Annotated in this window: 103 protein-coding genes, 10 tRNA genes, 1 other RNA gene and 1 pseudogene (2 of these 115 only partly in view); 58 read left to right on the top strand and 57 right to left on the bottom strand. The window is 70.3% G+C overall.

All coding sequences use genetic code 11. From position 1 onward, the window contains the following. The 5 genes from ABZ928_RS12455 to ABZ928_RS12475 all read right to left on the bottom strand — a co-directional run. Positions 1-345 carry the 5' portion of a conjugal transfer protein gene (locus ABZ928_RS12455; RefSeq protein WP_361517396.1) on the bottom strand. The gene continues 789 nt to the left of window position 1, outside the view, so only the first 345 of its 1134 coding nucleotides appear in the window; it begins with the start codon at positions 343-345; the stop codon falls past the left edge of the window. A gap of 190 nt (positions 346-535) precedes the next feature. Further along, on the bottom strand, positions 536-907 hold the full coding sequence (locus tag ABZ928_RS12460; RefSeq protein ID WP_361517398.1) for a hypothetical protein: 372 nt from the start codon (positions 905-907) through the stop codon (positions 536-538). Next, positions 904-1314 (bottom strand): hypothetical protein, encoded by a 411-nt coding sequence (locus ABZ928_RS12465; RefSeq protein ID WP_361517399.1) that lies wholly within the window; start codon positions 1312-1314, stop codon positions 904-906. The genes ABZ928_RS12460 and ABZ928_RS12465 overlap by 4 nt, the downstream gene beginning before the upstream one ends. After that, a complete protein-coding gene (locus ABZ928_RS12470) occupies positions 1311-2078 on the bottom strand; it encodes a hypothetical protein (RefSeq protein ID WP_361517401.1) in 768 nt (255 codons plus the stop codon). The genes ABZ928_RS12465 and ABZ928_RS12470 overlap by 4 nt, the downstream gene beginning before the upstream one ends. Beyond that, positions 2078-2461 carry a hypothetical protein gene (locus ABZ928_RS12475; protein WP_361517403.1) on the bottom strand — a complete coding sequence of 128 codons (384 nt, stop codon included), beginning with the start codon at positions 2459-2461 and terminating at the stop codon, positions 2078-2080. Before ABZ928_RS12475 ends, ABZ928_RS12470 begins: the two co-directional genes overlap by 1 nt. Positions 2462-2673: 212 nt before the next feature. Here ABZ928_RS12475 and ABZ928_RS12480 point away from each other — a divergent pair, with 212 nt between their 5' ends. Then, positions 2674-2904 carry a hypothetical protein gene (locus ABZ928_RS12480; RefSeq protein WP_361517405.1) on the top strand — a complete coding sequence of 77 codons (231 nt, stop codon included), beginning with the start codon at positions 2674-2676 and terminating at the stop codon, positions 2902-2904. Between the two features lie 402 nt (positions 2905-3306). After that, a tRNA-Arg gene (locus ABZ928_RS12485) sits at positions 3307-3379 on the top strand. 7 nt (positions 3380-3386) lie between these two features. Here the strand turns inward: ABZ928_RS12485 and ABZ928_RS12490 are convergent. From ABZ928_RS12490 to ABZ928_RS12505, 4 genes are all read right to left on the bottom strand, one after another. Further along, positions 3387-4673, bottom strand: a complete 1287-nt coding sequence (locus ABZ928_RS12490; protein WP_361517407.1) for an MFS transporter — start codon at positions 4671-4673, stop codon at positions 3387-3389. A gap of 157 nt (positions 4674-4830) precedes the next feature. Then, on the bottom strand, positions 4831-5016 hold the full coding sequence (locus ABZ928_RS12495) for a hypothetical protein (protein WP_361517409.1): 186 nt from the start codon (positions 5014-5016) through the stop codon (positions 4831-4833). A 268-nt stretch (positions 5017-5284) separates the two neighbouring features. Next, a complete protein-coding gene (locus tag ABZ928_RS12500; protein ID WP_361517411.1) occupies positions 5285-5782 on the bottom strand; it encodes a hypothetical protein in 498 nt (165 codons plus the stop codon). A 246-nt stretch (positions 5783-6028) separates the two neighbouring features. Continuing rightward, positions 6029-6541 carry a MarR family transcriptional regulator gene (locus ABZ928_RS12505; protein WP_361517413.1) on the bottom strand — a complete coding sequence of 171 codons (513 nt, stop codon included), beginning with the start codon at positions 6539-6541 and terminating at the stop codon, positions 6029-6031. 92 nt (positions 6542-6633) lie between these two features. On the opposite strand from ABZ928_RS12505, the gene ABZ928_RS12510 reads away from it, so the two are divergent. From ABZ928_RS12510 to ABZ928_RS12555, 10 genes are all read left to right on the top strand, one after another. Further along, complete coding sequence (locus ABZ928_RS12510) at positions 6634-7008, top strand: HGxxPAAW family protein (RefSeq protein WP_361517415.1); 375 nt, start codon at positions 6634-6636, stop codon at positions 7006-7008. A 94-nt stretch (positions 7009-7102) separates the two neighbouring features. After that, positions 7103-8014, top strand: coding sequence for a DUF2797 domain-containing protein (locus ABZ928_RS12515; protein ID WP_361517417.1), 912 nt, complete (start codon positions 7103-7105; stop codon positions 8012-8014). 107 nt (positions 8015-8121) lie between these two features. Further along, on the top strand, positions 8122-8472 hold the full coding sequence (locus tag ABZ928_RS12520; protein WP_361517419.1) for an antibiotic biosynthesis monooxygenase: 351 nt from the start codon (positions 8122-8124) through the stop codon (positions 8470-8472). 127 nt (positions 8473-8599) lie between these two features. Beyond that, complete coding sequence (locus tag ABZ928_RS12525) at positions 8600-9757, top strand: transposase (protein ID WP_361517421.1); 1158 nt, start codon at positions 8600-8602, stop codon at positions 9755-9757. A 301-nt stretch (positions 9758-10058) separates the two neighbouring features. After that, complete coding sequence (locus ABZ928_RS12530; RefSeq protein ID WP_194078854.1) at positions 10059-10799, top strand: response regulator transcription factor; 741 nt, start codon at positions 10059-10061, stop codon at positions 10797-10799. Continuing rightward, a complete protein-coding gene (locus tag ABZ928_RS12535) occupies positions 10796-12406 on the top strand; it encodes a HAMP domain-containing sensor histidine kinase (protein WP_361517423.1) in 1611 nt (536 codons plus the stop codon). Before ABZ928_RS12530 ends, ABZ928_RS12535 begins: the two co-directional genes overlap by 4 nt. A gap of 14 nt (positions 12407-12420) precedes the next feature. Continuing rightward, a complete protein-coding gene (locus tag ABZ928_RS12540; protein WP_361517425.1) occupies positions 12421-13917 on the top strand; it encodes a bifunctional glycosyltransferase family 2/GtrA family protein in 1497 nt (498 codons plus the stop codon). Next, positions 13914-16109, top strand: a complete 2196-nt coding sequence (locus ABZ928_RS12545) for a glycosyltransferase family 39 protein (RefSeq protein WP_361517427.1) — start codon at positions 13914-13916, stop codon at positions 16107-16109. Before ABZ928_RS12540 ends, ABZ928_RS12545 begins: the two co-directional genes overlap by 4 nt. Positions 16110-16235: 126 nt before the next feature. Continuing rightward, the gene (locus ABZ928_RS12550; protein WP_361517429.1) at positions 16236-17744 is read left to right on the top strand and encodes an MFS transporter; all 1509 of its coding nucleotides are present in this window, start codon (positions 16236-16238) and stop codon (positions 17742-17744) included. 160 nt (positions 17745-17904) lie between these two features. Next, positions 17905-18654: a TetR/AcrR family transcriptional regulator gene (locus ABZ928_RS12555; RefSeq protein ID WP_361517431.1), complete on the top strand. Its 750-nt coding sequence runs from the start codon at positions 17905-17907 to the stop codon at positions 18652-18654. A 6-nt stretch (positions 18655-18660) separates the two neighbouring features. Here ABZ928_RS12555 and ABZ928_RS12560 read toward each other — a convergent pair. Further along, positions 18661-18771 (bottom strand): annotated as a pseudogene (locus tag ABZ928_RS12560) (PPOX class F420-dependent oxidoreductase); the annotation flags it as partial. Between the two features lie 91 nt (positions 18772-18862). Next, a complete protein-coding gene (locus ABZ928_RS12565) occupies positions 18863-19336 on the bottom strand; it encodes a PPOX class F420-dependent oxidoreductase (protein ID WP_361517433.1) in 474 nt (157 codons plus the stop codon). Between the two features lie 57 nt (positions 19337-19393). On the opposite strand from ABZ928_RS12565, the gene ABZ928_RS12570 reads away from it, so the two are divergent. Both ABZ928_RS12570 and ABZ928_RS12575 read left to right on the top strand, forming a co-directional pair. Then, positions 19394-23521: a DNA-binding protein gene (locus ABZ928_RS12570; protein WP_361517435.1), complete on the top strand. Its 4128-nt coding sequence runs from the start codon at positions 19394-19396 to the stop codon at positions 23519-23521. A gap of 153 nt (positions 23522-23674) precedes the next feature. Further along, a complete protein-coding gene (locus ABZ928_RS12575; protein WP_361517436.1) occupies positions 23675-24328 on the top strand; it encodes a L,D-transpeptidase family protein in 654 nt (217 codons plus the stop codon). Here ABZ928_RS12575 and ABZ928_RS12580 read toward each other — a convergent pair. The 4 genes from ABZ928_RS12580 to ABZ928_RS12595 form a co-directional block, all read right to left on the bottom strand. Further along, on the bottom strand, positions 24316-25029 hold the full coding sequence (locus tag ABZ928_RS12580) for a response regulator transcription factor (RefSeq protein ID WP_361517438.1): 714 nt from the start codon (positions 25027-25029) through the stop codon (positions 24316-24318). The genes ABZ928_RS12575 and ABZ928_RS12580 overlap by 13 nt on opposite strands. Positions 25030-25448: 419 nt before the next feature. After that, positions 25449-25631, bottom strand: a complete 183-nt coding sequence (locus tag ABZ928_RS12585) for a DUF397 domain-containing protein (RefSeq protein ID WP_361517440.1) — start codon at positions 25629-25631, stop codon at positions 25449-25451. Between the two features lie 33 nt (positions 25632-25664). Further along, positions 25665-25877: a DUF397 domain-containing protein gene (locus ABZ928_RS12590; protein WP_361517441.1), complete on the bottom strand. Its 213-nt coding sequence runs from the start codon at positions 25875-25877 to the stop codon at positions 25665-25667. Between the two features lie 10 nt (positions 25878-25887). Continuing rightward, positions 25888-26739 (bottom strand): Scr1 family TA system antitoxin-like transcriptional regulator, encoded by an 852-nt coding sequence (locus tag ABZ928_RS12595; RefSeq protein WP_361517443.1) that lies wholly within the window; start codon positions 26737-26739, stop codon positions 25888-25890. 235 nt (positions 26740-26974) lie between these two features. Here ABZ928_RS12595 and ABZ928_RS12600 point away from each other — a divergent pair, with 235 nt between their 5' ends. Both ABZ928_RS12600 and ABZ928_RS12605 read left to right on the top strand, forming a co-directional pair. Continuing rightward, positions 26975-27418, top strand: coding sequence for an ATP-binding protein (locus ABZ928_RS12600; RefSeq protein WP_361517445.1), 444 nt, complete (start codon positions 26975-26977; stop codon positions 27416-27418). Between the two features lie 79 nt (positions 27419-27497). Next, positions 27498-28082 (top strand): hypothetical protein, encoded by a 585-nt coding sequence (locus ABZ928_RS12605; RefSeq protein WP_361517447.1) that lies wholly within the window; start codon positions 27498-27500, stop codon positions 28080-28082. Between the two features lie 18 nt (positions 28083-28100). Here ABZ928_RS12605 and ABZ928_RS12610 read toward each other — a convergent pair whose 3' ends face one another. From ABZ928_RS12610 to ABZ928_RS12620, 3 genes are all read right to left on the bottom strand, one after another. Then, a complete protein-coding gene (locus tag ABZ928_RS12610; protein WP_361517449.1) occupies positions 28101-28922 on the bottom strand; it encodes a YceI family protein in 822 nt (273 codons plus the stop codon). An 82-nt stretch (positions 28923-29004) separates the two neighbouring features. After that, positions 29005-31533, bottom strand: coding sequence for an MFS transporter (locus tag ABZ928_RS12615; RefSeq protein WP_361517451.1), 2529 nt, complete (start codon positions 31531-31533; stop codon positions 29005-29007). A gap of 13 nt (positions 31534-31546) precedes the next feature. Next, complete coding sequence (locus tag ABZ928_RS12620; protein ID WP_361517453.1) at positions 31547-32083, bottom strand: MarR family transcriptional regulator; 537 nt, start codon at positions 32081-32083, stop codon at positions 31547-31549. A 265-nt stretch (positions 32084-32348) separates the two neighbouring features. Between ABZ928_RS12620 and ABZ928_RS12625 the strand changes: the two genes are divergently transcribed. Continuing rightward, positions 32349-32543 carry a hypothetical protein gene (locus tag ABZ928_RS12625; protein ID WP_361517455.1) on the top strand — a complete coding sequence of 65 codons (195 nt, stop codon included), beginning with the start codon at positions 32349-32351 and terminating at the stop codon, positions 32541-32543. Between the two features lie 12 nt (positions 32544-32555). Here the strand turns inward: ABZ928_RS12625 and ABZ928_RS12630 are convergent, their stop codons facing one another. The 9 genes from ABZ928_RS12630 to ABZ928_RS12670 all read right to left on the bottom strand — a co-directional run bounded on the left by ABZ928_RS12630 (position 32556) and on the right by ABZ928_RS12670 (position 37998). Further along, on the bottom strand, positions 32556-33236 hold the full coding sequence (locus ABZ928_RS12630) for a hypothetical protein (RefSeq protein ID WP_361517457.1): 681 nt from the start codon (positions 33234-33236) through the stop codon (positions 32556-32558). Positions 33237-33317: 81 nt separating this feature from the next. Beyond that, on the bottom strand, positions 33318-34214 hold the full coding sequence (locus ABZ928_RS12635; protein ID WP_361517459.1) for an RNA polymerase sigma factor SigF: 897 nt from the start codon (positions 34212-34214) through the stop codon (positions 33318-33320). 348 nt (positions 34215-34562) lie between these two features. Continuing rightward, on the bottom strand, positions 34563-35420 hold the full coding sequence (locus ABZ928_RS12640) for an RNA polymerase sigma factor SigF (RefSeq protein WP_361517461.1): 858 nt from the start codon (positions 35418-35420) through the stop codon (positions 34563-34565). Between the two features lie 108 nt (positions 35421-35528). Beyond that, positions 35529-35822 (bottom strand): Dabb family protein, encoded by a 294-nt coding sequence (locus tag ABZ928_RS12645; protein ID WP_361517462.1) that lies wholly within the window; start codon positions 35820-35822, stop codon positions 35529-35531. A gap of 18 nt (positions 35823-35840) precedes the next feature. Further along, positions 35841-36017 carry a hypothetical protein gene (locus ABZ928_RS12650; protein WP_361517464.1) on the bottom strand — a complete coding sequence of 59 codons (177 nt, stop codon included), beginning with the start codon at positions 36015-36017 and terminating at the stop codon, positions 35841-35843. A gap of 389 nt (positions 36018-36406) precedes the next feature. Then, positions 36407-36491: transfer RNA gene (locus ABZ928_RS12655), tRNA-Ser, on the bottom strand. A 44-nt stretch (positions 36492-36535) separates the two neighbouring features. Next, on the bottom strand, positions 36536-36961 hold the full coding sequence (tadA, locus tag ABZ928_RS12660; RefSeq protein ID WP_361517466.1) for a tRNA adenosine(34) deaminase TadA: 426 nt from the start codon (positions 36959-36961) through the stop codon (positions 36536-36538). Between the two features lie 56 nt (positions 36962-37017). Continuing rightward, positions 37018-37551 carry a hypothetical protein gene (locus ABZ928_RS12665; RefSeq protein WP_361517663.1) on the bottom strand — a complete coding sequence of 178 codons (534 nt, stop codon included), beginning with the start codon at positions 37549-37551 and terminating at the stop codon, positions 37018-37020. Between the two features lie 276 nt (positions 37552-37827). Continuing rightward, positions 37828-37998, bottom strand: coding sequence for a hypothetical protein (locus ABZ928_RS12670; protein ID WP_266890337.1), 171 nt, complete (start codon positions 37996-37998; stop codon positions 37828-37830). A gap of 141 nt (positions 37999-38139) precedes the next feature. Here ABZ928_RS12670 and upp point away from each other — a divergent pair, with 141 nt between their 5' ends. Continuing rightward, positions 38140-38775 (top strand): uracil phosphoribosyltransferase, encoded by a 636-nt coding sequence (gene upp, locus ABZ928_RS12675; RefSeq protein ID WP_361517468.1) that lies wholly within the window; start codon positions 38140-38142, stop codon positions 38773-38775. A gap of 124 nt (positions 38776-38899) precedes the next feature. Here the strand turns inward: upp and ABZ928_RS12680 are convergent, their stop codons facing one another. Together ABZ928_RS12680 and ABZ928_RS12685 are read right to left on the bottom strand one after the other, a co-directional pair. Further along, on the bottom strand, positions 38900-39547 hold the full coding sequence (locus ABZ928_RS12680) for a LytR C-terminal domain-containing protein (RefSeq protein WP_361517470.1): 648 nt from the start codon (positions 39545-39547) through the stop codon (positions 38900-38902). A 110-nt stretch (positions 39548-39657) separates the two neighbouring features. Continuing rightward, complete coding sequence (locus ABZ928_RS12685) at positions 39658-39954, bottom strand: type II toxin-antitoxin system VapB family antitoxin (RefSeq protein ID WP_003999914.1); 297 nt, start codon at positions 39952-39954, stop codon at positions 39658-39660. A 104-nt stretch (positions 39955-40058) separates the two neighbouring features. Here ABZ928_RS12685 and ABZ928_RS12690 point away from each other — a divergent pair, with 104 nt between their 5' ends. Beyond that, positions 40059-41657, top strand: coding sequence for a helicase HerA-like domain-containing protein (locus ABZ928_RS12690; protein ID WP_361517472.1), 1599 nt, complete (start codon positions 40059-40061; stop codon positions 41655-41657). A 29-nt stretch (positions 41658-41686) separates the two neighbouring features. On the opposite strand, the gene ABZ928_RS12695 is transcribed toward ABZ928_RS12690, so the two are convergent. From ABZ928_RS12695 to ABZ928_RS12720, 6 genes are all read right to left on the bottom strand, one after another. Further along, a complete protein-coding gene (locus ABZ928_RS12695) occupies positions 41687-41812 on the bottom strand; it encodes a hypothetical protein (protein WP_361517474.1) in 126 nt (41 codons plus the stop codon). A gap of 55 nt (positions 41813-41867) precedes the next feature. After that, positions 41868-42170: a hypothetical protein gene (locus tag ABZ928_RS12700; protein ID WP_361517476.1), complete on the bottom strand. Its 303-nt coding sequence runs from the start codon at positions 42168-42170 to the stop codon at positions 41868-41870. A gap of 81 nt (positions 42171-42251) precedes the next feature. Beyond that, complete coding sequence (locus ABZ928_RS12705) at positions 42252-42908, bottom strand: HdeD family acid-resistance protein (RefSeq protein WP_361517477.1); 657 nt, start codon at positions 42906-42908, stop codon at positions 42252-42254. Positions 42909-42963: 55 nt separating this feature from the next. Beyond that, entirely contained in the window at positions 42964-43557 is a 594-nt protein-coding gene (locus ABZ928_RS12710) for an HhH-GPD-type base excision DNA repair protein (RefSeq protein WP_361517479.1), read from the bottom strand. A 25-nt stretch (positions 43558-43582) separates the two neighbouring features. Then, positions 43583-45067 (bottom strand): hypothetical protein, encoded by a 1485-nt coding sequence (locus tag ABZ928_RS12715; protein ID WP_361517481.1) that lies wholly within the window; start codon positions 45065-45067, stop codon positions 43583-43585. A 73-nt stretch (positions 45068-45140) separates the two neighbouring features. Then, positions 45141-45845, bottom strand: a complete 705-nt coding sequence (locus ABZ928_RS12720) for a siderophore-interacting protein (RefSeq protein WP_361517483.1) — start codon at positions 45843-45845, stop codon at positions 45141-45143. A 78-nt stretch (positions 45846-45923) separates the two neighbouring features. Here ABZ928_RS12720 and ABZ928_RS12725 point away from each other — a divergent pair, with 78 nt between their 5' ends. The 5 genes from ABZ928_RS12725 (at position 45924) to ABZ928_RS12745 (ending at position 51616) form a co-directional block, all read left to right on the top strand. Then, positions 45924-47978, top strand: coding sequence for a penicillin acylase family protein (locus tag ABZ928_RS12725; RefSeq protein ID WP_361517485.1), 2055 nt, complete (start codon positions 45924-45926; stop codon positions 47976-47978). Further along, entirely contained in the window at positions 47971-48564 is a 594-nt protein-coding gene (locus ABZ928_RS12730; RefSeq protein ID WP_361517487.1) for a GNAT family N-acetyltransferase, read from the top strand. The genes ABZ928_RS12725 and ABZ928_RS12730 overlap by 8 nt, the downstream gene beginning before the upstream one ends. Beyond that, the gene (locus tag ABZ928_RS12735) at positions 48561-49028 is read left to right on the top strand and encodes a cupin domain-containing protein (RefSeq protein ID WP_361517488.1); all 468 of its coding nucleotides are present in this window, start codon (positions 48561-48563) and stop codon (positions 49026-49028) included. Before ABZ928_RS12730 ends, ABZ928_RS12735 begins: the two co-directional genes overlap by 4 nt. After that, positions 49025-49777 (top strand): SDR family NAD(P)-dependent oxidoreductase, encoded by a 753-nt coding sequence (locus ABZ928_RS12740; RefSeq protein WP_361517490.1) that lies wholly within the window; start codon positions 49025-49027, stop codon positions 49775-49777. The genes ABZ928_RS12735 and ABZ928_RS12740 overlap by 4 nt, the downstream gene beginning before the upstream one ends. 105 nt (positions 49778-49882) lie before the next feature. Next, the gene (locus tag ABZ928_RS12745) at positions 49883-51616 is read left to right on the top strand and encodes a copper resistance protein CopC (protein ID WP_361517665.1); all 1734 of its coding nucleotides are present in this window, start codon (positions 49883-49885) and stop codon (positions 51614-51616) included. Here ABZ928_RS12745 and ABZ928_RS12750 read toward each other — a convergent pair. After that, positions 51613-52026 (bottom strand): DUF3592 domain-containing protein, encoded by a 414-nt coding sequence (locus ABZ928_RS12750; RefSeq protein WP_361517666.1) that lies wholly within the window; start codon positions 52024-52026, stop codon positions 51613-51615. The genes ABZ928_RS12745 and ABZ928_RS12750 overlap by 4 nt on opposite strands. Positions 52027-52046: 20 nt before the next feature. On the opposite strand from ABZ928_RS12750, the gene ABZ928_RS12755 reads away from it, so the two are divergent. From ABZ928_RS12755 to ABZ928_RS12805, 11 genes are all read left to right on the top strand, one after another. Next, complete coding sequence (locus ABZ928_RS12755) at positions 52047-52259, top strand: hypothetical protein (RefSeq protein WP_361517492.1); 213 nt, start codon at positions 52047-52049, stop codon at positions 52257-52259. A 289-nt stretch (positions 52260-52548) separates the two neighbouring features. Beyond that, positions 52549-53847, top strand: coding sequence for an ABC transporter substrate-binding protein (locus tag ABZ928_RS12760; protein WP_361517494.1), 1299 nt, complete (start codon positions 52549-52551; stop codon positions 53845-53847). Continuing rightward, positions 53844-54824 carry a sugar ABC transporter permease gene (locus tag ABZ928_RS12765; RefSeq protein WP_361517496.1) on the top strand — a complete coding sequence of 327 codons (981 nt, stop codon included), beginning with the start codon at positions 53844-53846 and terminating at the stop codon, positions 54822-54824. Before ABZ928_RS12760 ends, ABZ928_RS12765 begins: the two co-directional genes overlap by 4 nt. Next, positions 54821-55699 carry a carbohydrate ABC transporter permease gene (locus tag ABZ928_RS12770; RefSeq protein ID WP_361517498.1) on the top strand — a complete coding sequence of 293 codons (879 nt, stop codon included), beginning with the start codon at positions 54821-54823 and terminating at the stop codon, positions 55697-55699. The genes ABZ928_RS12765 and ABZ928_RS12770 overlap by 4 nt, the downstream gene beginning before the upstream one ends. Before the next feature lie 39 nt (positions 55700-55738). Further along, positions 55739-57055, top strand: a complete 1317-nt coding sequence (locus ABZ928_RS12775; RefSeq protein WP_361517500.1) for a glycoside hydrolase family 36 protein — start codon at positions 55739-55741, stop codon at positions 57053-57055. Continuing rightward, positions 57049-59040 (top strand): beta-galactosidase, encoded by a 1992-nt coding sequence (locus ABZ928_RS12780; RefSeq protein ID WP_361517501.1) that lies wholly within the window; start codon positions 57049-57051, stop codon positions 59038-59040. Before ABZ928_RS12775 ends, ABZ928_RS12780 begins: the two co-directional genes overlap by 7 nt. 103 nt (positions 59041-59143) lie before the next feature. Beyond that, entirely contained in the window at positions 59144-59350 is a 207-nt protein-coding gene (locus tag ABZ928_RS12785; protein WP_361517503.1) for a DUF4287 domain-containing protein, read from the top strand. Positions 59351-59844: 494 nt separating this feature from the next. Beyond that, complete coding sequence (locus ABZ928_RS12790) at positions 59845-61326, top strand: FAD binding domain-containing protein (RefSeq protein WP_361517505.1); 1482 nt, start codon at positions 59845-59847, stop codon at positions 61324-61326. Next, positions 61323-63746 (top strand): xanthine dehydrogenase molybdopterin binding subunit, encoded by a 2424-nt coding sequence (gene xdhB, locus ABZ928_RS12795; protein ID WP_361517506.1) that lies wholly within the window; start codon positions 61323-61325, stop codon positions 63744-63746. The genes ABZ928_RS12790 and xdhB overlap by 4 nt, the downstream gene beginning before the upstream one ends. 1 nt (position 63747) lies before the next feature. After that, positions 63748-64557, top strand: coding sequence for a xanthine dehydrogenase accessory protein XdhC (gene xdhC / locus ABZ928_RS12800; protein WP_361517508.1), 810 nt, complete (start codon positions 63748-63750; stop codon positions 64555-64557). A gap of 205 nt (positions 64558-64762) precedes the next feature. After that, complete coding sequence (locus ABZ928_RS12805; protein WP_361517510.1) at positions 64763-65266, top strand: nucleoside deaminase; 504 nt, start codon at positions 64763-64765, stop codon at positions 65264-65266. Positions 65267-65324: 58 nt separating this feature from the next. Here the strand turns inward: ABZ928_RS12805 and ABZ928_RS12810 are convergent, their stop codons facing one another. Together ABZ928_RS12810 and ABZ928_RS12815 are read right to left on the bottom strand one after the other, a co-directional pair. Further along, positions 65325-66746 carry an ATP-binding protein gene (locus tag ABZ928_RS12810; protein WP_361517512.1) on the bottom strand — a complete coding sequence of 474 codons (1422 nt, stop codon included), beginning with the start codon at positions 66744-66746 and terminating at the stop codon, positions 65325-65327. Positions 66747-67023: 277 nt separating this feature from the next. After that, positions 67024-67111: transfer RNA gene (locus ABZ928_RS12815), tRNA-Ser, on the bottom strand. A 72-nt stretch (positions 67112-67183) separates the two neighbouring features. Between ABZ928_RS12815 and ffs the strand changes: the two genes are divergently transcribed. The 6 genes from ffs to ABZ928_RS12845 all read left to right on the top strand — a co-directional run bounded on the left by ffs (position 67184) and on the right by ABZ928_RS12845 (position 76455). After that, positions 67184-67282: signal recognition particle sRNA small type (gene ffs, locus ABZ928_RS12820), an RNA gene on the top strand. Between the two features lie 75 nt (positions 67283-67357). Then, the gene (locus ABZ928_RS12825) at positions 67358-70033 is read left to right on the top strand and encodes a DNA polymerase III subunit gamma and tau (protein ID WP_361517513.1); all 2676 of its coding nucleotides are present in this window, start codon (positions 67358-67360) and stop codon (positions 70031-70033) included. 154 nt (positions 70034-70187) lie between these two features. Beyond that, positions 70188-71441, top strand: coding sequence for a phosphoribosylamine--glycine ligase (gene purD / locus ABZ928_RS12830; protein WP_361517515.1), 1254 nt, complete (start codon positions 70188-70190; stop codon positions 71439-71441). 398 nt (positions 71442-71839) lie between these two features. Further along, entirely contained in the window at positions 71840-73654 is a 1815-nt protein-coding gene (locus ABZ928_RS12835) for a hypothetical protein (RefSeq protein WP_361517668.1), read from the top strand. 220 nt (positions 73655-73874) lie between these two features. Then, positions 73875-75419, top strand: a complete 1545-nt coding sequence (locus tag ABZ928_RS12840) for a N,N-dimethylformamidase beta subunit family domain-containing protein (protein ID WP_361517517.1) — start codon at positions 73875-73877, stop codon at positions 75417-75419. A 136-nt stretch (positions 75420-75555) separates the two neighbouring features. Then, a complete protein-coding gene (locus tag ABZ928_RS12845) occupies positions 75556-76455 on the top strand; it encodes a phosphoribosylaminoimidazolesuccinocarboxamide synthase (RefSeq protein ID WP_361517519.1) in 900 nt (299 codons plus the stop codon). Positions 76456-76514: 59 nt separating this feature from the next. On the opposite strand, the gene ABZ928_RS12850 is transcribed toward ABZ928_RS12845, so the two are convergent. The 8 genes from ABZ928_RS12850 to ABZ928_RS12885 form a co-directional block, all read right to left on the bottom strand. Then, positions 76515-76590 (bottom strand) — tRNA-Gly (locus ABZ928_RS12850). Between the two features lie 22 nt (positions 76591-76612). After that, positions 76613-77221, bottom strand: coding sequence for a response regulator transcription factor (locus ABZ928_RS12855; RefSeq protein WP_361517521.1), 609 nt, complete (start codon positions 77219-77221; stop codon positions 76613-76615). Continuing rightward, positions 77218-78567 (bottom strand): histidine kinase, encoded by a 1350-nt coding sequence (locus ABZ928_RS12860; protein WP_361517522.1) that lies wholly within the window; start codon positions 78565-78567, stop codon positions 77218-77220. Before ABZ928_RS12860 ends, ABZ928_RS12855 begins: the two co-directional genes overlap by 4 nt. A 16-nt stretch (positions 78568-78583) precedes the next feature. Next, entirely contained in the window at positions 78584-79366 is a 783-nt protein-coding gene (locus ABZ928_RS12865; RefSeq protein ID WP_361517524.1) for an ABC transporter permease, read from the bottom strand. Further along, positions 79363-80298 carry an ABC transporter ATP-binding protein gene (locus ABZ928_RS12870; protein ID WP_361517525.1) on the bottom strand — a complete coding sequence of 312 codons (936 nt, stop codon included), beginning with the start codon at positions 80296-80298 and terminating at the stop codon, positions 79363-79365. The genes ABZ928_RS12865 and ABZ928_RS12870 overlap by 4 nt, the downstream gene beginning before the upstream one ends. A gap of 136 nt (positions 80299-80434) precedes the next feature. After that, a tRNA-Gly gene (locus ABZ928_RS12875) sits at positions 80435-80507 on the bottom strand. A gap of 80 nt (positions 80508-80587) precedes the next feature. Further along, positions 80588-80659: transfer RNA gene (locus ABZ928_RS12880), tRNA-Gly, on the bottom strand. 146 nt (positions 80660-80805) lie between these two features. After that, positions 80806-81123 carry an Lsr2 family protein gene (locus tag ABZ928_RS12885; RefSeq protein WP_361517527.1) on the bottom strand — a complete coding sequence of 106 codons (318 nt, stop codon included), beginning with the start codon at positions 81121-81123 and terminating at the stop codon, positions 80806-80808. 292 nt (positions 81124-81415) lie between these two features. Here ABZ928_RS12885 and purS point away from each other — a divergent pair, with 292 nt between their 5' ends. The 5 genes from purS to ABZ928_RS12910 all read left to right on the top strand — a co-directional run bounded on the left by purS (position 81416) and on the right by ABZ928_RS12910 (position 87084). Continuing rightward, positions 81416-81679, top strand: coding sequence for a phosphoribosylformylglycinamidine synthase subunit PurS (gene purS / locus ABZ928_RS12890; RefSeq protein ID WP_015659417.1), 264 nt, complete (start codon positions 81416-81418; stop codon positions 81677-81679). Beyond that, positions 81676-82356 (top strand): phosphoribosylformylglycinamidine synthase subunit PurQ, encoded by a 681-nt coding sequence (gene purQ, locus ABZ928_RS12895; protein ID WP_361517529.1) that lies wholly within the window; start codon positions 81676-81678, stop codon positions 82354-82356. Before purS ends, purQ begins: the two co-directional genes overlap by 4 nt. Further along, complete coding sequence (gene purL / locus ABZ928_RS12900; RefSeq protein ID WP_361517531.1) at positions 82353-84611, top strand: phosphoribosylformylglycinamidine synthase subunit PurL; 2259 nt, start codon at positions 82353-82355, stop codon at positions 84609-84611. Before purQ ends, purL begins: the two co-directional genes overlap by 4 nt. A gap of 113 nt (positions 84612-84724) precedes the next feature. Further along, complete coding sequence (locus ABZ928_RS12905) at positions 84725-85813, top strand: hypothetical protein (RefSeq protein ID WP_361517533.1); 1089 nt, start codon at positions 84725-84727, stop codon at positions 85811-85813. Further along, entirely contained in the window at positions 85810-87084 is a 1275-nt protein-coding gene (locus ABZ928_RS12910) for a hypothetical protein (RefSeq protein WP_361517535.1), read from the top strand. Before ABZ928_RS12905 ends, ABZ928_RS12910 begins: the two co-directional genes overlap by 4 nt. Here ABZ928_RS12910 and ABZ928_RS12915 read toward each other — a convergent pair. Continuing rightward, positions 87074-88531: an MFS transporter gene (locus ABZ928_RS12915; RefSeq protein WP_361517537.1), complete on the bottom strand. Its 1458-nt coding sequence runs from the start codon at positions 88529-88531 to the stop codon at positions 87074-87076. The genes ABZ928_RS12910 and ABZ928_RS12915 overlap by 11 nt on opposite strands. Positions 88532-88610: 79 nt before the next feature. Between ABZ928_RS12915 and ABZ928_RS12920 the strand changes: the two genes are divergently transcribed. Genes ABZ928_RS12920 through purM form a run of 5 tightly spaced genes read left to right on the top strand, consistent with a single transcriptional unit; the run spans position 88611 to position 93730 of the window. Next, positions 88611-89258, top strand: a complete 648-nt coding sequence (locus ABZ928_RS12920) for a helix-turn-helix domain-containing protein (protein WP_361517539.1) — start codon at positions 88611-88613, stop codon at positions 89256-89258. 45 nt (positions 89259-89303) lie between these two features. Beyond that, positions 89304-90101 (top strand): sterol carrier family protein, encoded by a 798-nt coding sequence (locus ABZ928_RS12925; protein WP_361517541.1) that lies wholly within the window; start codon positions 89304-89306, stop codon positions 90099-90101. Positions 90102-90150: 49 nt separating this feature from the next. Continuing rightward, on the top strand, positions 90151-91038 hold the full coding sequence (locus ABZ928_RS12930) for an META domain-containing protein (protein ID WP_361517543.1): 888 nt from the start codon (positions 90151-90153) through the stop codon (positions 91036-91038). A 57-nt stretch (positions 91039-91095) separates the two neighbouring features. Beyond that, positions 91096-92625 (top strand): amidophosphoribosyltransferase, encoded by a 1530-nt coding sequence (gene purF, locus ABZ928_RS12935; RefSeq protein WP_361517545.1) that lies wholly within the window; start codon positions 91096-91098, stop codon positions 92623-92625. A 34-nt stretch (positions 92626-92659) separates the two neighbouring features. Next, a complete protein-coding gene (purM, locus tag ABZ928_RS12940; protein ID WP_361517547.1) occupies positions 92660-93730 on the top strand; it encodes a phosphoribosylformylglycinamidine cyclo-ligase in 1071 nt (356 codons plus the stop codon). 69 nt (positions 93731-93799) lie between these two features. Here the strand turns inward: purM and ABZ928_RS12945 are convergent, their stop codons facing one another. Both ABZ928_RS12945 and ABZ928_RS12950 read right to left on the bottom strand, forming a co-directional pair. After that, on the bottom strand, positions 93800-94060 hold the full coding sequence (locus ABZ928_RS12945) for a DUF3073 domain-containing protein (RefSeq protein WP_361517549.1): 261 nt from the start codon (positions 94058-94060) through the stop codon (positions 93800-93802). Between the two features lie 281 nt (positions 94061-94341). Beyond that, complete coding sequence (locus tag ABZ928_RS12950) at positions 94342-95439, bottom strand: Glu/Leu/Phe/Val dehydrogenase dimerization domain-containing protein (RefSeq protein ID WP_361517551.1); 1098 nt, start codon at positions 95437-95439, stop codon at positions 94342-94344. Between the two features lie 222 nt (positions 95440-95661). Between ABZ928_RS12950 and ABZ928_RS12955 the strand changes: the two genes are divergently transcribed. Both ABZ928_RS12955 and bldC read left to right on the top strand, forming a co-directional pair. Beyond that, complete coding sequence (locus ABZ928_RS12955; RefSeq protein WP_361517553.1) at positions 95662-96504, top strand: hypothetical protein; 843 nt, start codon at positions 95662-95664, stop codon at positions 96502-96504. 527 nt (positions 96505-97031) lie between these two features. Continuing rightward, complete coding sequence (gene bldC, locus ABZ928_RS12960) at positions 97032-97238, top strand: developmental transcriptional regulator BldC (RefSeq protein ID WP_003949541.1); 207 nt, start codon at positions 97032-97034, stop codon at positions 97236-97238. A gap of 460 nt (positions 97239-97698) precedes the next feature. Here bldC and ABZ928_RS12965 read toward each other — a convergent pair whose 3' ends face one another. The 8 genes from ABZ928_RS12965 to ABZ928_RS13000 all read right to left on the bottom strand — a co-directional run bounded on the left by ABZ928_RS12965 (position 97699) and on the right by ABZ928_RS13000 (position 104559). Next, complete coding sequence (locus tag ABZ928_RS12965; protein WP_361517555.1) at positions 97699-97893, bottom strand: DUF6274 family protein; 195 nt, start codon at positions 97891-97893, stop codon at positions 97699-97701. Between the two features lie 139 nt (positions 97894-98032). Further along, a tRNA-Asp gene (locus ABZ928_RS12970) sits at positions 98033-98107 on the bottom strand. A gap of 93 nt (positions 98108-98200) precedes the next feature. Beyond that, the gene (gene hrpA / locus ABZ928_RS12975; RefSeq protein ID WP_361517557.1) at positions 98201-102178 is read right to left on the bottom strand and encodes an ATP-dependent RNA helicase HrpA; all 3978 of its coding nucleotides are present in this window, start codon (positions 102176-102178) and stop codon (positions 98201-98203) included. A gap of 70 nt (positions 102179-102248) precedes the next feature. Next, on the bottom strand, positions 102249-102539 hold the full coding sequence (locus ABZ928_RS12980) for a hypothetical protein (protein WP_361517559.1): 291 nt from the start codon (positions 102537-102539) through the stop codon (positions 102249-102251). Positions 102540-102601: 62 nt separating this feature from the next. Continuing rightward, positions 102602-102675: transfer RNA gene (locus ABZ928_RS12985), tRNA-Phe, on the bottom strand. Between the two features lie 22 nt (positions 102676-102697). Continuing rightward, a tRNA-Asp gene (locus ABZ928_RS12990) sits at positions 102698-102772 on the bottom strand. A 38-nt stretch (positions 102773-102810) separates the two neighbouring features. Next, positions 102811-102883 (bottom strand) — tRNA-Glu (locus tag ABZ928_RS12995). 80 nt (positions 102884-102963) lie between these two features. Further along, positions 102964-104559 (bottom strand): metallophosphoesterase, encoded by a 1596-nt coding sequence (locus ABZ928_RS13000; RefSeq protein WP_361517561.1) that lies wholly within the window; start codon positions 104557-104559, stop codon positions 102964-102966. A 127-nt stretch (positions 104560-104686) separates the two neighbouring features. On the opposite strand from ABZ928_RS13000, the gene ABZ928_RS13005 reads away from it, so the two are divergent. The 5 genes from ABZ928_RS13005 to ABZ928_RS13025 form a co-directional block, all read left to right on the top strand. Then, on the top strand, positions 104687-105037 hold the full coding sequence (locus ABZ928_RS13005) for a metallopeptidase family protein (RefSeq protein WP_361517563.1): 351 nt from the start codon (positions 104687-104689) through the stop codon (positions 105035-105037). A gap of 76 nt (positions 105038-105113) precedes the next feature. Continuing rightward, positions 105114-105635 (top strand): hypothetical protein, encoded by a 522-nt coding sequence (locus ABZ928_RS13010; protein WP_361517565.1) that lies wholly within the window; start codon positions 105114-105116, stop codon positions 105633-105635. Positions 105636-105854: 219 nt separating this feature from the next. After that, complete coding sequence (locus tag ABZ928_RS13015; protein ID WP_361517567.1) at positions 105855-108095, top strand: DEAD/DEAH box helicase; 2241 nt, start codon at positions 105855-105857, stop codon at positions 108093-108095. Positions 108096-108312: 217 nt separating this feature from the next. Then, positions 108313-111441 (top strand): VCBS repeat-containing protein, encoded by a 3129-nt coding sequence (locus tag ABZ928_RS13020; protein WP_361517569.1) that lies wholly within the window; start codon positions 108313-108315, stop codon positions 111439-111441. A gap of 48 nt (positions 111442-111489) precedes the next feature. Continuing rightward, positions 111490-112246: the beginning of an amino acid permease gene (locus ABZ928_RS13025; protein WP_361517571.1), read on the top strand. 779 nt of this gene lie beyond the right edge of the window; the window shows 757 of its 1536 coding nt (coding positions 1-757); its start codon is at positions 111490-111492; its stop codon lies beyond the right edge, outside the window.

Consider the following 112246-nt stretch of genomic DNA (forward strand, 5'->3'; position numbering starts at 1 on the left):
GGACATCGCGAGCGGGGTGACCGCGTACACCGCGGCGTCACGGGCGCTGCTGGCGATCGTCACGCCGATGCACGACGCGGACAGCGGGGCCAGCCACATGCCGCCTCGGACCACGGCCGGGGAGGCCATGCCGAGCATGGTCCGGCCGAGCATCACCAGGGCCAGGATCAGGGTGAGGCCCTCCCCGGCGGCGACGACGCCGGCGGCGGTGGCCTGGCGGTGGAACTCGGCGACGGCGTTGGAGTAGGTGCCCCACGCGCCGAACCCTCCGACGCCGACCATGACGACGGCGGCCGTACCGAGGACCGTGATCTGTCCCCGCGTGAGTTCTCTGGTGCTGGTCATTCGCCCACCTCCGGGGCGGCGGCCCGCACCACACGGTGCGCGGCCAGGGTGACGCCCTCGCGGTCGCCGCGCTCGTTCGCGTCGAGCAGCGCAGCCATCAGGGCGGGTACGGGCGGGAGAGGCCGGGCCGACCGACACGCCGCCGCAAGGGCAGCGCGCTCGGTCGGACGCGGCACGTACGAACGGGCGGTCACCGGTCGCCCTCGGCGAGGAGCGCAGCGAGCTGGTCAGCGAACTCGCGGATCTGGTCGGCGTGACCGTCCAGGGCGGCGGCGAAGTCGTACAGCTGGGCAGGGTCGCGGCCGTAGTCCTCGCCGTACCGGAGGAACAGGAAGCCCTGGATCTCGCGGACGCCGCGCGCCGCGAACGGAGCCTGCGAGACGAGGGCCTCCCCGACCGTGACGCCGTCGAGCTTGAACACGGTCTTCGGCCCGTCGTGGCAGACGTCGACCTTGAAGGTCTCCGGGTCGTGGTCGCCGTGGCCGATACACCACGACGGCTCGGGGAGGGTGACGTCCCCGGCGTCGCGGGTGGGCAGCGTGATCAGGCGGGGCTCGGTCACTGCTGCTCACCTCGCTCCTCGGCGAGGAACGCGGCGACGGTCGGGAACTGTGCGGCGACGGAGCGGCGGACGGCCTCCCCCTCGTCGAGGAGATCCGCCTCCTCGGCCGTGGCCTGCTCCGTGCGGGCCTTCCACGTGGCGTAGGCGACGGGGTGCTCAGCGGTCCACTCCCGCAGGCGCTCCACCGAGCGGGCCACGTCCCCGTGCTGGAGCAGCAGTTCGAGGATGACGCGGGTGTCGGCGGCGCGGCGGGTGAGGAGTTCGGCCCGGACCGCGTCGTCGACCGGACGGTCCGCGAGGGGCACGTCGAGGGCGTCACGGACCGCGGCGAGCAGCTGCGTGACGGCCGGGGGCAGGGCCCCCACCACGATGGTGGGGGCCTGCTCGGCCGCGGGGCGGCGGGTCACCGGGTTCCCTCGGTGATGGCGCGGACCCGGCGGGCCTCGGCCTCACGGTCGGCGGCCGCGATCTCCGGGTCACCCGCGAAGTCGTCGGCCGCAACCTGCTCGGCGAAGTCGACGACGGCCGCCAGGCGGACGGTGAAGCCGCGCAGCGCGTCCAGCGCCCGCCGGGCCTCGGCCGGCGGCAGTTCGGCGAGGTGCACGCCGTAGCCGAGCCACACCTTCGTCTCGCGCCCGTAGGCCTGCGCCTTGTCGTTGTTCACGATGACCTGGGCGGTCATCCACGGCAGGCTCTCGCCGTTCTCGCTGTAGCCGGAGCAGTCGACCTCGGCAGCCTTCAGCGTGGTCTCGACGGGAGCGGTGGAGTGGCACTCCATGGCGCCGGACGTGCCGTGCCGCTCGACACAGAATCCAGGGCACCCCCACTTGGCCATCCACTCCGGGCCGCGCTGGGCGGCGGTAACCGGTCGCTCCTGCTGCTGCTCGCGCAGGATGCCGGCCATCGTCTGCGCGAACTCGGCGGCCAGCTCGGGCGTGTATCGCTCGGGGAGGGCCGTCTTCATGGCGTGGTCGGCGACGGCCGGGAGGGCGGCTAGCACCTCGGCGAGGCTCAGGCCGAGGTCGTCGCCCTGGTGCTCGGTGTGCTCGCGGCCCGCGTCGGGCGTCTGCTGGTCGGCGTGCTGCCGGATGTCCTCGGCGGTCGAGGTGGCGAGCTGGTCGCGTACCTGGACGGCGGCCTCGCCGTAGAGGGGCTGGCGGATGTTCGACATCAGGCAGCCACCCCCGCCAGAACCTCGAAGCGGGCGGCGGCCAGGACGTCCTTCGGACGGTAGGTGGCCAGGCGGGCGGCGAAGGTGCGGGCGGCGAACAGCTTCACCGCGACGGTCTTACGGACGCGGCCCTTGAGCTTGATCTCGGTCTCGCGGACGTCGTCGGCGACCAGGCCCCGGCTGAAGGCGCCGGCGAAGCGCTTCGCGGTGGCGTCGTCGAGGCCGGCCGCGACGAGGCGGGTGCGGACGGGCTGCGGGGTACCGGTGGCGACGGCGCGGACGGCGCGCCGGGTGGCGCGGGTTTCGGCCGTGCGACGGCGGAGGGTGGCGCGAAGGGCACGGCGGTTGGTGCGGTGCTCGCGGCGGGTGGCAGACTTCTTCATCAGCGGTTCTCCTGTTGACGCAGGTGATTCCGTCAGGCCCTCGGCCGGTGTTGACGCACCGCCGGGGGCCGCTTGCGTTGTCGTCCGGTTTCCCTTCCGACACCTCCACTCTATGGAACATCGTGTTCCCTGTCAAAGGGTTCTGGCCTAGTAATCTCCACCGATCATGAGTAACGTCATGTTCCATGATGGCGAATGGAACACTGAGTGTCATGGACAAGCGATCTCTGGAGCACATCGCGCGCCGGTTCAGGGAAGCCGAGACGCGGGCGGACATCCTCCGCAAAGAGCTGGCCGCGGCCATCCGGCAGGCGGACGCCGACGAGCTCCCCCAGAAAGACATCTGCGAGGTGACCGGCTACACCCGTCAGCAGGTGCGGCGCATCGTCCTGGCCGGCCCCGACGAGGGTGACGAAGCCGCAGGCCCGGAGCCCTCGAAGTAGCGCGTGGCGCGGCACCGTTGATGGCACGGCGCTGGCACCAAGAGGCCCGGACGCGTTCCGACGAGGGTCAACCACCTCGGATGGCATTCCGGGCCCTACCTGCGGCGGAGCGCCTTAGCGGGTCGGGGTCCGTCATAACCAGACGAACCCCAACACACTGCTAATGCGGTTTGGGCCTTAAAGCCCATCGAGGGTTCAAATCCCTCCGCCTCCGCGCTTGATCACGAAGCCCCGGTCTTTCGGCCGGGGCTTCGTCGTTGCCCACATCGGCGTGTCAGGCCGTTTCCGCAGGTCACAAGGGGTACGGCAAACGGATTTCACATGGCGGCGGCAGTCATGTAATGTTCTTCCTGTCGCCGCGAGCGGCCCGGAAGGGCAAGGAACGGCGAGAAAACAAAACAAGCACTCGTAGCTTAACGGATAGAGCATCTGACTACGGATCAGAAGGTTGCAGGTTCGAATCCTGCCGAGTGCACAGCGGATCAGAGGCCCCGTGGAGGAATCCACGGGGCCTCGTCCTTTTGGGCTTTGCGTGCGGCTACGGACATCACGGCGACGGAGGCCAGGGTGAGGGCGGCGCCGATGTAGAGGGGGGCCGTGTAGCCGAGGCCTGCGGTGAGGGCGAGGCCGGCGAGCCAGGCGCCGAGGGCGTTGCCGAGGTTGGAGGCGGAGACGTTGGCGCCGGCGGCGAGGGCGGCGCCGTGGGCGTGGTCGGTGACGCGGGTGATGAGGCCGGGGACGGGGGCGAAGCCCGTCAGGCCGAGCAGGAAGGTCAGGGCCACCGTCGCGGGGGCGTTGGCGGCCAGCAGGCCGAACAGGGTCAGGGTGAGGGTGAGGCCCAGCAGGGCGAGGACGAGGGCGCGGTCGCGGTCGTGGTCGGCTGCTCGTCCGCCGAGCAGGTTGCCTACGACCAGGCCGACTCCGTACACCATCAGCAGCCAGGCGACATCGGCCGAGGAGAAGCCGCCCACCTCGGTGAAGGTGTACGCGATGTAGCTGAACGCGCCGAACATTCCGCCGTAGCCGAGGGCGGTGGCTGTGAGGGTCAGCTGGACCTGGGGGGAGCGGAAGACTCGGAACTGGGCGCGGATGGGGGTGTTGGGTGGCGGCGTCGTGAGTCGGTGCGGTGGTGTGGTGGTCCGGCTCGGTCGGTTCCCTATCGACCTCGTTCTCCACGTCCTCACCGTCCTCGCCGTCCCGTCTGGGACCAGCGTCGCTATGCCCGTCAGTGCGAGGGCGCCGATCGCGGTGATGGACCAGAAGGCCGCTCTCCAGCCCCAGCGTTCGCCGATGAGGGTGCCGAAGGGGACGCCTAGGACGTTCGCCACTGTCAGGCCGGCGAACATGACGGCGACCGCGCGGGAGGCGCGTTCCGGGGGGACGAGGGTCCGGGCGACGAGGGAGCCGGTGCCGAAGAAGGTGCCGTGGCAGAGGGCGGCGATGATCCGGCCGAGGAGCATCAGGTGGTAGGTCGGTGCGAGGGCGGAGAGGAGGTTGCCGAGGATGAAGAGGGCCATCAGGCCGATGAGGAGCTGTTTGCGGGGCAGTCGTGCCGTGGCCGCGGTCAGCGCGATCGCACCTACCGCGACGCTCAGCGCGTAGCCGGAGATCAGTCGGCCCGCCGCCTCCTCGGACACCTGGAAGTCCGACGCCACCTGCGGCAGCAGTCCCGCGATGAGGAACTCGGTGAGGCCGATCCCGAAACCGCCGAGGGCCAGGGCCACGAGTCCGGCGACGAATCCGGTCGGCGTGCGGGGCGGTTCGGTCATGCGTCGACCCTCGCCGTCGGGGGGCGGCTCGGTCCATGGACAAAGGGCGAGGGTGCTTGGACAGATGGGGCGCGCTACGGCGGCGTACGAGAAGAGGCCCCGGAGGGTTGTCCGGGGCCTCTTGTGTGCGGGGCGGGGCGGTATGGGGTGGGCGGGTTCAAGCTGCGGCTCCCGCCAGGCGGTGGAAGGCCTCGGTGGTGCGGGGGTGGACCAGTTCGTCCAGGAGGTGGCGCCACTCGGGGTCGGCCGTGGCCGGGTGGGTCTGGTCCCAGACCGTGAGCAGCGGCGCGAGTTCGTCCTCGTGCGAGGTGCTGTTCGGCTCGGGGGAGGGCAGCGACTTCATGGGGTCTTCCTTCCGGGAGGGGGTCTGTCTGTGCCTCTTGGATCGTCTGCGGATCCTCTGCTGATCGTCTGCGGATCGTGTGCATTTCCTCTGCAATCCACGATGCTCCTGCCGCCGTGCCGCCGCCATGGAGGGACCTACCGGACCGGGGGTGTGGCTAGCCGTACCGCAGCATCCTGCTAGCCCCCCTTGAGCGGGGCGCGAGGTGTACCGGCGGGTGGGGAGGGTGGGGTTCTCGGCGGCGTGTGCGGGTCAAGGGGCATGTGGTTCAGGCGAGTTGGAGGTTGCCGCGGCTGAGGCGGTGGGCGGGCCGCAGCGGTCGTACCGTCGTCGTCGCTGTCTCCTTGCGGGCGCCCGCGAAGACGAACAGCCGCAGGACCAGGAAGCGGCCGATGCCGGCGAGGCCGGACGCGCCGAGGTACACCGCCTGCTCCCAGAGCAGGCCCGGCGAGGACTGCACCGAGTGCAGCAGGAACATCGCCGTGCACGTCACCACGTACGCCGCCGTCGCCGAGCCCGCCGACTGGAGGTGGCGGCGCAGACCGGCTCGGCGGCCCGTGCCGAAGGTGAACAGGGCGTGCAGCTCGGTGCACAGGATCGTCGACGCGACCGTGATGACCGCGTTGGACGCCGCCCAGGGCATCAGCAGCGCCAGCAACGGGACGGCCGTGCTCGACAGCAGCCCTACGCCCCCGCCGCACACCACGAACCGGACGAAGGAGGCGAACGGGCCCACCGGGCGGTCCTCCGTGCGCTGCGTCTCCATGACGGTTTCCTTCCGGGCGGGGCGGGCTCGCGGCCGGTTCCTTCCGGGTGGGCTCGCGACGGGGTGACGGGACACGACCGACCCCGGACCAGCGGCAACTCCCCGGCCTACGGCCCCGATCGGCACGCTTCTACGATCTCGTCGCGCGCCCTCCGGAACGAGGGTGTCCCCTACCGAACCGAAGGTGGTGCCAGCCCTACCAACGCCCTGGGCCCCGCCCCACGCCGAACGGCCTCACGCCCATCGTTACGACCGCTGACCGTCCCGGCCGCCGTCCCGACCGCCGTCCTGCTCCCGCAACTCCTCGATGTACTCCAGGGCCAGACCCGTCGTACGTGTGAACCAGTCGTTGAGTACGGCGATCTCGTCCGCGGAGTAGTCGGCGAACAGGTCGTCCAGGCGGGCGTAGTACGGGCCGTACAGGGCCGTGACTCGGGTGACGGCGGCCGGTACCGCGGCGACTCGGACGCGGCGGCGGTCCTTCGGGTCGGGCACGCGTGTGATGAAGCCGCCGCGCTCAAGGCGGTTGAGGATGCCGGTCATCGCGCCCGTCGTGACATGGGCGTGCTCCGCCAGGTCGCCCGCGGTGAGCAGGTCCTCGCCGGCCTTCAGGACGCAGGCGAAGCAGAGGAGATCGGTGACGTTCAGGCCCAGCCGCTGGGCCATCTCCTGCTGGCCGAGCAGATGCGTCGCGATGAGGGAGTCCATCGACGTCAGCGCCTGGGCCGGGGTGGTGGCGGGGCGGGGCTTGGCTGGCATCTTCGTAATTACCTTAGATCGTGAGAGGTTTCGGTGCTAAATTTCTTACGTCGTGAGGGAATTTGTGGTGAACGGGAGCGGGAGGTCGGAACGTGAGTGCGCACCAGTATGACGAGGGGCACACGGTCGCGGGGTGGACCGGATTCGCCGTGGCCACGGCCGGGTCGGTCGTGCTGGGGCTGGGGGTGGTCATGGTGTCCGCCCTGGTGGTGGCCGGTGGGCTCGCCGTCGTCGCGGGGAGCGTGCTCGTCACCTGGGTCCTGCATCTCTCCGGGTGGGGCAAGGCGCCGGGGCGACGGCCTCGGGAGCAGTGGGGGTGGCGGACTCGGGATCTGTCGGCGCGGGAGGGGCATCCGGGGTGTGTGGGGTGTCGGTTGGCGGGGCGGGGGCGGGGGCGCGTACGGGAATCCGGGGTCGTGGTTACGGCGGTCCCGTCGGCCCCGGCTGCCGCCGAGACCTCACGCTGACGGGGACGGGGACGGGGACGGGGACGGGGACGGGCCGGCCTCGTTTCCGCAGCTCAGCGCCCGTTGTCAGTGCCGCCCCCTACTCTCGTCGGTGATGGCACAGGCATGGAAGTGCTCGGGGCTGCGGTGGGCGGCGGACGGTCCCGTGCTGACGTGGGAAGGCGGGCGGCGCAGTGCGCTGACCTGGGGGAAACGGGTGGCCTTCGGGGTCGCGGACGGGGGTGTGCGGACATGTGTGGGAGCGCGGGGGCATGCGTGTCCGGTGCGGGCGGCCGTGCCGGGGCGGAGTACGGGGGCGCGGTGCGAGGAGTGCGCGCGGCTGGACCGGGCGCACTCGGTGGCCGCCGACACCATCGCGGACGACCCCCGGCCGTACCACGTATATCTGGCCTGGTTCGGACCCGGTATGACCAAGGTCGGCATCACCGCAGAGGAGCGAGGGTCCGCCCGGCTGCTTGAGCAGGGGGCCGTCTGTTTCAGCTGGCTGGGCGTCGGCCCGCTGATGGCGGCGCGGCGGACCGAGGAACTGCTGCGGGCGGCTCTTCGGGTGCCGGACCGCATTCCCTACGCCGACAAGCGCGCGGTGCGTTCCGAGTTGCCCCGCACGGAGGCGGAGCGGGCAGCGGAGATCATCGAACTGCACGCTCGCGCCGTCGGGTTGGGCGGCTGGCCGGAGTCACTGCGGGCCGAGCCGTGCCGACCTGTGGACCACGCGGGGGTGTTCGGCCTCACGGACCTCCCGGCCGCGGTCGGCCAGGTGGCGGAGCTTGTCGCGGGCGGTGCGATCGGCGGGCGGCTGGTCGCGGCCGCCGGGCCGGATCTGCATCTGGAGACCGGGGGCGGAGGTGGGGGCGGAGGCGGAGGCGGAGGCGGGGTGGTCGTGCTGGACACGCGGCTGATGACGGGGTGGGGGCTGGTCCCCACCGGGGCCGAGGAACTCTCCGTGCCGGTACGGGAGTTCAGGAAGCAGGTGAAGGAGACAGGGGTGCAGGACGGGTTGTTCTGACAGGTCAAGCCTGGCTTGAGGCGGATGGTAAAAACTCGGATCCCTCCCGGATCCCTTTGGGCAAGGTGCATGGACGCGGCCCTGGGGCACGGCCGATCGTGGACGACATGAGTGATCACTGCATTACACCTGTCGCCGCCCACGAACCTCCGTACTACGCCGTCGTCTTCACCTCCCTGCGCACTGAGCGGGACGGCGGCTACGGTGCCACCGCGCAGCGCATGGGCGAGCTCGTCAAAGAGATCCCTGGCTTCCTCGGCGAGGACTCCGCCCGCACACCGGGCGGGCTGTCGATCACCGTCGCCTATTTCCGCGACCTGGCCGACATCGAGCAGTGGCGACAGAACACGGAGCACCGGGAGGCCAAGGCCTACGGGCGGGAGCACTGGCACGAGCGGTACGTGATCCACATCGCCAGGGTCGAGCACAGCCACGGATTCGAGCGGGCCAGTTGCTGAAAAGTGCGCGTACTTCCGAGGGGTCCTATCGCCACACATGGGGCTGCTATTCAGAGAGTTCACTCGATCTGGTGGCCTATCCCGAACGCAGAGCCGATGGTCGTTCAGATGCGTAGGTTCAGTGATCGTGAAGCTCGTAGTGCAAGTCAAGTTGCTGCCGACGCCGGAGCAGTCGTTGGCGCTTGAGGCGACCCTGCGGGCGTGTAACCGTGCTGCTGACTACGTCTCACAGGTGTCCTTCGATGAGCGGCTGAAGGATCGCAACTCCTTGCAGCGGGCCGTGTACGCCGATGTGAAGGCGGCCTTCGGACTGTCGGCGCAGCCTGTGGTGCGTGTGGTGAAGAAGGTGGTGGACGCCTATGCCACGCTGCGCGGGAACTTGAAGGCCGGAAATCTGGGTGCGCCAGGTTCCAAGAGATACCGGAAGGCAACCAGCTCACCGATTACCTTCCGGCCCGAGGCCGGTCAGCCCTTCGATGACCGTTGCTTGTCCTGGCAGATGGACGCGCGCACGGTGTCGATCTGGACAGTGTCCGGACGAATGAAGCACCTTCGATTTGTAGGTGCTCCTGACCACCTCAAGACCTTGGCTGAATACCGGCAGGGTGAAACTGATCTTGTTCGGCGTGGTCGTAAGTGGTTTTTGGTGGCGACCTGCGAGGTCCCTACCCCGGATGTGTTCGAACCGGTCGGCTTCATCGGTGTGGACCGTGGGGTCGTGAACTTGGCCACTACCAGCGACGGAGCGAACTATCAGGGCCGTCGTCTCGCCCGCTATAGGCGCTGGCAGGCTCACAAGCGTGCCGAATTGCAGGCGAAGAACACCCGATCGGCCTGGCGGCGCATGGGGTGCCGCAGGCGGAAGGAGCACCGGCATGCCACCCAGGTGAATCACTGCATCAGCAAGGAGATCGTGTCCGTCGCGCAACGCACCGGTCGTGGAATTGGCGTCGAAGCACTTGACGGCATCCGTGAACGGGTACGGCCTCGTCGCGACCAGCGGGGCAGGCTCTTCTCTTGGCCGTTCGACCAGCTCGGACGACACCTCGCCTACAAGGCCAAACGGGCCGGGGTGCCGTTCGTGGAGGTGGACGCGGCCTATACCTCGCAGCGTTGTCCACGCTGTGGCCACACCGAGAAGGCCAACCGGTCGGCTCGAGATCATTTCCGTTGTCGTCGGTGCGGGCTCGCTGGCCCCGCCGATGTCGTCGCCGGGGTCAACGTGCGCGACCGCGCGCGCTCGGCGTGGGCATTCGTCACCATGCCCGTTCCACCATCGGTATAGCTGGTTGGTGGGAGATGCGACCCGTGACCGTCCTGTTGTAGGGGGTAGTCGGGAGCGCGACGAGGTGTGAGCTGCCGGGGTGAGAAACCCGGCCGTTCGCGGCCGAGGTGGTGACAGGTTCCAGAAAGGGTTTCCTTTGAAGGGCGAGGCCGTCCGGGCGGCATAAAGCGCCGCAAATGCTGACGTATCCCTTTGCGGATGGCGGTGGGAGAGGCTCTGGCTTGGCGTTCCCTGTGAGTTTCTCAGGGAAATCACAGGAAGTGGAAAGGGTGCTCTCAGAGGATCCAGACAGTGTGTCCACATGACCACGACCTCGCCCCAGGGGCGCACCGAACTGCTGAGGCCGGACGGGAGCCCCGTCCGAGTGCTTGTGGTGGACGACGAGCTGTCGATCACCGAGCTGCTGTCCATGGCCCTTCGCTATGAGGGATGGCAGATCCGGAGTGCGGGAGATGGCACGGGTGCCATCCAGACCGCTCGGGAGTTCCGGCCCGACGCCGTCGTACTCGACATGATGCTGCCGGACATGGACGGGCTGACCGTTCTCGGGCGGCTGCGCCGGGAGCTGCCGGACGTTCCCGTTCTGTTCCTCACCGCGAAGGACGCCGTGGAGGACCGGATCGCCGGGCTCACCGCCGGTGGCGACGACTATGTCACCAAGCCGTTCAGCCTCGAAGAGGTCGTGGCTCGGCTGCGTGGGCTCATCCGTCGTTCCGGTGCGGCCGACCGGCGGTCCGACTCCGTGCTGGTCGTCGGGGACCTCACCCTCGACGAGGACAGCCACGAGGTGTCGCGTGCCGGTGAGTCCATCCACCTCACCGCGACCGAGTTCGAGCTCCTGCGCTTCCTGATGCGTAATCCCCGGCGTGTTCTCAGCAAGGCGCAGATCCTCGACCGTGTGTGGTCGTACGACTTCGGTGGGCAGGCCAACGTGGTCGAGCTCTACATCTCCTACCTGCGGCGCAAGATCGACGCCGGTCGTGAGCCGATGATCCACACCCGGCGTGGTGCCGGTTACCTCATCAAGCCCGCGGCGTCATGAGCGGACGACGACGGCCGACGCGCCCGCAGAGGAAGCGACTGGGTAAGCCGCGTACGCTGCGGGCCCGGCTCGTCGTCGCGTCCGTGGTGCTGATCGCGGTGGTGTGCACGGTGATCGGCACGGTGACCACGCTTGCGCTGCGGTCTCATCTGTACGAGCAGCTGGACTCCAAGGTCGGCGAGGCCGCCATGCGGGCCGCAGGTGTGAGCGCTCCGCCCGGCCAGCAGGGCAAGGCCGGCGGCAACGCGCCACCCACGAGCACTACGAACGACCTGGACGACCTGGTCACCAAGGGGCCGCAGCAGGGCGCTATCGCGGCCGTGGTCAAGAAGAACGTCATCACCGACGCCAAGGTGGGGGTGAAGAACAACGACGACTTCGAGACGACGCCGACGGATCTGAGCGACGAGGCGATCGAGGCGCTCAACCAGGTTTCCCAGGACGGCAAGACGCACACCGTCGAGATCCCTGGCCTCGGTGAGTACCGCGTCAAGTACAACTCAGGCGACAAGGGCAGCTACTACGTCGGCCTCCCCACCAAGGAAGTCGACAACACTCTCAACACCCTCATCGCCGTGGAGGCCAGCGTCACCGCCGCAGGCCTGGTCGCCGCCGGTATCGCCGGCACCGTAATAGTCGGCGTAGCCACCCGCCCCCTCCGCCGAGTAGCCGCCACAGCCACCCGCGTCTCCGAACTCCCCCTCCACACAGGCGAGGTCAACCTCAGCGAGCGGGTCCCCGAGTCGGAGTGTGACCCGAACACCGAGGTCGGCAAGGTGGGCGTCGCCCTCAACCGGATGCTGGACCATGTCCACGCGGCCCTCCACTCCCGCCAGCAGAGCGAGATGCGGGTACGGCAGTTCGTCGCGGACGCCAGCCACGAACTGCGCACACCCCTCGCCTCCATCCGCGGGTACGCCGAGCTGACCAGACGCGGCAGGGAGCAGATCGGCCCCGACACCCGGCACGCACTCGGACGTATCGAATCCGAGGCGGGTCGCATGACGTTGCTCGTCGAAGACCTTCTCCTCCTCGCGCGGCTCGACGCGGGCCGTCCCCTCCAGTTCGAGCAGACCGACCTCATCCCGCTCGTCGTGGACACGATCAGCGACACCCGGGCGGCCGGTATGGAGCACAACTGGCGGCTCGATCTGCCCGATGAACCGGCCCTCGTCTCCGGTGACGCCGCACGCCTTCAGCAGGTGCTGATCAACCTGCTCGGAAACGCCCGTAAGCACACGGAGCCCGGGACCACCATCACCGCCCGCATTCAGCGGCGCGGGCCGTGGATGTGCGTGGATGTCGAGGACAACGGCCAAGGAATCCCGCCGGATTTGCTGCCGCATGTCTTCGAGCGGTTCGCGCGCGGTGACTCCTCCCGTTCCCGTGCCTCTGGATCCACGGGGCTCGGGCTCGCCATCGTGCAGGCCGTCGCGACCGCACACGGCGGTGCCGTGACCGTGGACAGCGTTCCGGGGCGGACCGTGTTCACGGTGCACCTCCCCGCGCTCGCCCCCATGACGCCCCGCCCGGCGCCCGAAACGAATTGGCAATCGCACTCACAGGTACAGCACAGTGCCACCACATGGGTGCAACAGGGCACTTGACGAGAGTCAGTGTCATGCGAACCGACTCTTCTCCCGGCAACCTGCCGGCGCGGGAGCACCTCCCGGCCGGAGACGCCGGTACGCCTGTCCTGGACGTAGTGATCCCCGTCTACAACGAGGAGAAGGACCTCCAGCCGTGTGTGCTGAGACTGCACGAGCACCTCAAGCGCACGTTCCCGTACGCGTTCCGGATCACCATCGCGGACAACGCGTCGACGGACACCACCCCTCAGGTGGCGGCGCGGCTGGAGGCGGAGATCGCCGAGGTCAGCAACTTCCGCCTGGAGCAGAAGGGTCGCGGTCGCGCCCTGCGCACCGTGTGGTCCGCCTCGGACGCCCCGATCCTCGCCTACATGGACGTGGACCTGTCCACCGACCTCAACGCCCTGCTCCCGCTGGTGGCCCCGCTGATCTCGGGCCACTCCGACCTGGCGATCGGCTCGCGGCTCGCCCGCTCCTCCCGAGTGGTGCGCGGCCCCAAGCGGGAGTTCATCAGCCGCTCGTACAACCTGATCCTGCGCGGTTCGCTCCAGGCCCGCTTCTCCGACGCGCAGTGCGGATTCAAGGCCATCCGGCGCGATGTGGCGCAGGTGCTGCTGCCGATGGTCGAGGACACCGGCTGGTTCTTCGACACCGAGATGCTGGTCATCGCCGAGCGCGCGGGACTCCGTATCCACGAAGTGCCTGTCGACTGGGTCGACGACCCCGACTCCACCGTCCACATCGTGAAGACGGCGACCGAGGACCTCAAGGGGGTGTGGCGGGTGGGCAAGGCCCTGGCCACCGGATCGCTTCCGCTGGACCGGATCACCCGGCCCTTCGGTGACGATCCGCGCGACCGCGAGATCAAGGACGTACCGAAGGGGCTGGCCCGCCAGCTCGTCGGATTCTGTGTCGTCGGCGGGCTGTCGACGCTCTTCTACCTCCTCCTCTACAGCGTCTTCCGGCAGTTTGGCGGCTCGCAGGTCGCCAACGCGCTCGCCCTCCTCGTCTCGGCCGTCGCCAATACGGCGGCCAACCGCCGGCTGACCTTCGGGGTGCGCGGCAGCGGCGGCGCCGTCCGGCACCAGGCGCAGGGGCTCGTCGTCTTCGGCATCGGTCTCGCCCTGACCAGCGGTTCGCTCGCCGCCCTCAACGCGGCCAGCAGCAACCCCGCGCACTCCACCGAGCTGGCGGTCCTCATCGCCGCCAACCTCGCGGCGACCGTCCTGCGCTTCCTGCTCTTCCGCGCCTGGGTCTTCCCGGAGCGCCGCGAGTCGACGGTGGTGGCCTCGCATCAGCCGGTCAACTCCCCGTCCTCGCCGACGTACGCCACCTCCACCACCTCCACCGCCCCCCAGCCGCAGCCGCAGCCGTTCCACGCGCCGCTGCCGACGCGCACAGGCGGCAACCACTTCTCGTACGACGACCAGTTCCGCGCCGGTGAAGCCGCGGACCGCAACTGGAGGGACGCCACGATGCAGTTGCAGCCGGTCCGTCCCACCGACACCGATCCGAGGGATCCCCGATGACCATCACCAGTACGGCCGTGCAGGAGCCCTCGGCTCCCGCGGCCCCGCCCGCCCCCGAGGCCGGTGAACCCAAGCAGCCCTTCGTGAAAAGACTGTGGCGCGGCCGCCCCGAGGACCCCCGCTGGGCCCGCCCGGCCTTCTGGGCGCTGCTCCTGGCCACCGCGGCGCTGTACTTCTACAACCTGACCTCCTCCGGCTACGCCAACTCCTTCTACTCCGCGGCCGTCCAGGCCGGCAGCCAGTCCTGGAAGGCGTTCTTCTTCGGCTCGCTGGACGCGGGCAACGCGATCACCGTCGACAAGCCCCCGGCCTCGCTGTGGCCGATGGCCCTGTCGGTGCGGGTCTTCGGACTCAGCTCGTGGGCGATCCTGATGCCCGAGGTCCTCATGGGCGTCGGCACGGTCGCCGTCGTCTACGCCTCCGTGCGCCGCCGCTTCAGCCCCGCGGCCGGTCTGATCGCGGGCGCCGTGCTCGCGCTCACCCCCGTCGCGGCGCTGATGTTCCGGTTCAACAACCCGGACGCGATGCTGGCCCTGCTGATGGCCGTGGCCTGCTACTTCGTGGTCCGCGCCCTGGAGGACGGCCGCACGAAGTGGCTCCTGTGGGCGGGTGCGGCGATCGGTTTCGCCTTCCTCGCGAAGACCCTCCAGGCCTTCCTGATCCTGCCGCCGCTCGCGATCGTGTACGCGGTCTGCGCGCCGGTGTCGCTGAAGAAGCGCTTCGGCCAACTGGCCGCCGCGACGGCCGCGTTGATCGTGTCCGGCGGCTGGTGGGTCGCGATCGTCGAACTGTGGCCCGCGTCCTCCCGCCCCTACATCGGCGGTTCCCAGAACAACTCCTTCCTTGAACTGACCTTCGGCTACAACGGACTCGGCCGCCTCAACGGCGACGAGACCGGCTCGGTCGGCGGCGGTGGCGGTGCCGGCGGCACCGGCCAGTGGGGCGAGACCGGCTGGGACCGGATGTTCAACTCCGAGATCGGCGGCCAGATCTCCTGGCTGCTCCCGGCGGCCCTGATCCTGCTGGTCGCGGGCCTGGTGGCGACGCGCAAGCTCAAGCGGACGTCGGTGACCCGCGGTTCGTTCCTGGTCTGGGGCGGCTCGCTGCTGATCACCATGGTCGTCTTCAGCTACATGGCGGGCATCTTCCACCAGTACTACACGGTCGCCCTCGCGCCTTACATGGCCGCGGTGATCGGCATGGGTTCGACCCTGCTGTGGGAGAAGCGGTCCGAGATCTGGGCGTCGATCACCCTCGCGGCCGCGGTCGTGGCCAGCGCCGCCTGGGGGTACGTCCTCCTCAACCGCACCTCCGACTACCTGCCCTGGCTGAAGTGGCTGGTCCTCATCGGCGGCCTGGCCGCCGCGCTCGGCCTGGTCTTCGCGGGCCGGATCAACCGGCAGCTCGCCCTCGCGGCGGCGTCGGTGGGCCTGGTGGCCTCGCTGGCCGGTCCGACGGCGTACACGATCAGCACCCTTCAGGAGGGCCACACCGGTTCGATCGTGACGGCCGGTCCCGCCGGCGCCAGCATGATGGGCGGCGGTGGCGGCCGGGGCGGCGGTCCCGGTGGCGGCGGTGGCATGGGCGGCGGTATGCCGGGCCAGAACCAGCAGGGCGGCACCGGCAACGGCAACACGCAGGGCCAGGGCCAGCAGGGCAACGGCTTCCCCGGCGGCGGCATGCCCGGCCAGAACGGCAACACCAACGGCAACACCAACGGGAACGGCAACACCCAGGGCGGCCAGACCCAGCAGAACGGCGGCATGCCCGGCGGCACCACCGGCGACGGCGGCGGCATGGGTGGCGGCGGCGGTGTCGGCGGCCTCCTCAACGGCGCGACCGTCTCCGACGAGGCCAAGAAGCTCCTGGAGACCGACTCCGACGACTACACCTGGGTCGCGGCGGCCATCGGCGCCCAGAACGCGGCGAGCTACCAGCTCTCCACGGGCGACGCGGTCATGGCCATCGGCGGCTTCAACGGCACCGACCCGTCCCCGACGCTGGCCCAGTTCAAGCAGTACGTCGAGGACGGCAAGATCCACTACTTCATCTCGTCCGGCTCCGGCGGCGGCATGGGCGGCAGCAGCAGCGGCACGTCCTCGCAGATCACCGAGTGGGTCGAGGCCAACTTCAAGAAGGTGACGGTGGGTTCGTCGACCTTCTACGACCTGACGCAGAAGGCGAGCAGCTGACGTAAGGAACGAGGGAGGGCGGCGGCCATGACGGTCGCCGCCCTCTTCGTCGTACGACGGGAAAGGTCGTTGTACGACAGGAAACGCCGTTGTACGCCGTATAGGAACTGTTCTACGGTGTACAGCATGCCCGCTGCTCCCACCCCCGCTCCCACCCCCGCTCCCACCCCTGTCACCGCCGCTCAAGGCCACCCCCAGCGCTGGCTCATCCTCGGCGTCATCTGCCTCGCCCAGCTCACGGTCGTCCTCGACAACACCGTCCTGAACGTCGCGATCCCCTCCCTCACCGAGGAACTGGGCGCGGCAACGTCGGACATCCAGTGGATGATCAACGCGTACTCCCTGGTCCAGTCGGGCCTGTTGCTCACGGCCGGCAGCGCCGCCGACCGCTACGGCCGCAAGAAGATGCTGACAGCGGGTCTGACCCTGTTCGGCGCGGGCTCGCTCACGGCCGGACTCGCCGACAGCACGGGCCAGTTGATCGCCGCGCGGGCCGGTATGGGCGTGGGCGGGGCGCTGTTGCTGACGACGACCCTCGCCGTCGTGATGCAGATATTCGCGCCCGCGGAGCACGCGAAGGCGATCGGCATCTGGGCGGCGGTCAACGCGCTCGGCTTCGCCTGCGGCCCGCTGCTCGGCGGCTTCATGCTGGACCACTTCTGGTGGGGCGCGATCTTCCTGATCAACCTCCCGGTGGCGGCGGTGGGCCTGGTGGCGACGGCGACCCTGGTCCCCGAATCCAAGAACCCGCGCGGCGACCGCCCCGACCTCCTCGGCGCGCTTCTGTCCACGATCGGCATGGCCTCGCTGGTCTTCGCGATCATCTCGGGCCCGGAGCACGGCTGGACGTCGGGCCGTGTACTGGCGTCGGCGACCGTGGCGGCAGTGGTGCTGGCCGGCTTCGCGTACTGGGAGAGCCGGATCGAGTACCCCATGCTCGACCTCCACTTCTTCACCGACCGCCGCTTCACGGGCGCCATCGCGGGCGCGGTACTGATCACCTTCGGCATGGGCGGCTCGCTCTTCCTCCTCACCCAGCACATGCAGTTCGTCCTCGGTTACGGCCCCCTGGAGGCGGGCCTGCGGACGGCTCCGCTCGCGCTGACGATCGTGGCCCTCAACTTCTCGGGGCTGGCCGCGAAGTGGGCGGCCAGGCTCGGCAACCCGGCCGCGATCGGGCTGGGCATGGTGTCGATGTCGGCGGGCCTGGTGTCCATCGCGACGGTGGCCTCCGGCGGTTACGCCGGGACCCTGCTGGGGCTGCTTCTGATCGGCGCGGGCGCCGCGATCGCCAACCCCGCGATGGCGCACGCGATCATGAGCTCCATCCCGCCGGAGAAGGCGGGCATCGGGGCCGGGATCAACGGCACGGTGGCGGAGTTCGGGCAGGGGCTGGGGGTCGCGGTCCTGGGCGCGGTGTTGAACTCCCGCTTCGCCGCGCTGATTTCAGTGGCGGCGTCTTCGCTGCCGGCGGCGTTGGCCGCGGCGGGGTCGGCGGAGGAGAGGGCGCGGATCACGGAGGCGTACTCCTCCGGGTTGGAGAGCAGTTTGTTGGTGGGAGCGGTGGCTGTGCTGCTGGGTGGGTTGGTCGCGGGGGCGTTGTTGCGGCGGGCTGAGCGGGAAGAGGTCGCGTAGGGGCTCGGGCGGTGCGGTGCGGTGCGTGGGCGGCTGCGGGTGCTTCGTGGTTACTGGCGCCCACGCGGCGGAGCCGCACATTGATACGGTCCCGCGCCTCTGACGGGGCGCTTAAGCTGATCGGCGATTTGCGCGATTTGTAGGACCAGGAAGGTGCGCCATGGTGAAGGCAGGCCAGCAGGCGGCGCGGACCAGCGTGTGGCTGGGCGGCGGGAAGGCTCGGCGGGGAGGTCAGCCGTCCGGCCTCGACCGTGACCGCATCACATCCGTCACGGTCCGACTCCTCGACGCCGAGGGCCTGTCGAAGTTCTCCATGCGGCGCCTCGCGGCCGAGCTGAACGTCACCGCGATGTCCGTCTACTGGTACGTCGACACCAAGGACGACCTCCTCGAACTCGCCCTCGACGCGGTCTGCGGCGAACTGACCCTGCCCGACCTCGAAACCGACGAGGACTGGCGCGACCAGCTGCGCACCCTGGCCCGCGGCTACCGCACCCTGCTGGTCCGCCACCCCTGGGTCTCCCCCCTGAGCGGCACGTTCCTCAACATCGGCCCGAACTACCTGGAGTTCGCCCGAGTCATCCAGCACGTCATCCGCCGCACCGGCCTGCCCGCCCACGGACTGGCCGCCGCCATCTCCGCCGTCTTCCAGTTCGTCTACGGCTTCGGCACCATCGAGGGCCACTTCATCGCCCGCTCGGCGGACGTCGGCATGACCCCCGACGAGTACTTCCGCCACGCCATGAGCACGGTCACCCAGGCCCCGCAGGCCGCCGAGGTCGTCAAACAGTCCGAGGACATCATGGCGGCCCGAGGCGGCGACACGGTCGAGGAAATGTGGGAACGGGACTTCGACTTCGCCCTGGACCTGCTGGTCGCGGGAATCGAGGCGATGGTGAAAAGGGCCTGATTCCCGTCAGGCGTCCGGCGAAGCCAGCCGCGCTGGGAACCCTCCGGTGGCCACCGGCCCCCACTTCACCGGCGTGACGCGGATGATCGACTTCCCCTGCTTCACCATCGCCTCCCGGGCTCCTTCCTTCTGCGCCCCTCGCGCTGCTTCGCAGGCTTCGGGGCGCTGCGCCGGACTCCGTCCGTCGAGCTGCGCTGGACGGTGCTGATCAGTCCTCGGGCGTCAGCCGTGCGGGGAACCCTCCGGTGGCCACCGGCCCCCATCGCTCCGGTGTGACCCGGATGATCGACTTCCCCTGCTTCACCATCGCCTCCCGGTACTCGTCCCAGTCCGGATGCTCCCCCGAGATGTTCCGGAAGTACTCCACCAGCGGTTCCACGGACTCCGGTGAGTCGATGACCTCGGCCGTGCCGTCGATCTGGACCCACGGTCCGTTCCAGTCGTCGCTCAGTACGACGACGCTCACCCGCTCGTCCCGCTTGGCGTTACGCGTCTTCGCCCGCTCGGGGTACGTGGACACCACGATCCGCCCCGAGTCATCGACCCCGCAGGTCAACGGCGAGGCCTGCGGACTCCCGTCGGCCCGGCGGGTCAGCAGCAGGGCCCGGTGCCGGGGTCGTACGAAGTCCAGCAACTCGTCCAGGGAGACGGCCGTGTTGGTCGCGATGTTCTTCGGTGCCATGGAGTCAGCCTAGGGTGCCTACGGGTGGTTCGGGCGTACGACAGGGGGGCGGCGTTCGTGGGGCGCAGGGAACGGCCGGTCGATCCGGTCGCGGGGCCGGTGCAGGAGTTCGCCCACGGGTTGCGCGAGTTACGGAGGGCGGCGGGCGGACCCACCTACCGGGAGCTGGCCCGCAGGGCCTCCTACTCGGTGAGCGCGCTCTCCCAGGCGGCGGCCGGCGACCAACTGCCCTCCCTCGCCGTCACCCTGGCCTATGTGCGGGCCTGCGACGGGGACGCCGAGGAGTGGGAGCGGCGCTGGCGGAAGGCGGCGGGCTCGGCGCGGGAGGACGACGGGGACGAGGCGCCGTACCAGGGTCTCGCCCGGTACGAACCCGGCGATCACGAACGGTTCTTCGGGCGGGACGCCCTGGTCGCGGACCTGTGCGAGCGGGTGCGCGGCGGCCGGTTCACCGCGGTCTTCGGACCGTCAGGCAGCGGCAAGTCCTCGCTGCTGCGGGCCGGTCTCATCCCCGCGCTCAGGACCGGGGGCGTCGGCGACGGGCCCGCGCTGGCCGCGATCCGTGTCCTCACCCCCGGCCCGCATCCGCTGCGCGCCCACGCCGAGGCGCTGCGCGCCAAGGAAGGACCCGGCGACACGCTGCTGGTGGTCGACCAGTTCGAGGAGGTCTTCACCCTCTGCCAGGATCCGGCCGAACGCGCGGGGTTCATCGACCAGTTGCTCGACGCCCGGCGCCCCGGCGGACGGCTGCGGGTCGTGATCGCCGTACGGGCCGACTTCTACGGCCGTTGTGCCGAACACCGCGCCCTCGCCGAAGCGTTGACCGGTACCGGTACCGGTACCGGGGCCGGCGCCGGGGCCGGTGTGCTGGTGGGGCCGATGTCGGCGGCCGAGCTGCGGGAGGTCGTCGTACGGCCCGCGCGTTCGGCCGGGCTGCTCGTCGAGCGGGAGCTGACCGAACTGCTGGTGCGGGAGGCGGCCGGTGAACCGGGCGGGCTGCCGCTGCTGTCGCATGTGCTGCGCGAGACCTGGCGCCGGCGCCGGGGCCGGACGCTGACCGTCGAGGCGTACGAGGCCGCGGGCGGGCTGCGCGGTGCCCTCGCCCGGACCGCCGAGGACGTCTACACCAGGCTGCCCGAGGAGCAGGCCGTTCCCGCCCGGCTCCTGCTGCTCCGGCTGATCACCCCGGGCGAGCACGCCCAGGACACCCGGCGTCCGCTCGGCCGGGGCGAGCTGGACTTCGCGCGGGACGCCGACCTCGCCCCCGTCCTCGACCGGCTGGCCAGGGCCCGGCTCGTCACCCTGGACGACGACACCGTCGACCTCGCCCACGAGGCTCTGATCACCGGCTGGCCCCGGCTGTCCGGCTGGATCGACGAGCACCGCGAACGGCTGCGCGCGCACCGAGGACTCACCGAGGCGGCCGGTACCTGGCGCGACCTCGGCCGGGAGCCGGGCGCCCTGTACCGGGGCGCCCGGCTGGCCGCTGCCGAGACTCAGCTCGACGAGCGGGAACTGACCTCTCTGGAACGGGAGTTCCTGGTGGCCAGCCGGTCCGCCCGGGCCCGTGACAGCCGTCGCCGACGGCTGCTGACCTCGGTCCTCGCCACCCTGGTCGCCCTCGCCCTGGTCGCGGGAGCCGTCGCCTGGCAGCAGGGCCGGACCAGCGAGCGGCGGGCGGTCCAGGCCGAGGCCCGGCGGATCGCCGCGCTCGCGGACGGCGTGCGGTTCACCGACCCGGTGACCGCGATGCGGCTGAGCGTCGCGGCGTGGCGGCTGGCGGACACCACCGAGACCCGTTCCGCGCTGCTGGCGGCCCTGTACCGGCCCGAGCAGGACGTACTGGCCGTGCCCGAGGCCGATACCCGGACCGACTCGCAATCAGGCTCGGGCTCGGGCCCGGAATCCGAGGAGGACGCGGAAGAGGACAGCCTGTCCGAACGGCATCTGAGCCCGGACGGCCGGACCCTGGTGTCGGTCACCAAGGACCGGGTCGTCATCTGGGACGTGCGCACCCACCGTCGTACCCACACCTATCCGGGCCTCGGCGACGCGGCCCCCGACACCTTCGGGACCGTGCTCGCCCCGGACGGCCGAAGCCTCGTCCTGCTCGGGGAGTCGACCCGGCTGTGGGACCTGCGCACGGGCCGCGTCACCGCGCGCTTCGACGGCAACGGCATCGACGCGGTGTTCGGCGCGAGCGGGCGCACGCTGGCGGTGGCCGAGACGGACGACGGCGCCCCGGGCGTGCCGGTGAGCGAGGAGGGCGCCTCCGCCTCCAGTGCGGGCGCGCCTGCCGACAGCGCCGAGGCCTCGGCCGACGCCTCCGAGGACAGCGACACGGACGGCAGCGACACGGACGGCAGCGACACGGACGACAGCCCGCTCCTGCGCGTCTGGGACGTACACCGGCACCGCGAGCTGCTGAGGCTGTCCCGCGACGGCGGCGACTACGCCGAGGCCCTCGCCGTCAGTCCGGACGACCGGTTGCTGGCCGTGTGCTCCGACCGGCACCCCCTGCGGGTCTGGGACCTCACCCGGGGGCGCCGACTGAGCCTGCCGGGCGTCGGGAACCTGCCGTCCGGCACGTGTGCCGAGGGCGGCGGCGGGCTCGCCTTCGCCCCGGACGGGCGGACCCTGGCCCTCGCCACCGGCTCCGGCATCCGGCTGTGGGACGCCCGCGCGGGCACCGAACTCGCCCCGCTCACGGGCGGCGGCACGGGCCTGCGCGAGCTGCGCTTCAGCGCGGACGGCAGGTTCGTCACCGCGGCCAGGGACGACCGGCTGCTGATGTGGCGGCTGGCCTCGCCCACCGCGCCCGTGCTCCGGCACACCCTGACCGGGGAGAGTGCCGCCGAGGTCCGCCTCGACCCCGCCGACGGCGTGCTGCGCTATCTCGACGCGCCCGGCACAGCGGTGCGTTCCCTGTCCCTGGGGCAGGCCACGACCGGGCGGTGGCAGAACTACGGTACCCAGCTGGCCCGTTTCAGCCAGGACGGCCGCCTGCTCGCCCTGCTGCGCTCGACGGACCTCGACGACCCCGGCGGCTACCGGCTGCTGGACGCCGGTACCGGCCGTACCGTCGCCGCGCTGCCCGGCACCCCCTGCACGGACATGAACGACGAGGACCCGCAGGCGGGTTGGGAGCTGCCCGACTCCGATGCGGACGCCGCGCTCGCCGTCGGCCAGAGGATGGTGTCGGGCGGGGGCGATCCCGGTCCGGGCGCCGTGGAAACCTGCGTGGGGAACTCCATGGCGTTCAGCGCCGACGGCCGCTATCTCGCCTACACCCTCGACGAACCCTGGCGCATCCAGGTCCGTGACCTGCGCACCGGCCGTACTCACGCCACCGTCAGCCTCCCGAAGGCGTCGCTCGGCCAGGTCCACGCCATCGCGCTGAGCGCCGACGGCCGCCGGCTGGTGCTGTCCTACGCCTCGGACCAGGCAAGCCGGTCGGTCCAGGTCTGGGACCTCGCCCGCGCCGGCCGGGCCACCCGGGCCAAGACGCTGCCCGGCCTGTACGGCGCCGCTCTCGCCCTCCGCCCCGGCCCGGGCACCCTGGTGACCTGGCACGGCATCGTCGCCGACCCCGCGCCCGGCACCTCCGCCCGCACCACCCGGCGGACCCTCAGCGCGTACCCGGTCAGCGCGCTCGCCTTCAGCGCCGACGGCGCCTACCTCGCGGTGGGCGACACCCTCGGCCGGGTCACCGTCTGGGACGGGGAACTGCGCAGCCGCGTCGCGGTACTTCCCGGCACCCGCATCGCCGACTCCGGGACCGAGAGCGGGGGAGACGGCGGGAACGCGGGAGACATGGGTGATCAGGACGGCTCCGGCGGCTCCGGCGGCTCCGCCGGGGTGAGCGCCCTCGCCTTCTCCGCCGACGGGCACACCCTCGCCGTGGCCGGCGCCTCCGGCACGGTCCGGCTCTGGGACGTACCCGGCAACCAGCCCCTCGGCTCCGCCCTGCCCACCCCCGGGGACCCGGTCCTCGCCCTCGCCTGGTCCCCGGACGGCCGCACCCTGCGCACCTCCGGTCTGCACAGCACGCTCCAGTCCTACGGCACCGACGCGGGCGATCTCGTGGAGCGGGTGTGTGCCCGGGCCGGCGGGGGCCTGGACCGGGCGGCCTGGCGGACCTATCTGCCCGACGTTCCCTACCGCCGTACCTGCGACGGGAGTTGAGACCGGGTGCTTTCTGCACCTCAGGTTGAGAGGAGCCTTCCCACCACTGCGGGACGACCCAAGTGCCTTGTGTTTCCTACGTTGTTCGTCACGAGGAGCCGCCCGGACGGACGGCTCCGCACCCGGACGAGACTCCAGACGAAGGGAACTTCCATGACGCTCCAGCGGGGGAACACACGCCGTGTCGCCAAGACCGTCGCGATGGCCGCGATGCTGGCCGCCGTGGCCGGGGCGACGGTCCCGACGGCCGCCGTCGCACTGCCGGACCACCGGGCCACCACCGCGGTCACCCAGAGCGCGGCCACGTCCGTACCGGCCGCGTCCAACAGCGCTTACACCTACCTCCAGTTCAAGAAGAACAGCTCCAACCCGTCCAACTCGAAGCTCAGCTTCGTCTACGTGCACATCGTCAACGACATCTCCCACAGCACGACGGTCGCGACCTGGCGTGCGGGGTCGGGGCAGGGGAGCACGAACGCCTGCAAGCGGAACCAGGGCTGGCTGCCGAACGGCACCTACAAGATCAAGACCTTCTACAAGCACCACAACGGCGGTCTGCACGGTGTCAACGGTCTCGCCTGGCTGCTGAACGACACGACGTGCTCGAACGGCACACCGCGCACCGAGCTGTTCATCCACAGCGAGATGAAGCCCGACGGCACCCAGGGCAGCGCCGAGCCCTACCGCTGGGACGGCAACAGCGACTACAAGTCCAACGGCTGCATCAAGCTCAAGCCGTCCGACATCCGTCGGCTCAAGGACCTGCGGAGCAGCTACCCGCTGCCCAAGAAGCTCTACGTCTCCTGAGCCGCCGGCCGGCGCGGTACGACCAGCCCCGACTCGTATGCCAGGACGACGGCCTGGGCCCGGCTGTACAGCCCCAGCTTGGTCATCGCCCTGCTGATGTGTGACTTGACCGTCGCCTCGGTCACCGTCAGCAGGGCGGCGATCTGCCCGTTCAGGGCCCCGGTGGCGACGAGCCGCAGTACCTCCAGCTCACGCGGGGTGAGCCGGTCCAGATCCGGGGCCGGCGCACCGGCCGTGGTGCCGGAGCGGGCCTGGGCGCGCAGCAGGCGGCGGGTGACGGCCGGCGCGAGCAGACAGTCCCCGCCGGCCACGGTGTGCAGCGCGGCGAGCAGGCGCCGGGGCCGGGCGTCCTTGAACAGGAAGCCCGCGGCCCCGGCGCACAGGGCCGCGTGGATCTCCTCGTCCGTGGCCCGGTCGGTGATCGTGAGCACCCGGGGCGCCGTGCCCTCGGGCGCCGCCGCCAGCACGCGGGCGCAGGCTTCGGTGCCGTCGATACCGGGCAGCCGTAGCTCGGCCAGGATCACGTCGGGCCGGCAGCGGGCCGCCCGCGTGACCATGTCGAGCCCGTCGCCCGCCTCCGCGACCACGCACAGCCCCGGATCGGTACGGATCAGCGCGGCCAGTCCGGCCCGGACCAGCTCGTGACCGTCCGCCACGAGCACCCGTACCGGCGCCGCTGTCTCGTCTCTGGTGTCCCCCATGCGCCAAGTCTCGGCCGCCGCGGGGTTGTTCAGCGGCCCCGCCGAACACTGTGAACAACCAGGTCAGACCAGCGGAGACAACGAATCCCCTCGCACCGCCCGACTCCACCCTCTGCCGGACCCGCTACGTGGCCCTTCACGGACCGGCGACGACCGGGAGGCTCCGGATCCGGCGCACCGGACAGCCCGTACGGCTCGCTTCACCAGCGCGGACCGGCTCGCCGATCCGCGCCCTTTCCATCTACTTGATCCCGCGGGGGCTCGGGAGGCGGCGACGGTGGGCGGTAAACCGGGCGGGCGTCCGCATCGACAAGGGCGCCGGATATTCCGGCCGACCGGGCTGGCGTGGGAGCACCTGGATGCGGCCGGGCCCCGGGGAACGCGAGCTGACGCCGGGCCGTCACACGGGAAGCCGCTTGTCAGCGCCCCGCGTCCGCCGCGTGCGGGAGGAAGTCCGCCCAGGCGGCGAGGGGGAAGGTGAGGCGGGGGCCGCGGGGGCACTTGGAGTCGCGGATGTGGATGGTGGTGGGGGCGGTGGCTATTTCGACGCAGTTCGAGCCGTCGCCGCTGTAGCTGGACTTCTTCCAGTGGAGTTCGGGCACGGTTTCCTCAAACGGTCTGGGTGATGCGGTGGATCAGCTCACGGGACTCTGCGGGTTTGAGGGCGTTCGCCTCCATGCGGTCGAGAACGAGACGAAGTCCGCCCAGGTGGTGGGCTGGAGGGTGAGGTGGGGGCGGGAGGGGTCCTTGGAGTCGCGGATGTGGATGGCGGTGGGGGAGGGGGCTATCTCGACGCACGAGGACGCTTCCTCGCTGTACGTGGACTTCTGCCAGTTGAGTTCGGTCACGGCTCGGCTCTCAGGTGTCTTGGGCGATGCGGTGGACGAGGTCCCGGGAGGGCGCGGGCTCCAGGGTGACCTGCTGCATCCGGTCGAGGATGAGTCGGTACTTGGTCAACTGTGCGGCAGCATCAACGAGTTCGCTGCCGTGAGCCGCGTCGAGTTGTGCTGTGTCGAGGGCGGGTACGGGCCCGTACGTGTAGTCCAACCCGTGGCCGACCGTGGGGAACGCCGTGCCGTCGAACGGGATCACCCGGAGGGTGACGTGCGGTAGTTCGCTCATCTTGGCCAGGTGGTCCAGCTGGGCGCGGGCCACTTCCTGGCCGCCGAACCGCATGCGCAGAGCGGCCTCGTGAACGATCGCCGTGTACTGGGGCGGTTCCTCGCGGTGAAGGATGGCCTGGCGCTTGATGCGGTGGGAGATGCGGTACTCGATTTCGTGCGGCAGCAGCTCCGGCACAACCTGGCGGAACAGGGTGCGGGCGTGTTCCGGCGTCTGGAGCAGGCCGGGGATGTTGATGACCTGGGCCACGCGGAGGGCGACGGCGTGGTGTTCCATCTCGGCGAGATCCAGGAAGCGCGGCGGCAGCGTGTCCCGGTACTCCTCCCACCAGCCGCGCTTGCGATGAACCGCCATGGCCACGAGGGCGTCGATCAGAGTGGCGTCGGTGCAGCCGTAGTTGTGAGCGAGCGTGCGAATGCGCTGTTCGCTGAGGCCGAAGCGTCCTGTCTCGATGTTGCTGATGCGCACCTGATTCGCACCGATCATCTCGCCGGCCACACGGGCGGTGAGCCCTGCGTTCTCGCGCAGCTTCCGCAGTTCAGCGCCCAGGCGCAGCTGGCGCGCGGTGGGTTTCTGCCGTGGCGGCATGTTCTTCCGCTCCTTGTGCCTTGATTCGTACGCGGTCACTCACACGAGTGTTAATGCGCATGCATCCGCAGGTTTCGTAGTAACCATCCTACGGCTTCCGCTACGGTGAAACCCAAGCCGCTCAACTCCCGCCCGACAAGCCGGAAGAGCACCGCGCCCCCCTGTCCGCGCGGCACCGCCACCGCCCGGCCGGGACGTCGATCGACCCAACCCCCCCTCACCGTAGGAGCCGTTCATGGTCACCGTAGCCCCGTACGACACCTGGGCGTACGCCCTCCGCCTGCCCCACAACCCCCACGCCGCACGCGTCGCACGTATGACCGTACGGTCCGTGCTCGACAGCCACGGTCGCCTCGAAATCCTGGACCCCGTCGAGCTGTTGACCTCCGAGCTGGTGACGAACACCTACCGGCACACCACCGGCCCCGCCTCCCTCCGCCTCACCGCCCTCGACGACGGGCGGGTACGGGTAGGAGTCTGGGACAACCACCCCCGCATCCCCGCCCCCTTCGGCCCGCCGCCCCGAGACTCCGTCCCGCCGGTACCGACGGACGCGGACGGCGGACGCGGGCTGCGCCTTGTGCAGGAGTACGCCAACTGCTGGGGCGGTTGGCCGCTGGGGGATGGTCTGCTGGACCGCGGTGCCGGAAAGCTGTTGTGGTTCGAGGTGGGCGGGTGAGACGACTGGACGGGTGAGACGACCACGACCCCGTACCCCCCCGCCGCACCGTACGCGGCCGGCAAGGAGGAAGGATCCCATGGGCTGGACCACCGAGCAGTTCCACAAAACCCACGAGGGCAGGGCCGCAGCCGTCCTCGCCGACGGCAGTGAGCCGAAGCCGAGGATCTTCGACAGCGGCAGCGGTGCCGAGTTCCACGAGACGACCGACTGGTGGGTGTACCACGGCGAGCACCGCGCGCCGTTGGCGACGGACCTACGAGGCGCGTGTTCGTGCGGCTGGCGCGGCAGCACCCTGCATCCCATCGACTGGAGCCAGGTGGAGAGGGACGGCATCTACGTCCATGTCCCCGACACCCCGGGCCCGTACGGCGATTGGGCCGAGCACATCCGCGAGGTGGAGGAACGTTCGGTACCGCTCCCCGAGGACCTCGCCGACCTGCTGGAACGGTTGGACGAGCGGCTGACCGCGCTCGCCGACGACGCACCGGTCGCGGCGCTGAAGGCCGTTGCCCGCCTGGAGCGCCTCACCACCCGCATCAGCCGGGAAGCCGCGTACAACGTGGACCCCGACGAGGTGTCCTGGGAGACGATCGGAACCGCCCTCGGGATGAGCGCAAAGGAGGCCCGCTCTCGCCTGTTCAGCTACAGCCACCGGCGCTGACCGCTGACCCAGCCGCCCTCACACCTGAGGCAGCGAATCCCCCTGCACCGCCTGGATATCCAGCTCCACCTTCAACGTCGTACCGATCGCCGCAATCCCCGCCTGCACCACCTGGTTGTAGTTCATGGCGAAGTCCTCCCGCCGCAACTGAGCCGTCGCCCGAAAAGCCGCCCGAGTCCCACCCCACGGATCGGCCCCGGTCCCGAGATACGCGAGGTCCAGATCCACCGGCCGCACGACCCCGTGCAGCGACAACTCCCCCCGCACGATCCACCGATCCGACCCGGCCACCGTCAACCCCGAAGACCTATACGTGATTTCAGGGAACCTCTCCACATCCAGGAAGTCGGCGGACTTCAAGTGCCCGTCCCGCATCGCATTCCCCGTATAGATCGAGTCCGCCCGAATCACCGCCTCCACCCGCGACTTGGCCACATCGTCCGGCGCGACCTCGATCGAGGCGGCGAACTCCGTGAACCGTCCGTGCACGCTCGAAATCCCCAGGTGCTGAGCCACCGCCCCCACCGTGGAGTGGGCCGGGTCCACCGTCCACGCACCCGGCGGCGGCAACTCCGCCCCGCCCTGCCGCGCCAGCGTCACCGTGCCCACCTCCGCACGACCGCTCGCCGTGACGATCGCGCTCGCGGCCGCGGGCGCGTACCCGACGGCGGTGACGATGACGGTGTACGCCCCGGGAGCCAGCGCCTCCGGATCGCGTACCGCTCCCTCGGCGTCGGCCTCGACCCGCCGCACCTGCGCGCCCGTCGTGTCGGTCAGCGTGACGACCGCGTGCGACACGGCCCATCCGTCCCGCGTACGGATCCTCGCGGTCAGTCCCATCTCACAAACTCCTCGCATGGAACCGGCCCGTGCGACGCGCCTCCGCTCGGGACGCGCCGCACGGGCCGGGGTATTCAGTGATTCACTCGCCGGGGTGGGCGAGCTCGATGTCGTGGCCGTCGGTTCCGCGACCGCCCACCGTGAGGGCCGTCGCCACCGGGGGGTAACCCGTGGCGATGACCGTGTAGTCACCGGCGTCCAGGTCGGTGAAGGCGTACGCCCCGTCCGATCCGGTCGTCGCGGTCCCTACGACATTGCCGGCCGCGTCGACGAGCGTGACCCGCGCATCGGCCAGCGGCCCGTGCGGAGCCCGTACGACGCCCTGGACCTGGGCCCCGGACTCCAGCTCGACCTCGATCCGGGTGACCCCGGTGCCGCCGACCTCGACGGGCAGCGCGCGCGGCCGGTACCCGGCGGCGTTCACCGCGACGGTAACCGCCCCGGGCACCAGCTCGGCGAACCCGAACTCGCCCTGCTCACCGGTGGTCCCGGTGGCCAGCAGGTCGCCCCGCACATCGGTCACGATCACCATCGCGTCCTTGACCGGCAGCGCGCTGTCCGCGGCCCGCACGACCCCGTTCAGCCCGCTCGTCCCGCTGAGCAGGATGTCGTACGCCACCGGCTCACCGTTGACCACGACCGTGGACGCCTGCGGCTGGAACCCGTCGGCGGAGGCGATCAGCACGTACGACCCCACGCTCGGCGCGTCCACACCGTACGAACCGTCGGCCTGCGTCACCGACCGGCCCAACTGCCGTCCGGCCAGGGAGATCAGCGTGACCGCGGCCTGCGGGACGGGCGCGCTCTCGGCGCCGCGGACGTATCCGCGGACCGGGATACCACCCGACACGGCGGCGGGCGCTTCGACGGTGGCGACGGCGGCCAGCTTCTGCGTGCCGTCGGCGGCCGCTTGCGTCTCCGAAACCGCCCAGCTCGGGACCCGCTCCTCGGAAGCGGCCGGAGCCTCGGCCACGACCTCCTCCGAAGGAGCGGCCTCTGCGGAAGGAGCGGCCTCCGTGGAAGGAGCAGTCTGCGCCATCGCACCCTTCGTCCTCAGCGGAACCTCCTTGATGAACAGCGTGATCAGGAAGGCGACCGCCGCGAGAACCGCCGCGATCAGGAACACATCCGCGATGCCGTGCCCGTACGCGCTCTCCATGACCGTGCGCAGCGGCGCGGGCAGCGCGTCCATGTCCGGGATCGAGCTGGAGGAGCTGGAACCGGAGGCGGCGGAGGCGTACTTGGGGCCGAGGGCGGCGATGCCGTCCGTGGCGTAGTCGGTGATCTTGTTGGCCATCACGGCGCCGAGCACCGAGACGCCCATCGCACCGCCTAGGGACCGGAAGAAGGTGACCGTGGAGGACGCCGAACCGAGGTCCTTGGGCTCGACCTGGTTCTGCGTGCACAGCACCAGGTTCTGCATCATCATGCCGATGCCGAGACCCAGCAGGGCCATGAAGACCGCGGTCTTCCAGTAGTCCGTGTCGTAGCGGATGGTGCCCAGCAGACCGAGGCCCGCCGTGATGAGCACGCCACCGCTGACCAGCCACGCCTTCCAGCGCCCGGTGCGGGTGATGAACTGCCCGGAGACGGTGGAGGAGACGAACAGTCCGCCGATCATCGGGATGGTCAGCACACCGGACATCGTCGGGGACTTGTCGCGGGCCAGCTGGAAGTACTGGGCGAAGAAGACCGTGCCGGAGAACATCGCCGTACCGACGAACATCGACGCGATGGACGAGAGGGTGATGGTCCGGTTCTTGAACAGCCGCAGCGGGATGAGGGGTTCGGAGGCCTTCGACTCGACGAGCACGAAGATCAGGGCGAGCGCGATCGACCCGCCGACCATGGCGTACGTCTGCCAGGACACCCAGTCGTACTTGTCACCGGCGAAGGTGACCCAGATCAGCAGCAGCGACACGGCCGCCGCGACGAAGAACGCGCCGGCCCAGTCGACCTTCACGTCCCGCTTCACGACCGGCAGGTGCAGGGTCTTCTGGAGCACGATCAGCGCGATCACGGCGAAGGGCACACCGACGTAGAAGCACCAGCGCCAGCCGAGCCACGAGGTGTCCGTGATGACACCGCCGAGCAGCGGACCGCCGACGGTGGCCACGGCGAAGGTCGCGCCGAGGTAGCCGGAGTAACGGCCGCGCTCGCGCGGGGAGATCATCGCCGCCATCACGATCTGCGCGAGGGCGGAGAGCCCGCCGACGCCGATGCCCTGGACGACTCGGAAGGTGATGAGCATCCCGGCGTTCTGGGAGAGCCCGGCGGCCGCGGATCCCAGCACATAAATAACGAGCGCTATCTGGACGAGCGCCTTCTTGCTGTAGAGGTCGGCGAGCTTGCCCCACAGGGGAGTGGAGGCCGTCATCGACAGCAGGGCGGCGGTGACGACCCAGGTGTAGGCGGACTGGCCGCCGCCGAGGTCGCCGATGATCTCCGGGAGGGCGTTCGAGACGATCGTGGACGACAGGATCGCCACGAACATCCCGAGCAGCAGCCCGGAGAGCGCCTCCATGATCTGCCGGTGCGTCATGGGGGCGTTGTCGGCGCCTCCCCCGTGCTTGGCGTGAGCCCGCACACCGGGTGGTGTGGTCGTTGCCATGGGCTTCCTTTACTTACGTGTTCGCTGGTGTACGGGTGGTCTCTTCGAATACGCGGGAGATGCCGGCAGCGGCGGGGGCAGGGGTGTGGACAGGGCTGTGGGCAGCGGCGTGCGTGCCGGCCCGGCAGTCGTCGAAGCTCGCCCTGAGCCGGGCCATCAGGCCGCTCAGCTGGGCCACCTCGTCGTCGCTCCAGTCACTCAGCCGCTCGGCGAGCATCCGGCAGGTCAGCCGGTACATCCGGTCGACGACCTCCTGGCCCGCGGCCGTGAGATGCAGGATGCGCGAGCGCTTGTCCGCGGGGTCGGGGGACCGGTCGATCCAGCCCCGCTCCGCGAGATGCGCCGCGTGCCGGCTGGTCACCGACATGTCCACGGCCAGCAGCTCCGAGAGCTTGCTCATGCGCATGTCCCCATGACGGGCGAGCAGCGTCAGCACGGCGGCGGAACCGCTGGGGCAGTCGGACGGCAGGATCCGCCCCATCTCCCTCTTCACGGCACCGAAGGCACTGAACTGACGCATCAGCTCCTCGTACTGCGCCTGCCCGGCCATCACACCTCCCGTATTCGTTGCTTGGGGCAACCATAGAAGCGATTGGTTGCTACAGGCAAATAAACCGGTGTGAGCCCGCCATAAAAACTTGGCAAAGCCAAGTATTGCGAGAGTAAACACGCAGGTGGCGGCTGAACAGGGGGCACTGCACCCACCCCAGGGGCGCGGGGAAATGCGCGACCAGCCCCCACGAACCCGCACCCGGCAACGAACCGACGAGCCCCCCACTTGGGCCGCCCCCACACATTCGCTAGGGTCTCAGCCCATGGCTAACACCCAGGACCCCCAGGGCAACTACGACCCCGCCGGCAGCACCCAGATGTTCCGCGCGTTCGTGGACGAGTCCCCCCAGGCCCAGCAGCAGACGGCGGCTTCCTCCGGCCCCCGCATCGGTCTGATCCTCGGCGTCGTCGTCGCCGTGGCGATCGTCGCGGCCGTGGCGTGGCTGGCGCTCAAGTAACCAACCGCCGGCTCACTCCCACCGCACATCGACGTCCCGCGTCTCGATGTGCATCCCGAGCGGCACCCGCCACGTGTCGACACACACCGTCCAGGTCTTCTCCGTGCGCTCCCCGGCCCCGACAGGCGCCGGAAGCGCCACCTCCGACTCGACGGTCCCCCAGTCGATCCCGAGCGCTCCGATGATGTGCGTCCCGAAGGTCACCGTGCCCGAACGCACCGCACTGCCCCCGGAGTTGCGGAACACCAGGGTCACCTTCTCGCACCAGCGCTGATCGCCGGCCGCCCGCTCCGGTTCGCTCACGGTCAGTACGGCGGGCCCGGGTGACGCCGCAGGGCTCTCGACGGACGGCGAACTCGTGGGCGTACGACGGGAGTCCGTGCCGTCACTCGAAGAAGGAGCACCGCTTCCCGGCGTGCTCGCCGCCGGTGTCTGTGCGGCCGCAGAGGGCGATGCCGCTACCGCCGACGAGGACGAAGACGGGGCGGCCCCTTCCAACGGCACGACCCGGACCTCCCCTGTCGGCTGGACCGCCACCCCGGACGAGCCGCCCGCAGGGCCTACGGCGACGTACCCGCCGTCACCGCTCCCGCCGCCGCAGGCGCCGAGCACTGCCCCCAGACAGGCGACGGCCGCCGACGTACCGATGAAGGCACCTCGACGGCCATGTGTCCACGCAGTCGCCCGAAGCATCGCGCCAGTGTGGCTGACACTCCGTCAGTAAGGAAGCCCTATACGCGACTTGCGTAGGCAGGGCCCCCTCGGTCAGACCCGTCAGTCCGAGATGAGCCCTTCCCGAAGCTGGGCCAGCGTCCGGGTCAGCAGCCGGGAGACGTGCATCTGGGAGATGCCGACCTCCTCGCCGATCTGCGACTGGGTCATGTTGGCGAAGAAGCGCAGCATGATGATCTGCCGCTCGCGGGGCGGGAGTTTGGCGAGCAGCGGCTTCAGCGACTCGCGGTACTCGACGCCTTCGAGGGCCGTGTCCTCGTAGCCGAGCCGGTCGGCCAAGGAGCCCTCGCCGCCGTCGTCCTCCGGGGCCGGGGAGTCCAGCGAGGAGGCGGTGTACGCGTTGCCGACCGCGAGGCCGTCGACGACGTCCTCCTCGGACACGCCCAGTACGGCGGCGAGTTCGGCGACGGTCGGGGAGCGGTCCAGCTTCTGGGAGAGCTCGTCGCTGGCCTTGGTGAGGGCCAGCCGCAGCTCCTGGAGCCGGCGCGGGACGCGGACGGACCACGACGTGTCGCGGAAGAACCGCTTGATCTCGCCGACGACGGTCGGCATCGCGAACGTCGGGAATTCCACGCCGCGTTCGCAGTCGAAGCGGTCGATCGCCTTGATCAGGCCGATGGTGCCGACCTGGACGATGTCCTCCATCGGTTCGTTGCGAGAGCGGAAGCGGGCCGCCGCGTAGCGCACGAGGGGGAGGTTGAGCTCGATGAGGGTGTCCCGGACGTACACGCGCTCGGGGCTGTTCTCGTCGAGGGCGGCGAGCCGCAGGAAGAGGGAGCGGGACAGGGTGCGGGTGTCGATGGCCCCCGAGGTCGCGGGAAGGGCCGGGGCCTCTACGGCCTCGGCCACGGCCTCGACGGCCGTGTTGTCGTCGAGCGCGGGCGCAGCCTCGCTCTTGGTGAGCGTGAGCACCTTCGAGCTGCCCTGGTCTGCGGACATGCCACCCCCTTTGGGTCGCGGGACGGTCGTGGCGAACGCTCCTGCGAGGAACGCCAGCCTTCACCTGAATACCGGAGCCGAAGCCCCGGCAAACGCTCTTCCGGCAGAATGTCACATGTCGGCAACACGCTGTAGTGACATGTCGACATGCGAGACGTGAATACGCCCTGGATAAAGGGGGTCTGACGGTTTTTCGGCACAGAAGTGTCGGGAAGAGGCCTGGTGAGCGATTCGCTCGCGCCGGTTACACCTCGCTCCTGCTTGCGAACTGCGGTGTTCCGGAACGTGCGACCGTGCGCCCCTTATGCCTCGGCCGTGCTTCCGACTATGTGCCGGTGATGCCTCGGACTATGCGTCGATCCGATTGGCCGACCGCAGCCGCTGGAAGCTACGCGCGAGTAGCCGCGACACATGCATCTGGGAGACACCGAGTTCCGCACTGATTTGCGACTGGGTGAGATTGCTGTAGTAGCGGAGCAGCAGGATTCGCTGTTCCCGCTCGGGCAGTTGGACGAGCAGATGCCGTACGAGGTCCCGGTGCTCCACGCCGTCCAGCGCGGGGTCCTCGTAGCCGAGCCGGTCCAGCAGTCCGGGCAGTCCGTCGCCCTCCTGGGCGGCCTCCAGCGAGGTCGCGTGGTACGAGCGCCCGGCCTCGATGCAGGACAGCACCTCGTCCTCGCCGATCCGCAGCCGCTCGGCGATCTCGGCGGTGGTGGGGGTACGGCCGAAGGCGGTCGTCAGATCCTCGGTCGCGCTGTTGACCTGGACCCAGAGTTCGTGGAGCCGGCGCGGGACGTGGACGGTCCGTACGTTGTCCCGGAAGTACCGCTTGATCTCGCCGACGACGGTCGGCATCGCGAACGTCGGGAACTGCACGCCCCGCTCCGGGTCGAACCGGTCGATCGCGTTGATCAGCCCGATCGTGCCGACCTGGATGACGTCCTCCATCGGCTCGTTGCGGGAGCGGAAGCGGGCGGCCGCGTAGCGCACGAGCGGGAGATTGGCCTCGATGAGCGCCCCGCGCACCCGGTTGTGCTCCGGCGTGCCCGGCCGGAGCCCCTTGAGCTGGCCGAAGAGCACCTGGGTGAGCGCCCGGGTGTCGGCGCCGCGGCTGCGCTGGGGGGTGGGGGCCGCCTCTTCCTGAGGGGGCGCAGTACTGGCCGACACGGTCAACGCCACCTCTTCATCGGTCAACTCATCCGTCAAAAGCGGTCATAGCATCACAAGACATGTGCACTGTGTGCAAGCACCGCATAACGTTGCGTTACGCCGTGTTGGTGGGGAAGTTGTACGTCCAGTACCGGTCGGTACCGCTCAGTACGCGTAGTCCGCGATCACCCAGGTGGCGAACTCCTTCCAGAGCGCCACCCCCGCCTGATGCTCCGGGTGCTCCACGTACCGCCGCAGCGCGTCCGCGTCCTCGAACCCCGAGTTGATGGCGAAGTCGTAGGCGATGGGGCGGTCGCTGAGGTTCCAGCCCAGCTCCCAGAAGCGGATCTCCTCGATCTTGCCGTCGAGGGCACGGAAGGCCTCGACGCCCGCCACGACCCGCGGGTCGTCGCGCTCGACGCCCTCGTTCAGCTTGAAGAGGACGAGATGGCGGATCATGTGCGCTCCTGATTGCGGCTACTGCGCCCCGTCGGCGAGCCAGGTGAAGAAGTCGCCGATGGCCTTGGCGGCGTCCGATATGCCCTCGAACCCTATCTGGACGTAGTCCGCGGCCTTGGCCGGGTCCGTGATGATCACGTACAGCACGAAGACCACGACGATGTAGACAGCGGCCTTCTTGGAATTCACCGCCATCGCGGCCTCCCCCGTGACTGTTGTGCCTGTTGGGACTCCTGTGCGGCGGCGAGTGTAACTTCCTCACATCACATTTAAGGACCAACGACCTGCGGTTCCGGGCCTTTTGCCGAGCCCGCCGGGCCGCCGCGGCGCGCAGGATTGATCGTGAGCCCGGCGGATCTGGCAGGAATCCCCGGGCGGGAACGGACCCCACTGCGGGGTACGCGCCCCGGCTTCCCCCGTAAGCGGCGCGCACTTGTGGGTCCGGACCTCGTCGGGGGAAGCGGCTTGTCCCCCCCGATGCCGCTTCCCCCGTCCTTCTCTTCTCCCGAACCCCTTCCCGAACTTCTCCCCGAACTTCCCGGCACGCACGAAGGGCCCCGTCTCTCGACGGGGCCCTTCTCAAGCGGTAGCGGAGGGATTTGAACCCTCGGTGACTTGCGCCACACTCGCTTTCGAGGCGAGCTCCTTCGGCCGCTCGGACACGCTACCGAGAGAGACCTTACAACACAGTGGGGCCTGCTTTGAAATCGGTATCAGCGGCTCCGGAAGAACTCCGTGAGCAGGCTCGCGCACTCCTCCGCGAGCACGCCCTCGATCACCTCGGGGCGGTGGTTGAGCCGTCGGTCGCGGACGACGTCCCAGAGGGAGCCGGCCGCGCCCGCCTTGTCGTCACGGGCGCCGTAGACGACACGGTCCACGCGGGACTGCACCAGGGCGCCCGCGCACATCGTGCAGGGCTCCAGGGTGACGACGAGCGTGCAGCCGGTCAGCCGCCACTCCCCGAGCTTCGCGGCGGCCCGGCGGATGGCCAGGACCTCCGCGTGGGCGGTCGGGTCGCCGACCGCCTCGCGTTCGTTGTGCCCGGCGCCGAGCACGGTCGTGCCGTCCGGGGCCAGTACGACGGCCCCCACGGGTACGTCCGGACCGGCCCGCCCGGCCTCGTCCAGGGCGAGCCGCATCGCGGCCCGCCAGCGGTCACGTACCGGGTCCGGGGGACCTCCTACGGTCTTCCCGGTCAGCGGACGGTCTCCAGGACCTCCGAGGCGCCCAGGGCCTCGGCGATCTCGCCGAGCGCGTCCTCCGACAGCGACTTCAGCTCCTTCTCGCTGACGCCCAGGTCGTCGAGGATCCCGGGGTCACCGACCGGACCGTGCGGTACGGCCTCGGCGGAGCCGCCGCCCTCGGTGTCGTCGTCCTCCTCCTCGTCCTCACCGTCCTCGGTGCCGTCGAGGTCGAGGGCGTCCAGGTCGGTGTCGTCGTCCCCGGGCTCCCTTCCGAGCAGTTCGTCGGTGAGCAGGATCTCGCCGTAACTGCTGCGGGCAGCGGCGGCGGCGTCCGAGACGTAGATACGGGGGTCGTCCTCGCCGTCGATCCGGACGACGCCGAACCAGGCGTCCTCCTGCTCGATGAGCACCAGCACCGTGTCGTCCTCGGGCGAGGCTTCACGGGCCAGTTCGGCCAGATCCGACAGGGTCTCCACATCGTCGAGCTCTGTGTCGCTCGCTTCCCACCCGTCTTCGGTGCGCGCGAGCAGTGCGGCGAAGTACACCGTGACTCTCCCACTGGTCATAGGCGTGCCGGTTGGGGGTCCCCCCGGCGGAGGCTGTTGGGCGGGGAGGCATTGGCTCCGAGCCCCACCCACTCGGAATCGTGGCAGAAACGGAGCGTTCAGGGGACGTCTTCGGCACCCTGTGTCCGCCCGTTTTGATCGTCCACCAGCGGGATCGTACGCGGCTCCCGGCGCGGCGCACGCATCAGGCGGTCCAAGAACGCCCCAAGCCCTGTCGGCGGAAGCCTTGAGCCCCACCGGCGGAAGCCCTGAGCCCTACCAGCGGAAGGTGCGCATGCGCATCGCGTGCCGCAGCCGGGCCGCCTTGGCGCGCCGGGGCTGGACGCGGTCGCGCAGCTCACGGGCCTCGGCGAGATCGCGCAGGAACTGGGCGCGGCGCCTGCGGCGCTCGGCGTCGGTCTCCTGTTGTGACTCCTGGTTCGGCATAGGCACACCACCCGGTCGCGTCCCTCCCACTTTCCCTCCGACGGGGGGTTTGATGCCAGCGGACGGGTGAAGTGGGGTTTGCCCCAGCAAGGGAGGCCGCACGGGACGCCGGTGACAGCGGGCCCGGTTAATGTTGTGGACATGCGCCTCCACGTCGTCGACCACCCGCTGGTCGCCCACAAGCTCACCACGCTGCGCGACCAGCGCACCGACTCCGCGACCTTCCGCCGGCTGGCCGACGAACTGGTCACCCTGCTCGCCTACGAGGCCACGCGGGACGTGCGCACCGAAGCGGTCGACATCACGACCCCCGTCACCTCCACCACCGGCGTCAAGCTCTCCTACCCCCGGCCCCTCGTCGTGCCGATCCTCCGGGCCGGCCTCGGCATGCTCGACGGCATGGTGCGGCTGCTGCCGACCGCCGAGGTGGGGTTCATGGGCATGGTGCGCAACGAGGAGACGCTGGAGGCGTCCACGTACGCGACGCGTATGCCGGAGGACCTCTCCGGGCGGCAGGTCTATGTCCTCGACCCGATGCTGGCCACCGGCGGCACGCTCGTCGCGGCGATTCGTGAGCTGATCAAGCGCGGGGCGGACGACGTGACCGCGGTCGTGCTGCTCGCCGCGCCCGAGGGTGTGGAGCTCATGGAGCGGGAGTTGGCGGGGACGCCGGTGACGGTGGTGACGGCGGCGGTCGACAGCCACCTGAACGAGCACGGGTACATCGTGCCGGGGCTGGGGGACGCGGGGGATCGTCTTTATGGGGCTGCGGAGTAAGTAAGGAAGCACGCCTATTGCCCCAGGGGTGCGGGATTCGACGCGAGTGCAGGTTGTTTGTGGTTGATCGCGCCCACGCGGCGGTAGCCGCAAATCGATACAGCCCCGCGCCCCTTAGGTGTCTTCAGCAGGGCTTCTTTGAAGAAGTCGGCGTCGGCTGCGGTGCGCCCAGCTGGGCCAGGGCCTTGTCCGCTGCCGTCTTTGCAGTGAGCGACTTGAAGGCCGTGCCGATGATCAGATCCACGTCCTTGCCCTTAAGGCTGTCCGCGCGCGCCTCCGCGCCCGCCAACTGTGTGCCGAGCACCGGCAATGACGTGCTCACGGCGGATGTGGGGCCGAGCAGTATCCCCGTCCCCGTCACCTTCTTGTCGAACTGGGCGCTCGCGTTGCCCACGTCGCCGATCTTGAAGCCGCGCTTCTTGAGTTCGTCGGCGGTCTTCTTGGCGAGGCCCGCTCGGGGGGTGGCGTTGAAGACGTTGACGGTGATCTGGGCGGGCTTGGGGTAGGCGGTGGCGGGCGTCGAAGCCGAGGCCGACGGGGAGGCCTTGGAGGCGCAGTCCGCCTTCGGGCCTGCCGCGGACGCCGTGTCGTCGCCGCCGGTGAAGATGCCGATGAGCTGAAGGGTGCCCCAGCCGACCAGGCCGAGCGCGGTGACCGAGGCCAGCAGCGCGAACACGAGCCTGCCGCGGCGCCGGGGGCGGCGCATGCGTGGGTACTTGTCCCCCGTGATCCGGTACTTGCCGCCCATGCCTGGGGGAGTCAGCATGCTCATGGGCGCAGCGTAGTGCGCCGGGGCGGCGATGCCTACTAAATGATCATTGGATCCGGGCCAGGTGAACCCGAAAGGGCCAACCCTTTACAGGGCGGCCACGTAATCCGGCGCTAATCCAGCTCCAGTACACGCGCGTGCAGCACCTGACGCTGCTGGAGCGCCGCTCGTACCGCGCGGTGCAGGCCGTCCTCGAGATACAGGTCGCCCTGCCACTTCACGACATGCGCGAAGAGGTCGCCATAGAACGTGGAGTCCTCGGCGAGCAGGGTTTCCAGGTCGAGCTGGCCCTTGGTCGTCACCAGCTGATCGAGGCGGACCGGGCGCGGCGCGACGTCCGCCCACTGCCGGGTGCTTTCCCGGCCATGGTCGGGGTATGGCCGGCCGTTTCCGATGCGCTTGAAGATCACACGGAAAGCCTACCGGTCAAGACGTTCCGGGCGCAGCCATGGCGACGGAGTGCGACGCTGGAAAAGATGCTGTAAACGGGGGCAAATCGGAACAGGTGCCTGAGATGAGTGACAGCGAGACCATGCCGCAGGCCGCCGCTCCCGAGGCTCCGGGGAGCGCTCCCGCCCTTCCGAAGGAGGCCCTGGAGATCGCCTCCGGGTACGCCTTCACCGGGCCCGCCCTCGATCTCGGCGCACTGCTGTGGGACGGGGTGTGTCTGCCGGACGCGCAGGTCAGGATCCCGTTGCCGATGCTCAACCGGCACGGTCTGGTGGCCGGGGCCACCGGTACCGGCAAGACCAAGACGCTCCAGCTGATCGCCGAGCAGCTCTCCGCGCAGGGCGTGCCCGTCTTCCTCGCGGACATCAAGGGCGATGTGTCCGGTATTTCGGCGCCGGGTCAGCCCAATGACAAGGTCCAGGGGCGGGCGCGGGACGTCCATCAGCAGTGGACCGCCACTGGCTTCCCCGCCGAGTTCTACGCCCTCGGCGGCCTCGGTCACGGCATCCCCGTACGGGCCACCGTCACCGACTTCGGCCCGCTGCTCCTGTCCAAGGTGCTCCAGCTCAACCAGACCCAGGAGCAGTCCCTCGGCCTGATCTTCCATTACGCCGACACCAAGGGGCTCGAACTCGTCGACCTCAAGGATCTCAGGGCCGTCGTCACCTTCCTGACCTCGGACGAGGGCAAGAGCGAGCTGAAGGGCATCGGCGGGCTGTCCACGGCCACGGCGGGGGTGATCCTGCGGTCCCTCACCGCCTTCGAGGCGCAGGGCATGGCCGACTTCTTCGGGGAGCCGGAGTTCGACACGAACGAGCTGCTGCGCACGGCGGCGGACGGGCGGGGCATGGTCTCCGTCCTCGAACTGCCCGCCGTCCAGGACAAACCGGCCCTGTTCTCGACGTTCCTGATGTGGCTGCTGGCCGACCTCTTCCATGACCTGCCCGAGGTCGGGGACGTCGACAAGCCCAAGCTCGTCTTCTTCTTCGACGAGGCGCATCTGCTCTTCAACGACGCCTCGAAGGCGTTCCTCGACTCGATCACCCAGACCGTCCGGCTGATTCGCTCGAAAGGGGTCGGCGTCTTCTTCGTGACGCAGACCTCGAAGGACGTACCGGCCGATGTCCTCGCCCAGCTCGGCAACCGCGTCCAGCACGCGCTCCGGGCCTTCACACCGGACGACCAGAAGGCGTTGAAGGCGACGGTGAAGACCTTCCCCAACTCCGCGTACGACCTGGAGGAACTCCTCACCGGGCTCGGGACCGGCGAGGCCGTGGTCACGGTGCTGAGCGAGAAGGGGGCCCCGACGCCGGTCGCCGCGACCCGGCTGCGGGCCCCCGAGTCCCTGATGGGCCCGATCGACACCGGCGCCCTCGACGCGGCGGTCAAGGGCTCCTCCTTGTACGGGCGTTACGCACAGGCTGTGGACAGAGAGTCGGCGTTCGAGAAGCTGAGTTCCGGTGGCGCCAAGGGGCCGGACGAGATGACGGCACCTCCGAAGAAGTCACAGGAGCCGAAGAAGGACCGGCCCAAGGAGGATCCGTCGATGGTCGAACAGGTCGTCGGCAGCGGCATGTTCAAGTCCCTCGCGCGTTCGCTGGGCACGCAGATCGGCCGTGAGATCAGCCGCTCGATCTTCGGTACGGCACGGCGGAGGCGGTGACCCCGGAGGGCCCCGCCTCCGCCACCGGATCAGCCGCGCTTCACTTCCTTCACGGGCGGCTTCTGCTCCTCCTGAGCGGCCTGCGGCTTGGGCGTGTTGCGGGCGGCCTCCGCGCGCAGCAGGGCGCGCAGGACGGCGTACGGGTCGACGGGCATGGTGGTTGTGCTCCTTGCGTTCGTTGCTGACAGCGGCCTCTGGTGCGAGGGCCGGTCAGCAGCGCAGGACCACCGTGCGGAGGGTGTGCAGGGCGTACGACGGGTGCGGCGGCGCGGGGAGCGGGGTGCGCTCCGGGGTGATGGGGGGCGCCGGCTCGACGCGGGGCGCGGGACGCAGTGGGGCGACCGGACGCTGGGCCGCCGGTCGCAGGGCCGTGTCCAGGACGTCGTACTCGGTGATCTCGGTGGAGACGACGGGGGTGACGGCGGTGGCGGCGTGCGCTCCGGCGTGTGCGCCCGGTACGAGCAGCGCGAGCAGCAGGACGAAGGCGCGGAGCCAGGTTCTGGTGCTGCTCATGGTTGCTGGTCTGCCCCGGGGAGTACGAGGTTCATCGCGTCGTCGGTGAGATCCGCCCGCACGGGTTACTCGACAGGTGTCTCAGACGTCGTGCGGGACCTGCTGGGCGCGGCCGCGCATCCGTACCGCCGTGGCGATCTCGACGATGCCGACGACGACCAGCCAGATCCCGCCGACCACGGTGAGGACGGCGACCGACTCGAAGGGGGAGTCGATCAGGACGATGCCGGCGATGAAGGTGAGGACGCCGAGGAAGATCTGCCAGCCGCGGGCGGGCATGGACGGGTCGGAGGCGGCGGCGAGGGTCTGGGTGATGCCGCGGATGAGCCAGCCGATGCCGATCCACAGGGCGAGCAGCAGGATCGACTGCATGGGGCCGCGGAAGCAGAACAGGCCCAGCAGGATCGACAGGGCGCCGCTGATGAAGGCGAGCACGCGTAGGCCGGTCGTCTTGTGCGTGCCGAAGGCGGAGACCAGCTGGAAGACGCCGCTGATGACGAGGTAGACGCCGAAGAGGATGCCGGTGGCGAGGAGCGTGGAGCCCGGCCAGACCAGCACGAGGACGCCCAGGATCAGCGAGGCGACCCCGGTGACCAGGACCACCTGCCAGGCCGCCTTGGACAGCGCGTGCAGGGGCCCCTCGAAGGGCGGTTCCGGCTCGGGGTCCCGGCGCTGTGCGTGAACCTTGCGGTCGTCGTACTCCGGGCTCCAGGAGGAGCCGCTCGGTGCCTCGGTCATGGTCCATGCTTGGACCGCCTACGAGCGTCCCGCGCGGCGGGCTGGGCCGTACGGGTTACTTCTTCGCGGCCTTGGCCGCCTTCGCCGCCGCCTTCATCTCCTGCTTGTGGGCACGGACCTTGGACAGGGACTCGGGGCCCGTGATGTCGGCGACGGACCGGAAGGACTTGGCCTCGCCGTACGCGCCGGCCGCCTCCCGCCAGCCCTTCGGCTGTACGCCGAGCTGCTTGCCCAGCAGCGCCAGGAAGATCTGTGCCTTCTGCTGGCCGAAGCCGGGCAGTTCCTCCAGGCGCCGCAGCAACTCCTTGCCGTCCTCGACGCCCTTCCACACCAGCTCGGCGTTCCCGTCGTAGTGCTCGACGAGGTACTGGCACAGCTGCTGGATCCGCTTGGCCATGGACCCCGGGTAGCGATGGACCGCCGGCTTGTCGGAGAGCAGCGCCCCGAAGGCCTCCGGGTCCTGCGCGGCGATCTCGTGCGCGTCCAGGTCGTCGAGGCCGAGCCGGTCCGCGATGGTCCGCGGCCCCTTGAACGCCCACTCCATCGGCACCTGCTGGTCCAGCAGCATGCCGACCAGCGCGGCGAGCGGGGAGCGCCCGAGCAGTTCGTCGGCCGCGGGGTCCTGGGCGAGGTGCAGGGTGACGTCCATGACCCCGATCATGCCTCCGGTGCGGTCACATCTCCACGTGGGGACTGGTCAGCGCGGCGCCGAAGTAGCCCTTCACGCCGCGCACGGTGATTCCGGCGCTCTTGCCGCACAGGTTCACCGAGCCGTTGAGGACGGGGCCGGCTGCCGCGCCACGGGCGATCCAGAGGCAGCCGTCGCTGTTCTCGGTGGGTGCCCCGACGACCGTCTCGGCCTTGCCATCCCCGTTGAGGTCGGCGAGGTGGACGGCGGCCCCGAACTGGTCGCCCTTCTCGACGGCACCGGGCACACCGGCCGTGTCCTGGGTGTATCCGGCGGCCTTGGCCGTGCCGAGGCCGGTGGCGGAGCCGCGCAGCAGCACGGCCGTACCGGCGGCCTCGCGCGAGCCCACGGCCTCGAAGGGGGAGCCGACCAGGACATCGGCGTACCTGTCGCCGTTCACGTCCCCGACGCTGAGCGACTGGCCGAACCAGTCGCCCCACTCCGCGACGCCCGGTACGCCCGCGGTGTCCTGGTGGAAGACCTTGGGCTTCTGGTCGGCGGTGATGCCCTGGGCGCTGCCGTAGAGAACCTGGATCTCGCCGCCCTTGCGGGCCGCGCCGGATTCGTTGAAGTGGGCGTCGTCGCCCGCGATGCCGGTGACGAGGTCGCCGTAGCCGTCGCCGTTGACGTCGCCGATCTGGCCGGTGTGGCCGTCGGCGTAGGGGAGTTCGACCCCCTGGTTGATCAAGGGGTCCTCAGAGTCGGGGGCGCCCGCGTCGAGGGTCACGGGGCCGCGGATGTCGCCGTCCGTCGGTCCGGCGAGGTAGAAGCGCTCGGACCTGCCGTCGCCGTTGACATCCCCCATCACCACGCCCCGGGCGTTCTCCCGCCACTCCAGGTACTTCGCGGCGGGCTTGCCCGTGCGCGTGAAGGGCCCGGTGTAGGAAGCCGTGTTGCAGGCGGAGCCGATGCCGAGTTCGGGGGCGCCGTCGCCGTTCATGTCACCGGCGGCCACGGACATGCCGAAGCGGCAGTACGTCATGCCCTCACCGAACCCGGCCGGCGGGGCGATGCTCGCGCCGCCCTTCAACCCGTTCGGCCCACCCCAGACGACGGTCACGGCACCCCGGGAGTCGACGCCGCCGACGTCTTCGTGCGGGGTGCCGACGATGAGGTCGGCGTAGCCGTCCCGGTCCAGGTCGGCGCTGGTCACGGTCCGGCCGAACTCGTCCCACTTCTCCGGGTCGCCGGGGATTCCGGAGGTCGCCTGGGTGAGGACGGTCCGGCGGGTGCTGCTCACGGACGACTTCGACCCGTACAGCACGACTACGGCACCGGCCTCCTCCACACTGCCGTTCGCCGCGTTCGGCGCCCCGACCGCCAGGTCCCGGTACCCGTCACCGTTGAAGTCGTCCTGGACGGCGGCCGTGTTGGCGCCCTTGTAGGGGGCGGCGGCGGACGACGTCACCGGGGTGAGGGTGACGGCCGCGGCCGCGGTGAGTACGGCGGCCGCGGTGACTGCTCTGCGCAACGGGACTCCTCGACATGCGGGTTGACGCACCAGGCGTCCCACATGACACACGAACCCCGTGAATGGTTGTACGTCAGGCCGCCCGCCAGTACCCCAGCGCGTGCAGCCGCTCCTTGGGTACGCCGAGTTCCTTGCGGACGTACGCGGAGAGGGTGCGGGTCGTGCGGGTGTCGGTGGCGATCCAGATGTAGGCGTCGGGGTGGGTTTTGAGGAGGTCGGGGAGGTCTGCCTTCACGCGGTCGGAGAGGGTGTCGACGGGGCGTATGTCGTGGCGGGTCGGGTCCGTGTGGAAGGGGAGGCCGGTGGGGTCGCCCTCGAACCAGATCGTGGCGGGGGAGGAGTCCAGGGCGGCGAGGAGGGAGTTGATGGCGGGGAGGGAGGCCGGGTCGCCGATCGCGAAGACGTGGGTGGGGGAAGGGTCCGGGTGCTCGAAGGCTGTGCCGTGGACCGTCGCCTCGATGGTGGCGCCGGGCTTCGCCGAGCGGGCCCAGTCGCTCGCGACGCCCTCGTGCAGGGCGAACTCCAGGCTGAAGGTGCCGGCCGAAGGGTCCGCGTCGACCAGGGTGTAGGCCCGCTGGTGGGGCTTGCCCGCGTCGGAGAACCAGAGGCGGACCCACATCGTGGGGTGGACGCCGGTCGTGGCGAGCATGCCGCCGTCGGTGAGGTGGAGGCGGCGGTAGTGCGGGGTGACGTCCTCGGCGCCGGTGACGGTGAAGACGTAGTCCTTCGCGCGCAGCAGTCTGAGGACCGCGCCCTCCCAGCCGTGCCCCTGCCCCATCGTCTCTTCACCCTTCGCGTACGATTTCACCACCGGTTACTTAGGTGAGCCTAACCTAAAGCACAGGAGAGAGACAGAGTGAGCGCCGAGATCTACCGGGATGCCTGGGGTGTCCCGCATCTGCGCGCCGGCGGCGTGCTCGAACTCGCCCGTGCCCAGGGCCGGGTCACCGCTCTCGACCGGGCCTGGCAGCTGGAGGTCGAGCGGCACCGGGCGCGCGGGACCTCTGCTTCTCTGCTCGGGAACGACTCCCTTTCCTGGGACCGGTTCGTGCGCCGGGTCCGGCTCGACGACACCGCTAGACGGTGCTTCGAGTGGCTGGAGGAGCGGGATCCGGAGACCGCGGAGTGGGTGCGGGCGTACGTCGACGGGGTCAACGAGGGGCTGGCCGGGGCCGTTCTGCCCCTCGGCAGTCCCGGGCGCTGGGAGCCCTGGACGCCGCTCGGGGTCTGGCTCTCCACCCATATCCTCTTCGCCGGTTTTCCCGCCAAGCTGTGGCGTACGGAGGCGGTGAAGCACCTCGGTGAGGAGGCCGTCGGGCTGTTCGCCATCGACGGGCCCGGCACCTCCGGCAGCAACGGCTGGCTGGTGAGCGGTGAGCGGACCGTGACCGGACAGGCCGTCATCGCCGGTGACCCGCACCGCTTCATCGAGGACCCCGGCGTCTATCAGCAGATCCATCTCTCCTGCCCGGAGTTCGACGTCATCGGCCTCGCCGTCCCCGGCGTCCCCGGTATCGCCCACTTCGGCCACACCGGCACGGTCGCCTGGGCCATCACCAACGCCATGGCCGACTACCAGGACCTGTACAGCGAGCGGCTGCGCAGGACCGGGGCCGGTGTCGAAGCCCTCGGTCCCGACGGGAGGTGGGCGCGCGCCACCCGGCACACCGAGGTCATCGAGGTCGCCGGTGAGGAGTCCGTCGAGGTCGAGGTCATCGAGACCGAGCGCGGGCCCGTCATCGCCGGCGGCCCGGAGGGGCTCGACGACGGCACACCCCTCGCCCTCAGCCTCCGCAACCCGCCCCGCGTCACCCACGACCTCGGCTTCAGCACCCTCCTCCCCCTCCTCCGGGCCCGCCGGGTCGCCGACATCGACCGCGCCTTCGACAGCTGGGCCGAGCCGGTCAACGTCGTGCAGGCCGCCGACACCGAGGGCGGGCTGCTGCACCGGGTCGCGGGGAAGGTGCCGGTGCGGTCCGAGGCCAACCGGACGCGGGTCGTGCCCGCCTGGGAACCCGGGCACGCGTGGCAGGGCTGGCACGACATGCCCCGCGCCGGACTCACCGACGGCGTCGCCGTCATGGCCAACCAGCGCGGCCCGGCGGCACCGCTCGGCGTCGAGTTCGCCCCGCCGCACCGCGCGCACCGCATCGCCGAACTGCTGGCGGAGAAGGAGAAGTGGACGGCCGCCGACATGCCCGCCCTCCACATGGACACCCGACTCGCCTCCGCCGGACCCCTGTTGGACCAGCTCGCCCTCCTGGAGAACCTCAGCCCCGAGGCCGCCAAACTCCGGGACACCCTCCTGAGCTGGAACCGCCGCATGGACGCGGACAGCACCGACGCCGCCCTCTACTCGGCGGTGCGCGGCGCGGTCGTCCGCCGCCTCGCCGCCCACCCCGCGTTCGCCGCGCTGACCACCCCGCCCGCCTACCCCGAGGTCCTCCTCCCCTGGCTCGGCCTGACCCCGCGCATCGGCTACGCCCTCGAACACCTGCTGCGCGCGGAGGAGTTGTACGGCGTCGACCGCCCCGCCGAGATCCGCGCGGCCGTCGAGGAGGTGGCCGCCGTGACCACCCCACCCGGGACCTGGGGCGACACCCACCGCCTGTTCGCGTGGCGGGCGCTGCCCGACGACACGTTCGACGGACCCGGCCTCTCCGGCGACCACGACTGCGTGCTCTGCACCTCCGCCGTGCCCGGCCTGACCGACCTGGCCGCGCGCGGCCCCGCCGCCCGGTACGTCTGGGACCTGGCCCGGCGCGAGGACAGCCGCTGGGTCGTGCCGCTCGGCGCGAGCGGGGTGCCCGGCTCGCCCCACCACCGTGATCAACTGCCCCTGTGGCTCGTGGGCGACCTCGTCCCGGTCGTCACCGACTTCGACCAGCTCAGCAAGGAGAGCCATGTCTGACTTCTACGTGCATGCCGAGGACGTCGAGGGGTTCGGCACCGTCCGTATCCGCCCCCTCGACGCCAAGGGCGACGCCGAGGTGCTGCACGGCTGGGTCAGCGAGGAACGCGCCGCCTTCTGGGGCATGAACGGCCTCACCCAGGACCAAGTGACCGACATCTACGCCCACATGGACACCCTCGACACCCACCACGCCTATCTCATAGAGAAGGACGGCGAACCCGTCGGGCTCCTCCAGACCTATGAGCCCGAGGCGGACCGGGTCAGCGAGTGCTACTCCGTCGAGCCCGGGGACATCGGCATCCACCTCCTCCTCGCACCCGTCACCCCCGGGGCCGCGCGGTCGGGGTGGTCCTCCTCGCTGCTGGGCGCCGTCGCCAGGTACGTCCTGGTCGGCCTCGACCGGGCACGGGTCGTCGTCGATCCCGATGTCCGCAATGAGAAGGCGATCGCCCGCTTCCTGCGCCAGGGATTCGTGGCCGGGGAGCGGGTCTTGCTGCCGGAGATCGACATCCCGGACGTGTACCTGCCCGAGAAGCACGCCCAACTGGCCTTCCTGACCCGGGAGGTAGCCTTCCCGGGGTGACCCCAGAAGACCTCGTAGCCCACTACGGACTCGAACCGATCCCGCGCGAGGGGGGCCTGTTCCGCCGGACCTGGGCGGGCCCCGAGCGCGCGGACGGACGCCCCGAGGGCTCCGCGATAGTCGCCCTCCTCACCACCGACGACCACTCCGCCCTGCACCGCCTGCCCAGCGACGAGATCTGGCACCACTACCTCGGCGACCCCCTGGAACTGCTGCTCCTCGCCCCCGACGGGACGTCCTCGACACCCGTCCTGGGGCCGGACGTCCTCGCCGGCCAGCACGTTCAGCTGACCGTCCCCGGCGGCACCTGGATGGGGGCGCGGACGCTCGGCGCGTGGACGTTCTTCGGGTGCACGATGGCGCCCGGGTTCACCTACGAGGGCTATGAGCACGGCGAGTTCGAGGCGCTGATGGCGCGTTATCCCGCCGAGGGCGAGCGGATCGCGCGACTGTGCCGTCCATGAGACTCCTCGAAGGACAGGTCGCCCTCGTCACGGGCGCGGGCGGCGGTATCGGGCGGGGAATCGCGCTGCGGTTCGCCGAGCAGGGGGCGGCGGCGGTCGCCGTGCACTGCCGTACGGCGGTCGAGGCGGCGGAGGAAGTGGCCGCGCGGGTAAGGGAGTTGGGCACCCGGGCCGTCGTACTGCGAGCCGATCTGCGGGATGCGGACGTCTGCCGGGGGCTGGTCCGGGAGGCGGCCGAGTGGGGCGGGGGGCTCACCGCGCTGGTGAACAACGCGGGGGTGCAGCCCGTCCGGGCGCTGCCCGGGATGACGGCCGCCGAGTGGCGGGAGGTCGTCGACACCAATCTGACGAGTGTGTTCGCCTGTACGCAGGCCGCGGCCGAGGTGATGGAGGAGGGTTCCGTCACCCACATCGCCTCGATCGAGGCGCACGCCCCCGCCGCCGGGCACGCCCACTACTCCGCGTCCAAGGCCGCGATCGTCATGCACGCGAGGTCGGCGGCGCTGGAGTACGGCTCCCGCGGTATCCGCGTGAACAGCGTCTCGCCCGGGCTCGTCGACCGGGAGGGGCTGGCGGCGGACTGGCCGGAGGGAGTGGAGCGGTGGCTGCGCAAGGCGCCCTTGGGGCGATTGGGCACGGCGGAGGACATCGGGTACGCCTGTGTGTTCCTCGCCTCGCCGCTCGCCTCCTGGATCACCGGGCAGGACCTGGTCGTCGACGGCGGGGTGTCGGCTCAGCCGAGCTGGTGAGTGTTCCGGCGCCCGCGCACGTACCTGTACCGAACAGCGAAACGGAGTGCTGGCGTGGAGCGTGGCGGTGACGGTGGACGAGGACGGCGGCGAGTTCAAGGGCTGGTGCTGCTGGGCACCCTGCTGGTCCTGCTCCTCTTCGGCGGCGCGGGATCCGCGTCGGCCCACGCCGCCCTCCGCGCAAGCGACCCCGACGACGGAGCCGTCCTCAAGTCCGCCCCCCGCTCCCTCACCCTGACCTTCACCGAGTCCGTCGGTCTGCTCGACGACTCCTTCCGGGTGCTGAGCCCGGAGAACGAGCGGGTGCGGACCGGGGAGGCGGGGCACGCGGAGGGCCGCTCGGACACGGCCCGTGTCACGCTGCCGTCCGGTCTCGGCGAGGGCACCTTCACGGTCGCCTGGCGGGTCGTCTCGGCGGACAGCCACCCCGTGTCGGGGGCGTTCACCTTCTCCATCGGCGCGCCCTCGGCGACGGCGGCGACCGTGGACCGGGGACCCGTGGAGAACCCGGCGACGACCGGCCTCTACAACATCGCCCGCTACCTGGCCTATCTCGCCGTGGCGCTGCTCATCGGCACGGCCGTCTTCCTCGCGGCCTGCCGACCGGCCGACCCGAACCTCCTGCCCAGGCTGCTGCGGACGGGCTGGTGGACCCTGACGGCGGCCACGGTCGCGCTGTTCGTGCTCCGGGCGCCCTACGAGGCCGGCACCGGCCCCGCGACCGCCTTCGACGCGGCGGCCTTCGAACGGACGGTGACGAGCCGCCCGGGCGTGGTCCTGCTGGCCCGCCTCGCGCTGCTCGCGCTGACGGCGGTCTTCCTCCTACGGCTGTTCCGGCGCCGCCGCTCCTCCTACGCCCTCGGCGTCGCCCTCGCCCTCGGCCTCGCCCTGACCTGGGCCGCCGGTGAGCACGCCTCCGCCGGCATCCAGGTGCCGGTCGCGATGGCCGCCTCGGTCCTGCACGTCCTGGCGATGGCGGTCTGGCTGGGCGGTCTCACGGCCCTGGTGGTCACGCTGTACCGGGCGGCGGTCGTCGACCCGGCCACGGTCACCCGCTTCTCCCGGCTCGCCTTCGCCTCCGTGACCGTCCTGGTCGTCACCGGCGTCTACCAGTCCTGGCGCGGCCTCGGCTCCTGGGACGCGCTGAGCGGGACGACGTACGGCCGTCTTCTGGTCGCCAAGCTGATCGTGGTGGTCGTGCTGCTGACGGCGGCCGGGTTCTCCCGGCTGTGGACGGTGCGGCTGGCGACGGCGGGGGCGCGGACCGTCGTACTGGAAAAGGAGCGGGAGCGGGTGCCGGAGCCGGTGGGGGGTGGGCCCGCGCTGCCGGACGGGCCACCGGACGAGCCGCCTGTCGCTCCTGACCGGCGGGGGCTGCGGCGGTCCGTGCTCGCCGAAGTCGCCGTGGGGGTGGTGGTGTTGGTGATCACCACCGTGCTCACGGGGACCGTGCCGGGGCGTGCGGAGGCTGAGGCCGCGAAGAGCCCGGCGGCCATCGGGCTGCCGGTCGCGTCCGTCAACTACGTGCCGTTCGAGATCGGCGGCGCCCGGGGGCAGGTGCAGATCACCCTCGACCCCGGGCGGGTGGGCCGGAACTCGGTGCAGGCGGTGGTCCTCGACGCCCAGGGCGGCTTCGCGATCGTCCCTGAGCTGCGGCTCGCCTTCAGCCTTCCGGCGCAGGACATCGGGCCGCTGGACGCCAAGGTGACCGACAAGGGCGGCTATTGGGGGAGCGACGACCTCGATCTGCCGATCGCCGGTACGTGGGAGATGAGGGTGACCGTGCGGGTCTCCGAGGTCGACCAGGTCAGTGAGACGAAGGCCGTCACGATCGGCTAGGACAGCACCTGGTAGAGCTGGTACGGGAGCATCCACAGGCCCGTGTAGACCATGGCCGTGCCGAAGACGCCCACGCCGAGCGACCTCAGCACCCAGGTGCGCACGGGGAGTCGGGCCTTCACCCGGTCCGGCTTGCGCGGGTCGTAGGAGACCTGCACCTGCCTCGGGCTGACGTACACGCTGACGGGCTCGGCGGCGCTGTCCGGTTCGCAGTGGCGCTGTACGCCCTCCAGGTCCGTGAACCTGTACAGCTGCTTCTTGCCGGAGGTGTGGGAGTAGGTCGCCAGGACGGAGACGCCCCGGCGCCGCAGGATCGCGCGGTCGTACAGCTCGATGGCGGAGAGGGTGTACAGGGCGAGCCCGATGAGCAGGGGTTTCGTGCCGAAGAACCAGAGGATCGCGCCGATGATGTCGCCGGTGCGCGATCAGCGTGGCCAGCCCGGCGACCCAGCCCGCGCCGACGAGCCCGATCACGGTCCACAGCCAGAAGTCGCCGGACGCCCAGAACGGCGTACGCGAGGCTCCGGCCTCCTCCACCACGACCAGCGTCTCCCCGTCCCGGCGGACCCGCTCGGGCAGCGCCGCGTTCACGGTGGCGGCGAAGACGGCCACCTCGGCGGCCTTGCGGTGGGCGAGGCGGTAGACGGTCGGGCGGGCGCCCTCGGGGGCCGTCAGCACCACTTCCACGCCGGGCCGTCATGGCGGAAAACCAGCGGTCCGTTCGACCCGTCGAAGGCGATTCGGGCGATCGGATCGATCTTGGATGTGTCGGTCACGTTTCAACAAAGGTGACGGACGCCTCTTGACGCATGACAGGACATACGGCTGTCATTACGCAACCGTGTTCGGTCAAGTTGATTTCTGGTCGTTTACGACGGACTTCAGCGTTCCCCTTAGCCCTGCCTGGCCGAACCTTGCCCCAGGAGCCGTTCATGCCTGACTTCTCCCTCCCCTCCGCGAGCCGCCGCTCCGTCCTGCGCGGCATAGGCGGCGCCGCCCTCCTCGGCGCCGGGATCCCCCTGCTGAGCGCCTGCGGCGGCAGCGGCACCGCGTCCGACCCGAAGACCGTCACCCTCGGGTCCAACGGCTCGGACGCCGTGCCGAAGAAGGCGTACGCCGAGATCTACGCGGCCTTCAAGAAGCAGTCCGGGATCACGGTCGACGTGAACACCAAGGACCACAACACGTTCCAGGAGCAGATCAACGCCTACCTCCAGGGCACGCCGGACGACGTGTTCAACTGGTTCGCCGGGTACCGCATGCAGTTCTTCGCGGCCAAGGGCCTCGCCACCCCGCTCGACGACGTGTGGGAGAAGATCGGCGGGAACTTCCCCGAGGCGATGAAGAAGCTCAGCAAGGGCGCGGACGGCAAGTACTACTTCGTGCCGCTGGACACGTACCCGTGGGCGGTCTTCTACCGCAAGAGCGTCTTCCAGAAGCACGGCTACACGGTGCCCACCAAGTGGGACGACTTCGTGGCCCTGTGCAAGCAGATGAAGAAGGACGGCCTGGTCCCGATCGCCTTCGGCGACAAGGACGCCTGGCCCGCCCTCGGCACCTTCGACCAGCTCAACTTCCGCACCAACGGCTACGACTTCCACGTCGACCTGATGGCCGGAAAGGCCTCCTGGACCGACGCCAAGGTCCGCAAGGCCTTCGACCTGTGGGCCGAGATCCTCCCCTACCACCAGGACGGCGCCGTCGGCCGCACCTGGCAGGACGCCGCCCAGAGCATGCTCTCCGGCAAGGCCGGCATGTATCTGCTGGGCTCCTTCGTGGGCCAGCAGGCCACCGACAAGACCATCGCGGACGACCTCGACTTCTTCCCCTTCCCGGAGATCAGCCCCGAGTTCGGGCAGGACACCGTCGAGGCGCCGACCGACGGCTACATGATGAGCAAGAGCCCCAAGAACCACGCGGGCGCCGTCAAGCTCCTGGAGTTCCTCGGCACCCCGGAGGCCGAGGCCATCTACCTCAAGGCCGACGCCAGCGTCGTCGCCGCGTCCAGCACCGCCGACACCTCCTCGTACACCGCCCTGCAGAAGAAGGCGTACGACATGATCAGCGGCGCCAAGAGCCTCACCCAGTTCATGGACCGCGACAGCCGCCCCGACTTCACCTCCACGGTGATGCAGCCCGCGCTCCAGAAGTTCATCCGGGACCCCAAGGGCATCGACAGCCTGCTCACCTCCATCGAGCGGCAGAAGAAGACCATCTTCGCCTCGTCATGAGTACCGGCACGAAGAGCCCCGAGACTCCGAAGGCGGCGCCCCTCGCGTCGCCTTCGGGCGTCGCCCCGCGCAAGAGGCCGACGGGTCACCGCCGCCTCCTCACCCGCCGCGACCGGATCACCCTCGGTCTGATGGCGGGCGTGCCCACGATCCTGCACGTCGCCCTGGTCTGGCTGACGGCCCTCGCGTCGATCGCTCTGGCCTTCACCACCTGGGACGGCATCGGCTTCGACTCCATCAAGTGGGTCGGCCTGGACAACTTCCGCGAACTGTTCACCAACAACCCGCAGTTCTGGCCCGCCGTCCAGCACAACGTCGTCTGGTTCGTGGTGCTGATCCTGCTGCCGACGCCCTTCGGCCTGTTCCTGGCCGTCCAGCTGGACAAGAAGATCCGGTTCAGCCGCGTCTACCAGACGGCCTTCTTCCTGCCGGTCGTCATGTCGATGGCCGTCATCGGATTCGTCTGGCAGCTCATCTACAACCCGGACACCGGCCTGATCAACAGCGTGATCGGCGCCAACACCCCCGGCCACTACATCGACTGGATCGGCGACCCCGACCTCAACCTCTGGGCCATCCTGATCGCCGCCTCCTGGCGCCACGCCGGCTACATGATGATCCTCTACCTGGCCGGACTGAAGAGCGTCGACCCGGCCCTGCGCGAGGCCTCCGCGCTCGACGGCGCCGGTGAGTGGCAGACGTTCAGGAACGTCATCTTCCCGACCCTGCGCCCCACCAACACGGTCGTCCTCGTCGTCACCATCATCGAGGCCCTGCGCGCCTTCGACCTGGTCTTCGTCTTCAACAAGGGAGCCCAGGGCACCGAGTTGCTGTCGATCCTGGTCACCAACAACATCATCGGCGAGTCCAGCCGCATCGGATACGGCTCCGCCATCGCCGTCGTGCTCCTGGTCATCTCCCTCGCCGTGATCATCCCGTACCTGATCGCGACCTTCCGGAAGGAGCGGCGCGCATGAGTTCCCTCGCCCTGCGCGGGAAGCCGGTACGCCCGGCCCGGATCCTGCTGCACACCTTCCTGATCGTGACGTCCCTGGCCTGGCTCGCCCCGCTGCTGTGGGCGCTGTTCGCGGCCCTGCGGCCGTACGCGGAGACCAGCGAGAAGGGCTATGTCTCCTGGCCCGACAAGCTGAGCCTCGACAACTTCACCAACGCCTTCCAGCAGTCGGACATGCTCCACTACTTCGGGAACACGCTGCTCATCGCGGTCCCGGCGGTGCTGCTGACCCTGCTGCTGTCGTCGATGGTCGCCTTCTACGTCAGCCGCTTCGACTTCCGCCTCAACCTCGCCCTGCTGCTGGTCTTCACGGCCGGCAACCTGCTCCCCCAGCAGGTCATCATCACCCCGCTGTACCGCCTGTACCTGCTCATCGACCTGCCGGGCATCACCATGAGCGGCAAGCTCTACGACTCCGCCCTCGGCCTGGTCCTCATCCACGTGGCGTTCCAGTCCGGCTTCTGCGCCTTCGTGCTGAGCAACTACATGCGCTCGCTCCCGCACGAACTGACCGAGGCCGCACTCGTCGACGGCGCCTCCGTGTGGCGCCTGTACTGGCAGATCACGCTGCCGCTGTGCAAGCCCGCCATGGCGGCTCTGGCCACCCTGCTGTCCATCTGGATCTACAACGACTTCTTCTGGGCCATCGTGCTGATCTCGACCGGTGAGAACATGCCGATCACCTCGGCCCTCAACAACCTCTCCGGCCAGTACTTCACCGACCCCAACCTGGTGGCCGCCGGCGCGCTGCTCACCGCGATCCCCACACTGATCGTGTACTTCGCGCTCCAGCGGCAGTTCGTGAGCGGCCTGACGCTGGGCGCCAACAAGGGCTGAGTCCCTCGTACTTGAACTCGTACTTGAAAGAGAACCACCGTGCTCCACTCCTTCATGCCGGTCGCATCCGTCCCTGTGGACCCGGCCAACGCCCGCGTCCACGAAGAGGGTTGGCAGTCCTGGAGCCCCAGCGGCGCCTACGCCCTGGGTGACCGCCCGTATCGCCCGACCAACTCCAACTGGGCGACGGTCTGTTACCGCCCCGGCGTCACCGTTCCCGAGGGAGTCTTCCAGGGCGAGGGGTTGCTGGCCCTGGACCCCGGGGACGGCTCGGCGGTCCGGCTGTGGGCGGCCGTGGATCCGACCCGCGAGGTCCCCTCCATCAGGCTCGTGGTGGACGGGGCGGTGGCGCAGGTGAGCGCCGACGGCCCGGTGAAGGAGTGGACCGGCACGGACATCCAGTCGGTGCTGGCGGAGTGGGCCTCGGCCCTGGAGCTCGCGCCCCCGCGCCCGGCGCCGACCGTCTGGTGTTCCTGGTACGAGTACTTCACCCAGGTCACCGAGGACGACATCCACGAGAACCTCCGCGCGATGGACACCCTCGACCTCCCCATCGACGTCGTCCAGATCGACGACGGCTACCAGAAGGCCCTCGGCGACTGGCTCACCCTCTCCGGCCGCTTCCGCTCCCGCCAGGGCATAGCGGACGCCATCCGCGCGCGGGGCCGCCGGGCCGGTATCTGGACGGCACCCTTCCTCGTCGACCCGGCGAGCGACCTGGCCGCCGACCACCCGGAGTGGCTGGTCAAGGACCTCGACGGCGGCTTCCTGCACGCCGGCCGCAACTGGGGCCACGACCTGAGCGTCCTGGACACGACCCACCCGGAGGCGGCGGAGTATCTGACCTCCGTCTTCCGGACCTTGCTTGAAGAGGGCTACGACTACTTCAAGGTCGACTTCCTGTACGCGGGCGCCCTGGACGGCGTACGGCATTCCGACGCGGACCCCCTCACGGCGTACCGCGAAGGCATCCGGCTGATCCGCGAGGCGATCGGCGAGGAGGCCTATCTCCTGGGCTGCGGCGCCCCGCTGCTCGCCTCCGTCGGCCTCTTCGACGCCATGCGGGTCAGCCCCGACACGGCCCCGCACCGGCGTCCCGAGGCCGACGACTACAGCCAGCCCGGCCAGGACCCGGCGGAGTTCACGGGCGTCGGACGCCAGTGGCAGCACGGCCGGTTCTGGGTCAACGACCCCGACTGCCTGATGGCCCGACCGGCCGTGGAGACACGGGAACGCTGGGCGGCGCACGTCGAGGCGACCGGCGGACTGATGGCGTCCAGCGACCGGCTGCTCTCCCTGGACCCGTGGGGCGTGGAGACGACCCGCAGGCTGCTCACCCGAGGTGGATCATGCTGAACGGCATCGCCTACGGCGGCGACTACAACCCCGAGCAGTGGCCCGAGGAGGTCTGGGCCGAGGACATGCGGCTCATGTCCGAGGCCGGGGTGACCATGGTCAGCGTCGGCATCTTCTCCTGGGCGCTCCTGGAGCCGAGGGAGGGCGAGTACGACTTCACGCTCCTGGACCGCGTCCTCGACATGCTCTACGCCCACGGCATCGCGGCCGACCTCGCGACCCCGACGGCGGCGCCCCCGGCGTGGTTCTTCCGCAAGTACCCCGAGGCGCTGCCCGTGGACAAGGACGGCAGGGGACTGTCGTACGGCAGCCGCCAGACGTTCTGCCCGTCGAGCCCGGCGTACCGGGAGGCGGCGCTTCGGATGGCGGGGGCGCTGGGGGAGCGGTACGGCGATCATCCGGCCGTGGTGATGTGGCACGTCCACAACGAGTACGGCTGTCACAACGCGGAGTGCTTCTGCGAGGAGAGCGCGGCGGCGTTCCGGGGGTGGCTGCGCGCGAAGTACGGCGATGACCTGGCCGCGCTGAACGACGCCTGGGGCACCCGCTTCTGGAGCCAGTGGTACTACGACTGGGACGAGATCATCCCGCCGCGCGCCACCGGTGCCGTCCCCAACCCCACCCACCAGCTGGACTGGCGCCGCTTCTCCAGCGACGCGCTGCTCTCGCTGTACGAGGCCGAGCGCGAGGTGCTGCGGGCGGCGGCGCCGGAGATCCCCGCCACCACCAACTTCATGGTGATGCACAACTTCGACGCGCTGGACTACTGGCGCTGGGCCCCGAAGCTGGATGTCGTCTCGAACGACCACTATCTCCAGTCCACGGACCCCGAGTCGCACATCGACCTCGCGCTGAGCGGGGACCTGGTGCGCTCCCTGGCGGGCGGCGGTCCCTGGCTGCTGATGGAGCACTCGACGGGTGCGGTGAACTGGCAGCCGGTCAACCGGGCGAAGAATCCAGGGGAGTTGCGCCGCAACGCCCTCGCCCATGTGGCCCGTGGCGCCGACGGCATCGCCTACTTCCAGTGGCGCGCGGCCAAGGCGGGTGCCGAGCAGTGGCACTCGGCGATGCTCCCGCACGCGGGGACCGATAGCCAGATCTGGCGGGACGTGGTCCGACTGGGCGCGGATCTGCGGGCGTTGGCGGAGGTGCGGGGCTCGACCGTCCCGGCGCAGGTGGCCGTGGTCTGGGACTGGGACGCCCGCTGGGCTCTGGAACTGCCCTCGCAGCCGAGCGCCGAGGTGCGGTACCAGGAGCTCGTGCGGTCCTGGTACGAGCCGCTGTGGCGGTCGGGCGTCGCCGTGGACTTCGTACCGCCGGACGCGGACCTGTCGTCGTACCGGCTGGTCCTGGCCCCTTCGCTGTACCTCGTCGACGACGAGGGTGCGGCGAATCTGACCGGCTTCGCGGAGCGCGGCGGCACGCTGGCGCTGGGGTTCCACAGCGGGGCCGTGGACGCCAACTGTCATGTGCGGCTGGGGGGTTACCCGGGCGCGTTCCGTGCGGCGCTCGGGGTGCGGACGGACGAGCTGTTCCCGCTGCTGCCGGGGGAGTCGGTGGAGCTGGACGGCGGTGGCAGTGCGTCGGTGTGGTCGGAGCGGGTGCGGCTGGAGGGGGCGGAGGCCGTCTCGACGTACGCGCGGGGGCCGCTGGACGGCGTACCCGCGGTGACCCGCAACTCCTTCGGCGCGGGCACCACTTGGTACGTCGCCACGCGTCCCGACCCGACGACACTCGCCGCGCTCCTCGACCGGATGTGCGCGGACGCGGGCGTACTGCCGGTCCGTGAGGTTCCCGAGGGTGTCGAGGCGGTGCTGCGGCGGGGTGCGGACGCGGACTATCTCTTCCTGATCAACCACACCGAGGGCGGCGCGGAGATCGCCGTGTCCGTCGGGGCCACCGAACTCCTCACCGGCAAGCCGGCGCCGGGCGCGGTCACCGTCGGGGCGGGCGAGGTGGCGGTGGTGCGGGAGCCGCGTCTGTAGGAGGCGCGCGGGGAGCCGGTCGCCGGGTCGTTCGTCCTCCGATTACTTCTGACTCCGTCCACGGTCATAGAGGGTGACACCGCCACGAGAGGACGCGATTCACATGACCGAACCCGTGAAGGGCCCCGCCTCCTACTTCCCCTCCATCGAGAAGAAGTACGGCCGCCCGATCGCTGAATGGGTCGACCTCATCCGCAGCTCCCCCCTCACCCGCCACATGCAGCTCGTCACCTGGCTCAAAACGGAGTACGGCCTCGGCCACGGCCACGCCAACGCGCTCGTGGCGCACACGCTGGCCGAGGGCAAGTGACCTCGGGGCCCTCCCAGGAAGTCCCTCCCAGGACGGCCCTCCGAGGTGGACAATGGAAAGGCCCCACTGTGGACAGTGGGGCCTTTCGACAACCCACCAGGCTCCGCATTGGTGGAAAATACAAGATTCGAAGTCGGGGCACCCGGTGAACCCTTGACCTCGATGGCCCCGGCCACTATTTTGCGGTAGACGTCGACCCAAAACCACCGAAAGGAGGCGACCAGCGGATGAACACCAGCTCTGATCTCGGTCGCCTCGCCCAGTGCACGGTCTGGGTTCCGGGTCGTATCGCGCACGGCTGCTGAGCACGCCGTTTCCGCTGTGCCCGGCCGTGGCACATTCGGGGTTTCCCGCCACCATTTCTGGCACGTCGTTGCTGCGTGCCGAGCCGTTTTGCATCCGCTCCTGTCACGTGGCGCGACTGAACACAGAAAGTGCCTGAAATTGGCGAACATGATGAATCGACGGATCACGCACCGAATCGAAGGCCTGTCATGACGGAAGCGCGGATCACGGTTAACGGCAAAGAAACACCGGTTTCACCGGCGGCGCCGCACACCACCGTGCTGGATTTCCTGCGCGAGCGGGGCCTGACCGGCACCAAGGAGGGCTGCGCCGAGGGTGAGTGCGGCGCCTGTTCGGTCCTGGTGGCCCGTCCCGGGGTGAACAAGCCGACCGACTGGGTGGCGGTCAACGCTTGTCTGGTCCCGGCCGCGGCGCTCGACGGCCAGGAGGTCATCACCGCCGAGGGCCTCGCCACCGCCGGCGCGGACGGCACCCCGCCCGCCCTGCACCCGGTGCAGGAGGAGATGGCGGCGCGCGGCGGCTCCCAGTGCGGCTACTGCACGCCGGGATTCATCTGCAGCATGGCCTCCGAGTACTACCGGCCCGACCGCTGCGCCCACGCGGACGCGGACCCGGCGGACAGCGGCGACCACGAGCACGACCACGAGCACGGGCCGAACGGCTTCGACCTGCACGCGCTCAGCGGAAACCTCTGTCGCTGCACCGGCTACCGCCCGATCCGCGACGCCGCCTTCGCCGTGGGGGAGCCCGCCGACGAGGACCCCCTGGCGCTGCGCCGCGAGGAGGCCCCGCCCGCCGCGGTCGCCACCGAGTACACCCGGGACGACAGCACGTTCCTGCGCAAGGAGACCCTGGCCGAGACGCTCCGGGTGCTGCGCGAGCGGCCGGACGCGGTCGTGGTCGCCGGTTCCACCGACTACGGCGTCGAGGTCAACATCCGCTCCCGCAGGGACGGTTGCGTGGTCGCCATCGACCGGCTGCCCGAACTCCGCGAGCTGCGCGTCGAGTCGGACTTCATCGAGATCGGCGCGGCGCTCACGCTCACCGAGATCGAGCGCCGCCTCGACGGCCAAGTCCCGCTGCTGGCCGAGCTGTTCCCGCAGTTCGCCTCCCGGCTCATCCGCAACGGCGCCACCCTCGGCGGCAACCTCGGCACCGGCTCGCCCATCGGTGACAGCCCGCCGGTGCTGCTCGCCCTGGAGGCGTCGCTGGTGCTCGCCGACGCCGACGGGGAGCGGGTCGTCCCGCTCGCGGAGTACTTCACCGGCTACCGGCAGACCGTGCGCCGGCCCGACGAGCTGATCCGCGCGGTCCGCGTCCCGCTGCCGCTCGCGCCGGTCGCGGCCTTCCACAAGATCGCCAAGCGGCGTTTCGACGACATCTCCAGCGTCGCGGTCGCCTTCGCGCTCGACATCGAGGACGGCATCGTCCGCAAGGCCCGGATCGGCCTGGGCGGCGTGGCCGCCACCCCGATCCGCGCCCTCGCCACCGAGGCGGCCCTGGAAGGCAGGCCCTGGACGGCGGAGAATGTAGAGGCAGCGGCCCGGGTGCTGCGGGGTGAGGGCACGCCGATGGACGACCATCGCGCCAGCTCCCTCTACCGTTCCGCGATGCTCGGCCAGAGCCTCAGGAAGCTGCACGCACAGACCACCGAGGCGGTGTCGGCATGAGCCATCTGTCCGAGCGACCCGAGAAGCCGGCCGTCGGCCTCTCCCTGCCGCACGAGAGTGCCTACCAGCACGTCACCGGCACCGCGCTCTACACCGACGACCTGATCCACCGCACCAAGGACGTGCTGCACGCCTACCCGGTGCAGGTCATGAAGGCCCACGGCCGCATCACCAAGCTGAACACCGGGCCCGCCCTCGACGTGCCCGGCGTGGTCCGCGTACTGACCGGCGCCGACGTGCCCGGCGTCAACGACGCCGGCATGAAGCACGACGAGCCGCTCTTCCCCGACGAGGTCATGTTCTACGGCCACGCCGTCGCCTGGGTCCTCGGCGAGAACCTCGAAGCGGCCCGGCTCGGCGCCGCCGCCGTGGAGGTCGAGCTCGACGAGCAGCCCGCGGTGATCACGCTCCAGGACGCCATGGCCGCCGAGAGCTACCACGGCGCCCGCCCGCTGATGGAGACCGGCGACATCGCCGCAGGCTTCGCCGACTCCGCGCACGTGTTCACCGGCGAGTTCCAGTTCTCCGGCCAGGAGCACTTCTACCTGGAGACCCACGCGGCCCTCGCCCAGGTCGACGAGAACGGCCAGATCTTCATCCAGTCCAGCACCCAGCACCCCTCGGAGACCCAGGAGATCGTCTCCCATGTGCTCGGTATCCCGGCGCACGAGGTCACCGTGCAGTGCCTGCGGATGGGCGGCGGCTTCGGCGGCAAGGAGATGCAGCCGCACGGCTTCGCCGCCGTCGCCGCGCTCGGCGCCAAGCTCACCGGCCGCCCGGTCCGCTTCCGGCTCAACCGGACGCAGGACCTGACGATGTCCGGCAAGCGGCACGGCTTCCACGCCTCCTGGAAGATCGGCTTCGACGCGGACGGCCGTATCCAGGCCCTCGACGCCACGCTCACCGCCGACGGCGGCTGGAGCCTGGACCTGTCCGAGCCGGTCCTCGCCCGCGCGCTGTGCCACATCGACAACACGTACTGGATCCCCAACGCGCGGGTCGCAGGCCGTATCGCCAAGACGAACACGGTCTCCAACACCGCCTTCCGCGGCTTCGGCGGCCCCCAGGGCATGCTGGTGATCGAGGACATCCTGGGCCGCGTCGCGCCCCAGCTGGGCCTCGACCCCATGGAGCTGCGCGAGCGCAACTTCTACCGCCCCGACCAGGGCCAGACGACTCCGTACGGGCAGCTGGTCACCCAGGCCGAGCGGATCGCCACCGTCTGGCGCGAGGTCCAGGACAAGGGCGGGGTCGCCGACCGCAAGCGGGAGATCGCCGCGTTCAACGCCGCGCACCCGCACACCAAGCGGGCGCTCGCGATCACCGGCATCAAGTTCGGTATCTCGTTCAACCTCACCGCCTTCAACCAGGGCGGCGCGCTGGTGCTGATCTACAAGGACGGCTCCGTCCTGATCAACCACGGCGGCACCGAGATGGGCCAGGGCCTGCACACCAAGATGATCCAGGTGGCGGCGACCACCCTGGGCATCCCGCTGCACAAGGTCCGCCTCGCCCCGACCCGTACCGACAAGGTGCCCAACACCTCGGCGACCGCGGCCAGTTCGGGCGCCGACCTCAACGGCGGCGCCATCAAGAACGCCTGCGAGCAGCTGCGCGACCGCCTCCTCCAGGTGGCCGCCTCCCAGCTGGGCGTCAACGCCTCCGACGTACGCATCGTCGAGGGCGTCGCACGCGCCCTGGGCAGCGACAAGGAGGTCGGCTGGGACGACCTCGTGCACACCGCGTACTTCCAGCGGGTGCAGCTGTCGGCGGCCGGCTACTACCGGACCGAGGGGCTGCACTGGGACGTGAAGTCGTTCCGCGGCACCCCGTTCAAGTACTTCGCGTACGGCGCCGCCGCCGCCGAGGTCGAGGTCGACGGCTTCACGGGCGCGTACCGCCTCCGTCGGGTGGACATCGTCCACGACGTCGGCGAGAGCCTCTCCCCGCTGATCGACATCGGCCAGGTCGAGGGCGGCTTCGTGCAGGGCGCGGGCTGGCTGACCCTGGAGGACCTGCGCTGGGACACCAGCGACGGACCGCACCGTGGCAGGCTCCAGACGCAGGCGGCGAGCACGTACAAGCTGCCGAGCTTCTCCGAGATGCCGGAGGAGTTCCATGTGACGCTCCTGGAGAACGCCACGGAGGAAGGCGCGGTCTACGGCTCCAAGGCCGTCGGCGAGCCCCCGCTGATGCTGGCGTTCTCGGTGCGCGAGGCGCTGCGGCAGGCCGCCGCCGCGTTCGGGCCGAGCGGGGTCAGCGTGGACCTGGCGTCGCCGGCGACGCCGGAGGCGGTGTATTGGGCGGTGCAGGAGGCGCGGGAGGCCGGTGAGTCCGGTGAGGGTGCCGCTGACCAGGTCAGCACCGCCGTATCGGATGTGTCCGACGCATCCGACGTAGAAGCGCTGAGCGGTGCCTGACATGACCTGGGTCGCCGCGGTCGCGCGGTTGCGGGCACGCCGGGAGGCCGGCGTGCTGGTGACCGTCGCGACCGTGCGCGGCCACGCCCCGCGCGAGGCCGGAGCCAAGCTGGTCGTGGGGCGGAGCGAGACATGGGGCTCCATCGGCGGCGGAAATGTCGAGGCCGTCGCGATCGACCGGGCCCGCGAGCTGCTCGCCGCGGCCAAGCCGGAGCCCGAGCTGATGGACTTCGCCCTGAACGACAAGGTCACCAACCAGCACGGCGTGCAGTGCTGCGGCGGCACGGTCCAGGTGTTGCTGGAACCGCTCCCGGTCGTAAAGGCGGTAGCGATCTTCGGCGTCGGCCATGTAGGCCTGGAACTGGCGCGTATCCTCGCCCGTCAGGACCTCGACCTCCATCTGATCGACAGCCGCTCCGACATCCTCACCGAGGAACGGCTGGGGGTGCTGTCCGACTCGGTGGCGCAGGTGCACGTCCACCACACGCCGCTGCTGCCCGAGGAGGTCCTGGAGGATCTGCCACCCGGCACCCACGTCCTGATCATGACCCACGACCACGCGGAGGACGCGGCGCTGTGCGACGCCGCCCTGCGCACCGACCGCCTCGGCTCCATCGGGCTGATCGGCTCGTCGGCGAAGTGGGCGCGGTTCCGCAAGCGGCTGTCCACCGAGGGCGGTCACGACGACGCGACCATCGACCGGATCAAGACCCCGATCGGCCTGTCCGACATCAGCGGCAAGGAGCCCGCGACGATCGCGGTGAGCGTCGCCGCGGACCTGCTGCGCACGTTCGAGACAGAGGGCCGCTGACCCTTCGGGACGAGGGCCGCCGACCCTTCGGTTTCCGGTGGAATTCGACGGCGTTACCGGTCCTCTGTCCTTCATACGAAGCTACGAGATGGGCCGCCCGGCCAGCCGACTCCTTCATGGTTTCGGTGACTGACTCTCCCCGGGACCCGGCGGGTCTACTTGCGCTGTAGGTGGCCCACAGTGGCCCACAGAAGAAGGAGCGACCGTGACCGCGTACACCCAGGAAACGTCCGTCCAGCAGATCGAGCGCACCTGGATGGACGAGGCCATCGGCCTCGCCACCGAGAGCGTGAAGAACGGCGGCGGTCCCTTCGGCGCCCTGATCGCCAAGGACGGCGAGGTCGTCGCCATCGGGAACAACAAGGTCACCTCGCACCTCGACCCGACGGCCCACGGCGAGGTCAGCGCGATCCGCGCCGCCTGCCAGAAGCTCGGCACCTTCTCCCTTGAGGGCTGCGTCCTCGTCACCTCCTGCGAGCCCTGCCCGATGTGTCTCTCCTCCGCCCTCTGGGCGCGCGTCGACCGCATCATCTTCGCCGCCGACCGCGACGACGCGGCCGTCGCCGGCTTCGACGACCGCAAGTTCTACGACCTCTTCGAGAAGCGCCCCGCCGAGCTGTGGCCGCTGGCGATCGAACGCGTGGAGATGCCGAACCGGACGGCGCCGTTCGACGCGTGGCTGGCGAAGTCGGACCGCGTGGACTACTGAACCGGCTGGGGCCCCGTCGGCTCTCCGCCCGAACTGCGACCACACGAGGCAGCCTTGCTCACGCCCCGCGCCAGGCGGTGAGCAGTTCGGCGGGGCCGTAAGCCGCCTGAAGACCGGAACATCCGATCCCGCTGCGGGAGACCGCCACGAGCGGTACCGGCTCGTCGGTGACCGCGGCCCGGTGCTTCTGCAGTGCGGCCAGGTCGTGGCTGTCGAACGCGGAGTTCTCCAGCCACTTGACCGAGCCGAGGAAGAGCAACTGCTTGGCTACGGGCTGCCGGTCGGCGCCCACCAGGTCGATCTCGACGTCGTTGCTGCGGGTCCAGTACCCCCCGATGGCCGGGGCGGCGGGCAGCAGCCCGTCCGGCAGGAGGCGGGCGAGGGATTCCCGGACCAGGGGCTCGATCGCGCGGCCCCGCCAGCTCGTCCACCGCTCCTTGATCCGGCTCAGTGTGAGATCTCCTCGCATCCTCTCGATCTCCGCCATGTGCGGATCCAGGAACGCGAGCCAGAACCGCAGGTAGGGGTCGGCCACCCGGTAGCGGCGTTCCTTCGACGGCCTCAGCGAGAGCGGCAGTTCGGTGGCCACGACCCTTTTCTCGGTCAGGACGTCAGTGGCTCGGGTGAGCGTGGTGTGGGCGATGCCGCCCGCCGCGCGAGCGATGTTGGTGAAGGTCCGCTCCCCGGATCCGATGGCCCGCAGGACCTCCCGGCTCATCGCCTGTGGTGGGAACTCCGCCGCCAGTGAGCGTTCGGCGGAGACCAGCAGCGCCGAGATCGGGTTGTCCAGCGAGTCACGCAGGAACTCCCAGACATCCGCTCCGGCCCGCCACTCGGCGCAGATCAGGGGGAGGCCCCCCGTGACCAGAGCGGCGTCGAACGCGGCCGCGGGCGAGAGGCCGAGCATCTCGCCGATGTCGGCCGGGTTCAGGGGCCCCACGACCATCTCCCGGCCCCGCTGGTGGAAGGGCCGGTCGTAGCTGTTCAGCGCCTCCATCATCGACAGATCGGACCCCACCAGGAGGAGAAGCACCGGCTTGCGGCTGAGCAGCCGGTCCCATGCCCGCCGGAGCATGCCCTCGAAGGCGTCGACGCGGTCCATCAGATACGGAACCTCGTCGATGACGACGACGCTGGGAGTGTCGTCGGGCAGGATCTCCGCGAGCAGTCTGAGGGCCGCGTTCCACTGACCGGGGGTCTCCTCCGAGAACAGTTCCCGCTCCGGCAGGGTGGACCTGGCGACGGCGTCGAGCAGTTCCGTCAGTTCGTCCTCCGCCGCGCCGCCCGCCGCGGTGAAGAAGAGATACGGCGTCTCGGTACGCCGGAGGAACTCCTCGACGAGGCTGGACTTGCCGACCCGCCTCCGTCCGCGCATGAGGACGCACTGACCGGGTTTCGCCGACCCGACGGCATCGCCAACCGCCCGCAAGGCGTTGCCGAGCACGTTCAGCTCGCGTTCCCGCCCGATGAAACGACGCATGGCAAGAGCCTCTCGCAAGGATAGTCTCGTCAGAGATACTATCTCTATCGATACCATCTTCGGCGGGGCGGTGGTGTCCGCCGTCGTGGCCGACGCCTGGCCGGCGAATGAGGTCTTCGGCCACGTTCTGCAGTGAGCGCGCCACATCGCCGATGCCGCCTGAGAAGCCCCGCAAACACCCGCTGCGGACAAAAACCAGGACAACGAGTCCGAGGACAACGTCGAAGGGCCCCACCGCAAGCGGTGGGGCCCTTCGACATCGTGCCCGGTGAGGCACTGGCGGAGGATACGAGATTCGAACTCGTGAGGGGTTGCCCCCAACACGCTTTCCAAGCGTGCGCCCTAGGCCTCTAGGCGAATCCTCCGCCGCAAACAATACAAGACGTTGAGGAGTGCTCGCGAACTCGTTCCCACCCCCGGCCATCGGGTACTGTTTGGGCAGCCCCTCACGCGGCGCTATCTGACTGAACTCCCCCAGGGCCGGAAGGCAGCAAGGGTAGGTTGGCTCTGGCGGGTGCGTGGGGGGCGCTTACGTTGCCAGGGCGGCCGGGGGTAGTCGGGGGAGTCTCGGTGGGCCCGGGTTGTCAGTGGGCGCCTATAACCTCGTATGCGTGTCGTCTCTCGCGCTGTACCGCCGCTATCGCCCGGAGTCGTTCGCCGAGGTCATCGGGCAGGAGCATGTCACCGACCCGTTGCAGCAGGCGCTGCGGAACAACCGGGTCAATCACGCGTACCTGTTCAGCGGTCCGCGCGGCTGCGGAAAGACGACCAGCGCACGCATCCTGGCCCGCTGTCTGAACTGTGAGCAAGGTCCTACGCCGACCCCGTGCGGCGAGTGCCAGTCGTGCCGGGACCTCGCGCGCAACGGCCCCGGCTCCATCGACGTCATCGAGATCGACGCCGCGTCCCACGGTGGTGTGGACGACGCCCGTGATCTGCGCGAGAAGGCCTTCTTCGGGCCTGCGGGCAGCCGTTACAAGATCTACATCATCGACGAGGCCCACATGGTCACGTCGGCGGGCTTCAACGCGCTGCTGAAGGTCGTCGAGGAGCCCCCGGAGCACCTCAAGTTCATCTTCGCCACGACCGAGCCCGAGAAGGTCATCGGGACGATCCGGTCGCGGACCCACCACTACCCCTTCCGGCTCGTGCCGCCGGGGACGCTGCGCGACTACCTCGGTGAGGTGTGCGGCAAGGAGAACATCCCCGTCGAGGAGGGTGTGCTCCCGCTCGTCGTCCGCGCCGGTCAGGGCTCGGTGCGTGACTCCATGTCCGTCATGGACCAGCTGCTCGCCGGTGCGCGGGAGGAGGGTGTGACGTATGCCATGGCCACCTCCCTCCTCGGCTACACCGACGGCTCCCTCCTCGACTCCGTCGTCGAGGCCTTCGCCACCGGCGACGGCGCCGCCGCCTTCGAGGTCGTCGACCGCGTCATCGAGGGCGGCAACGACCCGCGCCGCTTCGTCGCCGACCTTCTGGAGCGCCTGCGCGACCTCGTGATCCTCGCCGCCGTCCCCGACGCCACGGAGACGGGCCTCATCGACGCCCCCGCCGACGTCCTGGAACGGATGCAGGCCCAGGCCGGCACCTTCGGCCCCGCCGAACTCAGCCGCGCCGCCGACCTCGTCAACGAGGGCCTCACCGAGATGCGCGGCGCCACGTCCCCGCGCCTCCAGCTGGAACTGATCTGCGCGCGCGTACTGCTCCCCGCCGCCTACGGCGACGAACGCTCCCTCATGGCCCGCCTCGACCGCCTTGAGCGGGGCGTGAACTTCTCCGGCGGCGGGGGCGCACCCGCCATGGGCTACGTCCCCGGCCCCGATGCGCACGGGGGTGTGCAGGGAGGCGTGCCTGGGGGTGCGCATGGGGGTGTGCACGGAGGAGCGGCCGTGGCCCCGGTTCCGCCAGGCGGCGGCGCCGCGGCGGCCCGCGCTGCCGTACGGGCTTCGGGTGCCCCGAGCGGGCCGGGAGCCGGCGCGCCCGCTGGCGCGGGCGGTGCCTACGGCGCCACTCCGGGCCAGGGCGCCGCTCCGGCCTACGGAGCCGCTCCCGGCCAGGGCGGAGGTCCGGCTTACGGAGCCGCTCCCGGCCAGGGCGGAGGTCCGGCTTACGGAGCCGCTCCCGGCCAGGGCGGAGGTCCGGCTTACGGAGCCGCTCCCGGCCAGGCCGGGGCTCCCGACTACGGCACCGCCCCCGGTCAGGGCGCTGCGGGAGGCCCCGCCGCCCCCGGCCAGGGCGCCCCCGCACCGTACGGTGCTGCCCCGGGCCAGGCATCGGCTCCCGCCGCGCCCGGTGACGCCGGTGCAGCCGCCGGTCCTGTCGCCGCCGCCGGCCCTGCTGCCATGCCCTCCACCCCCGCCGCCGGGGTAGGCGACGCCCAGCCCCACCAGCCCCAGGCACCCACCCCACCCCCTGCCGCCCCCACCGCCTCCACCCCCGGCGCCTGGCCCACCGCGGCCCCCGCAGGCGGCGGCCGACGCCCCGGCGGCTGGCCCACGGCAACCCCGGCCGGTGGCGGCCAACCCCCGGCCACCCCCAGCGCCCCCGCGCCCACAGCCACCCCCGCCCACACCCCGACGCCCGCACCGCAGGCCGCACCCCCCGCCGCAGCTGCGTCATACGCCCCCCCGGCCGGCGGCCTCGACCCCCGCATGCTCTGGCCGAACATCCTGGAGGCCGTGAAGAGCCGCCGCCGCTTCACCTGGATCCTGCTCAGCCAGAACGCCCAGGTGGCCGGCTTCGACGGCACCACCCTCCAACTCGGCTTCGTCAACGCCGGCGCCCGCGACAACTTCGTGAGCAGCGGCAGCGAGGACATCCTCAAGCAGGCGCTGGGCGAGCAGTTCGGCGTCCAGTGGAAGATCGAGGCGATCGTCGACGCGTCGGGCGGCGGCGCGGCACCCGCGCAGACCGGCGGCGGCATGTCCGGCTTCACCGGCGGAGGCGGAGGCGGAGGTGGTGGTTACGGCGGTGGCGGCACCCCCGCCGCCCCCAGCGGCTACGCCGGAGGCGCCCCGGCCCCCGGCCCGGCCCCCGCTCAGCAGCGCCCGGCGTCCCCCGCGCCGACTTCCCCGCCCCCCGCCCAGACCCCGGCAACACCACCCCCGGCCGCCACCGCTCCCACCCCCACCCCCCAGCCGTCCGCTCCGGAACCGCCCCCGGTCGCCCCCGAGGACGACATCCCCGAGGACGACGACCCCGACCTCAACGAGTCGGCCCTCTCCGGCCGCGAACTGATCGTGCGGGAACTGGGGGCGACGGTGGTGGAGGAGTTCACGAACGAGTAGGGAGCGAGTGGGGAGCGAGTAGGGGGCGAGCAGGGAATGCCTAGGGGGAGGGCCCCTTCCGCCCCCCGATTGGGAGAAACCCACAAACCCCGCCCCCCACCCCCTTCAGCAACCCGCACAATTCCCCGAGCCCCCCGCCGGTTACGCTGACCCCGTGAAGGTCCTCGTCATCGGCAGCGGCGCCCGCGAACACGCCCTGTGCCGCTCCCTGTCCCTCGACCCCGACGTCACCGCGCTGCACTGCGCCCCCGGCAACGCCGGCATCGCCGAGGTCGCCGAGCTGCACCAGGTCGACGCCCTGGACGGCAAGGCCGTATCCGCGCTGGCCACCGAGCTCGGCGCCGAGCTGGTCGTCGTAGGCCCGGAGGCGCCGCTCGTCGCCGGTGTCGCCGACGCCGTGCGCGAGGTCGGTATCCCGGTCTTCGGCCCCTCGAAGGAGGCCGCGCAGCTGGAGGGCTCCAAGGCCTTCGCGAAGGACGTGATGGCGGGGGCCGGTGTCCCCACCGCCCGCTCCTACGTCTGCACGACCCCCGAGGAGGTCGACGAGGCCCTCGACGCCTTCGGCGCCCCGTACGTCGTCAAGGACGACGGGCTCGCCGCCGGCAAGGGCGTCGTCGTCACGCCCGACCTCGACGTGGCCCGGGCGCACGCGAACTCCTGCGAGCGCGTCGTCATCGAGGAGTTCCTCGACGGCCCCGAGGTCTCCCTCTTCGCGGTCACCGACGGCGAGACCGTCGTCCCGCTCCAGCCCGCCCAGGACTTCAAGCGCGCCCTCGACGGCGACGAGGGCCCGAACACCGGCGGCATGGGCGCGTACTCCCCGCTGCCGTGGGCGGACCCGAAGCTGGTGGAGGAGGTCCTGGAGACCGTCCTCCAGCCGACCGTCGACGAGCTGCGCCGCCGCGGCACCCCCTTCTCCGGGCTGCTCTACGCCGGTCTCGCGATCACGGGCCGCGGCGTACGGGTCATCGAGTTCAACGCCCGCTTCGGCGACCCGGAGACCCAGGTGGTCCTGGCCCGCCTGAAGACCCCGCTGGCCGGTCTCCTGCTGGCCGCCGCCAAGGGCGACCTCGCCGACCTCCCGCCGCTGCGCTGGAGCGACGACGCCGCCGTCACCGTGGTCATCGCCTCGCACAACTACCCCGACACCCCGCGCACCGGCGACCCGATCACCGGTCTCGACACGGTGGCCGCCGAGGACGCCCCGCACGCGTACGTCCTCCACGCCGGCACCAAGCACGACGGCGACGCCGTGGTCAGCGCGGGCGGCCGCGTCCTGTCGGTCACCGCGACCGGCAAGGACCTGAACGAGGCCCGCGACCGCGCGTACCAGGCGGTCGCCCGCATCCGCCTGGACGGCTCCCAGCACCGCACGGACATCGCGGCGAAGGCCGCGGCGGGAGCGTAACCGGCAGACCGGATGAACCAGACAGGCCCCGATTCCGTCTCAGGATTCGGGGCCTGACCCGTGCCCGGGACGGGTTCGGGATGGGTTGCCGCACTACGGGGAAGGCTGGATCCGAGGCCGGACGGGGGCTGAATTTGAGTCAAGATCCAAGGCCTGATCTTCGCTGTCCGTCATCCACCTTTCCCCAAAGCCATTCCATCGAGTGACCGCAGCCATTTACAGCTGACGTGGGCCGAGCCCCCAACTAGGGTGCGGCGCAAGCGTTCCGGCAGGTTCCGGCACTTGGCCCACCGGCATTGCGATGTCAGTGGTGGGTGCCACAGTGGGGGAGTGAGCAACGCCAGGACTGCCAGGCAGCCAGGACAGCAGCGAGGGGGTGACATCCGGTCGTGACCGGTATGGGTGGAGAGGCGGGCGCACAGGCCGCGCGCTCCCGGGCGCTCGCCGTGCTGCGCATCCGCAGCCGCGCGCTGGCCGTCGCGCTGCTGCCGGCGGCCGTCGCCGTGGTGTTGTACGCGGGCGACACCACCGGCCATCTGGTGGGCCCCGGCTGGCACGCCGCGCGCTGGGCCGTCACCCCGCTCGCCGTCGTCGTCCTGCTGGCCGCCGCCGGCATCGCCCTGGTCGTCGCCCGCGCCCGCCCGGCGGTGAGTCCCACGGTCCCGATCGCCGAGGAATCGGCGCCCGACCTGTACCGCCTGGTCCGCGACCTGGCCGACCGCCTCGACGTACCCGCCCCCTCCGCGATAGCCCTCACCCCGGACTGCGACAGCTGGCTGGAGGACCGCACCCACCCGGCCCACGGCCCGCCCCAGCAGGAGGACCGCGACGAACTCACGGGCGCCCGCGGCTCCAGGCGTACGACGGCGGCGCCGGTCCTCGTCATCGGCTCCCCGTTCCTGTGGTGGATGCGCGTCGGCGAACTCCGCGCGGTCCTCGCCCCGGTCGTCGCCGGTACGGGACCCTCGGCGCACCCGGACATAGCCGCGGCCCGCCGCTTCGTCCGAGGCCTGGACGCCGCGGTGGCCGTCGCCTCCACGGCGGGGCGCTGCCCGTTGACCCGCGTGGTGTGCGCGGGCGTCGGCTGGGTGGCCCGCCTGCTGCTGCGCAGCTGCCGTGAGCACGCGGCGCAGATGGAGCGCGGGGTCGCGGCAGCGGCGGCCGAGCGCGCCCAGGCCGTGGACTACGGCCTGCGGATCGTCGCCCAGGAACAGGTGGGCCTGGCGTACGCCGGCTGGGACCGTCTCCTGACCCGCGTCGCGCTCCCCGCCTGGCGGATGGGCCGCTGGCCGTCCCGTCTGGACGCGGGTGTCGTGGCGGCACTGACGGAACTCTCCCGCCGGGACCGCCTCGCCGAAGGCTTCGCCTCCCGCCTGGGCGAACGCCCTGCCTGCGACCTCCTCGAAGAACCCGGCACCATCGACGAGGCCACCTCCCTCCTCGCCGCCCGCCTCTTCCACGGCGGCCCCGCGGAGCCAGGCCCCGACTGGTCCCCGGTCAACTGGGACGAATACCCGGACGAGGTCGTGGACCGAAAGTGGCGCCTGGACGCAGCCCGCCTCCACCGAGTCCTGGACGCCCAGTCCCCCCACCCCACCCCAGACCCCAGAGAAACAGCAGGCCCAACCCTCTCCCGGGTCCTCGACTACCTGTCCCTGCCGGGGGAGACAGCACCCCTTACCTCGGACCCCAGGGCCCCCCTGGCGGCCAACCCAACGGCCGCCCCGTCGGCAGTAGGGCCCGCAGCCGATACCTCGGCAACCCCCCCAGCCGAAGCCGAAGCCGAAGCCGAAGGCGAAGACGAAGCCGAAGCCGAGGCCGAGGCCGACAACGAACGCACCGCCACCCTCGCCGCAGCCCTGACCGCGGAACTGGCCCGCGAGGAAGCCACCACCCCCAACCCTCCCACCCCCGACCCCACCCTCTGGGACGAAGGCGCACTCCCCCTCTTCCCCCCGCAGGCCCCCCGCTCGGCCCGCGAACTCCTCACCGACCACGTCACCGCCATGGTCTGCTGCGCCGCGATGGACACCGCAGGCGCCACCCCCGGCCTCGACTGGCTCGACGGCCCGACCCTCCTCATCAACGGCGACCGCGCGGCAGACCTCACCCCCGTGGTCCTGAGCCTGATCGAGGACGGCGACCCCACCCCGTTGCGCACGTGGCTCCTGGAGTCCGGAATACGCCCGGAGAAACCCCTCCGCCTCGTCTGAGCGCACCCCGCGACCAACTCGGCGAACTCCCTTACCGGAAGCCCTCGTTCCACTTTCGGCGAATTCGCAACGAATAGTGACAGCCTGCGTGCGTAATGTGATGTGCTGGGACCGATCGAGCACATGGCAAGGGCTTACGACATAAGACAGCCGTCGCGGCAACGCACGTACGACCGCAGGACCGCACGAACACACGGGGGCACGAGGGAGGGGAGCAGCCATGGGTCCGGAACAGATCCGCCGGTGGGAGTCGGGAGCGCTGGCGCACGCGGTGACGGACCCCTTCGGCCAGGGCCCCGTCCCCTGGCTGCGCGGCGACGAGACGTACTTCAACGACACGGGCCAGGTGGTCCCCTGGTACGTGGACGGGGGCACCACAGACACAGGCCCAGGCACCCCAGGCCCAGGCACAGGCGCCACCGCATCCGGCACCAGCCCAGCCACCCCCCGAATCCCCACCCCCCGCCGAACCGCCGGAGGCCCCCGCTCCGCCGACGACATCCGCCGCCAGATCAAGGGCTTCACCTCCACCGGCGCCGCGGCCCCCGGCGAGGCCATCGACTTCCACATCACGGTCGACCCGCCCCAGGAGTTCGCCGTCGACGTCTACCGCATCGGCCACTACGGCGGCGACGGCGCGGCGAAGATCACCACCAGCCCCCGCCTCTCCGGCATCGTCCAGCCCCCGCCCCTCACCGCGGACCGCACGGTCTCCTGCCACCACTGGTGGCTGAGCTGGCGCCTTCAGATCCCGTCGTACTGGAGCATCGGCGCGTACGTCGCCGTACTCACCACCGCCGACGGCTACCGTTCCCACGTCCCCTTCACCGTCCGCCACGACCACCCGGCGGACCTGCTGCTCCTCCTGCCGGACGTGACATGGCAGGCGTACAACCTCTACCCGGAGGACGGCCGCACCGGCGCCAGCCTCTACCACGCGTGGGACGAACAGGGCCGCCTGCTGGGCGAGTCCGACGCGGCGACGACCGTCTCCTTCGACCGCCCGTACGCCGGCGCAGGGCTCCCCCTCCACGTGGGCCACGCCTACGACTTCATCCGCTTCGCCGAGCGCTACGGCTACGACCTGGCCTACGCCGACGCCCGCGACCTGCACTCCGGCCGCGTCGATCCCACCCGCTACCGGGGCCTGGTCTTCCCGGGCCACGACGAGTACTGGTCGGCGAACATGCGCCGCACCGTGGAGCGGGCCCGCGACCACGGCACGTCCCTCGTCTTCCTCTCCGCCAACACCATGTACTGGCAGGTGGAGTTGGGCCCGTCCCCGTCCGGAGTGCCCGACCGCCTCCTGACCTGCCGCAAGCGCAGGGGCCCGGGCCGCCCGGTGCTGTGGCGCGAAATCGACCGCCCGGAACAGCAGTTGGTCGGCATCCAGTACGCGGGCCGCGTCCCCGACCCGTCCCCCCTGGTCGTCCGCAACGCCGACCACTGGCTCTGGGATGCGACCGGCGCCCACGAGGGCGACGAGATCGAGGGCCTGGTGGCGGGCGAGGCCGACCGCTACTTCCCCCGCACCCCCCTCCCCGAGCACGAGGACCGCATCCTGCTCGCCCACTCCCCGTACGCCGACACCGAGGGCGCCCTCCGCCACCAGGAGACCTCCCTCTACCGTGCCCCCTCCGGCGCCCTGGTCTTCGCGTCCGGCACCTTCGCGTGGTCCCCGTCCCTGGACCGCCCCGGCCACATCGACCCCCGAGTCCAGCGCGCCACGGCGAACCTCCTGGACCACATCTGCAAGCGCGACTGACTCCCCACGTCAGCGCCCCGGCCCTCTACCCTGAGCGCCACCGCCCCCCTGCCCTGAGCACCACCGACCCCCTGTCCCTGGCCAGGCTCCCGATACGGGACAATCAAGCCATTGGACAGAACCACGGGGAGGAACCGTGTCCGGATTCGTAGAAAAGCCCGAGCCGATCCAGGTTCCGGGCCTGGTGCACCTCCACACCGGCAAGGTGCGTGAGCTGTACCAGAACGAGGCGGGCGACCTCGTGATGGTCGCCAGCGACCGCATCTCCGCGTACGACTGGGTGCTGCCGACCGAGATCCCCGACAAGGGCCGGGTCCTCACCCAGCTCTCCCTGTGGTGGTTCGACCAGATCGCGGACCTGATCCCCAACCACGTCCTGAGCACCGACCTGCCCGAAGGCGCCCCCGCCGACTGGGCCGGCCGCACCCTCGTGTGCAAGTCGCTCCAGATGGTCCCGGTGGAGGCGGTGGCCCGCGGCTACCTCACCGGCTCGGGCCTGGTCGAGTACAACGACTCCCGCACGGTCTGCGGCCTCGCCCTCCCCGAGGGCCTGGTCGACGGCAGCGAGCTCCCCGCCCCGATCTTCACCCCGGCCACCAAGGCCGAGGTCGGTGAGCACGACGAGAACGTGTCGTACGAGGAGGTCGCCCGCCAGGTCGGCGCCGACACCGCCGCCCGACTGCGCCAGGCGACCCTCGCCGTCTACGCGCGCGGCCGTGACATCGCCCGCGACCGCGGCATCATCCTCGCGGACACCAAGTTCGAGTTCGGCTTCGACGGCGACACCCTGGTCCTCGCGGACGAGATCCTCACCCCGGACTCCTCCCGCTTCTGGCCGGCCGAGCAGTGGGAGCCGGGCCGCGCGCAGCCGTCGTACGACAAGCAGTTCGTGCGCGACTGGCTGACCTCGGCGGAGTCCGGCTGGGACCGCAAGAGCGAGCAGCCCCCGCCGCCGCTGCCGCAGCAGGTCGTGGACGCGACCCGCGCCAAGTACATCGAGGCGTACGAGCGTCTGACGGGCACGACCTGGTCGTAGAAGTCGTAGAAGTCGTAGAACAAGAAGAAGCCCCCCGGACCAGCCGGGGGGCTTCTCTCTGGAGCGAACGACGAGGTTCGAACTCGCGACCTCAACCTTGGCAAGGTTGCGCTCTACCAACTGAGCTACGTTCGCATGCGCCGTGGCGCGAGAACCACTATACCCAACCTCGCTCCCGGGCGAGCCGCACCGCCGAGTGCCGGTTCTCGGCGCCCAGCTTCGAGACGGCCGACGACAGATAGTTCCGCACGGTCCCCTGCGACAGCGCGGCCCGTTCCGCGATCTCCGCGACCGGCGCCCCGTCGGCGGCCAGTTCCAGCACCTCGGCCTCGCGCGCGGTCAGCGGCGAGTCCCCGGCGGAGATCGCGTCGGCGGCCAACTCCGGGTCCACATACCGCTGTCCGGCATGCACGGTACGGATGATCTCCGCGAGCCGCCGCGCGCTCACCGTCTTCGGGACGAAACCCCGCACACCCGCCTCAAGGGCCCGCTTCAGATGCCCGGGCCGCCCATGACTCGTCACGATCAGCACGCGGCAGTCGGGCAGTTCGGCCCGCAGGGATGTGGCGACCTTCACACCGTCCGCCCCGGGCATCTGAAGATCCAGTACGGCGACATCGGGCGCGTGCGCCTTCGCCATCGCCAGCGCCTCGGGCCCCGACGCCGCCTCGGCGACGATCACGAGATCGTCCTCCAGCGCGAGCAGCGCGGCCAGCGCACCCCGGATCAGATGCTCGTCATCGGCGAGCAACAGCCGCACCGTCATCCCGTGACCTCACTCACTTCACTCACCCGCAAGGGCACCGAGGCCACCACCCGGAACACCCCGCCCCCCACGGTCCCCGCCTCCAACGTCCCCTCCACCACAGCGAGCCGCTCCCGCAACCCGGCCAGCCCCGAACCTCCGTACCCCGCGGAGTTCGCAGAGCCGCCCGAGCCCGCGGAGCCCCCGGAGCCGCCCGAGCCCGCAGAGCCGCCCGAGCCCCCGGATCCCGCAGAGCCGCCCAAGCCCCCGGAGCTCCCGGCCGACGCCGCCGCGCCCGAGCCCACCCCGTCGTTCTCCACGGTCAGCACCACCCGCTCCCCGCTCACCCGCACATCCACCGCGCACCGCCCGGCATCCCCGTGCCGCAGCACATTCGTCGTCGCCTCCCGCACGGCCCACGCGAGCGCCGACTGCACATCGGCCGGCAGCGCGTCCGACTCCCCGTTCACCTCGAAGGCGCAGGCGATCCCCGCCGCCTCCAACACCCCCCGCGCACCGGCGAGTTCCACCCCGAGGTCGGCCTCCCGATATCCCCGTACGACATCCCGCACCTCGCGCTGCGACTCCCGCGCGATCCGCTGCACCTCGACCATCTGCTCCTCCGCCTCGGGCCGCCCCCGCCGTGCCAGCTGCACCGCCAGCTCGCTCTTGAGCGCGATCACGGCGAGGTTGCGTCCCATGACGTCGTGCAGGTCCCGACCGAACCGCAGCCGCTCCTCCGCGACGGCGAGCCGGGCCCGCGTCTCGCGGGCCTCGTCGAGTTCGTAGACGGCGTTGAGGAGCCAGATCGAGAAGGCGGAGGTGAAGGCGAGGAACCCGCCGCCGAGGAACACCACCAGCACGCTGATCAGGGCCTCGGGGCCGGGCCGGCCCGCGAACGCCACGAGTCCCGCCCCGACGGCGAAGCCCGTGACGACGGAGTACATGCGCCGCCGGCTGCGTATACCGAGCGCGAAGATGCCCGACCCGAATATCAGCACGACGGCGAAGACCGAGCCGGCCGCGGTGTCGACGCCGTCCCCGCCCGGCCCGTGCTCCGATATCGCGATCGCCATGACGGCGATCGCCGCGGTGAGCGCGCCGAGCGTCCACAGCATGTGGACGGGCTGCTCGCGGCGGCCGAGCGTCCAGTCCAGCGCCTGCGAGGCGGTCACGGCACAGACCACCGAGTGCCCGACCACCGCGAGACCCAGCGAGGCGGCGACCCACGGCACCATCTCACCGACGAGCGGCAGCCCGAGCGAGATGACCTCGACCACCACGAAGAAGTGGAACGACCATCGTGTGTACGTCTCGACCTTGGCCGGCGTGCTCTTGCGCCGCCACCAGTCCCCCGAACCGCTCATCTCCCCGCTCCCGTGCTCAGCGCCGCGGTTCCCACCGGAACCACCGTCGTACAGCAAACACGCCCAGCGCGGCCCAGGCCAGCGCGGTCAGGGCGGCGCCGAGCACCTCGTACGCCGAGAGGTCCCCGGTCCAGCCGCCGCGCACCAGCGTGATCACCGGGGTGAGCGGCAGCAGTTCGCACAGCGAGGCCATCCGGTCGGGCAGCACCTCGAGCGGCACGGTGATCCCGGAGCCCAGCATCGAGACCAGCATCAGCGGCAGGCCGGTGACCTGCGCGCTCTCCACGGTGCGGGTGAAGCTCGCGGTGAGGGCGGCCAGCGACGCGCAGATCACCAGGCCGAGGAGCAGCCCCAGGACGGCGAGCGCCACCGCCTTGGGCGCCGCCATGTCGAGCAGGACCGAGCAGCCGATCACCAGGAGGACCGACTGCACGATGCTGGTGACGACCGCCGGCAGCGCGGCCCCGGCCAGGATCTCCGCGTCCCGCACCTCCCCGGTGCGCAGCCGCTTGAGGACGAGTTCCTCGCGCCGCCCGACGAAGACGCCCACGAGCGCCGTGTAGACGGCGAAGAGCAGCGAGAACCCGATCGCGGCGGGCAGCAGCACCAGCCCCACGGTGAGCCCGGACTTCCCGAGGTCCAGGTCCTGGATGGCCGCCTTCACGCTGAACGGCAGCACCAGCGGCAGGAACACCGCGGAGAAGACCATGCCCCTGCTCCGCAGGAACAACGTCGCCTCGGCCCGCCCGAGCGCCGAGACCCGCCCGGCCGGAGTGCTGAAAGCCGTCGTCCCGCTCATGCCACCCGCTCCTTCGTCCGCGCCTGCCCGGCGATCCCCAGAAACGCCTCCTCCAGCGAGGCCGACCGCACATCGAGCCGCCGCAGCTCGACCCCCGCCCCCGAGGCCCACACCAGCACCCCGGTCGCCGTCCGCTGCAACTCCCGCGTCCGCAGCCGTACGGCCCGGCCGTCGACCTCGTGGGCCAGCACCCCCAGCTCCCCGAGCGGCGGCAGATCCCCCACGAAGTACCCCTCGGGCAGCTCGAAGGAGATCCGCGACGGCTGCCCCGCCGTCACCTCGCCCGGAGTCCCGGTGACCGCGATCCGCCCCTCGTGGAGAATCGCCAGCCGGTCGGCGAGCCCCTCGGCCTCCTCCAGATAGTGCGTGGTCAGCAGCACGGTCGTACCGCCGTCCCGCAGCGCCCGCACCAACTCCCAGGTGTCCCGCCGCCCCTCGACGTCGAGCCCGGTCGTCGGCTCGTCCAGGAACAGCACCTCGGGCCGCCCGAGCAGCGCGAGCGCGAGATCCAGCCGCCGCCGCTCACCCCCGGACAACTGCTTCACCCGTACGTCGGCCCGCCGCGCGAGCCCGACGAGCTCCAGCGCCTCCAGCGGCGGCCGCGCCCCGCTCACGCATCCCGCCCACATCCGCGCGGTCTCGGCGACGGTCAGCTCGGACGGGAACCCACCCTCCTGAAGCATCACGCCGGTCCGCGGCCGTACGGCGGCCCGCTCCTCGTAGGGATCGTGCCCGAGCACCCGCACCCGGCCCCCGGCCGGCCGCGCGAGCCCTTCGAGCAGCTCCACCGTCGATGTCTTGCCGGCCCCGTTGGTACCGAGCAGCGCGAAGACCTCGCCCCGGTTCACGGAGAAGCTGATCCCGCGGACCGCTTCGAACCCGCCCCCGTAGACGCGTCGCAGGTCAGTGACCTCAATCACGTTCGTGTTCATGGAACCAGCATCCCGGCGCCCGGGCCCCGGAAGCAGTGCGCGCTGTCATCACTCGCCATGACAAATGTCAGACGGCCGACAAGGCGATGCGGGCACGAAAAAGCCCCCCGACCGAAGCCGGGGGGCTTGATTCAAGAGCGAACGACGAGGTTCGAACTCGCGACCTCAACCTTGGCAAGGTTGCGCTCTACCAACTGAGCTACGTTCGCATTGCCTCCGACCAGCTCTCACTGATCGGCGCGAGCACCATCCTACCTGATCCACAAGGGGGACCAGACCGGCGATGCAGAGCGGGTGACAGGAATTGCACACTGCGCCTTCCCCCTGGAAGGGGGATGTTCTGCTACTGAACTACACCCGCATGTACTCCGTGGGCTGGGCTTTTCCGTCCCCGCCCCTCGGCGTGCTCCAGACTCTAGCCGACCAGGTGGGGGGCAATGCAAGTCGGTTGTCCTCAGGGCCCGCTGACGGACCCTGAGCACGACCTGTGAGCCCTCGCCCGTCGCGTCACTGCGCCGCGGCGAACGCCTCGTAGACCTTCTTGGGGATGCGGCCGCGGGCGGGCACGTCCATCTTGTTCGCCTGGGCCCAGGCGCGCACGGCGGCCGGGTCGGGGGCGACCTCGGTCTGCTTGTACGCCTTGCCGGACCTCGACCGCTTCCGGCCGGCCTCCACGTAGGGCGCGAGCGCCTTACGCAGTTCCTTGGCATTCGCTTGATTCAGGTCGATCTCGTACGACTTGCCATCGAGTCCGAAGGCGATCGTTTCCGCCGCTTCCGAGCCGTCGATGTCGTCAAAGAGAGTGACCACGACCTTCTGCGCCACGAATATCGGTCCCTTCGTACGGCACTTGCCAATTCATTTGTACAGTGCCCGACAATGCAATGGGAAGCCCGACTAAATCCTTCCGCGTGTCTGAGCGCAATAGGTATCGGGTGTCGATCGGGGATCTTTCCCGGAAATTTTCGTGAACGCGGCCGTCGATACCGGATCGTGACGGCCCTCACGTAGCTTCCTACAAGTCAACGCGCGTAGAAATTTTGTGCGGGTAGTCTGAAGACACCTGTTGGACGGACCCCGCAGGAACCTTGCTCAGCACCACACACCGGGAGTGCCAGTGGCACGCGTCGTAGTCGACGTCATGCTCAAGCCGGAGATCCTCGACCCCCAGGGCCAGGCGGTGCAGCGCGCACTGCCGCGCCTGGGTTTCGAAGGCATCTCGGACGTACGTCAGGGAAAGCGATTCGAACTGGAAGTTGACGGACCGGTCGACGAGGCCGCGCTCGCCCGCATCCACGATCTTGCGGAATCCTTCCTCGCCAACACCGTGATCGAAGACTTCACGGTGAAGGTGGAAGAAGTCGCGGAGGCCGCGAAGTGACCGCTCGTATTGGCGTCGTCACTTTCCCGGGAAGTCTCGACGACCGGGACACCCAGCGCGCGATCCGCCTCGCGGGCGCCGAACCGGTCGCCCTCTGGCACAAGGACAAGGACCTCCACCAGGTCGACGCGGTCGTCCTTCCCGGTGGTTTCTCCTACGGCGACTATCTGCGGGCCGGCGCCATCTCCCGCTTCTCGCCCGTGATGGAGACGGTCATCGAGCAGGCCAAGGCCGGACTTCCGGTCCTCGGTATCTGCAACGGCTTCCAGATCCTCACCGAGGCCCACCTGCTGCCCGGCGGGATGCTCGGCAACGACCACCTCCACTTCATCTGCCGCGACCAGAAGCTGCGGGTGGAGAACGCGGACACCGCCTGGACCGCCGACTACGAGTCCGGCCAGGAGATCCACATCCCGCTGAAGAACATGGACGGCCGGTACGTCGCCGACCAGTACACGCTGGACAAGCTGGAGGCCGAGGGGCGGGTCGTGTTCCGCTACCTGGACTTCAACCCCAACGGCTCGCTCAACGACATCGCCGGCATCACCAACGAGGCCGGGAACGTCGTAGGCCTCATGCCGCACCCGGAGCACGCCGTCGAGCCGCTCATCGGCTCCGGCCGCACCGACGGTCTCCCCTTCTTCACCTCGATCCTCAAGAAGCTGGTCAACGCATGAGCCGGACGCCTCTGGACACGGTCGAGCACGCGGCCGCGACCCCCGACGTCGAGCTGCCCTGGGCCGAACTCGGCCTGAAGAAGGACGAGTACGAGCGGGTCGTCGAGATCCTCGGCCGCCGCCCCACGGGTGCGGAACTGGCCATGTACTCGGTCATGTGGTCCGAGCACTGCTCGTACAAGTCCTCGAAGGTCCACCTCCGCCAGTTCGGCGAGAAGGCCCCCCAGTCCGACGCGCTGCTCGTGGGCATCGGCGAGAACGCGGGCGTCGTCGACGTCGGCCAGGGCTACGCGGTCACCTTCAAGGTCGAGTCGCACAACCACCCGTCGTACGTCGAGCCCTACCAGGGCGCGGCGACCGGTGTCGGCGGCATCGTCCGCGACATCATCGCGATGGGCGCGCGCCCGGTCGCGGTCGTGGACCCGCTGCGCTTCGGCGCCGCCGACCACCCCGACACCAAGCGCGTCCTGCCGGGTGTCGTGGCGGGCATCGGCGGTTACGGCAACTGCCTGGGCCTGCCCAACATCGGCGGCGAGGTCGTCTTCGACGCCTGCTACCAGGGCAACCCGCTGGTCAACGCCGGTGCCATCGGTGTGATGCGGCACGAGGACATCCACCTCGCGAAGGCGTCCGGCGCGGGCAACAAGGTCATCCTGTACGGGGCCCGGACGGGCGGCGACGGCATCGGCGGCGCGTCGATCCTGGCGAGTGAGACCTTCGACGACGCCAAGCCGTCGAAGCGTCCGGCGGTCCAGGTCGGCGACCCCTTCCAGGAGAAGCTCCTCATCGAGTGCACCCTGGAGGCCTTCAAGGAGAAGCTGGTCGTCGGCATCCAGGACCTGGGTGCGGCGGGCCTGTCCTGCGCCACGTCCGAGCTGGCGTCCAACGGCTCCGGCGGCATGCGCGTCACCCTGGACGACGTACCGCTGCGCGACTCGACGCTCTCGCCCGAGGAAATCCTCATGAGCGAGTCGCAGGAACGCATGTGCGCGGTCGTGGAGCCGGAGAAGGTGGACCGGTTCCTGGAGATCTGCGACAAGTGGGATGTCATCGCGACCGTCATCGGTGAGGTCACCGACGGCGACCGGCTGGAGATCTTCTGGCACGGCGGCAAGATCGTCGACGTCGACCCGCGCACGGTCGCGCACGACGGCCCGGTCTACGAGCGCCCCTACGCCCGCCCGTCCTGGCAGGACGAGCTCCAGGCGGACGACGCGAACGCGCTGCCGCGGCCCGGGACTTCGGAGGAACTCAAGCAGCAGGTCCTCCAGCTGGTCGGTTCTCCCAACCAGGCCTCCAAGAAGTGGATCACTTCGCAGTACGACCACTTCGTGCAGGGCAACACGGTGCTGGCCCAGCCCGAGGACTCGGGCATGATCCGCATCGACGAGGAGACCGGCCTCGGTGTCGCCATCGCGACGGACGGCAACGGCCGGTACGCGAAGCTGGACCCGTACGCGGGCGCCCAGTTGGCGCTCTCGGAGGCGTACCGGAACGTGGCCACGACGGGTGCCAAGCCGCTCGCGGTGTCGGACTGCCTGAACTTCGGCTCGCCCGAAGACCCCGCTGTCATGTGGCAGTTCGCGGAGGCCATCCGCGGACTGGCCGACGCCTGCCAGCAGTTGGGCACCCCGGTGACCGGCGGCAACGTCTCCCTCTACAACCAGACGGGCGAGGCGGCCATCCACCCGACCCCCGTCGTGGCCGTGCTGGGCGTCATCGACGACGTCGCCCGCCGCACACCGGTCGCCTTCCAGGAGGAGGGCCAGCTGCTGTACCTCCTCGGCGACACGCGTGAGGAGTTCGGCGGTTCGGCGTGGAGCCAGGTCATCCACGACCACCTGGGCGGCCTGCCGCCCAAGGTCGACCTGGAGCGTGAGCGCCTGCTCGCGGAGATCCTGATCTCGGCCTCACGCGACGGCATGATCGACTCGGCGCACGACCTGTCCGACGGCGGTCTGATCCAGGCGGTCGTGGAGTCGGCGCTGCTCGGCGGCAAGGGCGCGCGTCTGGTCGTACCGGACGGGCTCGACGCGTTCACGTTGTTGTTCTCGGAGTCGGCGGGCCGTGCCGTGGTGGCCGTCCCGCGCTCCGAGGAGGTCCGCTTCAACGACATGTGCGGCGCCCGGGGCCTCCCGGTCACCCGCATCGGTGTCGTGGACGGCGACACCGTCGAGCTCCAGGGCGAGTTCGAACTGTCCCTGGAGGAACTGCGCACGGCGCACGAGGGCACCATCGAGGCACTGCTCGCCTAGGACGGACCCCAGCTTGTGATGCGCGTATGAAGGCCCCGCCCGGCTCCAACGGGCGGGGCCTTCACTCGTGTTAGCTTCTGCCGATCACTGATGCACACGGGGGATGAGGATCGGTGGAAGTACCGGCGCGGATACGCACGCCCTTGAACGTCCTGTTCTGTCTGGCCGCCGTCGCCGGCGCCGGCTGGAGCGGGCCGGTGCTGTGGGACGAGTGGCGGACCTATCGGGCCGTCGGGGCGGGCTGCGCCGATCTCGTGCACGTGCGGGACGTGCGCGGTATGGACAAGGCCGACACCGTGCTCCGCAACCGCGCGACCCTCGACCCGGACGCCCTGCCCTCGGACTGTCTGATCCAGAACGCGGGTGCGGACGGGGACGCGTACGGCGCCTGGCTGTTCCAGCTGCTGGTCGACGAGGGCACCGAGACCGTCGTGCCCCGGCCCTCCGCCGAACTCCCCGAACGCTTCGCCCGCCTGGAAGTCCCCGTCGGCAACGGCGTGTCCGGTCTCGCGGGCCCCAACGAGACGACCGTCCGCCTCGACTGCCCCGGCGACCGCCGAGTCGAGGTCACCGCGTCAGCCGCCTACACGGGCATGTCCTCGTACTACCCGAAGCCGGCCACCACCGGCGACCGCGCCCGCATGGCGTCCATCGCGGTCCACGCGGCCGGAGAACTCGCGGACCGGCTGGACTGCGAGGGAGACACGGCCGCCCCGGCCCTCGCCGCGACCCCCCGCTTCACCGACGCCCTGGACGCCGAGGGCACCTGTGCCTGGTACCGGCCCCAGGAGCAGGCGAGGGCGCATGTCCCGTGGCTGCCGGACGAGGCGATGGGCGCGCCCGTCGACGGGCGGGTGTGGCGGGAGCGGTGTGCGCTGCGCCTGGGCGAGGAGAAATGGGCCGACGTCCAGACCTTCTACGACGAGGACGTCCGCCTCGGTGACGCCGCGAGCCCCGTCGCCCCGGGCACCGCGGGCCGTGCCGCCGACTCCGCCCTGTGGTGGGCGACGTCCGTCTGCGACGGCACCCCCGCCGTGCACGTCCTGCGAGTCGACTACGGTGCCGACTCCCGGGCCGCGAGCCCGCACTTCGAGCAGGTCTTCCGGGCGTACGTCACCGACGTCGCCGCCCGCCGCGGCTGCACGGGCCTGGAGTTCCCGACGGGCGCGGACTTCGCGGCCCGGCCCGAGGAGGCCTCGTGATCCCGTCCTTCCTGCGCATACCCGGCCGCGGCGGCAAGCTCAGCGACCGGCTCAACCGGCTGGTGGTGATCACGGCGTTCCTCGGTATCGGGGCGGGCGGCTGGGGGCTGTGGCTGGAGACGGACGACGCCCTCGACCGGGCCGCCAGCCGGGAGAAGATCACGCGGGCCTGCGGCGGACTGGTCGACCCCGACCCGGTCCTCGGCCTCAACGGCGGCACGGACCGGGCACGTCCGGGCAGTGACGGGGAGGACGTGATGTCCGGCCTCGACGACGGCTCCGACCCCCTCGCCGCCCTTCCCCAGCTGTGCGTGATCTACCGGGTGGGGGAGCCGGGCACCTCGTACGGCCATTTCCAGCTGTCCGCCTGGCAGACGCCGTCCGACGAGTACGCGCAGCTCGTCGACGGTTGGGACGACCCGTTCGAGGACTGGTCGGGCAAGAACCGCGGCAGCACCCGTCGGACCGCCGACTCGGCCGAGTACCCGCTGGGCGACGGACGGCTCGGCCGGTACACCGACGACGCCGTCACGGTGAAGGCCGACTGCCCGAACAAGCCGGACGGGGTGACCTCGGTCAACGTGATGGCGGCCGCCCTGTACGACACCGGGGACGCCGAGGTCACCGACGCCGACCGGCGCACCCTCGCCACCCTGGCCCGCACCGCCGCCGAGCGCCTCGCGGACCGGACGGGCTGCACGACCGAGCTCCCCGCCCTCCGTGCCGAACTCCCCACGCCGGGCAAGCGGTTGACGCCCGCGGCGACGGCGAAGGGCACCTGCGCCTGGTACGCCGCGTACCTCGGGGAGCAGGGCCGCGGCCGCCTCCCCGACCGCGCGCTCGCCACCCCGGCCGGGACCCACGCCTCGCAGGAGAGCTGCCTGCTCGCGGTGAGCGACGGGGACGTCGAGCGCATCTGGTCCGGCCTCGGCGAGAAGGAGATCGGGGACCGCGGCGACCCGGGCACCCCCTGGTGGCTGCGAGCCGAGTCGTTCTTCGGCGACGAGGCCGGCGAGGTCAAGGCGGAGGGCCTGGGCACCGACCAGACCGCCCTCACCCCCGGCACGGCCGGCTTCGACGACTCCGCCAACGTCTGGTGGGCCTCCGCCACCTGCGCCGGCGAGCCCGCGCTCCACACCCTGACCGTGCCGTACCCGTACGACCGGTACATCCGCCCCCGCCTTCGCGCACTCTTCCAGGCGTACGTCGACGACGTCGCCGCCCGCCGTGACTGCACGGGCCTGGAGTTCCCGACGGACTTCAGCCCTTGACCGGCACCGGCGGCCGGACCCGCTCCGAGGTCTCCTGGCCGTCGCGGCCGGGCTTCGGCAGCCGTAGTGCCAGCGCCACTCCCAGTGCCATCAGCGCGGCCCCGCACAGGAACACCGCGTCCATGGCGGAGACGTACGCCGTCGTGTCCGGGCCGTCGCTCAGCCGGCTGATGAGGGTGCCGAAGAGGGCGGCGCCCAGGGCCGTGCCGAGGGTCTGGAAGAAGCGGATGCCGGTCGTGGCCACGCCGAGCTGGTGGCGGGGGGCCGCGTACTGGACGAGCTGGATGAGCTGGCCGATCAGCTGGCCGAACCCGGCGCCGACGAGGAGCAGTTCGGCGCGCAGCCACCACAGGGAGGTGTGGGTGCCGGTGGTGGCGAGGAGCAGGAAGGCCACGGCGGTCACCGCCGAGCCGGTGATCACGAACGTCCGCTCGGACCAGCCGCGTTCGGTGAGCTTGCCGGTGGCGATGCCGACGACGGTCATGCCGATCGCCATGGGGATGAGGTAGAGGCCCGCCGAGGAACTCGCGATGCCGCGGACGACCTGGAGGTAGACCATCACGTAGTACATCGAGCCGACCATGGCCGCCCCGACGAGCCCCTGGATCGCGAAGCCCCAGCGCAGTTCCGGGACCCGGAACATGGACAGCGGCAGGATCGGTTCGGCGGCGGTGCTCTGGCGGCGCAGGAAGAGCGCGAGGGAGGCCGCCGAGGCCAGCGTCAGCCCGATGACCTGCGGTGACGCCCAGTCGTACTCCTTGCCGCCCCACTCGGTGACCAGCAGCAGCGTGATGGAGAACACGGCGGCGAGGGCCGCGCCGAGGAAGTCGATGCGGTGCCGCTCGGTGTGCCGGGGGAGTTTCAGGGCGAGTGCGGAGGCGATCAGGACGGCGATGCCGATCGGCAGGTTGACGTAGAAGATCCACCGCCAGCTCGCGTGGTCCGAGAGCACACCGCCGACCCACGGGCCGAGCGCCATACCGCCGCCCGCGACGATGCCGCCCATGCCGGCGCCCTTGCTGTCCTTCTCCTTGCCGGGGTCCTTGAGCTGGGCGATCACCACCATCGTGACGCTCATCAGCCCGCCGGCGCCGATCCCCTGCACCGCCCGGGCGGCGACCAGCTGCCCGATCGACTGCGCGGCCCCGCACAGCGCCGAGCCGAACAGGAACGTGCCGACGGCTCCGAGGAACACCCGCTTGGCGCCGAGGGTGTCGCACAGCTTGCCGTAGAGCGGCAGCACCGCGGCGGAGGCCAGGGAAAAGGCGCTGACCAGCCAGGGGATCTTGTCGATGCCGTGCGCGGGGTCGAGGTCGCGCACGATCGGGACGGTGGCCGCGGACACGATCTGCATGTCCAGGACGGCCAGGACGATCGTCGCGAGGCAGACGACGAAACCGATCTTCCGTTGCGTGTCACTCATGGTCTGGGTCTGGGTCTCGGTCATGGGCACCACCGTGCCCGAGAAGCGTGTACTCAGTCAATGTTTTATCTGGGATCAAATTTCGTCTTGGTACAGTGATGCCATGGCTTTTGCTGAGGGCATGGGGCTGCGCGAGCGCAAGAAGCTCCAGACGGCGATCCGGATCTACCGCACCGCCGTGGCGCTGTTCGCCGAGAAGGGCTTCGACGCCGTCTCGGTGCAGGAGATCGCGGACGCCTCCGAGGTCTCCAAGATGACCGTCTTCAACTACTTCGGTACGAAAGAGGACTTGGTCTTCAAGCCGATGGAGGACCACTTCTCCGACCCGGCCCGCGCGGTGCGCGACCGGAAGCCGGGCGAGTCCGCCGTGGAGGCCGTGCGCCGGCAGTTCCTGGAGATGATCGAGGGCCGCGACCCCTCCGTCGGCCTGCACGCCGAGCCCTTCGCCCGCCGGATCCGCGCGGTCATCATGGCCACCCCGGTGCTGCGGGACCGGGCCTACGTCAGCGCCGAGAAGGGCGCTCTCGAACTGGCCGACCTGCTCACCGAGGAGACCGGGGACCGCACCCTGGCCCTGATCGCCGCCTCCACCCTCACCCACGTCCGCCAGGCCCTCGTCGAGGAACACCACCTCCGCATCGACGCCGGCGAGAGCGTGGACGAGGTCGCCGCCGACGCCGCCGAACGGGCCGAGCGGGCCTTCGCGTTGGTGGAGCACGGCCTTGCCGGGTACGCCGTCAGAAAGCCCTGAAAGAAGGCTTCGGCAACGCGCCCTGACCAGCCCTAAGCTGCCCCCATGCCCCCGGCCAAGAAGCGCACCCGCACCTACGACCCCGTCAAGATCCGCACCGCGGTCCTCACCCAGTTCGGGCACGTCCACCAGGCCGTACGCACCCTCACCCCCGATCAGCTGGCCCGCCCCACCCGCCTCGGCGACTGGACCGTCCGCGATCTCGCCGCGCACCTCACCATGGCCGTCGAGGCCATCAGCCACAGCCTCGCCCTCGAAGCACCGCCGAGCCGCACGCTTGCCCTCCTGGACTGGCCGTTCACCACCGCCCCCCGAGCCGAGGGCATCTCCGAGGACACCCGGTCCCTCGCCGAGGCCAACCCCGACCTCGACGGCCTCTTCGCACGCACCGAGCAGCGCATCAAGGAGAGCCTCGCCCAGGCCCCCGACGACCGCCTCATCGGCAGCCGCACCGGCGCCATGACCCTCGCCGACTACCTGGTCACCCGCACCGTCGAACTCGTCGTCCACACCGACGACCTGAACGCCGCCGTCCCCGGCCTCGACATCCCGTACGACCGCCAGGCCCTGGCCGCCTGCACCCGCCTCCTCGCCGACGCCCTCGCGGCGAAGGCACCCGGCGGCTCGACCGAGGTGCGGATCCCGCCGTACGCCGTCGTGCAGTGCGTCGAGGGCCCCCGGCACACCCGCGGGACCCCGCCCAACGTCGTCGAGACCGACCCGCTGACCTGGATCCGGCTCGCGACCGGGCGGGTGCGGTGGGCGGACGCGATCGCGGACGCCAAGGTGAGTGCGAGCGGGGAGCGGGCCGACCTCGGCGGGTTGCTGCCGTTGATGGGCTGAACCCGTCGAACGCGCTGAACCCATCAGGCGCCTCGTGCGTCCAAGGAGCATGAAACGGACGACACCTGTGAAGTACGCCGTCGCGCTCGCCGGCACCGCGATGCTGGCCGCCTGCGGCACGGAGTCCGGCGGCGGCTCGGCCGGCGACGGGACCGCCAGGGTCGCGGACACCGAGGACGTCATCACGGACACCTACTGGGTGCCGCAGAAGGTGACCGTCGACGGCAAGACCTACACCCTGCCCGAGGACGACGGCCGGTTCCGGGTCGACGAGGCCCACATCACCTTCAAGCCCGGCACCACCGACCCTGAGGTCGACGGCGGCGAGTCCGGCGGCACCGTCGGCTGCAACAGCTTCGGCGCCGACGTCGAGATCGAGGGCGACACCGTGAAGCTCACCGATCTCGTGTCCACGGCGATGGGCTGCACAGGCCCGGTCGGGGAGTTCGAGTCGAAGTTCATGAGCGTCTTCGACGGCACGCTCAAGGCCGCCGTGGCGGAGCCCGACGGGACGAAGACCCTGACCCTGAGCGCCGCGGGCGGCGACAGCATCACCCTGCGCGAGGGCACCCCCGAGCCCGGCCCGGACCTGAAGGGCACCCGCTGGACCATCGACACCCTGCTCTCCGGCAAGGGTGACGACAGCGTGGCCTCCTCCCTCCCCGAGGACGTGACCGCGTACCTCACCCTCACCAAGGACAACAAGGTCACCGGCAGCCTCGGCTGCAACACCTTCAACGGCCAGGCCACCGTCAAGGACGGCACCATCGAGTTCGGACGTCTCGCGACCACGCGGAAGGTGTGTGCGGAGCCGGTCATGAAGACCGAGCGGGAACTCACCGAAATCCTCTCGGGAAAGGTCTCCTACCAGCAGAAACACAATTCCCTGACCCTGACCGCGGCCTCCGGGAAGGGCCTCGCGGCCCGCGCGGAGTAACCAAGCCCACGTCCATCGAATTCGGACCAGTGGTCGACCTCGCCTACACTCGGAGGCGTGCCACGTGGTGACGGTCGACTCAATCATGATCTGCTCCCCGGCGAGAAAGGCCCCCAGGACGCTTGTGGCGTCTTCGGTGTCTGGGCTCCGGGTGAAGAGGTCGCCAAGCTCACTTACTTCGGGCTCTACGCCCTCCAGCATCGGGGCCAGGAATCCGCGGGTATCGCGGTCAGCAACGGCTCCCAGATCCTCGTCTTCAAGGACATGGGCCTCGTGTCCCAGGTCTTCGACGAGACCTCGCTCGGTTCGCTCCAGGGTCATATCGCGGTCGGTCACGCCCGCTACTCGACCACCGGCGCCTCCGTGTGGGAGAACGCCCAGCCGACGTTCCGTGCCACCGCGCACGGCTCGATCGCGCTCGGCCACAACGGCAACCTGGTCAACACGGCGCAGCTCGCCGAGATGGTCGCCGACCTCCCCAAGGACACCAACGGCCGCTCGACCCGAGTGGCCGCCACCAACGACACCGACCTGCTGACGGCCCTCCTGGCCGCCCAGGTCGACGAGGACGGCAAGCCGCTGACCATCGAGGAGGCCGCGCACGCGATCCTCCCGCAGGTCCGTGGCGCCTTCTCGCTCGTCTTCATGGACGAGCACACCCTCTACGCGGCCCGCGACCCGCAGGGCATCCGCCCGCTGGTCCTCGGCCGCCTGGAGCGCGGCTGGGTCGTCGCCTCGGAGTCCGCCGCCCTCGACATCTGCGGCGCCTCCTACGTCCGCGAGATCGAGCCGGGCGAGTTCGTCGCCATCGACGAGAACGGCCTGCGCACCTCCCGATTCGCGGAAGCGAAGCCCAAGGGCTGTGTCTTCGAGTACGTCTATCTGGCCCGCCCCGACACCGACATCGCCGGCCGCAACGTCTACCTCTCCCGCGTGGAGATGGGCCGCAAGCTGGCGAAGGAAGCCCCCGTCGAGGCCGACCTGGTCATAGCGACCCCGGAGTCCGGCACCCCGGCGGCGATCGGCTACGCGGAGGCGAGCGGCATCCCGTTCGGCGCGGGCCTGGTCAAGAACGCCTATGTCGGGCGTACGTTCATCCAGCCCTCCCAGACCATCCGCCAGCTCGGTATCCGCCTCAAGCTGAACCCGCTGAAGGAAGTCATCAAGGGTAAGCGCCTGGTCGTCGTCGACGACTCGATCGTGCGCGGCAACACCCAGCGCGCCCTGGTCCGCATGCTCCGCGAGGCGGGTGCCGCCGAGGTCCACATCCGGATCTCCTCGCCGCCCGTGAAGTGGCCGTGCTTCTTCGGCATCGACTTCGCCACCCGCGCCGAGCTCATCGCCAACGGCATGACCATCGACGAGATCGGCACCTCCCTGGGCGCCGACTCCCTGGCGTACATCTCCATCGACGGCATGATCGAGGCGACCACCATCGCCAAGCCGAACCTGTGCCGCGCCTGCTTCGACGGCGAGTACCCGATGGAGCTCCCGGACCCCGAGCTGCTCGGCAAGCAGCTCCTGGAGACCGAGCTGGCCGCCGGTCCGGCAGCCACGGCGGCGGCCGACGCGATCCGTCGCCCGTAAGCCCCGTAGAAACCAACCCGAAAGATCCCAGGCAATGTCTGAGAGCCGTTCCACCGGTGCTTCCTACGCGGCTGCCGGAGTCGACATCGAGGCGGGCGACCGCGCCGTCGAGCTGATGAAGGAGTGGGTGAAGAAGACCCAGCGCCCCGAGGTTCTCGGCGGCCTCGGCGGTTTCGCCGGCCTCTTCGACGCCTCCGCCCTCAAGAACTACGAGCGCCCCCTCCTCGCCTCCGCCACCGACGGCGTGGGCACCAAGGTGGACATCGCGCGCCAGCTGGGCGTCTACGACACGATCGGCCACGACCTGGTCGCGATGGTCATGGACGACATCGTGGTGTGCGGCGCCGAGCCGCTGTTCATGACCGACTACATCTGTGTCGGCAAGGTCCACCCCGAGCGGGTCGCCGCGATCGTCAAGGGCATCGCCGAGGGCTGTGTCCTCGCCGGCTGCGCCCTGGTCGGCGGCGAGACCGCCGAGCACCCCGGTCTCCTCGGCCCGGACGACTTCGACGTCGCTGGCGCCGGTACGGGCGTGGTGGAGGCCGACCGGCTCCTCGGCCCGGATCGCATCCGTACGGGTGACGCGGTGATCGCCATGGCGGCCTCCGGTCTTCACTCGAACGGGTACTCGCTCGTCCGGCACGTCCTGCTGAACCAGGCGGGCCTGTCCCTGGACGCGCGCATCGAGGAGCTCGGCCGCACGCTCGGCGAGGAGCTCCTGGAGCCCACCAAGATCTACTCGCTGGACTGCCTGGCGCTCGCCCGCACCGCGGACGTCCACGCGTACAGCCACATCACGGGCGGCGGTCTGGCCGCCAACCTGGCCCGGGTGATCCCGGACGGGCTGCACGCGATCGTGGACCGCTCCACCTGGACCCCGGCGCCGATCTTCGACCTCGTCGGCACGACGGGTCAGGTCGAACGCCTGGAGCTGGAGAAGACCCTCAACATGGGCGTGGGCATGATCGCCATCGTCCCCGAGGAGTCGGCGGACGTGGCTCTGACGACCCTGGCCGACCGCGGGGTCGAGGCCTGGATCGCCGGAGAGATCACGGACCGCGGCGACCACACCACGGGTGCGGAGATGGTCGGCGACTACGCGTAACCCACGGCAGCGCAAAACCCGGTCCGGTGGTGTGGACCACATCGGACCGGGTGAAGCACAGCTGGAGCGTCAAGCGCCGCGGCGTTGCTGCGACGACGGACCGGACTCGTCGTCCTCGTCCTCATCGTCGTCGTTGTAGAGATCCGCGTACTGGGCGTACGGGTCGTCTTCTTCGTCTTCGTCGTCCTCGAACGGCTCGCCATTCGGCGGCTGGCTCGAAGTCGAAGCGCCCAGCTCATTGGCCAGACGCGACAGGTCAGTCCCGCCGCTGCTGTACTTCAGCTGGCGGGCGACCTTCGTCTGCTTGGCCTTTGCCCGGCCGCGCCCCATGGCTCGACCCCCTCGGTGACGGGGCTCGATGGCCCCAGAGTCTTGACACGCGTTCATGATCTGGAACGGGCTCTCCGCAGAGAGACCGGCCCGTAGGGCTTCCACGGTACCTGAGCCCACGCCCATACGGTACGTCGCCCACAGGACGTGCCTGGACCGACAACCGGCGGCGAGCCCTGTCCCCGCTGGTCAACCGCGATTTTAACCACTTCTTGGCGGCCGACCCGCCGACGAACGTGAGAGTTCTCTCTAAGTGCTCGTCGGCGGGTACCGGCCAGGGGTTACCGCGCGCGGCGCGCCACCGCCGCCTCGTGCATCCGCTGCTCCGCGATCCGGTCGGCCGCGGCGGCCGGCGGGATCCCGTCCGACTTCGCACGTGCGAATATGGCGAGGGTGGTGTCGTAGATCTTCGCCGCCTTCGCCTTGCACCGCTCGAAGTCGAAGCCGTGCAGTTCGTCGGCGACCTGGATGACCCCGCCCGCGTTCACGACGTAGTCCGGTGCGTAGAGGATCCCGCGGTCGGCGAGGTCCTTCTCCACACCCGGGTGCGCGAGCTGGTTGTTGGCCGCCCCGCAGACGATCTTCGCCGTCAGCGCGGGCACGGTGTCGTCGTTCAGGGCGCCGCCGAGCGCGCAGGGGGCGTAGATGTCGAGGCCCTCGGCGCGGATGAGGGTCGCGGTGTCGGCGACGGCCGTCACGCCCGTCGGATGCGCCGCGAGGATCCGCCCGACGGCCTCCTCGCGCACGTCCGTGATGACGACCTCGGCGCCCTCGGCCCGCAGATGGTCCACCAGGTGGTGGCCGACCTTGCCGACGCCCGCGACGCCGACCTTCCGCCCGGTCAGCGAGGGGTCGCCCCACAGGTGCCGGGCGGAGGCCCGCATGCCCTGGTAGACGCCGAAGGAGGTGAGGACGGAGGAGTCGCCGGCGCCGCCGTTCTCGGGGGAGCGTCCGGTCGTCCAGGGGCACTCACGTGCGATGACGTCCATGTCGGCGACGTACGTACCGACGTCGCACGCGGTGACGTACCGCCCGCCGAGGGAGGCCACGAACCGGCCGTAGGCGAGGAGGAGCTCCTCGCTCTTGATCTTCTCCGGGTCGCCGATGATCACGGCCTTGCCGCCGCCGTGGTCGAGGCCCGCCATGGCGTTCTTGTACGACATCCCGCGCGCGAGGTTCAGCGCGTCGGCGACGGCCTCCTCCTCGGTCGCGTAGGGGTAGAAGCGGGTGCCGCCGAGGGCGGGGCCCAGCGCGGTGGAGTGGAGGGCGATGACGGCCTTGAGGCCGCTGGCGCGGTCCTGGCAGAGCACGACTTGCTCATGACCGCCCTGGTCCGAGTGGAACAGGGTGTGCAGGACGCCGGCTGATACGTCGGTCACTGTGGTGACTCCTGGGTAAGTAGCCGCTGTTGGGACCAGCTCCCGTAAGGGTGGCGGGCGCTGTGAGCACGAGATTAGGGCCTGTGGGGACGCACCCACCTCGCCGTGCTCAGGATCACCTACTCACGGAGTACGCCCGTGCGACGATTTGCATAGATTTACCGCCGGTTTGTGAGCGGGTTCCGCAGGTTTTCCTGGCAGCGGGAGGGGGAGGGAGCAGGCGTGCCCAAGGTGTCCTCGGTGGTCGTCCCGTACGCGACCTATCTGCGCGTGTACGAGCCGCTGGCAGCCTTCCCCGAGCCGGAACGCGGCCACTGGACGCGCTACGCCCGCCGCCCCGACCGTCCCTCGTACCAGGACGAACTGCGCCGCTCCCTGGCCGACTTGCTGCCCACCCCGCCGATCCCGGTGCCGGTGCACGAGAGCGGCGACGCGTTCGTGCTGGACATCGACGGGGTGGTCTGCGTCTGTCCCTGGCGCACCCGGCTGCGCGGCTGGCTGGCGCTCCAGGAGCTGGACGAGGAGCTGCCGAAGCCGGTCCTGGACGCGGTGCTGCCCGAGGTCGTACGGCGGCAGGCGGCGCAGGACTACGAGCGCTGGCTGGTCCGCAACCCGGACGCCCGGCCCTGGATCCGCACCTCGACCTGGCAGGTGCCGCTGCACTGGTTCGTGCTGGTCGGCGACGAGGAGCGGCGCTTCGACAAGGGGTCGGGGGAGATCCCGCCGATGCTGCGCTACCGGACGCCGATGGTGCAGGCCCGGCGGCGGGTGGCGCGGGCCCTGCGGACGCTGAAGGACACCATCGACGAGGGGCCGCTCATCGACGGCCTGGTGGACGTGGGGCGCTGGCTGGAGGAGTTCCACCCGCGCTCGCACGTCGAGCTGGACTACGGCGGCCTCGTGCACACGCTGCCGGCCGGCGAGTTGGAGGACGACCACTCGGCCGCCGATGTCGCCGCCGGCATCGAGGCGCTGCGGCTCGGTGACGGGGCGGCCGCGGGGGAGGCGTACGGGCGGCTCGTGGAGCGCTGGCGGTCGGTACGGGACCGGCGTTCGGCGAACTGAGTGTGCCCTGGGTCACGTTGGTCACGAACTGGCGTTTGACCTGACGCCCGTTTTGGGGTTTCGTCCTCGGTCAAGGTGTCACCAAGTTTCCCCTGATGCTCCGCCAACAAGGGACGTAGGTCCCGATCCGGGCGTACGCCTCACTGTGTGTCAAGCGTGACGGACCGCACGTACCCGGCTCTTGCATCTCTTGCCCCTCCTCATGCCAAAATAGGACAAGGGGCCCGGGGGAGGTTCCGCTTTGGGGGGTCTGGTGACTCCTGATCGCTCTGTGACTGATCGTCACAGTGGCGTGACTGTCCGCTATGGCATGGTCCATCGGCGTCTGTCGCCCGATGAACACCTGGGGGGCAATTCCATCGGTTTGGCCGACGCGGCTGGACAGATGGTGTAGTTGTAGTGCCGAGGACAAGCCGTTCGTCCTATAACCGACTCGACTCGCGTCCGCCATTTCGGGCAACGCGGGTCAAGGTGCAGAATTTAGAGGAAAGAACCGAGATGGTTCGGTTCTCCCGAGGAGGCCGCTCATGACCGCTCGCACCCCTGATGCCGAGCCGCTGCTGACCCCGGCTGAGGTCGCCACGATGTTCCGCGTCGACCCCAAGACGGTCACGCGGTGGGCGAAGGCTGGGAAGCTCACGTCCATCCGTACGCTCGGCGGGCACCGCCGCTACCGCGAGGCGGAGGTCCGCGCACTGCTCGCGGGCATCCCGCAGCAGCGCAGCGAGGCCTGAACCAACTGAATAACGGACAAACCGGTAGGTCCCCCAACGTGCCGAGGCGTCCGTAACCCAAGCTCCAAGCGACGCGGGTGCTGCCCCAACAGGCCCACGCCCAAGCTCATCCCAGAACGTCACAGGGTGCGTCGTCGATCGCGCTGGACTCCGCCGGGTCCAGCGCGATCTTTTTTGTGCGCTTTCTGTGTGCGGCATCTCGTCCGCACAGGGTGCTGTGAGCGGCCTTGTCGGAGTCTGGGGAGGGGTGTCGGATCTCCTGTGGGGACCCCTTCGGGCGGGTGCAATTGCACATATTAAATTGACCAGTTGTAGGTGAGGTGTAAGTACCGCGGTTTCAGAAACTCATGCGGTGACACCCGTCACATGCCAGAGTCCTTGTTGCCGCCGCCGCACGTGCGCTAGAGGAGGCACGCGTTCCACCGTCCCACGCGCGTACGGCCGTTGGGGCCGCCGATGGTCACGCGGTGGAGGGACTTTCGTCCTCGACGACCTCGTCCGCGGCCTCGCCGGCGGCTCGCGGGGCGGAGTCCATCGCGAGCTGCAGCAGCTGATGGCAGATCGGACAGTGCCGCGTCAGATGGCGATAGGAGGAAGCGGCCGACAGATGGGCACGAAGCAACGCCCGCGTCTCGTGCCTAGCCGAAGCCGCCATACGCCACCTCCAGGGGCCGCACAGGGAACGGCCCTGGTTTCTGGAGTACCGACCGAATGTGACGCCGTCAAGACGGCATAGGCGGCCATGGCACGCAAGAAGGCCCGGATCCGAAGATCCGGGCTCACTTACTTCACTGCGGTCCTGACGGGATTTGAACCCGCGGCCTCCACCTTGACAGGGTGGCGAGCACTCCAAACTGCTCCACAGGACCAGGTTTCGCTGCGCTATTCGTGCGTTGCGCTGCGAGAAGGACTGTACAGGAGGGGGTGCCGTCTGCGCGAACTCACCCTGTGTGCGGGGTCGGTTACGGGACAGCCGCGTCGATCGCCTTCACGATCCGCTTGTCCGAGATGGGGTACGCCGTGCCGAGGGCGTGGGCGAAGTAGCTGACGCGGAGTTCCTCGATCATCCAGCGGATGTCCAGGACCGACGCCGGGACCGGGCGGCCCTGCGGCATCTGCTCCAGGAGCCACGCGTACTCGTCCTGCATCTCGTGGACCTTCTGCATGCGCGTGGTGTCCCGCTGGACGTTCGTCGGCATCTGCTGGAGACGCCGGTCCGCGGCCACCAGATACCGCATCAGGTCGGCCAGCCGGCCAAGCCCCGTCGCCGTGACGAAGCCGGGCTTCACCAGAGCGTCCAGCTGCTTGCGCACGTCGGTGAGGTTCACGAGGAGCGCGGGGCTCCGTACGGCCTTCAGACGGCGTTCACAGGCCTGCCAGGCGGCCAATACCTGCTGCACCTGGCCCACCGTACGGACCGTCGTGTCGACGATCTCGGCGCGCACCTTGTCGTAGAGCTTCCGGTACGACTCCTCGTCCCACGCCGGCCCCCCGAAGCCGGCGATGAGCCGGTCCGCCGCCGCCATCGCGCAGTCGTCGAAGAGGGCCTGGATCGTGCCGTGCGGGTTGGCCGAGAGGGCGAGCTTCTGGGGGTTGGTCAGCTTCTCCGAGGCGAACTTCGCCGGGTTCACCGGGATGTTGCGCAGGATGAGCCGCCGCGTGCCCTTCCACATCGCCTCCGCCTGCTCCGCCTCCGTGTCGAAGAGGCGTACGGAGACCGTGTCGCCGTCGTCCACCAGCGCCGGGTACGCCTTCACCGGCTGGCCCGCCCGCCGCGTCTCGAAGACCCGCGTCAGCGTGCCGATCGACCAGTCCGTCAGGCCCTTGCGCTCCAGGGACTCGCCGCCCTGGCGTTCGGCGGTGGCTGCCGCCGCCTGCGACAGGGCCTGCCGCGCCTTCGGCTTCAGCTGGAGCCTCAGCGCCTCCAGATCCTTGTCCTCGGCCAGCTTGCGGCGCCGCTCGTCGACGATCCGGAAGGTGATGCGGAGGTGCTCGGGGACCCGGGACCAGTCGAAGTCCTCGGCCTCGAAGGGGACCCCGACCATGCGCTTCAGCTCGCGCGCCATCGTCGTCGTCAGCGGCTCCTGCAAGGGCGCCGCCGTGTCCAGGAACCGCTTCGCGAAGTTCGGCGCCGGTACGTAGTTGCGGCGGATCGGCTTCGGGAGCGAGCGGATCAGCTCCGTCACCAACTCCTCGCGCAGACCCGGGATCTGCCAGTCGAAGCCCTCGTCCGTCACCTGGTTCAGCACCTGGAGCGGGACGTGAACGGTCACGCCGTCCGCGTCCGCGCCCGGCTCGAACTGGTACGTCACCCGGAACTTGAGCTGACCCTGCCGCCAACTGTCCGGATAGTCGTCCTTGGTGACCGCCTCCGCCGACTCCCGGATGAGCATCTCCCGCTCGAAGTCCAGGAATTCGGGCTGCTCCTGCCGCTTCCGCTTCCACCAGGAGTCGAAGTGGGCGCCGGAGACCACGTGTTCGGGCACCCGCTGGTCGTAGAAGTCGAAGAGCGTGTCGTCGTCGACGACGATGTCCCGGCGCCGCGCCCGGTGCTCCAACTCCTCGACCTCGCTGAGGAGTCTGCGGTTGTCGGCGTAGAACTTGTGGTGCGTGCGCCAGTCGCCCTCGACGAGCGCGTTGCGGATGAAGAGCTCGCGGGAGATCTCCGGGTCGATGCGGCCGTAGTTCACCTTCCGCTGGGCGACGATCGGTACGCCGTACAGCGTGACCTTCTCGTACGCCATCACGGCCGCCTGGTCCTTCTCCCAGTGCGGTTCGGAGTACGTCCGCTTGAGGAGGTGCTCGGCGAGCGGCTCGACCCACTCCGGCTCGATCTTGGCGTTGACGCGGGCCCAGAGGCGGCTCGTCTCCACCAGCTCCGCCGACATCACGAAACGCGGCTGCTTCTTGAAGAGCGCCGAGCCGGGGAAGATCGCGAACTTGGCGTTGCGGGCGCCCAGGTACTCGTTCTTGTTGCCGTCCTTCACGTCCTTCATGCCGACGTGGGAGAGGAGTCCGGCGAGGAGGGAGACGTGGACGCTCTGGTCGGGGGCGTCGTCCTCGTTCAGATGGATGCCCATCTGCTTGGCGACGGTCCGGAGCTGGGTGTAGATGTCCTGCCACTCGCGGATGCGCAGGAAGTTCAGGTACTCCTGCTTGCACATCCGGCGGAAGGACGACGATCCCCGCTCCTTCTGCTGCTCGCGGATGTACCGCCACAGGTTCAGATACGCGAGGAAGTCGCTGGTCTCGTCCTTGAAGCGGGCGTGCTGCTGGTCGGCCTGGGTCTGCTTGTCGGCGGGGCGCTCGCGCGGGTCCTGGATGGAGAGCGCGGCGGCTATGACCATGACCTCGCGGACACAGCCGTTCTTGTCGGCCTCCAGGACCATGCGGGCGAGGCGCGGGTCGACGGGCAGCTGGGCCAGCTTGCGGCCGGTGTCGGTCAGGCGCTTGCGCGGGTCCTTCTGGGCCGGGTCGAGGGCGTTGAGCTCCTGGAGGAGCTGGACGCCGTCGCGGATGTTGCGGTGGTCCGGCGGGTCGATGAAGGGGAACTTCTCGATGTCGCCGAGACCGGCCGCGGTCATCTGGAGGATGACGGAGGCCAGGTTCGTACGGAGGATCTCCGCGTCCGTGAACTCGGGCCGGGCGTTGAAGTCGTCCTCGGAGTACAGGCGGATGCAGATGCCGTCCGACGTACGGCCGCAACGGCCCTTGCGCTGGTTCGCGCTGGCCTGCGAGACCGCCTCGATCGGCAGCCGCTGGACCTTGGTGCGGTGGCTGTAGCGGCTGATCCGGGCGAAGCCGGGGTCGATGACGTACTTGATGCCCGGGACGGTGAGGGAGGTCTCGGCGACGTTCGTAGCCAGAACGATCCTGCGGCCGGTGTGCGGCTGGAACACGCGGTGCTGCTCGGCGTGCGAGAGCCGGGCGTAGAGGGGGAGCACCTCGGTACCCTGCCCATCAGCGCCTCCGGCGCGGGGGTAGTTCTTCTTCACCAGTGCGTCGGCCGTGTCCCGGATCTCCCGCTCACCGGAGAGGAAGACCAGGATGTCGCCCTTGCCCTCGCCCTGGAGCTCCTCCACGGCGTCGCAGATCGCGGTGATCTGGTCGCGGTCGGAGTCGTCCGAGTCCTCCTCCAGGAGGGGCCGGTACCGGACCTCCACCGGGTACGTCCGGCCGCTGACCTCGACGATCGGGGCGTCCCCGAAGTGCCGGGAGAACCGCTCGGGGTCGATGGTCGCGGAGGTGATGACGACCTTGAGGTCGGGCCTGCGCGGCAGCAGCTGGGCCAGATACCCCAGCAGGAAGTCGATGTTGAGGGACCGCTCGTGGGCCTCGTCGATGATGATCGTGTCGTAGGCGCGCAGCTCGCGGTCGGTCTGGATCTCGGCGAGCAGGATGCCGTCCGTCATCAGCTTGATGAAGGTCGAGTCCTGGTTCACCTGGTCGGTGAAGCGGACCTTCCAGCCGACGGCCTCACCGAGCGGCGAGTCCAGCTCCTCGGCGACCCGCTCGGCGACCGTACGGGCGGCGATCCGGCGGGGCTGGGTGTGCCCGATCATGCCGCGGACGCCCCGGCCCAGCTCCAGACAGATCTTCGGGATCTGGGTCGTCTTGCCGGACCCGGTCTCACCGGCGACGATCACGACCTGGTGATCCCGGATGGCGTCCGCGATCTCGGCCTTCTTCTGGCTGACGGGCAGCTGCTCGGGATAGCTGACGGCGGGCACCCGGGAGCGCCGCCCCGCCATGCGTTCCTCGGCCTTCGCCACCTCGCCCTCGATCTCGGCGAGCACGGCGGCACGGGCCTCCGGCTTACGGATCTTGCGCGCGCCTTCGAGCCTGCGCCCGAGCCGCTGCGCGTCGCGCAGGGAGAGCTCGGTCAGGCGGGGGGCGAGAGCGCCGAGGGCCGGGACACCGGGGGCAGGATGCGTAGACATACGCGATCCAGGATCTCATCCCCGGGAAATTCGTGGCGAACGGTTTTGTCGCGGGCGGTGGAGGCCCGGCTCACTCGGTCCGCTGTGCGGGTGTCACCGGCGTGGCCTGCTGCGGCTGCCGCGCCCCGTCGCCGAGGGCGATCGACTTCGCCGTGTTGGAGATGGCCTTGATCCCCAGATAAGCGGTCGTCACGCTGCTCACCGCCGTGAACGCGGAGGTCAGCACGCCGACGATCACCGCCGTGTTGCCGTTCAGCCGCCACACACCGAAGATCGCGACTCCGGCGATGGCCACGTTGGTGATGACCACTGCCAGCAGGCCGTACAACGACCGGCTCTTCTCCAGACCGTTCTGACTCATCGAACCCCCTGAGCACCCCTGGATACAACAAGACCCCGATCCGGAGATCGGGGTCTGTGCTGTGGCTGGGGCCGGGGTCGAACCGGCGACCTACCGCTTTTCAGGCGGTCGCTCGTACCAACTGAGCTACCCAGCCGAGAGATTCCGGGGAATCTCAGCGGTCCTGACGGGATTTGAACCCGCGGCCTCCACCTTGACAGGGTGGCGAGCACTCCAAACTGCTCCACAGGACCAAGCTTTGTGCGCGAACAGTCTCGCACACGGTGTTGCGTGCCCCCAACGGGATTCGAACCCGTGCTACCGCCTTGAAAGGGCGGCGTCCTAGGCCGCTAGACGATGAGGGCTATCGGCCCGCCTGCGCGCTTCGCAGCGCGTCGGGGACGTGAGAAGCATATGGGATGGCAGGAGGTATCGCCAAAACGGTTTAGGGGGCGGTACGGGAAGGGGTGGGCGACGGGCTCGGAGAGGGGGACGGAGCCGGCGTCGGCGTACGGGTCGCTCCCGGCAGGTTCTCCTCCGGGAGGTGGCGGCTGACCTCGGCCGTGGTCAGGCCCAGGCCGCCGAGTTTGATCTCGTCCCAGGCCTGGAGGCGGCGGCTGTCGCGGTCGAAGTAGAGGATCGAGGCCTCGATGGGGTCGGGGTACTTGCCCTCGACCGCGCGCAGGCCGCTGCCGCCGGTGGAGCCCTCGATGCGCAGCCGGGTGCCGTTGCGCAGGACCTCCATCTCCTGGTGGTGGAGGTGGCCGGAGAGCACCAGCGGGACCGAGCCGTCGACCTCACGGGCGGCGGACGGCTCGTGGATCATGGCGACGTCGACCGGTTTTCCGGCGGTCGTCCAGTCGCGGAGGGAGGCGGCGAGGCGGGCGCCCGCGGCCTCCTGGGACTCCTCGGCGCCGGGCTTCTCGCTGCGGTCGGGGGTGAACTGGGGGTCGCCCAGTCCGGCGAAACGCAGCCCGGCGACCGTCTCGGCCCGTCCGTCGTCGAGGACGTGGACGTTCTTCAGGCCCTCCATATAGCGCTGGGTGACGCGCGAGTCATGGTTGCCGCGCACCCACACGTACGGCGCTCCGAGGTTCTCGACGGGATCCAGGAAGCCGTTCTCGGCGGCCGTCCCGTGGTCCATGGTGTCGCCGGTGTCGACGATGACGTTGACCTGGTACTGCTCCACCAGCGAGGCGATGATCTTCCAGCTCGCCGGGTTGAGGTGGATGTCGGAGACGTGCAGGACCCGGATGGTGGTGGGGTCCGGCGTGTAGGCGGGGAGCGTGGAGGTGACGTCGTAGAGCTTGGTCACATTGGTGACGAGGCGGGCCAACTCCTTCTGGTAGACGTCGAATTCGGTGACGATGTTGCGCGCGTTGCCGACCAGGGACGGGGCCGAGGAGAGCAGTCCGGAGAACTTCGGCTGGAGGACCGAGTCCGGGTTCCAGGTGGCGTACGCCGTGCCGCCGGACGCGGCCAGCAGGCCGAGGGCGACGCCGCCGGCGGCCAGGGCGCGGCGGGGGCGGCGGTAGACGGCGAGGCCGAGGGCGGTGGCTCCGGCGACGACGGCGACGCAGGACCGTACGGCCAGGTCGAGGGTGCCGTGCTCGACGTCCTGGGCGACCTCCTCCTGAAGCCCGGAGAGGCGCTCGGGGTGGTCGACGAGGGCCTGGGAGCGGACCGGGTCGAGCTGGTCGACGTTGACGTCGAGGCGGACCGGGGCGTGGTGGCTGTCCAGCGTCAGGGCGCCCAGCGGGGAGACGTTGATCTTCGTGCCGCCGGTGAAGGAGGGGCGCAGGGTCATCGTGGTGTTCATGGGTCCGACGGGGGTGCGGACATTGCCGACGATCAGCAGCCCCAGCCACGCCCCGAGCAGCACCACCGTGATCAGACCGAGCGCCCGGCCCCAGGGATGCGGCTGGTGCACCAGCTCCAGCGTCGGCAGGGGGCGGCGCGTGCGGTAGTGCCGGGCGAGGGTGCGCGGCGAGCGGCGGATCCGGACCAGGACGTTCAGGACTGCGGCGGGGACGCGGGCCATTGGTCCCGTATGCCCAAGTGCGGGCATGGGTATGCGGGGCGTCCGGTGACTGTCGTACGACGGTTCAGGGCCGTCGTACGACGGTTTGTGACCCTCGTACGACGGTTTCGTACCGGACAATGGGCCTGTGCTGGAGATGACGCGTGAGGAGTTCGAGGAACTGGTCGCCGAGGCGCTGGACCGGATTCCGCCGGAGTTGACGCGGCTGATGGACAACGTCGCGGTGTTCGTCGAGGACGAGCCGCCCGCCGACGATCCCGAGCTGCTCGGGCTCTACGAGGGGACTCCGCTGACCGACCGCGGTGAGTGGTACGCGGGGGTGCTGCCGGACCGGATCACGATCTATCGGGGGCCGACGCTGCGGATGTGCGCCTCGCGGGAGGAGGTCGTCGCCGAGACCGAGGTGACCGTGGTGCACGAGATCGCCCATCACTTCGGGATCGACGACGTCCGGCTGCACGCACTGGGGTACGGCTGAGCGGTTGGCGTGTCCTCTTGCGGGCGGCGGGAGTTGGAGAGGTTGACTCCTTCAACCGCCCTCGGAGGTGGCTCCCGTGCGCCCCAAGTACGTACCCGTCCGTCTGGCCGCCACGGTGATGGCGGTCGCCGCTGCCGCCGGTTGCATGAGCGTGGGTGACGACGACGGGGGCAAGGGCGCCAAGCCCTCGCACTCCGCCGGGCAGCGGGGCGGGGAGGCGCCGGACGGCGGGGCCGCGGTCTCGGGCGGGGCCGGTGGGTACGGGGCGGCCGGGGCCGATGACAAGCACGGGAAGAAGAAGGGCAAGGGCAAGCACGGGGAGTCGGCGTCACCGTCCGCCTCGGCGTCCGGGGCGGCCAGCGCGTCGCCCTCGGCGGAGCCCGAGCCGGGGAAGTCGGACAAGCCGCAGCCGACGCCGACCAAGGCGCCGCCGACCCCGACGAAGACGCCCGAGCCGACCCCGGATCCGCCGACGCCGGACCCGCCGACCCCGAGCGCGGAGCCCACCGTCGCCGAGCCGTCCTCCTCCGCGCACCAGGAGACCGAGCCGCAGCTGAGCCAGCGGGAGCCGGCGCCGGAGGCGGGGACACCGGCGTAGTTGATGTGCGTCACATCCGTGGGGTTCGGTTTGCCTTCATGGGCGATGGGTGCGTATGGTTATAGATCGTTTGATTCATTTGCCCGGCGCCAACGCAGAAGCGCGCCGTGTGGCGCGTTCTCTCCCTTGCCGTGGCTGACCGCATAGAGGCGGTCGTATTGCGAACTCACGGAGTTGACGGGCGCGTGCCGACGAGACTCCGGAAGGTTTCGCATACGCATGTCCATTTCCAGTTCTGATCACATCGTCATGCCCGAGAACGACGAGAACGACGCCGTCGAGGCGCTCGAGACCGTCGAGTCGGCGGATTCGGTCGACTCGGTCGACGAGACCCCCGAGGTCACCTTCGCCGACCTCGGTCTCCCCGAGGGCGTCGTGCGCAAGCTCGCGCAGAACGGTGTGACCACCCCCTTCCCGATCCAGGCCGCGACCATCCCGGACGCCCTGGCCGGCAAGGACATCCTCGGCCGTGGCCGCACCGGCTCCGGCAAGACCCTCTCCTTCGGTCTGCCGACCCTGGCGCGTCTCGCCGGCGGCCGCACCGAGAAGCACAAGCCCCGCGCGATCATCCTCACGCCGACGCGTGAGCTCGCCATGCAGGTGGCGGACGCCCTCCAGCCCTACGGCGACGTCGTCGGCCTGAAGATGAAGGTCGTCTGCGGCGGTACGTCGATGGGCAACCAGATCTACGCCCTGGAGCGCGGCGTCGACATCCTCGTCGCCACCCCGGGCCGGCTGCGCGACATCATCAACCGCGGCGCCTGCTCCCTGGAGAACGTCGAGGTCGCCGTCCTCGACGAGGCCGACCAGATGTCCGACCTGGGCTTCCTGCCCGAGGTCACCGAGCTGCTCGACCAGGTCCCGGCCGGCGGCCAGCGGATGCTGTTCTCCGCCACCATGGAGAACGAGATCTCCACCCTGGTCAAGCGCTACCTGAGCAACCCCGTCACGCACGAGGTCGACAGCGCCCAGGGCAACGTCACGACGATGTCCCACCACATCCTCATCGTGAAGCCCAAGGACAAGGCGCCGGTCACCGCGGCCATCGCCTCCCGCAAGGGCCGCACCATCATCTTCGTCCGCACCCAGCTGGGCGCCGACCGTATCGCCGAGCAGCTCGTCGAGGCCGGCGTGAAGGCCGACGCGCTGCACGGCGGCATGACGCAGGGTGCCCGTACCCGCGTCCTGGCCGACTTCAAGGACGGCTACGTCAACGCGCTGGTCGCCACCGACGTCGCCGCCCGCGGTATCCACGTCGACGGCATCGACCTGGTCCTCAACGTGGACCCGGCCGGCGACCACAAGGACTACCTGCACCGCGCCGGCCGCACGGCCCGCGCCGGCCGCACCGGTACGGTCGTCTCCCTCTCCCTCCCGCACCAGCGCCGCCAGATCTTCCGCCTGATGGAGGACGCGGGCGTCGACGCTTCGCGCCACATCATCCAGGGCGGCAACGCCTTCGACCCCGAGGTCGCCGAGATCACCGGTGCCCGGTCGATGACCGAGGTGCAGGCCGAGTCCGCGGGCAACGCCGCGCAGCAGGCCGAGCGCGAGGTGTCCTCCCTCGCCAAGCAGCTGGAGCGGGCGCAGCGCCGCGCGACCGAGCTGCGCGAGGAGGCCGACCGCCTCGTCGCCCGGGTCGCCCGTGAGCGGGGCGAGGACCCGGAGGCCGCGGTCGCCGAGGCGCAGGCCGCGGTGGTCGCCGCCGCCGAGGCCGTCGAGGCGTCCGTGCCCGAGCAGCCGCTGGCGCAGGACGTCGACCGGGCCGAGGCGCCGTCGTCGTACGAGCGTCGTGAGCGTCGGGACGACGACCGGGGCGGGTTCAGCCGTGACCGGGGTGGCGACCGTGGTGGGTTCCGCCGTGACGACCGTCGGGACGACCGTGGTGGCGACCGTGGTGGTCGCTCCTTCGAGCGTCGTGACGACCGGGGCGGGTTCAACCGTGACCGGGGTGGCGACCGTGGTGGGTTCCGTCGCGACGACCGTCGGGACGACCGTGGTGGCGACCGCGGTGGCCGTTCCTTCGAGCGTCGTGACGACCGCGGTGGGTTCAACCGGGACCGTGGCGAGCGTGGGTTCGAGCGCCGGGACGACCGGGGCGGCGACCGTGGCGGGTTCCGCCGTGACGACCGCCGGGACGACCGTGGTGGCCGTTCCTTCGAGCGTCGTGACGACCGGGGCGGGTTCAACCGTGACCGGGGTGGCGACCGTGGCGGGTTCCGTCGCGACGACCGTCCGGCCGGTGCGGGTCGCTCCTTCGAGCGCCGTGACGAGCGGGGCGGCCACCGTGGCAGCGACCGTCCGTTCAACCGCGACCGCCGTGACGACCGTCCGGGCTTCCGCTCCGGTGGCCACGAGCGCCCCTACGGCCGCCGTGACGACCACCGCGGCACCGGCTCCGGTTCCGGCTCCTCCTTCGGCCGCCGCGACGACAAGCCGCGCTGGAAGCGCAACGGCTGACGGTAGGTAAGTGCGCCAAGCGCCGTGACCCCCCGATTCGGGTGGGGCACGGCGCTTCGTCGTTCCCGCGCCGTTCACACGGCCGGAAAGCGCTCTCTCCGTGGTGTGTGAAAGCTGTAAGATCAGCCGACTTCTGAGGGGGATGCGTCGGCCGGGGCCGGGGACATCAGAAGCGGGGCCCGCTCCCTCTCGTGCCTTCTGGGGAGGGTTCGCCTTGGTGCGCCATGTATTCGTACGTCGTTCGATAGCGAGACGGGCGGCGGTCGCCGTGGCCGCGTCCGCCGTGCTGGCGGGTGGGCTGAGCCCGTCGCTGCCGACGGCTTCGGCGGCGGAGGGAGCGCAGGAGACGGTGGTGCCTGCCGCCTTGCGCACCACGTACACCTCGGGCGCGCTGTACAGCGGGCTCACCCAGTCAGGACAGGACGGGGCGGGCACCCAGGGCGTCTTTCACTCCCTGGAGGGTTCGGGTCTGGTCTGGACACGGTATGCGGACGGCACGTCGGTGAAGGTCGTCCATCCGGCGGGCTACACCAGTTACTCGACGACCGGCGGTGACGTCCTCGCGTACAGGTACGCCGACGGGCGCGTGGACCTGTGGAACGCGGCCGACGACACCACCCGCACGATCCGGACGCCTGAAGGGCTGACCCTGTACACCGCCTACGACGATCTGGCGGTCGCCTACCGGCAGGTGAAGGACGAGAACGGGACGACGGTCGAGCGGGAGATGCACCTGCTCTTCCCGGAGGCGGACGGCAGCACCCGTGACGTCCCGGTGACCGGGGTGCCCGAGGGGTACCTCCTCGGGGCGACCAAGGGAGGGGACACCGACGGGCTGGTGTTCCACGCCGCGCGGCCAGGGGGCGGCGCGTATCGGACGGTCGTCGTCGACCGGCGGACGGGACAGGTCCAGGGCTGGACCGCGCCGCGATCCGAGGCCTACGCCACCGTCCGGGTCACCGCCGATCACGTGGTGCTGTTCGACCCCGCCAAGCCCACGGTCCAGGTCTTCTCCCGAGCGGACCTGTCCGCCGCCCCGGTCCTGGTCACGCTGGACGGCGTCAGTGACACGAACGCGGTGGTGGACCTCGCGGTGGTCGGCGACTGGCTGACCTACCAGACGGGTACCGCCACCGCAGTGATCGCGCAGCCCATCGAGGGCGGTTCACCGGTGACTCTGCTGCCCTCCTCGGCCCGGTCCCTCTCCGCCGTCTCCGACGGCACCGCCCTCGCTGTCGGCCGCACCTCCGCCGCCGAGGACGACTGGGGGGTGCAGCGGATCCAGCCGGGGCCCGACGGCAGCCCGGTCGTCACCCAGGTCAAGTCGCTGGGCAAGCCGGCGTTCAAGATCCAGGGACTGTCGCTGAACCAGGGGCGGCTTGTCGTCACCGACAACCGGAGCAGTTACGAGCGCTTCAGCTCGATCCGGACTGTCGCCGCGTCCGGCCCGCCCACGTTCGGCTCCGGTTCCGTGTTCCTCGACTCCGACTACCTCATCGCCAACTGTCCGGTCGACGACGCCGGATGCTCCGCGATCCACGGCCTCGGAGACGGCCAGATCGCCTGGTTGAACCGTGGCGTGGAGACCGATTCGCCGCATGTCGGTGGACAGGGCCCGTACGACGGCAGGAACTTCGCCGGAGGACCCGTCGGCGGCCGGATCACCGACGCCTCCGGCCGCTACGTCCTCTACACCGCAGCCGACGGACAGCAGTCCGTGTACTGGACCTGGGGCGGCACAGCCCCGGTCGCCACCCGAGCCCCCGGTGCCGCCGCTCTCTCGGGCGTCACCTTGTGGACCGTCGGGACGACCAAGGGCAGCGTCGTCCCGTACGACCTGGAGACGAAGAAGACCGGTACGCCCGTCACCACCGACGCCGGGTGCACTCCCACCGACCTCCAGGTGCTGGGCCGCTGGCTGTACTGGACCTGTGACGGCAGGGCAGGCGTCTACGACCGTACGACGCACCGGTCCGTGCCGGTTCCGGCGGACGAGGCGAAGCTGGGTGACGGGTACGTCGTCACACACGACAAGCGGGCAGGCGAGCTGATCCTCACCACGGTCGACGGCGGCACCCCGACGAGCCGCGTGATCGGCGACCTGCCGGACACCGGGGTCTCCCAGCGGGACGTGCGCTGGACCGTGGACGAGTCCGGTGCCAACGCCGCCTACGTCGACGCCAAGGAGCAGGTGCACCTCGTACCGTCCGGTGTGCCGCAGCAGCCGCTGAGCCTGCTGGAACCGGCCCAGACCGCGAGGGAGGTCTACGCGGACGAGGAATACCCCGACGTCCTCTCCCTCACTCGCGTGCTGCTGTCGAAGCCGGCCGCGAGCTGGAAGCTGACGGTGCGGGCGAAGACGACCGGCAAGGTCGTCGACACCCGTGAGGGCGGTGAGGTGCGCGGCGAACTGCAGGTCCACTGGCACGGCTCGACCACCACCGGCCCGCTGCCCAACGGTTGGTACGACTGGACGCTCAAGGCGGTGCCCGCTGACGGTGTCGGCACGCCTCTGGAGGTGCGCAGCACGGTCCAGGTGCTGCACGGGCGCGCCGTTCACCACGACTACACGAGCAACGGCCCCGACTGGCTGTACCCGGACGGCTTCGGCGACCTGCTCACCCTCGACTCTTCGGGCGGCCTGAGCTTCCAGACGGCGACCGGTACGGGCAAGTTCTCCGGCAAGGTCGCCGGCACGGGCTGGCCGAAGACCATCAGGCCCGTATCGTTCGGCGAGCTGAGCGGCGACCGCTGCAACGACGTCCTGGTGCGGCTGAGCAGCGGTGCTCTGCGGCTTTACAAGCCGGGTTGCAACGAGCCGCTGGAGCCGTCGACGTCGTACACCTCGCTCGGCGCCTCCGGCTGGAACCAGTACGACGTGCTCACGTCACCCGGCGATGTCAGCGGTGACGGCCGTCCGGACCTGATCGCCCGGAACTCCTCCACCGGCACCGTCTATCTCTACAAGGGGACTTCGGCGGGGAAGCTGTCGGCGCGCGTGAAGCTCTACGACAACTGGAAGACGTACAAGAAGATCGTGGGCGCCGGGGACCTGAATGGCGACGGGGTCGGGGATCTGCTCGCGCAGGACAAGTCGAACAACCTTTACCGGTACGACGGGAAGGGCAACGGGACCTTCAAGGCGCGCGTGAAGGTGTTCTCGGCGTGGGGCGGCTCGTACAACACGATCGTCGGGGTCGGGGACATCACCGGGGACGGCAAGGCTGACCTCGTCTCCCGGGACAGCTCCGGCAACGTCTGGCGCAACAACGGGAACGGCAAGGGGTCGTTCGGGGCGCGGACGAAGATCGCCACCGGCTGGCAGGGGTACAAGGGCATTTTTTAGCCATGTTGTGACGTGTGTCACGCCCCCGGTGAGGGAATTGCTGGGGGCATGACAGGTGACGACATAAAGAGTGGGCTGTCTGACGAAGAACGGCTTGCCCAACTCGGTTACACCCAGGTCCTGGCCCGCCGAATGTCGGCGTTCTCCAACTACGCGGTCTCCTTCACGATCATCTCGGTCCTGTCGGGGTGTCTGACGCTGTACCTGTTCGGTATGAACACGGGCGGCCCGTCGGTGATCATGTGGGGATGGGTCGCGGTCGGTCTGATGACCCTCTTCGTGGGGCTGTCGATGGCCGAGATCTGTTCGGCCTATCCGACCTCGGCGGGCCTGTACTTCTGGGCGCACCGGCTCGCGCCGCCGAGGAGTGCCGCCGCCTGGGCGTGGTTCACCGGGTGGTTCAACGTGCTCGGCCAGGTCGCCGTGACCGCCGGCATCGACTTCGGGGCGGCGTCCTTCCTGGGCGCGTACCTGAACCTCCAGTTCGACTTCGAGGTGACGCCGGGCCGGACGATCCTGCTGTTCGCGGCGATCCTGCTGCTGCACGGGCTGCTGAACACCTTCGGGGTGCGGATCGTCGCGATCCTCAACAGCGTGAGCGTGTGGTGGCACGTGATCGGCGTGGCGGTGATCGTCGGCGCGCTGACCTTCGTACCGGACCAACACCAGTCCGCTTCCTTCGTGTTCACGGAGTTCGTCAACAACACGGGCTGGGGGAGCGGGGTGTACGTCGTCCTCCTGGGGCTGCTGATGGCCCAGTACACCTTCACCGGCTACGACGCCTCCGCCCATATGACCGAGGAGA

The sequence above is a fragment of the Streptomyces sp. NPDC046909 genome (assembly GCF_040644695.1).
Taxonomy (GTDB): Bacteria; Actinomycetota; Actinomycetes; order Streptomycetales; family Streptomycetaceae; genus Streptomyces.

What these genes read in the sequence shown, in the direction of transcription:
- ABZ928_RS12470 (WP_361517401.1), bottom strand. Translation starts at nt 2,078, where the DNA reads ATGTCGAACATCCGCCAGCCCCTCTACGGCGAGGCCGCCGTCCAGGTA.
- ABZ928_RS12475 (WP_361517403.1), bottom strand. Translation starts at nt 2,461, where the DNA reads ATGAAGAAGTCTGCCACCCGCCGCGAGCACCGCACCAACCGCCGTGCC.
- ABZ928_RS12480 (WP_361517405.1), top strand. Translation starts at nt 2,674, where the DNA reads ATGGACAAGCGATCTCTGGAGCACATCGCGCGCCGGTTCAGGGAAGCC.
- ABZ928_RS12490 (WP_361517407.1), bottom strand. Translation starts at nt 4,673, where the DNA reads ATGACCGAACCGCCCCGCACGCCGACCGGATTCGTCGCCGGACTCGTG.
- ABZ928_RS12495 (WP_361517409.1), bottom strand. Translation starts at nt 5,016, where the DNA reads ATGAAGTCGCTGCCCTCCCCCGAGCCGAACAGCACCTCGCACGAGGAC.
- ABZ928_RS12500 (WP_361517411.1), bottom strand. Translation starts at nt 5,782, where the DNA reads ATGGAGACGCAGCGCACGGAGGACCGCCCGGTGGGCCCGTTCGCCTCC.
- ABZ928_RS12505 (WP_361517413.1), bottom strand. Translation starts at nt 6,541, where the DNA reads ATGCCAGCCAAGCCCCGCCCCGCCACCACCCCGGCCCAGGCGCTGACG.
- ABZ928_RS12515 (WP_361517417.1), top strand. Translation starts at nt 7,103, where the DNA reads ATGGCACAGGCATGGAAGTGCTCGGGGCTGCGGTGGGCGGCGGACGGT.
- ABZ928_RS12520 (WP_361517419.1), top strand. Translation starts at nt 8,122, where the DNA reads ATGAGTGATCACTGCATTACACCTGTCGCCGCCCACGAACCTCCGTAC.
- ABZ928_RS12530 (WP_194078854.1), top strand. Translation starts at nt 10,059, where the DNA reads ATGACCACGACCTCGCCCCAGGGGCGCACCGAACTGCTGAGGCCGGAC.
- ABZ928_RS12535 (WP_361517423.1), top strand. Translation starts at nt 10,796, where the DNA reads ATGAGCGGACGACGACGGCCGACGCGCCCGCAGAGGAAGCGACTGGGT.
- ABZ928_RS12540 (WP_361517425.1), top strand. Translation starts at nt 12,421, where the DNA reads ATGCGAACCGACTCTTCTCCCGGCAACCTGCCGGCGCGGGAGCACCTC.
- ABZ928_RS12545 (WP_361517427.1), top strand. Translation starts at nt 13,914, where the DNA reads ATGACCATCACCAGTACGGCCGTGCAGGAGCCCTCGGCTCCCGCGGCC.
- ABZ928_RS12550 (WP_361517429.1), top strand. Translation starts at nt 16,236, where the DNA reads ATGCCCGCTGCTCCCACCCCCGCTCCCACCCCCGCTCCCACCCCTGTC.
- ABZ928_RS12555 (WP_361517431.1), top strand. Translation starts at nt 17,905, where the DNA reads ATGGTGAAGGCAGGCCAGCAGGCGGCGCGGACCAGCGTGTGGCTGGGC.
- ABZ928_RS12565 (WP_361517433.1), bottom strand. Translation starts at nt 19,336, where the DNA reads ATGGCACCGAAGAACATCGCGACCAACACGGCCGTCTCCCTGGACGAG.
- ABZ928_RS12575 (WP_361517436.1), top strand. Translation starts at nt 23,675, where the DNA reads ATGACGCTCCAGCGGGGGAACACACGCCGTGTCGCCAAGACCGTCGCG.
- ABZ928_RS12580 (WP_361517438.1), bottom strand. Translation starts at nt 25,029, where the DNA reads ATGGGGGACACCAGAGACGAGACAGCGGCGCCGGTACGGGTGCTCGTG.
- ABZ928_RS12595 (WP_361517443.1), bottom strand. Translation starts at nt 26,739, where the DNA reads ATGCCGCCACGGCAGAAACCCACCGCGCGCCAGCTGCGCCTGGGCGCT.
- ABZ928_RS12600 (WP_361517445.1), top strand. Translation starts at nt 26,975, where the DNA reads ATGGTCACCGTAGCCCCGTACGACACCTGGGCGTACGCCCTCCGCCTG.
- ABZ928_RS12605 (WP_361517447.1), top strand. Translation starts at nt 27,498, where the DNA reads ATGGGCTGGACCACCGAGCAGTTCCACAAAACCCACGAGGGCAGGGCC.
- ABZ928_RS12610 (WP_361517449.1), bottom strand. Translation starts at nt 28,922, where the DNA reads ATGGGACTGACCGCGAGGATCCGTACGCGGGACGGATGGGCCGTGTCG.
- ABZ928_RS12615 (WP_361517451.1), bottom strand. Translation starts at nt 31,533, where the DNA reads ATGGCAACGACCACACCACCCGGTGTGCGGGCTCACGCCAAGCACGGG.
- ABZ928_RS12620 (WP_361517453.1), bottom strand. Translation starts at nt 32,083, where the DNA reads ATGGCCGGGCAGGCGCAGTACGAGGAGCTGATGCGTCAGTTCAGTGCC.
- ABZ928_RS12625 (WP_361517455.1), top strand. Translation starts at nt 32,349, where the DNA reads ATGGCTAACACCCAGGACCCCCAGGGCAACTACGACCCCGCCGGCAGC.
- ABZ928_RS12630 (WP_361517457.1), bottom strand. Translation starts at nt 33,236, where the DNA reads ATGCTTCGGGCGACTGCGTGGACACATGGCCGTCGAGGTGCCTTCATC.
- ABZ928_RS12635 (WP_361517459.1), bottom strand. Translation starts at nt 34,214, where the DNA reads ATGTCCGCAGACCAGGGCAGCTCGAAGGTGCTCACGCTCACCAAGAGC.
- ABZ928_RS12645 (WP_361517462.1), bottom strand. Translation starts at nt 35,822, where the DNA reads ATGATCCGCCATCTCGTCCTCTTCAAGCTGAACGAGGGCGTCGAGCGC.
- ABZ928_RS12650 (WP_361517464.1), bottom strand. Translation starts at nt 36,017, where the DNA reads ATGGCGGTGAATTCCAAGAAGGCCGCTGTCTACATCGTCGTGGTCTTC.
- tadA (WP_361517466.1), bottom strand. Translation starts at nt 36,961, where the DNA reads ATGCGGCTCGCCCTGGACGAGGCCGGGCGGGCCGGTCCGGACGTACCC.
- ABZ928_RS12670 (WP_266890337.1), bottom strand. Translation starts at nt 37,998, where the DNA reads ATGCCGAACCAGGAGTCACAACAGGAGACCGACGCCGAGCGCCGCAGG.
- upp (WP_361517468.1), top strand. Translation starts at nt 38,140, where the DNA reads ATGCGCCTCCACGTCGTCGACCACCCGCTGGTCGCCCACAAGCTCACC.
- ABZ928_RS12680 (WP_361517470.1), bottom strand. Translation starts at nt 39,547, where the DNA reads ATGAGCATGCTGACTCCCCCAGGCATGGGCGGCAAGTACCGGATCACG.
- ABZ928_RS12690 (WP_361517472.1), top strand. Translation starts at nt 40,059, where the DNA reads ATGAGTGACAGCGAGACCATGCCGCAGGCCGCCGCTCCCGAGGCTCCG.
- ABZ928_RS12695 (WP_361517474.1), bottom strand. Translation starts at nt 41,812, where the DNA reads ATGCCCGTCGACCCGTACGCCGTCCTGCGCGCCCTGCTGCGCGCGGAG.
- ABZ928_RS12700 (WP_361517476.1), bottom strand. Translation starts at nt 42,170, where the DNA reads ATGAGCAGCACCAGAACCTGGCTCCGCGCCTTCGTCCTGCTGCTCGCG.
- ABZ928_RS12705 (WP_361517477.1), bottom strand. Translation starts at nt 42,908, where the DNA reads ATGACCGAGGCACCGAGCGGCTCCTCCTGGAGCCCGGAGTACGACGAC.
- ABZ928_RS12710 (WP_361517479.1), bottom strand. Translation starts at nt 43,557, where the DNA reads ATGGACGTCACCCTGCACCTCGCCCAGGACCCCGCGGCCGACGAACTG.
- ABZ928_RS12720 (WP_361517483.1), bottom strand. Translation starts at nt 45,845, where the DNA reads ATGGGGCAGGGGCACGGCTGGGAGGGCGCGGTCCTCAGACTGCTGCGC.
- ABZ928_RS12730 (WP_361517487.1), top strand. Translation starts at nt 47,971, where the DNA reads ATGTCTGACTTCTACGTGCATGCCGAGGACGTCGAGGGGTTCGGCACC.
- ABZ928_RS12740 (WP_361517490.1), top strand. Translation starts at nt 49,025, where the DNA reads ATGAGACTCCTCGAAGGACAGGTCGCCCTCGTCACGGGCGCGGGCGGC.
- ABZ928_RS12760 (WP_361517494.1), top strand. Translation starts at nt 52,549, where the DNA reads ATGCCTGACTTCTCCCTCCCCTCCGCGAGCCGCCGCTCCGTCCTGCGC.
- ABZ928_RS12765 (WP_361517496.1), top strand. Translation starts at nt 53,844, where the DNA reads ATGAGTACCGGCACGAAGAGCCCCGAGACTCCGAAGGCGGCGCCCCTC.
- ABZ928_RS12770 (WP_361517498.1), top strand. Translation starts at nt 54,821, where the DNA reads ATGAGTTCCCTCGCCCTGCGCGGGAAGCCGGTACGCCCGGCCCGGATC.
- ABZ928_RS12780 (WP_361517501.1), top strand. Translation starts at nt 57,049, where the DNA reads ATGCTGAACGGCATCGCCTACGGCGGCGACTACAACCCCGAGCAGTGG.
- ABZ928_RS12785 (WP_361517503.1), top strand. Translation starts at nt 59,144, where the DNA reads ATGACCGAACCCGTGAAGGGCCCCGCCTCCTACTTCCCCTCCATCGAG.
- ABZ928_RS12790 (WP_361517505.1), top strand. Translation starts at nt 59,845, where the DNA reads ATGACGGAAGCGCGGATCACGGTTAACGGCAAAGAAACACCGGTTTCA.
- xdhB (WP_361517506.1), top strand. Translation starts at nt 61,323, where the DNA reads ATGAGCCATCTGTCCGAGCGACCCGAGAAGCCGGCCGTCGGCCTCTCC.
- xdhC (WP_361517508.1), top strand. Translation starts at nt 63,748, where the DNA reads ATGACCTGGGTCGCCGCGGTCGCGCGGTTGCGGGCACGCCGGGAGGCC.
- ABZ928_RS12810 (WP_361517512.1), bottom strand. Translation starts at nt 66,746, where the DNA reads ATGCGTCGTTTCATCGGGCGGGAACGCGAGCTGAACGTGCTCGGCAAC.
- ABZ928_RS12835 (WP_361517668.1), top strand. Translation starts at nt 71,840, where the DNA reads ATGGGTGGAGAGGCGGGCGCACAGGCCGCGCGCTCCCGGGCGCTCGCC.
- ABZ928_RS12840 (WP_361517517.1), top strand. Translation starts at nt 73,875, where the DNA reads ATGGGTCCGGAACAGATCCGCCGGTGGGAGTCGGGAGCGCTGGCGCAC.
- ABZ928_RS12855 (WP_361517521.1), bottom strand. Translation starts at nt 77,221, where the DNA reads ATGACGGTGCGGCTGTTGCTCGCCGATGACGAGCATCTGATCCGGGGT.
- ABZ928_RS12860 (WP_361517522.1), bottom strand. Translation starts at nt 78,567, where the DNA reads ATGAGCGGTTCGGGGGACTGGTGGCGGCGCAAGAGCACGCCGGCCAAG.
- ABZ928_RS12865 (WP_361517524.1), bottom strand. Translation starts at nt 79,366, where the DNA reads ATGAGCGGGACGACGGCTTTCAGCACTCCGGCCGGGCGGGTCTCGGCG.
- ABZ928_RS12870 (WP_361517525.1), bottom strand. Translation starts at nt 80,298, where the DNA reads ATGAACACGAACGTGATTGAGGTCACTGACCTGCGACGCGTCTACGGG.
- purL (WP_361517531.1), top strand. Translation starts at nt 82,353, where the DNA reads ATGAGCCGGACGCCTCTGGACACGGTCGAGCACGCGGCCGCGACCCCC.
- ABZ928_RS12915 (WP_361517537.1), bottom strand. Translation starts at nt 88,531, where the DNA reads ATGACCGAGACCCAGACCCAGACCATGAGTGACACGCAACGGAAGATC.
- ABZ928_RS12920 (WP_361517539.1), top strand. Translation starts at nt 88,611, where the DNA reads ATGGCTTTTGCTGAGGGCATGGGGCTGCGCGAGCGCAAGAAGCTCCAG.
- ABZ928_RS12925 (WP_361517541.1), top strand. Translation starts at nt 89,304, where the DNA reads ATGCCCCCGGCCAAGAAGCGCACCCGCACCTACGACCCCGTCAAGATC.
- ABZ928_RS12930 (WP_361517543.1), top strand. Translation starts at nt 90,151, where the DNA reads ATGAAACGGACGACACCTGTGAAGTACGCCGTCGCGCTCGCCGGCACC.
- purM (WP_361517547.1), top strand. Translation starts at nt 92,660, where the DNA reads ATGTCTGAGAGCCGTTCCACCGGTGCTTCCTACGCGGCTGCCGGAGTC.
- ABZ928_RS12945 (WP_361517549.1), bottom strand. Translation starts at nt 94,060, where the DNA reads ATGGGGCGCGGCCGGGCAAAGGCCAAGCAGACGAAGGTCGCCCGCCAG.
- bldC (WP_003949541.1), top strand. Translation starts at nt 97,032, where the DNA reads ATGACCGCTCGCACCCCTGATGCCGAGCCGCTGCTGACCCCGGCTGAG.
- ABZ928_RS12965 (WP_361517555.1), bottom strand. Translation starts at nt 97,893, where the DNA reads ATGGCGGCTTCGGCTAGGCACGAGACGCGGGCGTTGCTTCGTGCCCAT.
- hrpA (WP_361517557.1), bottom strand. Translation starts at nt 102,178, where the DNA reads ATGTCTACGCATCCTGCCCCCGGTGTCCCGGCCCTCGGCGCTCTCGCC.
- ABZ928_RS12980 (WP_361517559.1), bottom strand. Translation starts at nt 102,539, where the DNA reads ATGAGTCAGAACGGTCTGGAGAAGAGCCGGTCGTTGTACGGCCTGCTG.
- ABZ928_RS13000 (WP_361517561.1), bottom strand. Translation starts at nt 104,559, where the DNA reads ATGGCCCGCGTCCCCGCCGCAGTCCTGAACGTCCTGGTCCGGATCCGC.
- ABZ928_RS13015 (WP_361517567.1), top strand. Translation starts at nt 105,855, where the DNA reads ATGTCCATTTCCAGTTCTGATCACATCGTCATGCCCGAGAACGACGAG.